Source organism: Streptacidiphilus sp. MAP12-16, assembly GCF_041262165.1.
GTDB lineage: Bacteria > Actinomycetota > Actinomycetes > Streptomycetales > Streptomycetaceae > Streptacidiphilus.
Genome location: NZ_JBGCBY010000006.1, coordinates 1 through 114,095 on the forward strand (window position 1 = coordinate 1; position 114,095 = coordinate 114,095).

The following is a 114,095-nucleotide window of genomic DNA, read 5'->3' on the forward strand; positions in this document are numbered from 1 at the left end:
GGGGTGGGGGGGTGGGGGGGGGGGGGGGCCCCCGCCCCCACCCCCCGGGGGGGGGGGGGGGGGGGGGCCGGGGCCCCCCCGGGGGGGGGGGGGCGCCCCCCCGGGGCGGGCCCCCCCCCCACCACGGTGCGGAGTTGCGCGGAAGCCGCCACGCCCTCGGAAGCTGCTGCGGGACTACCCGCTGACGCTCGCCGTGCCCGTCTCGATGTGGCCGACAAGGCGGCGGGACCAGGACGCGTCGAGGTCGACGGTCACGGTGAAGTCGTACCAGCCGTTGCTGTAGGCGACCGCGTTGAAGTAGTCCGAGGCGCTGCCGCCGGCCGGAACCCGGTAGGTCCAGGGGCCGTCGGTGCGGTAGTTGGTCGAGGTGATGGTGAACGTGGCCGTGGTCGAGACGGAGTTGGTCATGGCGAGCCAGACGGCAGCCTTGCCGGTGTCGGGTGCAGGCGCGTAGGAGCTGGTCGCTTCGACGCTCCTGCCCGCGGCGGTGGCGTCCCCCGTGAAGTGGCGCAGGAAGCGGTTGGGGCCGACCAGGGTGAGGTCGTACTTGCCCGAGCCGTAGCCGCTGCCGATGTTGAAGTAGTCGATCGCCGTGCCGTCCTGGCCGGTGCCGGCGTTGTACGGGGCGACGGTGTACTGCCAGGGGCCGCCGGAGCGGAAGGCGTTGGCGTAGACCGAGAAGTGTGCGGCGCTGGTCGCGTGCGCTCCCTGGTTGGCCATCTTGATCCAGAGCAGGGTCTTCCCGTTGGCGTCGAACTCAAGGTGGTCGACGAAGCCGTTGGGCTGGTACGGCAGGGCCCGCGCGGGCCTGGTGCCGGCCTCCTGGGTCGGCAGCGCATTGGTGGTCGGCCCGGGGTTGGGCATCACGTTGCAGGCGGACTGCCCGATCACCTTGCTCGTCGCGGGCAGCGAGGGGAGACCGTACACCGGTGAGGTGAAGTCGAAGGCGCTGGTGAGGTCGCCACAGACTTCGCGGCGCCAGCTGCTGATGCTGTTGCACGCCGCCGGGGTGCCCAGCGCTGCGGTCCAGGTCTCCAGGAAGCGGATCACGGAGGTGTGGTCAAAAACCTGCGAGTCGACCCAGCCGCCCCGGGTCCAGGGCGACACGATCACCATGGGGACGCGGAAGCCGAGCCCGAGCGGCGTCCCGTTGAGGAACTCAGCAGCGGTGCCCGCGGGCGGTACCGGCGGCGGGACGTGGTCGAAGAAGCCGTCGTTCTCGTCGTAGTTGAGGAACAGCACGGTGGAGTCAAAGACCGACGAGTCGGCGGCCAGCGCCTGCAGCACCAGATTGACGAAGTGCGCGCCGTCGGCGGGCGGGGCGTCCGGGTGCTCGGAGAACGCCTGGTTGGCGACGACCCAGGAGACCTGCGGCAGGGTGCCGTTCTGCGCGTCCTGCCTGATCGCTGCGGTGATGTCGTCCGGGGTCGAGCCGGTGCTCGGCACCGAGGACATGCCGCGCTGGTGCAGTGGACTGCTGCTGGCGGCGTTGGCGAACTGGCTGAAGTAGGCGAGGCCGTTGTCGCCGAAGTTGTCCGAGGCGTTCTGGTAGACCTTCCAGCTCACCCCGGCGTTCTGCAGCGCCTCCGCATAGGTCTGCCAGCTGAGCCCGGATTCCGAGCCGCCGTCCGAGGCCGGGCCTCCGGCGGTGCCGGCCGGGTCGATCATCCCGCCCCAGAGGTAGGTGCGGTTGGGGCCGGTCGCGCTGAGAATGGAGCAGTGGTAGGCGTCGCAGACGGTGTAGGCGTCGGCGAGCGCGTAGTGGAAGGGGATGTCGCTGCGGTTGAGATAGCCCATGGTCCGGTTGGAGCCCTTGGCGGAGACCCAACTGTCCATCTTCCCGCCGTTCCAGGCGGAGTGCTGGGTGCTCCAACCGTGGTCGAGCGAGCCGTCGCACTGGGCCAGCGTCTCCGCGCTCACACCGAAGTACCAGGTGTTGTTGGCGCTCAGCTGCCAGGGGAACTGGCGGCCCGATCCGTTGGGCTGGTCGAACACCGTGTAGCCGCCGGACACGGAGATCGCGGAGCGGTCGGCGAAGCCCCGGACACCCTTCAGGCTGCCGAAGTAGTGGTCGAAGCTGCGGTTCTCCTGCATCAGCACGACGACGTGCTTGACGTCGGTGATCGTCCCGGTGCCGGCGGCGGCGGCCCTCGGCGCGGAGCCCGGAAGGGCTTCGAGACCGAGTGCGGCGCCGAGTGCGGCGGCGGAGCCGAGAAAGGTACGGCGGGTGACGGGCGCCACGGAGTCCTCCGGATCTGAGAGACAGGCTCGATCGGGACTATGGGGCCGAAAGGTGTCCTGAGCCCCCGACAAAGGTGGCAGGGACATGAAGTCAAGCCCACAACTGGACTGGACTCGTTATCAAAACGACATCAGTCGAGGATCCGCGCGCGCTTCTGATGTGACCGGTTCCGAGGATGCGGAGGACGTTCCGGGTCGGCGAACGACTGTGCCTGGCAGGTCCATTGACCGCCAACTGACATTGGACTATACCTAGCGCTCGTATGGTCTATACCATCATGCCGCTGTGACGTGCTCCGACATGTAGTGCCCATGACGAGGAGAGCCCGTGTCGCCCGCTTTCTCCACTTTCTCCGCCTTCTCCGCTTCCGCTGGCAGAGCCGGCCGCCGCCGCGCGTTGACTGCTGCGACCGCTGCGGCCTGCGCTGTCACGCTGCTGGCGGCCACGCCCAGCAGCGCGCAGGGGCTCGGTCAGAACTCCGACCGTCCCGGACAGTCCCAGAAGCAACTGGTCGGCTACTTCACCCAGTGGGGCATCTACTCCGGATTCTTCGAGAAGAACCTGATCAGCTCCGGAGAGATCAAGCACCTCACCGAGCTCGACTACGCGTTCAGCAACATCGCTACCGACGGAACCTGTTCCAGCGGCGACAGTTGGGCGGACTACCAGCGGCCGTTCGCGGCGAGCGAGTCGGTCACCGGCCAGGCGGACGCGGCGGGGCAGGCCCTGCTCGGGAACTTCAACCAGCTGCGTGAACTCAAGGCAGCCAACCCCAAGCTGAAGATCGTGATGTCGATCGGCGGCTGGTCCTGGTCGAGCCACTTCTCCGGTCTCGCGGCTACGGCCGCCGGACGGCAGAAGTTCGTCGCCTCCTGCGTGGACCAGTACCTCAAGGGCAACATCGCGGGCCTGCCGGCCGGCGCTGCGGCCGGGGTCTTCGACGGCTTCGCGGTCGACTGGGAGTACCCGGGCGCGCCCGGCAACAACAACCCGTTCGGCCCTCAGGACACCCCGGACTTCACCGCGCTTATGGCGGAGTTCCGCACCCAGCTCGACGCGGCCGCGCCCACGGGGCAGCGCTACCTGCTGACCGCCAACACCTCGGCGAACCCCACTGTGGCGGCCAATCTGGAGCTCGACAAGATCGCCAAGGTCGTCGACTGGTTCAACGTCATGACCTTCGACTACCACGGCAGTTGGGAGCCCGCCGGGCCGACGGACTTCGCCTCGGCGCTGTTCCAGGACCCGCGCGACCCCAACCCGGCCAACAATCGGTACAGCGTGACCCAGGCCGTCGACTACTACGAGCAGCACGGCGTGAAGTCGTCCCAGATCTCGCTGTCCATCCCGTACTACGCGCACGAGTGGACCGGCGTCGCACCCGGCCCGCACGGCGACGGACTGTTCCAGACGGCGACGGCGGGCGGTGGCACGCCCAACTACAACCAGGTCGTGAACGCACCGGGCAAGACCTACTTCGACCCGCTGTCCGCCGAGCCGTACAAGTACGACGCGGCTTCCGGCACGTTCTACACCTACGACAGCCCGGCCTCGGTGTGGATCAAGGGCCAGTACATCCGCGCGGCCGCCCTGCGCGGCACGATGGTGTGGTCCCTGGACGGCGACACCTCCGACGGCCAACTGACCGCCGCCCTGGGTGCGGGCCTGAACGGGCACTGACCACCGCGCCACGGCGCATCGGGGCCGGGCCATCCCTCGGGACGGCCCGGCCTCCGGCGTCGTCCCGGCGTCGTGCCCGGCGCCGGGGCGGCCTCCGGTCCGGGTGCGGTCAGGCCAGGACCTTCGCTTTGGCCTGCTGGAACTCGGCGTCGGTGATCGCGCCCTTCTCCTTCAGGTCCGCGAGCTTGGCCAGCTCGTCGACGTGGCTGCCGCTGCCACTGGGACCCGCGGCCTGCCGGACGTAGGCCTGGAACGCCTTGTCCTGCTGCTGGGCCTGCGCGAGGTCGCGCTGGCCCATGTCCCTGCCGTGAACGATCACGTACACGAGGACGCCCAGGAATGGCACGACGATGATCAGGATCAGCCATGCGGCCTTGCTCCAGCCGCTCGAGTCGTGGTTGCGGAAGATGTCCATGATGATCTTGAACAGCAGGAACAGCCACACGATCCACAGGAAGAACTCGAGCATGGTCCAGAACACGCTGAGCAGTGGGTAGTTCATCGTCCCGCTCCTGTCGCTCACGCCACGCTGCCGGCCTCACGTCACCAGGGCGCAAGCCCTTCGCGCGGCGGCACGCCGTACAAGCTAGTCATATCACCACAAATCGGACAGCGCGCCTCGACCGCGCGCTCATCGCGGTGCGGCGAGGTACTCCTGGGCCAGGCGCTTGGGCGCGCGGGCGAGCCATGCCTCAACGATGAGCTCGTCCAGTTCCGCGACGTCGATCCGCTCGAGAAGGACCAGTACCGCCGGGTAGCCGTCGAAGTGCGGGGTGGTGAAGAAGACGTTCGGGTCCTCGGCCAGAAGAGCCAGCTTCACGCCGACGTCGGCCACGCGGGCGCCCAGGATCGGACCGTTCGGTGCCTTGTCTCCGAGGGCTTCCAGGTCGGCCCGCCGCAGTGGGCGTTCCCAGACAAAGCCCTTGTCCTTGACCCGCCACTCGGCGGTTCCGCGCGAGGACCGTTCGCTCGTCCCAGGCAGCGCCAGCGCGATCCGGCGCACGTCGTTCCAGGTGGCCACGGGCAACACGCTAGCCCGCCCTGCCTGGAACGGCGCGAGGTCGAGGTCGGGTCAGGCGGGCAGGCTCCATTTCTGGTTGGCGCCGCCGGTGCAGTCCCAGATCTCCACCTGGGTGCCCGGCGTGGTGGACCACCCGGTGTCGTCCAGGCACTTGTTCGACTGCGGGTTGTAGAAGGATCCGTTGGACTGCGGTATCCAGACCTGCGAGCCTGTGTTGTTGCAGTCGTAGAGGTCGACCAGTGTGCCGTTCGCGGTGCCCCCCGCGTTGACGTCCAGACACTTGCCCAGGACGTGCAGGGTCGTGCCGGCCTGGACGAAGGTCCACTGCTGCGCGGCGGTGCCGTTGCAGGTGTAGACCTGGATGGGGTTGTAGTTGGCGGTGCTGGCCGAGCGGTCGTCCAGGCAGAGGCCGCCGTAGCCGGTGATCGCGCCACCCGAACCGGTGCCGCCGCCCCCGCCCCCGCCGGTGGTCGTGTACGCGGCGACGTAGCCGACGCTCATCGTCGCGCCGGAGCTGGTGGACGAGGTCGGCGTGGTGCAGCCGCACACCCCGTTGGGGAAGCCGCCGCCGATGGCCAGGTCGAAGATGATGGACAGGTTGTGGTCGAAGGCCTGCTGCCAGGTGGAGGCGCCGACCTGGCTCTCGCTCACGCTGAAGTACTGGTTGCCGTCCAGGTACCAGGTGATGGACTCGGCGGAGGTGTTCGTCCGGTCGAGGATCATCGAGTAGGTGTGGTAGCCGGTCTGGCATCCGGAGCAGGCCTGCAGACCGCTACCGATGCCGTTGCCCTCGTTGCACACGCCGCCCGGGTAGGTGCCGCAGTGGATCGTTCCCGCGACCTGCGAGCGGGCGTTGACGTCCTCCATGATGTCGATCTCGCCGTTCTCGGGCCACTGCCCCGGGCCGAGCATCCAGAACGCCGGCCAGTACCCCAGGCCGCTGCCCGGGTTCGGTTGCATGATCGACGCCGTGACCTCCAGCTTGCCTCCGGCCGGCGCGCCGACGTTCGCGCTGGGCGTCTGGATGCGGCCGGAGGTCCAGTTGCCGCCGCTCTGGAGTGCGGTGATGTCCAGATGGCCGTTGCCGTCCAGGTGGACATTGGCCGTCGAGTTGGTCATCGTCTCGATCTCGCCGGTCCCGAAGTTCGACCCGGGGCCGGTGTCGTAGATCCAGTTTGAAGCAGACGGCGCGCTTCCGGCTGCGCCGCTGAAGCCGTCGCTGAACACGGTGGTCCACCCGGACGGCGGCCCGGGCACGGTCACGGCGCTGGCGCCCGGCGGGAACGCCGCGAACGCGACGAGCAGTCCTGCTGTCGCCAGCAGCGCGGCCCGGCGGAAGCGCCGGCCGAGTCTGCGGGCGAACCGCCGGGTGGGTGGGGTCTCCGTTGCACGGGTCATCTACGGCTCCCAGAGCTCGGGTGGAGCGGGGCGGGGCGGGGGGGCAGCAGGGGGCTCCGGACGACCGCGCGGTCGATCGGCGAGGTGCGGCTCCGGGACTTCTCTGCGCTCTCCCGGGCACTATTGCCCTTGGCATGAACATGGGTCAAGAGTTGTGCACACCAAGCTTTTCGCACCGCCCGTGCCTTCAGAAGGTGAAGGCACGGGCCCATGGCCGGGTCGCCGTCGCCGATATGGTCTGGACCAGCGGCGAAGCAGTCAGTAGTACCCCTTCGCGCCGTCGAGATGCTCCCGGATGGCATCCATGTGTCCAGCGTGCCGGGCGGTCTCCTCGATCATGTGGAATAGGATCCACCGCAGTGTCGCGGCAGCCGCAGGGAAGTCCGGGTGCTTGCCCACGTCATCCAGGGAACCGGCCGTGATGATCTCCGTCGACACCGCGCACTGCCGGTCGTACTCCTCGAGGAGCTGTGCGAGTGGGACGCCCTCGACCCTCATGTCGGCGTCCTCGGGCCCTTCCTCGAATTGAGGCCCTTCCGCCGGTCGGCCCAGCAGCACGACCTCGAACCAGAGGTGTTCGACCCAGCGCATGTGGGAGACGAGACCGGCCATCGTCATATGGGGCGAAGTCGGAAGGAGGGAACGATGGGCATCCGCGTCGGACAGGCCCTCGCACTTCCACTGGATGACCGCGCGCTGCATGTCGAGCCAGCCGATGAGTTGCGTGCGCTCGTCGGCGCCGTAGGCAGGGCGATTGCGGGGAGGAGTCATGCCTGCGGACGCTACTTGAGGCCACGTCAGATCGCACGCTGATTTCGGCTCGCTGAAGTCCCCGCTACCCGACACGTCGGCCGGGGCCGTCCCCGTCCTTCAACCGACTTCTGACACTTCCTGAAGCAGCCCGTAGACGAAGCGGGCCCGCCGGAGGCGCACTCCTCCGCTTTCCTCGGGGAGGGCGAACTGGCTGACCCAGCGGTTCGGCGCATCCGCCGACAGGTGCCTGACGTCAGGGAACAGCTGCTCCAGATCGCTGACCACGTACTTCCAGGGAGCGAGATCGCCGGTCACGGGCACGGCCGGCGGACGCGTTCCCGGCGCCCGCACCAGCCATTCCTGCCAGACTCCGCCGTCGGGACCCTCGACTGCCTCGAAGCGCAGGTCGGGCCACAGCGGCAGGAACCAGTGGTGCAGCCGGCAGGTGAGGTCGCCCGCGCGCTGTTCGCGGACCGACGCCTGCGGCCCGAGCACCGCGACGTAGCGGGCCACCCCGCGCGGTGCGGTCTTCGACCGCACAAAGCGTTGCCAGCCGGCGTTGACCTGGCGCATCGCCGTCGCCGATACGCCGAGCCTGGTGCGCGCCCGCTCCACGAGGACCGGTTGAAAGTCCGCCATCCGCCGCAGAAGCACCAGTTGGAACTCCTCCACACCGAACGCCAGCGTCACGGGATCAGGATCTCATGTACCAGCGATCATCGAGGACGCGCTGGCGTTGGCTGGGGGTGAGCTCGCTGGTGGGGTCGGCGATGGCAGCCTGGATAGTCAAGCTGCGGGATGCGTCGGAAGTTGGCGTGGCGGGATACTGATCAGTCATCCCGGGCGGCGCTGATGATGGGCCGGTGCCGCGTTCGGCGCCGAGGTCGCCGTCTTCCAATGGGGTTGGGGCAAGGACCTCCTGGGCATCGAACCGACCCAGACCCTCAGTCCTGCCAGTCATCCTGCTGGCGATCATGTTCGGGCTGTCCAGTGACTACGAGGGCTTCGTCGTCTCCCGCATCAAGGAGCAGTTCGCCAAGGCCGGCGACGCACGCAGGGCGGTCGTACTGGGCACCGGGCAGTCCGCCCGCGTTGTGAGCGCGGCCGCGCTGATCATGGCGTCGATCTTCGTGTCGTTCATCTTCTCGCCCGAACCGACCGTCAAGGAGATCGGCTTCAGCTTCGCCGTCGGAGTGCTGGTTGACGCCTTCGTCGTCCGCCTCACCCTGGTCCCCGCCGCCATGGCCATCCTCGGCGCCAAGGCCTGGTACCACCCCCGCTGGTTCTCCCGCTACGTCCCGGACCCCGACATCGAAGGCGAACACCTCGACGACAAGCTCGACGACAAGCCCGGCGACAGCAAGCACCACCTCACCAACGTCTGACCACTCGCGAGTCAGGTGGCGTGGACCGGAGTCGATCAGGAGAACGCCCGCCACCTGACCCCGAGGCAGGGGCGCGGAACTACCAGGAGCAGACCTTCACCTGTGCGGCCGGTGTCCGCGATGCCCACGCCCACGATGAGTTCGACCAGGCCTTCCCGGTTCGGCGGGCATCGAGTCGAGGCTCCTAGTCTCGCGATTCGGCGAGGGTGTCGAGGAGCCGCTTGAGCGGGGTGCCGAGGCCCCAGCGTTCGGCGAGGTCTTCCAGGGTCACGGGGTCCAGGGGTTCGCGAGGGAGGGCGGGGTCGAAGGCGGGGAGGGGGACGTCGGTGGCGACGCTGACGACCTTGGGGGCGACGGCGAGGTAGTCGGTGCCCTCGATCAGGCGCTTTCGCTGGGCGGGCGTGAGTTTGCTGTCCGGGTCGACCGCTGCGGCCTGGATGTCTGCGAGGGTGCCGTATTCGGAGATCAGCTTCGCGGCAGTTTTCTCGCCGATGCCGACGACGCCGGGCAGACCGTCGCTGGGGTCGCCGCGCAGCACCGCGAAGTCGACGTACTGGGCGCCGGTCACCCCGTACTTCTCGACCAGCAGCGCATCGTCCGTGATCTGCAGCGAGCCCACTCCCTTGATCGGGTAGAGCACCTGCACACCCCGGGCGTCGTCCACCAGCTGGAAGAGGTCCCTGTCGCCCGTGACGATCTTGACGCGTGGTTGGTAATCTGCGGCCTCCCGGTCGCCGGTGACCACGTCCACCGGGCGGATGGCGTGGGTGGCCAGCGTGCCGATGACGTCGTCCGCCTCGTAGCCCGGCGCGCCGACCCGGGCGATGCCGAGGGCGTCCAACACCGCCTCGATGACCGGGACCTGCGGGGACAGGGTGTCGGGGATCTCCTCAGCGCCCTCCACCTCGCTCTGCGCGGCGAGCCGGTGGGTCTTGTAGGTGGGGATGAGGTCCACCCGCCACTGCGGGCGCCAGTCGGCGTCCCAGCAGGCCACCAGATGGTCGGGGGAGTGGTCCTGAACGAGTCGGGTGATGAACTCCAGCAGCCCACGCACGGCGTTGACGGGTCGGCCGTCGGGGGAGCGGACCGAGTCCGGCACGCCGAAGTAGGCGCGGAAGTACAGGCTGGCCGTGTCCAGGAGCATCAGCCGGGGGGTGGTCTTGGAGGCGGGGGCGGGTGCGGGTGCCGTCATGCGACGCATCATGCCGCACGGGTACGACAACGAGCCCGAACCTCGTTGCTTGACAGCGCGTCGGACGCGCTCCAAGCTAAAGGGACTTACATTGTGAAATGCTTTGACTTCGGGAGGGCCGCATGCCCTGGACAGCAGCCGACGTACCTGACCAGACGGGCCGGGTCGCGCTCGTCACCGGGGCCAACACCGGTCTCGGCCTGGAGACCGCGGCGGTGCTCGCCGGGCGCGGTGCGACCGTCGTCCTCGCCTGCCGCGACCCGGAGAAGGCCAAGGCGGCCGCCGAGCGCATCGGCGGGCGGACCGAGCTCCTCGCGCTGGACCTGGCCTCGCTCGCCTCGGTACGCGAGGCGGCCGAAGAGGTGCGGCAGCGTTTCGAACGCCTTGACCTGCTCATCAACAACGCCGGTGTGATGATCCCGCCGCACCAGCGCACCGCCGACGGCTTCGAGCTGCAACTCGGCACCAACCACCTGGGCCACTTCGCGCTCACCGGACTGCTGCTCGACCGCCTTCGCGACGTCCCCGGCTCGCGCGTCGTGGTCGTCGCGAGCATGGCCCACCGGCAGGCCCGGAACGGCATCAACTTCGACGACCTGCAGTGGGAGCGCCGCTACAGCAGGATGGGGGCCTACGCGCAGTCCAAGCTGGCCAACCTGATGTTCATGTACGAGCTTCAGCGCCGGCTCGCCGCGGCCGAGGCCGAGACCGTCGCGCTCGCTGCCCACCCGGGCTTCTCCACGACCGATCTCACCCGGTACGTTCCCGCACCGCTCCGACCGTTCAACACCCTCCTCGCGGCTCCCTTCGGCCAGCCCGCCGACCGCGGTGCGCTGCCCACACTGCGCGCCGCCACCGACCCGCTGGCGATGGGCGCGCACTACTACGGTCCTGACGGTCCGTTCGAGATGCGTGGCTGGCCTGTGCTCAAGGCGTCCAGCGCCGCCGCCCACGACGAGTCGGCGCAGCAGCGCCTGTGGACCATCTCCGAGGAGCTCACGGGGGTGCGCTACGCATAGGCTGCCCGGTATGCGGGGTGGAACGAAGAAGCGCGGCTATCACCATGGCGACCTGCGGGCCGCGCTGATCGACACCGCCATCGATCTGATCGGCGAGAAGGGCGTCGGCGCGTTCTCGCTCGCCGAGGCGGGCCGGCGGCTCGGCGTCACGGTGGCCGCGCCGTACCGCCACTTCGCCGACCGCGAGGCACTGCTCGCCGCCGCGGCGGAGCGAGGCGCGGGCGAGCTCGCGGAGACGCTGGAGCAGGTGCCCGGCGACCTGGCCCCGGCGCAGCGGCTGGCCCTGGGCGCCGGCGCCTACGTCCGTTTCGCGGCCGAGCACCGGGCGCTGTTCGAGACGCTGTTCTCGGCCGGCCTCGACAAGAGCCGCCATCCGGATCTGGAGCAGGCGACCACCCGCGCCGAGGTCGCTTTGCTGCCCTCGGCGATCGCGCTCTGCGAGGGCGACCCCGAGGCCGCGGCGACGCTGATGCACGCCATCGCCACCGCCGCCCACGGGCATGCCGCGCTGCTCCTGGACGGCGGCTTCTGCGGCGACGCCTCCACGGTCGACCGCACCGTCGCCCGGGCCGTGGCGGTCACGCACGCGCTGGTCCTGGGGCGATCGGCGCTCAGCGGTAATTCGGGCGACAGTGTCGGTGGTGCGTTCTAGGCTGAACATCGTCCAGGTGCGAAGGCGACGGATACTTCTCTCTCAAAGAAACAAGCCGTCGCCGTTTGTCGACCTCTGGACGTATGACGCACCTCCCGGTGCGCAGACTGCGGATACTTCGGGTTCGATTCCTGACCGGTCCACCCCTGGGCCGGTCGCCCCACTCAGGCGGGGCAGTCCATCCGTCGTCGCCCTGACCTCGGGAGGCGTAGGCATCGGTGCGCCCGGTGCGAAGGCAGCGGATACTTCACTGGATCCAAGGGTTGCGGGTTCGAGTCCCGCACGCCGCCGCAGGCGGCGTTAGCTCAATGCGGACAGAGCATTGGAACAAGACACCGCCGCCGGTCAGTACGATCTCGGGCGCACCTTCCTCCTCGCCTCCCCCCACTCGTACCAACACTCCGTCAATCACCGTGACTCGGGGGGAGTCGACCCATGTCCAAGTTCAACCGCTCCGCCGCAGGCGGTGCCGCCACCACGGCGACCCGCACCTATGAGGGCGGGGCCGCCTTCACCCGCGACGCCCGGGCCGACCTGGTGCTCCTCGCCGTGGTCAACATGGTCGGCGAGGACACCTTCTACGAGTCCGCCAGGGATCGAGATGACCGCTTCCGCGCCCTGGTCCGGACGGTCGCCGTCGCTGACCCGGTCTGGCTGCAGCGCTTCCTGACCTGGCTGCGCGGCGAGGCGAACATGCGCTCCGCCGCCCTGGTCGCCGCCGCCGAGGCGGTCGCCGCCCGCCTGGTCGAGGGACGGCACGGCGGCAACCGCGAGTTGGTCGACGCCGTCTGCCTGCGCGCCGACGAGCCCGGCGAGCTGCTCGCGTACTGGACTGCCCAGTACGGCCGTGCCGTCCCGAAGCCCGTCAAGCGCGGTCTAGCCGACGCCGTCGCCCGCCTCTACAACGAGCGCTCGCTGCTCAAGTACGACGGCGACAGCCGCGGTTACCGCTTCGGCGATGTGCTGGAGCTGGTGCACGCGGCCCCGGATGCGGACAAGCCGTGGCAGGGCCCGCTGTTCAAGTACGCCATCGACCGCCGCCACGGCCGTGGCGAGGACCTGCCCGACGCGCTCGCCGTGCTTCGGTCCCGTGCCGCGCTGATGGCGCTGCCGGTCGGGGAGCGCCGGGCCGTGCTGCGCCGCGAGGACGCGGGTGAGGTGCTGCGCGCGGCCGGGATGACCTGGGAGGCGCTGGCCGGCTGGCTGCAGGGTCCGATGGACGCCGAGGCATGGCAGGCCGTGCTGCCGTCGATGGGCTACATGGCCAAGCTGCGGAATCTGCGCAACTTTGACCAGGCCGGGATCCCGGACGAGGTCGCAGAGCAGATCGCGGCGGAACTCGCCGACCCTGAGCGGGTCGCGACGTCCCGTCAGTTCCCGTTCCGCTTCCTGTCCGCCTACCGGGCCGCCCCCTCGCTGCGATGGGGCCACGCCCTGGACCGGGCGTTGGCCGCGTCCACCGCGAACATCCCGGAGCTGCCGGGACGCACCCTGGTGCTGGTCGACACCTCCGGCTCCATGCAGGGCCAGGTGTCGTCCCGGTCGACGATCCGTCATGTCGACGTCGGCGCGCTGTTCGGAGTGGCGCTGGCGTGCAAGGGCGCCCAGGTGGACCTGGTCGGCTTCGCGAGCGGCCACTTCCAGCACCGGCTCACCGGCGGCGGCTCGGTGCTGAAGACCGTGGACTCCTTCTGCGCCCGGATCGGCGAGGTCGGCCACGGCACCGAGACCGTGGCCGCCCTGCAGGCGAGCTACCGGGGCCAGGACCGGGTGGTCATCGTCTCCGACATGCAGGCGTTCGCCGCGTGGGGCGCCCGGCGCGAGCTGAGCGTTTCCGAGGCGGTTCCCGCGGAGGTGCCCGTCTTCGGCGTCAACACCACGGGGTACGCGCCTGCGGCCGTCGACGGCGCTCGGCCCAACCGCTACGAGATCGGCGGGTTCAGCGACAAGCTGTTCACCCTGGTGGGACTGCTCTCCACGGGAGGGAGCGCGGTCGCGCCCTGGGAGGGGTAGGCGGTGGACGGGCGGCCGACGCGGGAGGGGCGGCCGACGGCGGAATCCGTGGCGGTGGCGGTGCCGGTGGCGGCGGCGCGGACCAGGGCCTGGGCCAGGCGCAGATCGGCACCCTGCTCGGGGTGCCACTGCACGGCGAGGGTGAACCCGGTGGGGAACTCCACGGCCTCCACCGTGCCGTCGGGGGCGTAGGCGCTCGCAGTGAGGCCGTCGCCGAGACGGCCAACTGCCTGGTGGTGGTAGGTGGGGACGTCGAGTTCGGCCTCGCCGAGCAGCGCCGCCAGCCGCGTCCCCGGCACCGGCGTCACGAGGTGCGAGGCGTACGCGCCTGGCGTGGGGGCGTGGCCGTCGTGCCCCGTCTGGTCCGGCAGATGCTGGACCAGGTCCCCGCCGCAGACCACGTTGAGCAGTTGCATCCCCCGGCAGATGCACAGCAGCGGCAGTCCCTTCCGCAGCGCGGCGGCGATCAGCGCCAGCTCCCAGGCGTCGCGCTCGGTTGCGGGCGGGTCCGTGCGGGGGTGGCGCTCGGAGCCGTAGCGTGCAGGGTCGACGTCGGGGCCTCCACTGATCACCAGCCCGTCCAGGCGTGACACCAGATCGGCGGCGACCGACAGGTCCTCAGGGCTGTTGTCGGGGGGCAGCATCGCGGCGATCCCGCCCGCCGCCTGGATGAGGGCGGGGTACTCGACGGGTAGCAGGGCGGCCTGCTGGCCGGCCCAGATTCCCCATGAGGCCGGGTTGAGATACGTGGTGACGCCGATCAGTGGACGGGGCACGGCAGGAACCTCCCAAGTAGTACGACCGGTCAAGCGAGGCGGGTCATGCACGGCGGGTCATGCAAGGCGGATCAGGCGCTGCGGGTCATGCACGGCAGGTCATGCCAAGAACCCGCGCAGCAGCGCGGCCGTCCCGGCGAGATGTTCGCGCATCGCGGCCCGCGCCCGGTCGGGTTCGCCGCCCAGGATCGCCGCGACCAGCTCCTCGTGCTGCCGCTCCGAGTGCTCCAGGTTGGGTGGCAGCAGCGGAATGCAGTCCAGCAGTTCGTTGACCGTCGCGCGGACGGCCGCGTACTGCGCCGCCACCGAGGGCGATCCGCACAGCTCGGCGACGGCGAGGTGCAGCCGGGTGTCCTGGCGCCGGTAGTCGGCCAGCTCGCACGCGCCGGTCGCGGCCAGGCAGTCGCGCAGCTGCTGCGCCTCCGCGCCGACGGGCCGCCGCGCGGCGCAGAGCTCGGCCGCGCCGACCTCCAGTACCTCGCGGAACAGCAGCGTGTCCTCCAGCCGGTCGCCCAGCAGCCCGGCGCGGCGGCGCAGCTCCACTCCGTCGCCCGAGGCGATGTCCGCGGCGTCGGCTGCGCGGCGCACGAACGCACCGCCGTAGCGCCCGCGCCGTACCTCCAGGAGTCCGGCGTCCACCAGTACCTTCAGGGCTTCACGCAGCGTCACCCGGCTGACCTGGAGCCGGTCGGCAAGTTCCCGCTCCGGGGGCAGCCGCTCGCCCTCGGGCACGAGTCCGAGCCGGATCAGCTGCAGCACCCGCTGAACCGTTTCCTCGAAGGTGTTCCCCGAGCGCACCGGCCACAACACCGCGGCCAGCGGATCGGTGCCCTTCGCGTCCGAGTCGTCCGCCTCAGTCATCGAGTCAGTCATCGAGCCCCCTTCCCTTTCAATGGTACAAGGACATACCTTTAGATTCTCGTCAGCGCCCCACTTCGCAAGCAGTCGGAGGCACGTTTCGTGACAGACCGTCAACCCTCGCTCAGCGTCCAGGAGCTTCGGCACCTGGTGGCAGCCGGGGAGATCCACACCGTCGCTCTCGCCTTCACCGACATGCAGGGCAGGCTCCAGGGCAAGCGTTTCGCCGCCGGTTTCTTCCTCGACGACGTACTCGCGCACGGCAGCGAAGGGTGCGCCTACCTCCTCGCCGTCGACGTCGAGCTCAACACCGTCGACGGCTATCCCATGGCGTCCTGGGACACCGGCTACGGCGACTTCGCCCTGCTCCCCGACCTGGCCACGCTACGCCGTACGCCCTGGCAGCCCGGCACTGCCCTGGTCACCGCCGACCTCGCCTGGCTGGACGGCAGCCCCGTCCCCGCCTCGCCGCGGCAGATCCTGCGCCGCCAGCTCGACCGGCTCGCCGAACACGGCCTCACCGCCTGGGCCGGGACGGAGCTGGAGTTCATCGTCTTCCGGGACACCTACGAGGACGCCTGGAAGCGCGGCTACCGCGAGCTGACCCCGGCGAACCAGTACAACGCCGACTACTCCCTGCTGGCGACCGCCCGGATCGAGCCACTGCTCTCCCGGATCCGCAACGAGATGGGCGCGGCGGGGATGGTCGTCGAATCCGCCAAGGGCGAGTGCAACCTCGGCCAGCACGAGATCACCTTCCGCTACGACGACGCCCTCACCACCTGTGACCAGCACAGCGTCTACAAGACCGGGGCCAAGGAGATCGCCGCTCAGCAGGGCCTCGCGCTGACCTTTATGGCCAAGTACAACGAGCGCGAGGGCAACAGCTGCCACATCCATCTCTCGCTCCGCGACCTTGAGGGCACCCCGGTCTGCGCTGCCTCGAACGAGAGCGGGGACGGTGAGATGTCATCGCTGATGCGGCACTTCCTCGCCGGACAGCTCGCCGGGATGCGCGAGCTCACCCTCCTCTACGCACCCAACATCAACTCCTACAAGCGCTTCCGCCCCGGTTCCTTCGCCCCCACCGCCATCGCCTGGGGCCGCGACAACCGCACCTGCCCGCTCCGCATCGTCGGCCACGGCCCCTCGCTGCGCGTGGAGAACCGCGCCCCGGGCGGGGACGTCAACCCCTACCTCGCCGTCGCCGCGATGATCGCCGCCGGGCTGCGCGGCATCGAGCAGCAGCTCGAACTGCCCGAGCCCTGCACCGGCAACGCCTATGCGGCCGACTACGACCACCTGCCGACGACCCTGCGCGACGCCGCCGAGCTCTGGTCCGGCAGCAAGCTCGCCGTGGAGGCGTTCGGCAGCGACGTCGTCCAGCACTACCTGAGGATGGCCGAGGTCGAGCAGGACGCCTTCGACACCGCCGTCACCGACTGGGAGCGCTTTCGCTCCTTTGAGCGAATGTGAGCCACGCAGTGCCCGACGCACCACTGATCGTCCTCAACCCGGCGACCGAGGAGGTCCTCGCCACCGTCCCCGCCACGTCCGAGCAGCAGGTGGACGCGGCCGTCGCCCGGGCCGCCAAGGCCCAGCAGAGCTGGGCGGCGCTCGCCCCCGGCGACCGCTCCCGGCTGCTGCGCCGCTTCGCCGACGCCGTGGACGGCGCGCTCGACGAACTCGCCGCCCTGGAGGTGCGCGAGGCCGGCCACACCCTGGGCAACGCCCGCTGGGAGGCGGGCAACGTCCGCGACCTGCTGGAATACGCCGCCGGCGGGATCGAACGGCTGACCGGACGGCAGATCCCGGTGGCGGGCGGCCTGGACGTCACCTTCCACGAGCCGCTGGGCGTCGTGGGTGTCATCGCGCCGTGGAACTTCCCGATGCCCATCGCCGCCTGGGGATTCGCCCCCGCCCTCGCGGCAGGCAACGCCGTCCTGCTCAAGCCCGCGGAGACGACCCCACTCACCGCGCTCCGCCTGGAGGAGCTCGCCCTCGCGGCCGGACTCCCGGAGGGACTGTTCCAGGTCCTGCCCGGCCACGGCCCGGTCACCGGACGCGCGCTGGTCGACCACCCCGGCGTGCGGAAGATCGTCTTCACCGGGTCCACGCCCGTGGGCAAGGAGATCATGTCCCGCTGCTCCGGGCAGCTCAAACGGGTCACCCTGGAGCTCGGCGGCAAGAGCCCCAACATCGTCTTCGCCGACGCGGACCTGGCCCGCGCCGCCGCTGCCGCGCCGATGGCCTTCCTCGACAACTCCGGGCAGGACTGCTGCGCCCGCACCCGGATCCTGGTCCAGCGCGAGGTCTACGACGACTTCCTCGCGCTGGTCGCCCCCGCGCTCACCGCCGTCAGGGTCGGCGACCCCAACGACCCGGCAACGGAGATGGGCCCGCTGATCTCCGCCGCCCAGCGCGAGCGCGTCGCCTCCTACCTCACCCCCGATCTGCCCGTCGTCGCCCGGGGCGAGGCGCCCTCGGGACCCGGCTTCTGGTTCCCGCCCACCCTCCTCGCCCCGGAGGACCCCGGCTGCCGCGCCGCCACCGAGGAGATCTTCGGCCCGGTCGCCGTCGTCCTCCCCTTCACCGACGAGGCGGACGCGCTGCGCCTCGCCAACGCCACCCGCTACGGCCTGTCGGGGTCGATCTGGACCCGCGACCTGGGCCGCGCGATGCGCCTCGCCCGAGGAGTCAACGCGGGCAACCTGTCCGTCAACTCGCACAGTTCGGTCCGCTACTGGACGCCTTTCGGCGGCTTCGGCGAGTCGGGCCTCGGCCGCGAGTTGGGGCCGGACGCCCTCGCACACTTCACCGAGACCAAGAACGTCTTCTTCAGCACAGAGGAGTAGGGCCGCACATGAGCACTGAAGACATCGTCTGCCGCCGCCTGGTCGGCCGCACCGCCGTGATCACCGGCGCGGGCAGCGGCATCGGCCTCGCCACCGCCCGCCGTCTCGCGGACGAGGGCGCGCACGTCGTCTGCGCCGACATCGACGAGGCGTCGGGCAAGGCCGCCGCCGAGGAGGTCGGCGGGCTGTTCGTCCGCGTCGACGTCACCGACGCCGAGCAGGTCGAGGCCCTGTTCAAGGCCGCGTACGACGCCTACGGCAGCGTCGACATCGCCTTCAACAACGCCGGGATCTCCCCGCCGGACGACGACTCCATCCTCACCACCGGGCTCGACGCCTGGCGCCGGGTCCAGGAGGTCAACCTCACCTCGGTCTTCCTCTGCTGCAAGGCCGCTCTCCCCTATATGCAGCGGCAGGGCAAGGGCTCCATCATCAACACCGCCAGTTTCGTCGCCGTCATGGGCGCGGCGACCTCGCAGATCTCCTACACCGCGTCCAAGGGCGGGGTGCTGGCGATGACCCGCGAGCTGGGCGTCCAGTTCGCCCGGGAGGGCATCCGCGTCAACGCGCTGTGCCCGGGCCCGGTGGACACACCGCTGCTGCGCGAGCTCTTCGCCAAGGACCCGGAGCGGGCCGCCCGCCGCCTGGTCCACATTCCGCTGGGCCGGTTCGCCCGCCCCGAGGAGATCGCCGCCGCGGTGGCCTTCCTCGCCAGCGACGACTCCTCCTTCATGACCGCGAACGAGTTCCTGGTCGACGGCGGCATCGGCGGCGCCTACGTGACCCCGCTGTAGCAGGCCGGTCTGTAGCAGGCCGAGCGGGCGGGCACGCGGGTCTCCGCGTGCCCGCTGTTCGAACGCAATTCTCAGGGGATCCTCAGCGGCGGTTGATCGCATGCTTATCGAATGACCCGTAGATTGCGCCTGTGAGTACGACGACCCCGTCCGGCTGGTACCCGGACCCCAAGCCCAGCGACCCCGCCAACCCCGGTCAGCGGTGGTGGAACGGCACCGAATGGACCGTCAGCACCCAACCCGCTGACGCTCCGCCCGCTGCCCGCAAGCGTCCCCGGCGCGCGACGCTCGTGGTCGGCGTGGCCGCCGCGGTGCTCGGCCTCGGCATCGGAACCCTGGCCACCTACCTGATCATGGACGGGCGCGGTTCCGGCTCAAGCTCGGTCTCCGCGCCGAGCCAGCGCTACGGCGGCGGCAACGGGCTCCCCTTCGGGGGAGGCGGCTCGGGCGGTTCCGGCGGCGGGAGCGGCTCCGGTGGCAGCAGTGGTGGAAGCAGCGGTGGCAGTGGCGGCTCGGGGAGCAGCAGCACCACCGCCTACGACATCGTCGACGGGATCTCCCTTCCCATCCCCAGCGGCTGGACCGGCGGCACCACCACGGACGGGCACGCCGGGCTCTCGTTCGGCCCGTACTCCTGCAGCCAGTCCAGCAGCGGCTGCACCCTCGGCGGCGCGGACACCAGCACCCTCAAGGCATCCGTCAGCGCCGGCGCCCAGGCCGCGGCCGAGGCCGACATCGCCACGGCCGTCAAGCAGTCCTACGGCGACATCACCGGCCACACGCAGTTGGAGTCCCAGGCGGTCACCGTCGCCGGTCGCTCCGGCTACCTGATCCGCTGGAAGGTGGACGCCAAGGTCGGCAACAGCGGCACCGTGGAGACCGTCGTCTTCCCGACCAGCAACGGCAAGAGCCTGGTCGCGCTGCACCTCGGCTTCGACATCGCCACCAAGGCTCCGAGTCTCTCCCTGATGGACACCATAGTCTCCGGTGTCCGGGACGGGACCGCGGGCGCGGTGAACGGCGCCCCGGGGACCAACTCCTGACGCACCGACTCCTGACGCACCGACTCCTGAAGCAGCGACACCGAAGCGCCCCGCCGGTCTCCCGGCGGGGCGCTTCGGTGTGGCTCTGTATCCCTGTCCCCGTGTGTCCCTGTCCGCGTGTCCTGTCTGCTCCGCGTCGCTGTCTCGCGGAAGGGCTCAGAGAAAAGTCTTGCCCTCGCCCCGGTAGGTCGGGACGGCCTCCACCACCCGGTCGCCCTCAATCAGTTGCAGCTGCGCGAAGCGCTCGCACAGCTCCCCGGCCTTGGCGTGCCGGAACCACACCTTGTCGCCGATCAGCAGGTCGTCCGCCGCCGAGCCCAGCAGCGGCGTCTGCACCTCGCCCGCGCCCTCCTGCGGGTCGTACCGCAGTCCCTGCGGCAGGTACGGCACAGGCGAACGGTCCGGGCCCGCCGCCCCCGACGCCGGGTAGCCGCCGCCGAGCACGGTCACCACGCCCACCCCGGGCCGCCGCACCACCGGCTGTGCGAACAGCGCCGCCGGGCGGCCGTGGAACGACCGGTAGTTGTCGAACAGCCGGGGGACGTAGAGCCCGGAACCCGCGGCGACCTCGGTCACCAGCGCCTCCGCGACGGTCGACTCCACACTGCCGGTGCCGCCGCCGTTGACGAACTCCAGGTCCACCACCCGCCGCACGGCGCGGACCACCGCGGCCCGGCGCTGCGCCAGCTCGGCCCGCGCCTTGCGCTGCATGGCCTGGATCATCCGGGATCGAACCGGCCGCCCGGCGATGCTGTCGCCCACACCCGCGATGTGGCCCTCGTACGCCATCAGCCCGACCACCCGGAACCCGGGCCGCTGCTGAACCAGCTCGGCGAACGCCGCCAGCGCCTCGGGCGTACGCAGCGGCGAACGCCGTGCGCCGATCCGCACCTTCCCACCGAACAGTTGGAGTGCGGTGTCCAGCTCCAGGCAGACCCGGATCTCCTCCGTCCCGCCCTGGCGTGCCGCCTCGACCAGGTCGAGCTGCGCCGGGTCGTCCAGCAGCACCGAGATCGCCCCGGCCAGCTTGGGATCGGCCGCAAGCTCGACATACCCGGCCCGGTCTGCGGACGGGTACGCCAGCAGGATGTCGTCGAAGCCCGCGCGCGCCAGCCAGATCGACTCAGCGAGAGTGAAGCTCATGATCCCCTGGAAGCCGTCCATCCGCAGCACCCGTTCCAACAGCGCGCGGCAGCGCACGGACTTGCTCGCCACCCGGATCGGCTTGCCCCCGGCACGTCGCACCAGGTCCTCGGCGTTGGCGTCGAAGGCTTCGAGGTCCACGATCGCCACCGGGGCGTCGAGGTGGGCAGTGGCACGGTCGTAGCGCGTGCGGTCAGCTGAGAGCGTCACCATGCGCGAAGACTGCCACACCACCGCTACCTGCCGGTAGGGAGACGAAGGGGCGGTCGGGGTCGGGATAGGGTCGGGTGGTGCAGCGTAAGAACATCCCTGACCCGGGGTTCTCGGGTGACGACGGTTCCGCGGATCCCCGACTTGCCACGGCGCTGGCCCGCCACGCGGCCGAGCCCTCGCCGGAGACGGAGCGTGAACTGCTGGAAGCCCTGGTCGGAGCGCGGCTGATGGTCCCCATCGTGGCGATCCTCGGTGAGGTGGGGACCGGCGCCGACGGGCTGAAGCACGAGAAGTCGAGCGACATGGCCGTCCCCACCGTCCAGGCCCCGGACGGACGCAAGGGCCTACCTGCCTTCACCTCGCTCGACGCGCTCGCCCGCTGGCGCGCCGACGCCCGCCCCGCGCCGGTCCCGGCGCGGCAGGCTGTCCAGGCGGCATGGTCGGAGCAGGCGGACGCGCTGCTGATCGACCTCGCCGGTCCGGCGTTCTACGAGCTGTCGGGTGCGGCGATGCGCGCCGTCGCGGAGGGCAGGGCCAGGCTCGACCCGCTGCAGGATCCGGACGTCGCCGAGTCCGTGCGGGCGCTGCTCGCGCAGCACCCGGCGGTGCTGCGCGCGCATCTGCTGCCGAGCAAGGAGACGGACGCGCTGCTCGCCCTGATCCCGGACCCGGACGTGGACTCCGCGGCGCTGGGCCCGTCCGTCCAGAGGCTCGCCGCGGCGCTGGCCGCCGACGAGCTGCTGCGGATCCGTCTCGACCGGGGTCTCGACCTCGCCGTCGTCCCCGCCTCGAATGCCGAACCCGCCGATCCTCTCTACAGCCGCTAGCCGCCGCCTCAGCCGTGGAGCTCAGCCGCGGGACTAGCCGTAGACCGGGCCGGTTCTGTGCCTGCCCGGGGGCCACCCCCGGACCCCTGGCGGCGCCCCGGGGGTCAGCCGTAGACCGGCCCAGTTCTGTGCCTGCCCGGGGGCCACCCCCGGACCCCTGGCGGCGCCCCGCGGCTCAGCCGTAGACCGGGCCAGTGAACTTCTCGCCTGGCCCAGTCCCCGGCGCGTCCGGAACCAGGGAGGCCTCGCGGAAGGCGAGCTGCAGCGACTTCAGGCCGTCCCGCAGCGGTGCGGCGTGGAAGTTGCTGATCTCCGGTGCGCCGGCCGTGACGAGTCCGGCCAGCGCGGTGATCAGCTTGCGGGCTTCGTCCAGGTCCTTGTGGGCCTCGCCGCCCTCCGCGAGTCCGAGGTTCACCGCCGCCGCGCTCATCAGGTGCACGGCCACCGTCGTGATGACCTCGACGGCGGGGACGTCCGCGATGTCGCGGGTCAGATCGTCGAAGTCGGGCGCGTCCGGCGCGCCCGCCGCGTCGGCGGTGTCGCTGTGCTCGGGCTGGCTGCTCATGGGTGTTTCGCCTCGCTGAAGATGGATGTCTGTGCGAAAGTCTGCCCGATGCTCCGACGGCACACGGCAGCGCCGTCCCGTGGAACGTCGTGTGGAACGGGGTGCGGCGCGGGGAATTCTGCGGTACCGCCAGACGCTGGTATGCTCGGACACTGACCGGCCAGGTTCAGTCGCGTCCCCACGATGGAGACGCAGTTCTGCTACCCGGCCCGCAAGTGGAGGCTCCCTCCCACCCGCATCGACCCCAGGGTCGTCGGGTTCCGGTCCGGTGGTTCGCGCCTCGCGGCGCGGCATCACCCAGCGCGTATCGCGGGCTCCACCCAGCCGCGGTAGCGCGCCCGGTTTTCGTGGAGCCCCGCCTGCGTGTCATGCGGGGCTTTTTTCGTGCCCGCGGTGAGCGCCCAGCGCATCGGCACCGCGGTACGAATGAAGTCCTGTGTGACGGTGAACCAGTCCGCATAACGCGACTGCCGTCGGCAGCCGCGAGGTGCAACCGAGGAGGATCCATCAGCACCGAGCCCCGCATCAACGACCGGATTCGCGTCCCCGAGGTGCGACTCGTCGGTCCCAGCGGCGAGCAGGTCGGCATCGTGCCGCTTGCCAAAGCCCTGGAACTTGCGCAGGAGTACGACCTGGACCTGGTCGAGGTCGCGGCGACCGCCCGGCCGCCGGTGTGCAAGCTCATGGACTACGGCAAGTTCAAGTACGAGTCCGCCATGAAGGCCCGTGAGGCGCGCAAGAACCAGGCGCACACGGTCATCAAGGAGATGAAGCTCCGGCCGAAGATCGACCCGCACGACTATGACACCAAGAAGGGTCACGTCGTCCGGTTCCTCAAGCAGGGTGACAAGGTCAAGATCACGATCATGTTCCGTGGTCGTGAGCAGTCCCGCCCCGAGCTTGGCTTCCGGCTGTTGCAGCGCCTCGCATCGGACGTCGAGGAGTTGGGCTTCATCGAGTCCAACCCGAAGCAGGACGGCCGGAACATGATCATGGTTCTCGGCCCGCACAAGAAGAAGACCGAGGCCATGGCCGAGGCCCGCGAGGCAGCCGCCATCCGCAAGGCCGAGCGGCAGGGTCGCCCCGCCGAGGACGACGAGGCCGCTGCGGACGAGGCCCCTGAGGCCGAAGCTCCGCAGGAGCTCGCGGAGTCCCCGAAGGCCGCCGACGAGGCAGCCGAGGAGGTTCTCGACGCCCCCGCCGGCGACGAGACCCCCGAGGCGGGCATCTCGGAAGCTCCGGAGGCTGCAGCCAGCTAGGCTGCTGCGTCCACCCGGTTCCCCGGCACCCGCCGGAGAGCCCTGGAGAACCACAAGCGCTCCCGCTCGCGCCCCGGCGCACGGGCGGGAGCGGACCGACGAGGAGAGTACGGCGACATGCCGAAGAACAAGACGCACTCCGGTGCCAGCAAGCGCTTCAAGATCACTGGCTCCGGCAAGGTGCTGCGCCAGCGCGCCGGCCGCCGTCACCTGCTCGAGCACAAGTCGTCCACGCTGACCCGTCGCCTTGCCGGCACGGTCGAGGTGGCCCCGGCTGATGTCAAGAAGGTCAAGAAGCTTCTCGGCAAGTGATCTGCACTTCGTGCAGATCCCCTCGACCCATTCGTAACCGGGCCGCGTGAGAAAGACCGCGGTCCTCACCAAGGAGTAACAAGTGGCACGCGTCAAGCGGGCAGTAAACGCCCACAAGAAGCGCCGGGTCGTCCTCGAGCGCGCCAGCGGCTACCGCGGCCAGCGCTCTCGCCTGTACCGCAAGGCCAAGGAGCAGCTCCTCCACTCCTTCACCTACAACTACAACGACCGGAAGAAGCGCAAGGGCGACTTCCGTCAGCTGTGGATCCAGCGCATCAACGCTGCGGCGCGTGCGAACGGCATGACCTACAACCGCCTGATCCAGGGCCTGAAGCTCGCCAACGTCGAGATCGACCGCAAGATGCTGGCCGAGCTGGCCGTCCACGACGCCACCGCCTTCGCCACGCTGGTCGAGGTCGCGCAGAAGGCCCTCCCGGCCGACGTGAACGCGCCCCGCGCCGCCGCCGCGGCCGACGCCGCCTGAGCGAGCCGTCAGCAGTAGCGTCACGCCGTAGTGGCGAGTAACGCACAACGGACCCGCAGGGGGATCACCCCCTGCGGGTCCGTTCTGTTCACCCGGACCCGCACCGTCGTCACCCGGACCCGCACCGTCGAAGTGAGAACCGCGATGCCCCTGCAGCCGTCCCCTGAGCTCACCTCGCTGCGCTCGCCGAGGGTCAGTGCCGCCCGCCGCCTGTCCCGCCGCGCCCAGCGGGGCAAGGAGCGCCGCTTCATCGCCGAGGGCCCGCAGGCCGTCCGGGAGGCCGTGGCCTATGGGACGATCCCCGGCGGCGAACACGCGGTCGTGGAGATCTACACCACGGTGGAGGCCGCCGAGCGGCATGCCGGACTGCTGGCCGAGGCCCGGGCCGCCCGGGTTCCGGTTCTCACCGCGACGGACGAGGTCATCGAGGCGGTCTGCCAGACGGTCACCCCGCAGGGCGTCGTCGCGGTCTGCCGATTTGTCGACTCGACCTTCGAGCAGGTCCTGGCCGCCCGCCCCAAGCTGGTCGCCGTCCTCGCTCACGTCCGCGACCCGGGCAACGCCGGGACGGTGCTGCGCACGGCCGACGCCGCCGGGGCGGACGCGGTCGTCCTCACCGACGCCTCGGTGGACCTCTACAACCCCAAGGCCGTCCGCGCCTCCGTCGGCAGCCTCTACCACCTCCCGGTCGCGGTGGGCGTCCCGGTGGAGCAGGCCGTCGCGGGGCTGCGCGCCGCCGGGGTCCGGATCCTGGCCGCCGACGGCGCGGGGGAGCGCGACCTGGACGCGGAACTCGACGATGGCAGCCTCGGCGGGCCAACCGCCTGGGTCTTCGGCAACGAGGCGTGGGGTCTGCCCGAGGCCACCCGCGCCCTCGCCGACGAGGTCGTACGTGTTCCCATCCACGGCCACGCCGAGAGCCTCAACCTCGCCACGGCCGCGGCCGTCTGCCTCTATGCCTCCGCCCGCGCCCAACGAGGCTCCGGCGGGTGCCGCGGGTAGCGCTGGATTCGCTAGTGTGACCAACGGGGCCGAACCGTGAGCGGCGGCGTCCGGAGGGGAGGGTGGCCATGACCGAGACGCAGCAGGTGCGGCTCGTCGCGCAGGCCGCCGCGCCCAGGGTCGAGGGCACCGCCTCGTCAGACCTCGCTCGGATCGACCCCGAGGACCTGCCGGACGGCCTGGTCGTCGCCGACGCCGACGGTCGCGTGGTCTGCTTCAACTCCGCCGCCGCCCGGATCAGCGGGATCACTGCCGCCGAGGCGCTCGGCCGCCCCCTTGCCGAGGCGCTGCCGCTGGAGGACCTGGAGGGGCGCCGCTGGTGGCAGCTCACCGACCCCTACGGCGGCCTGCGGATCAACACCGGCCAGCCCGAACGCAACCTGCTGCTCCCTGGCGGCCGCGAGGTGCTGGTCTCCGCCCGCTACCTGCGCGCGGGCGGGGGCACCGGGCCGGTCCAGCACGTCGTCGTCGCCCTGCGCGGCACCGAGGCGCGCCGGCGGACCGAGCGCAGCCACGCCGAGCTGATCGCCACCGTCGCGCACGAGCTGCGTTCCCCGCTGACCAGCGTCAAGGGCTTCACCGCGACCCTGCTGCAGAAGTGGGAGCGGTTCACCGACGACCAGAAGAAGCTGATGCTGGAGACGGTCGACGCGGACGCCAACCGGGTCACCCGCCTGATCGCCGAACTCCTCGACATCTCCAGGATCGACGCCGGCCGGCTGGAGATCCGACGCCAGAAGATCGACCTCCCCGCCGCGCTGCGCCGCCACGTGGACGGGAAGATCGCCGCCGGCGTCGCCCCGGAGCGCTTCGTGATCCGGGTCCACGAGCCCCTGCCGCCGCTGTGGGCCGACGCCGACAAGGTCGACCAGGTGCTGGGCAACCTGCTGGAAAACGCGGTGCGCCACGGCGAGGGAACTGTCACCATCGAGGTCCAGTCGGAGCGGGCGGTCCTCGCTCCCGGCCAGCTGCGCGAAGGGACGGCGGTGACGGTGAGCGACCAGGGCCCCGGCATCCCCGAGGAGTCCATCCCGCGCGTCTTCACCCGCTTCTGGCGCGGCAGCAAGCGCGGCGGCACCGGCCTGGGCCTCTACATCGTCAAGGGCATCGTCGAGGCCCACGGCGGCGCCATCGCCGTGGACCGCGCCCCCGGCGGCGGGGCCAGGTTCCGATTTATCCTGCCCGCGGGCATCCCGGACTTCATGGCCTGAGCAGTTCATGGCCTGACCAGACCGTCCACCCGAGATTCCGCGGGCTGAAAACACCGTTCGCAGGTCCCGGTAGACTCGGCCCTTGGCATCGTGCGATGCCACTCGCGGCCCCGCCGCGGACACCCCACCCCGGCCCGGGGCCACGGATGCCCGCCGCAGGACTGCGTGCGGCCGGGTACGAACGCAGGTTGCCGCCCCGAGCACGAACCACGCAGGAGCACGGGAAGAGAGAGATGTCCGCACCGAACAAGTCCTACGACCCGGTCGAGGTCGAGGCACTGAAGCCCGAAGAGATCGAGCGGCTCCGCGACGAGGCCCTGGCCGCGTTCGCCGCCGCCGCCGACCTCGACGCGCTGCACGAGGCCAAGGTCGCCCACACCGGGGACCGTTCCCCGCTGGCGCTGGCCAACCGGGAGATCGGCGCGCTGCCGCCGCAGGCCAAGGCCGAGGCCGGCAAGCGGGTCGGCCAGGCCCGGGGCGCCGTCAACAAGGCGCTGGCCGAGCGCCGGGTCGAGCTCGAGGCAGAGCGGGACGCCCGCGTGCTCACCGAGGAGGCCGTGGATGTCACTCTCCCGTACGACCGCGCCGCGCGCGGCGGCCGGCACCCGCTGACGACCCTCTCCGAGCGTCTCGGTGAGATCTTCACGGCCATGGGCTACGCCGTCGCCGAGGGTCCCGAGGTCGAGGCCGAGTGGCTGAACTTCGACGCCCTCAACATGGGCCCGGACCACCCCGCCCGGTCCACCCAGGACACCTTCTTCCTCAAGGACGCCGACTCCGTCGTTCTGCGCACCCACACCTCGGGCGTGCAGATCCGCTCCATGCTCGCCGCGTCCGAGCCGCCGGTCTACGTGGTCTGCCCGGGCCGGGTGTTCCGCTCCGACGAGCTGGACGCCACCCACACCCCGGTCTTCAGCCAGATCGAACTCCTGGCCGTGGACGAGGGCCTGACCATGGCCGACCTCAAGGGCACCCTCGACCACATGGTCGTCGCGCTGTTCGGCGAGGGCATGACGACGCGTCTGCGTCCCAACTACTTCCCCTTCACCGAGCCGTCCGCCGAGATGGACATGGTGTGCTTCTCCTGCCGCGGCGAATCCGTCGGCAACCCGGACCGCCCCTGCCGCACCTGCTCCTCCGAGGGCTGGATCGAGCTCGGCGGCTGCGGCATGGTCAACCCGCGCGTGCTGATCGCCTGCGGGATCGACCCCAACAAGTACAGCGGGTTCGCGTTCGGCTTCGGCATCGAGCGACTGCTGATGTTCCGTCACAACGTCGAAGACATGCGAGACATCGTGGAGGGTGACGTGCGTTTCACCCTTCCGTTCGGGATGGAGATCTGATGCGCGTCCCGCTTTCCTGGCTGCGGGAGTACGTCGACCTGCCCGCAGGTGAGACCGGCCGCGACCTGGCCACCAGGCTGGTCCGGGCCGGACTCGAGGTCGAGGCCGTCGAGCAGCTCGGCGCCGACCTCAAGGGCCCGCTGGTCGTCGGCGAGGTCCTCGCCATCGAGGAGCTCACCGGCTTCAAGAAGCCCATCCGCTACTGCCAGGTCGACGTCGGCGACGCAAACGGCCACGGCCGCCCGCAGAACATCGTCTGCGGCGCGCGGAACTTCGTCGAGGGCGACAAGGTCGTCGTGGTGCTGCCCGGCGCGGTCCTCCCCGGCCCGTTCCCCATCGCCGCCCGCGAGACCTACGGCCACACCTCCGAGGGCATGATCTGCTCGGCCCGCGAGCTGGGCATGGGCGACGACCATGACGGCATCATCGTGCTGCCGCCGGAGTTCGAGCCAGGCACCGACGCCATCGAGCTGCTGGAACTCGTCGACGAGGTCCTCGACATCGCCGTCACCGCCGACCGCGGCTACTGCCTGTCGCTGCGCGGCGTGGCTCGCGAGACGGCCATCGCGTACGGGCTGCCGCTGAGCGACCCCGCGCTGATCGACGTGCCCCCGGCCAACTCCTACGGCCCGCTGGTCAAGGTCCTCGACCCGACCGGCTGCGACCGCTTCGTGGCCCGCAGCGTGGTCGGCCTGGAGCCGGACGCCATCTCCCCGCTGTGGCTGCAGCGCCGCATCCAGAAGGCCGGGATGCGTTCCATCTCCCTGGCCGTCGACGTCACCAACTACGTGATGCTGGAGCTCGGCCAGCCGCTGCACGCCTACGACCGCTCGCGGATCGACGGGCCGATCACGGTCCGCCGCGCCGAGGCGGGCGAGAAGCTGCGCACGCTCGACGACGTGGAGCGGGTGCTCGACCCCGAGGACCTGCTGATCTGCGACAACTCCGGGCCGATCGGTCTGGCGGGGGTCATGGGCGGAGCCGGTACCGAGATCGCCGAGCCGGTCTACGACCCGGAGACCGGCCGGATCATCGGCACCACCGAGATCGTCATCGAGGCCGCGCACTTCGCGCCGGTCTCGATCGCCCGGACCGCGCGCCGGCACAAGCTGCCCTCCGAGGCGTCCAAGCGTTTCGAGCGCGGCGTCGACCCGGAGGCCGCCAAGGCCGCCGCGCAGCGCGCAGTGGACCTGCTGGTCCTGGTCGCCGGGGGCACCGCCGAGGCGGGCGTCACCGACATCGCGGCCCCGCACCCGGTCCACAGCATCACCATCGCCGCCGACCACCCCGACCGCGTCGCGGGCACGGAGTACGGCCGCGAGACCGTGGTCCGCCGGCTCCAGCAGGTCGGCTGCACGGTCGTCGGCGGGGACGTCCTGGTGGTCACCCCGCCGAGCTGGCGGCCCGACCTCACCGACCCCAACGACCTCGCGGAGGAGGTCATCCGGCTCGAGGGCTACGAGGAGCTGCCGTCCACGCTGCCCAAGGTCCCGGCCGGGCGCGGCCTGACCGAGGCACAGCGGCTGCGCCGGCGCACCGGCATCGCGCTGGCGAGCGCCGGATACGTCGAGGTGCTGAACTACCCCTTCCTCGGGGACGCCGTCCTCGACGCCCTCGGCCTGGACACGGACGACCCGCGCCGTCAGACCGTGCAGCTCGCCAACCCCATCTCCGACGAGGAGCCGGCGCTGCGCACCACGCTGCTGCCGGGCCTGCTCGCGGCCCTGCGCCGCAATGTCGGCCGGGGCGCGACGGACGTGGCGCTGTTTGAGCAGGGTCTGGTCTTCCGCGTCGACGGCACCGGGGACTCGCTGTTCCAGGCCCCGCGCCTGCCGGTGGACCGCCGTCCCACCGACGAGGAGATCGCCCGGCTCGATGCCGCGCTGCCACGCCAGCCGCACCGCGTCGCGACCGTCCTGGCCGGCTCCCGCGAGCCCGCCGGCTGGTGGGGCGGAAGCCGCACCGCGACCTGGGCCGACGCGATCGAGTCAGCCCGCACGGTCGCCGCTGCGGCGGGCGTCGAGCTGACCGTCCGCCAGGACCAGCACGCGCCCTGGCATCCGGGCCGCTGCGCCGCACTCTGGGCCGTCGACGAGTACGGCGGGGAGCGTCTGGTCGGCCACGCCGGCGAGCTGCACCCGCGCGTCGTCAAGGCGCTGCACCTGCCGGAGCGCACCTGCGCGATGGAGCTGGACATCAACGAGCTCACGGCCGGCGGCGCCCGCCCGGTCGGGGCGCCGAAGATCTCCACCTTCCCGGTCGCCACCCAGGACGTCGCCCTGGTCGTCGACGCCTCCGTCCCGGCCGCCGAGGTCGAGGCGGCGCTGCTGGCCGGCGCCGGACCGCTGCTGGAGTCGCTGCGGTTGTTCGACGTCTACACCGGCGAGCAGATCGGCGAGGGCCGGAAGTCGCTCGCGTACGCGCTGCGCTTCCGCGCCGCCGACCGCACCCTGACGGCGGAGGAGGCGAGCGCCGCCCGAGAGGCGGCCATCGCCGAGGCGGTCGCCCGCACGGGGGCCTTGTTGCGCGGCTGACACCCTGGCGGAGCGCGTCCATTCGGCGTCCGTCCTCCCCGCTTCCTGCGGGGAGGACGGACGCCGTCGGTTTGAGGCGGGTCGGCGCACGACAGGATCAGGAGCAGAAGGCAGTCCACTCCTGGAGGTCGATCGCACTGATGTCGCAATCCCCGATACGCATGTCCGAGGAGGTCCGCGAAGCCCTGGAGCTGGGGCTTCCGGTGGTCGCCCTGGAATCCACGATCATCTCCCACGGTCTGCCGCGCCCCCGGAACCTGGAGGTCGCGCGGGACCTGGAGGCGGTCGTCCGCGCGGGCGGCGCCGTGCCCGCGACCATCGCGGTCCTGGACGGGGAGCCGCTGGTCGGCCTGGACAAGCGGCAGTTGGAGCGGATCGCCAACGACGACGGGATGCGCAAGCTCGGCCACCGCGACCTGGCGCCGGCGCTGGCGAGCGGCGCCAGCGGCGCGACGACGGTGTCCGCGACAGCGTTCCTCGCCGCCGTGGCCGGCATCGACGTGTTCGCCACGGGCGGGCTGGGCGGAGTGCACCGCGACTGGGTGACCACGCAGGACGAGTCCGCCGACCTGGGCCTGCTGGCGCGGGTGCCGATCACGGTGGTGTGCGCGGGCGTGAAGTCGATCCTGGACGTGCCGGCGACCCTGCAGCGGCTGGAGACGCTGAGCGTGGGCGTCATCGGCTACCGCACAGCCATGTTCCCCGGCTTCTACCTGCGCAGCTCGGGGCTTCCGGTGGACTGGACGGTCGACACCCCGGAGCAGGTCGCGGCGGTCATGCGGGCACAGGTCGCCCTCGGCGAACCGCGGTCCGCGCTGATCGTCGCCAACCCGGTCGCGGAGGCCGAGCAGCTCGACCCGGCCCTGCACGACCGGATCCTCGCCGAGGCACTGCAGGCGGCCGAGCGGGAGGGGGTCACCGGGCAGGCAGTCACCCCCTATCTGCTGGGCTACCTGGTGGAGCACACGGCCGGTGCGTCGCTGGAGGCGAACCTCGCCGCGGTGCGGGGAAACGTGGCGCTCGCGGCGGAGATCGCCTGCTGCTGCGCGGTCCCGACAGACCGCGGATGAGCCCGGACACCGCCGCCGCCGGACTGCTGGTCGTCGGCGACCTGGTCACCGACGTCGTCGCCCTGCACGGCAAACCGCTGACCCCGGACACCGACACGGCGGCCGCCGTCTCCGTGCGCCCCGGCGGCTCCGCAGCCAACACCGCGGCCTGGGCCGCCCGCGCCGGGGCGAACGTGCGCCTGCTCGCCCGGGTCGGCGCCGACGCCGCGACCTGGCACCGGGAGGCGCTGCTACGGGACGGGGTGCGACCCGTGCTGCGGGTCGACCCGGTTCGGCCCACCGCCGTCGTGATCGCCCTGGTGGACGCGGCCGGCGAGCGCACGATGGTCACCGATCGCGGCGCGAGCGGAGAGCTGGGACCCGACGACTGGGACGCTTCGCTGCTGGACGGTGCCGGGCGGCTCCACCTCTCCGCGTACCTGCTCTTCGCCGAGGCCGGGCGGGCGCTGGCGGCGCTTGCCGTCGAACGGGCGAGGCTCCGGGGGATCGCTGTGAGCATCGACCCGGCGTCGGTCGGCTTCCTGCGGGAGTTCGGCGTCGCACGATTCCTGGCGCTGCTCGCAGGTGCGGACGTGCTGCTCCCGAACCTGGACGAGGCGCGGATCCTCACCGGCGCCGTCGATCCGGCCGACGCGGCGCTGCGGCTCAGCGCCGAGTGTCGCTGCCTGGTGGCGCTGAAGCTCGGCGCGTCCGGGGTGCTGCTCGCGGACCGCGGCGTCCTGCTCGACGCGGTCCCTGCCGTCTGCGATCCGGTCGCCACGCCGCTCGACAGCACCGGAGCAGGCGACGCCTTCGCGGGTGGATTCCTCGCCGCCCTCCTCGCCGGGGCGAGGCCGCTCGAAGCGGCGGCCGCGGGATGCCGCAGCGGCGCGGAGGCGGTGCGGGTCGTCGGGGGACGACCTGGGCCGGCCTAGGAACTCCACCACTCCTTGAGTGCTCAAGTATCTGTTACCGTGGGGGGCAGATGAGGGCCGGGCAGGTCCGGACGAGCAGCAAGGGGTGACCGGTATGAGCGAGGCGCTTGAGCTGTCGCTGAAGCTGGTGCGGGCGCAGACGGCCCTGGTCAGGAGGTTCGACGCCCGGCTCTCCGGGCTGCACGGCGTCAGCTTCGCCGACCTGATGGTGCTGATCCAGCTCGGCCGGGCGCAGGGCGGGCGGATGCGCCGAGTGGACCTCGCGCAGGCGCTGGGACTGTCCGCGTCCGGGGTCACCCGCGGCCTGGTTCCGCTGGAGCGGATCGGCCTGGTGGTACGCGAACCGGACCCGCGCGACGCGCGGGTGGCGTACGCGGCGCTGACCGCAACCGGGCGGGAGCGGCTGGTCGACATGCTGGCCACCGCCGAGGAGGTCGCCGACGACGTCTTCGCGGGTGATCGCTGGGGCGGAGGCGGGGGCATCGACCAGCTCTCGGAGCTGCTCGCCGCGCTGGGCGGCGGGGAATCGGCGGGGCTCGGCCGTGGTTGAGCTGCTGGACGCGGCGGGCTGGCGAGTGGCGGAGCTCATGCTGGGCGGCGGCCCGGGGCTGTGGCCCGGTCCGGCAGGTCCGGCAGGTCCACGAAGCCGCGGACGAGGCGTGCGAGGAGGACGAGAGGTGGCCCAGATGCAGCCGAGGGCGGAACTGGCCGAGGTGTCGGCACTGAACTACCTCACGCCTCTGCGCAGCGGCGGCTCCGTGCCGGGCGTCGTGGAGACCGACGACCTGGGCACGTACGTGGTGAAGTTCACCGGGGCCGCGCAGGGGCGCAAGGCCCTCGTCGCCGAGGTCATCGTGGGCGAGCTGGGACGGCGGCTCGGGCTGCGCGTCCCCGAGCTGGTGCGGGTGCGGTTCGACCCGCAGGTCGCGGCGGGGGAGCCGGACCGGGAGGTGCAGGACCTGCTGCGGGCAAGCGCGGGGCTCAACCTCGGCATGGACTTCCTCCCGCGGGCGCTGGACTTCGCTCCGCAGACGGTGACGGTGTCGCCGGCTGAGGCCGGGCGGGTGGTGTGGTTCGACGCGCTGGTCGGCAACGTGGACCGGACCGTCCACAGCCCGAATCTGATGGTGTGGCACCAGCGGCTCTGGTTGATTGACCACGGTGCGGCGCTGATCTTCCACCACCGCTGGTCCGCCGCCGACGAGGCTGTCGCCAGACGCTACCCGATGACCGATCACGCCCTGGGCGCTTTCCGCCCCGACCTGGGCGCCGCCGACGCCGCGCTCGCGCCGCTGGTCACCGAAGAGCTGCTGCGCGAGGTCGTCGGCCTCGTCCCGGACGAGTGGCTGGAGGGCGAGCCCGGCTTCGAGTCGCCGGAACAGCTGCGGGACGCGTACGTCGCGCACCTGGCCGGTCGTGCGGCCCGCTCCGCCGACTGGCTGCCGGACGGGTTCGCGACCGCCGAGGAGCTCGCCGAGGCCGAGGCCAGGCGGGTCGCTGCCACGCTCGCCGGCCGGCCGGCCTGGCTGCAGCACGTCCGGGGTTGACCCGTTTCGGCGGCGGCAGGTTAGGTTCTTCCCATGCGGATCTGTGTGCTGGGAGCAGGGGCGGTCGGCGGGTTCATCGGTGCGCGGCTCGCCGCCTCGGGAGTGGAGACCTCCGCCCTCGCGCGGGGTGCGACGCTCGCGTCCCTGCGCGAGCACGGCTGGCGGTTGGAGTCGGCGGGTGCCGAGGGCGACGTGCTCACCTCGGCGCCCGTGCACGCGGTTGCGGACCCGGCCGAACTCGGGATCCAGGACGTGGTGGTGCTCGCCGTCAAGGCGCACTCGCTCGGTTCCGCGCTCGACAGTCTCGGACCGCTGGTAGGTCCGGACACCGCCGTGGTCGCGGCGATGAACGGTGTGCCCTGGTGGTTCTTCGACGGCTTCGGCGGACCGTGCGAGGGCCGGCGGCTGACGAGCGTCGACCCGGACGGGCGGATCGCGGCGACCGTGCCGACCCGAAACGTCATCGGCTGCGTCGTGCACGTCAGTTGCAGCGTTCCCGAGCCGGGGCTGGTACGGCACCACCGGGGTGCGGGACTGATCCTCGGCGAGCCGGACAACACCGACTCGCCGCGTGTCCGCGAGCTGGCGGCGCTGCTGCGCAAGGCGGACTTCGACGCCACTGTCTCCACCGGGATCCAGAAGGACATCTGGTACAAGCTCTGGGGCAACATGACCATGAACCCGGTCTCCGCCCTCACCGGCGCGACCGGCGACCTCATCCTCGACGACGAGCTGGTCATGGCCTTCTGCCACGCCGCGATGCGCGAGGCCGCAGAGATCGGCGACCGCATCGGCTGCCCCGTCGCGGAGCGCCCGGAGGACCGGAGTCAGGTCACCCGCCGGCTCGGCCTGGTCAAGACGTCGATGCTGCAGGACGCCGAGGCGGGTCGCAGGCTCGAACTCGACGCCCTCGTCGGCTCGGTGCGGGAGATCGGCGGCATCGTGGGCGTCCCGACGCCCACCATCGACGCCCTGCTCGGGCTCACCCGGCTCAGCGCCCGGGTACGGGGGCTTGCGTGACGGCGCGTTGGATCGCAGGCCGTTAGCAGAGCAGGGATGGGGGTAGGCGCAGCGGCAGATGCCTAACAGAAAGGGCGTGTGCCATGTTGGTACTCGGACTGCTCCTGCTCGGTGGGTCGGCCGCCTTCACGACGGTGCTGATCGCGGACAATCTCGGCGGGGGACCCCAGTACGCAGTAACCTTGTTCGGCCACCATCTCACCACCCTCAGCACGCTCGGGGCGTTCCTGGCCGGTGCCGCGCTGGCGCTCGTGTTCTGCGTGTCGCTGGCGCTGACCACGGTCGGCGCCAGGCGAGAACGCCGCCGGAGCGCGGAACTTCGTGCCGCGCGGCGCGAGCGCAAGGTCGCCGCCCGAGCGGCCGCGGCCGCCGCGGTGACCGACGCGACCGACGGGAGAGACGGGACGGAGGCCACGGTCCTGACCAAGCGCCGGGGCCGCACCCTCCACCTCTTCGGCCACTGACTCCCCGGACGCCGATCCGCTCCACGTTCCGCCCGCGATCGACACGGAGGGCTCAGCTGTGCGCCAAACCATCCTCGCCGTGCCGTTACTCCTGCTCGCGGCCGTCACCGGCTGCTCCAGCACGCATCCGGGCACGTCCGCTGACGCCGCGTCAGCCAGTTCCGGCAGCACGGCCACGGGACACGCCACCGGCACCGGCCCGCCGGCGCTGGGCCCAGGGCCGCAGGGCACGTACCACGTCCAGGTCCAGCCGCCCGCCGGGTCCTGTCACTTCCGCGCCGACGGGGGCCAGCCCCTGCCGGACTCGTCCTGCACGCCGGGGCTGCTCTCGCCCGCCGTGACGCAGGCGACGATCGCCACCACGATCTGCCGCAAGGGCGGCTACACGCGCGGCATCCGGCCCCCGGCGTCGGTCACGGACGTGGAGAAGCGGAAGAACGCCGCCTCCTACGGATACTCCGGCGCGATGTCCGACGCCGAGTACGACCACCTCGTCCCGCTGTCCCTGGGCGGCGATCCGGACGACCCGAGGAACCTGTGGCTGGAACCGCCGTCGCCCGGACACAAGTCGGGTGACGGCGTCAACAATCCCAAGGACGCTGTGGAGACGACGCTGCACACGGCGGTGTGCGACGGGAAGGTCCGACTCGCCGACGCGCAGCAGGCGATCGCCTCGGACTGGGTGACCGCGGAGTCCCGGCTCGGTCTCGCGGCCGGGGCGGTCGCCGCCGGGAGTGCCGACACGAACTGACGCGGGCCCTCCGCGTCGGGGGATGCGCGGAGGGCCCACTGTGCGGCGGGAGCGGCCCGCCGCATGAACCATGATGCATCCGAGGGGCTGCTGTTGACGCCCGATCAGATCTATTTCTGCCAGGATTAAGTCAGTTCTCAGGCCGCCGGATCGGGTGGCGGGTGGGTGACGGGCGGCTTTCCGCCAGGTCAGAGGCGTCCCATAGTGTCGTGTACGTGACATGGTGAGAGCGCCCTGGGCGGCGCGAGTCGCAACCCGCCGCCCAGGGCGCACCAGAGGGATGCAAAGATCCTGAGGCATGGATGACGCAGTGAAGACCCGTCGCGGCGTACCCGGGGACGAGGCCGAGATAGCCCGCCTCCGCGAGGTCATGGTCACCACCCTGTTCGGCCCCTACGAGGACGGCCCGTGGACGGCGGAGACCCTGCTGAGGCTGAACCGCTGGTTGAGCGACCCGGACGCGACGACGGCGGCCTTCGTCGTCGACGCCCCCGACGGCTCCGGCCTGGCCGCGAGTGTGATCGGCGTGATCACCGAGCGGCTGCCCAGCCCCCACAACCCCTCGGGCCGGGCCGGCTACGTCTACGGCGTCTGCACCGATCCGCGCTGGCGCCGCCGCGGCTTCTCGCGGGCCGCGATGCGCGCGCTGCTCGACTGGTTCGACGACCGTGAGGTGCCCCGCGTCGACCTGCACGCCAGCGAGTACGGCGAGGCGCTGTACCGCGAGCTCGGATTTACGGACTGCCACGGCACCGCTCTGGCGCTGCGGCGCTGACCCGTTCACCCCCCCCGCACGCGGAGGCATGACGACGATGACAGCACTCACCCTCGCGGACGTGGACACCATCGCCGCCCGGGCGCACGCCGGGCAGTTCGACAAGGTCGGGGTGCCGTACGTGGAGCACGTCCGCGCTGTCGCCCGCGGCCTGGCTCCGTTCGGAGCGGGCCTGCAGATGGCCGGGCTGCTCCACGACACGCTGGAGGACACCCCCGTCACCGCCGAGGAGTTGCTCGCCGCCGGAGTGCCCCCGACTGTCGTCGCAGTGGTCCGCCGGGTCACCAACCAGCCCGGGACCTCCTATCAGGAGATGCTGCGAGGGATCGTCATGGACCACTCCGCCTGCCTGCTGAAGATTGCCGACAACGCGCACAACAGCCTTCCCGAGCGGGCGGCCCGGCTCCGGGCCGACGAACGCGAGCGCCTCGCCGCCAAGTACGCCGGCGCCCGCGGAGTCCTGTGGCCGGCGGCCTCGCGCGAGGACGTGGTGGCGATCCTCGGCATTGTGAACCCGGCGCTGCTGGCCGCGTTCGGCTGACGCAGGGGGTGTGCGAGGTGAGCGTAGTCGCCCGTACGGGTGGTCCGTGCGGCCGGGCCGACTCAAGCGGTCAGGCCATGGAGATGGGACATCCATGCGCACACGCCTGAACTCCTGCACCGTCGGTCTCCTCGTCGCGGCGAGCCTCGCCCTGGCGACGCCGGCCCACGCGGACCTGCTCCTGGTCCACGAGGACTGGGCCTGCGACGTCCCGTACTCGGGCGAACTCCAGTGCGCGCCAACGGTGCTGGTGCCGCCCGGCGGCTACCTGTGGGTCGGCATCGGCAACGGCGGTCCGACGCTGTTCACGGTGTACCAGGACGCCGCCGCAGGCCGGACCCAGGTCGGCTGGATGCAGATGCGCGGCGGGGAGGGCAGGCCCTACGCGAACACCACGGGCGCCCCCGTGGTCGTGGAGGTCACGATGCACGAGGACGCCCCGACGAACCGGTGCGGCACCCGGTTCGAGCACGGCTTCGTCGAGGTGCGCGTCTGAGCGGAGCGCCCTCCGGGCCGTCAGTGCGGGATGGCGTTGATGACCTCGTGCGCGCCCTGACGCAGCAGGGTCGCCGCGACGGAGGTGCCGAGCGCCATGGCGTTGCGGTCCCACTCGTGGGCGTCCAGCGTGGTCTTCCCGTCGGGGGAGAACACGCGGGCGCGCAGTGAGAGCCTGCCGTCGGGCTCGGTCGAGGCGAACGCGGCGATCGGGGAGTTGCAGTGGCCCTGCAGGACATGCAGCAGCATGCGTTCGGCGGTGGTCTGCCGGAACGTCTCCGGGTCGTTGAGCGCGCCGACGGCGTCGATCACGGCATGGTCGTCCGCGCGGGACTGCAGGGCGAGGGTGCCGGAGCCGACGGCGGGCATCATCTCCTCGACCCCCAGGATCTGGGTGATCCGGTCCGCCTGGCCGATCCGTTCGAGTCCGGAGACGGCGAGCATCAGCGCGTCCACGACGCCCTCGTCGAGCTTGGCGAGCCTGCTGTTGGCGTTGCCCCGGATCGGCACGGTCTCCAGGTGCGGCCAGCGCTGGGCGAGTTGGGCGACCCGCCGGACCGAGGAGGTGCCGACCCGGGTACCGGGCGGAAGTCGGTCGAGGGTGCGGCCACCGGGGTGGATCAGCGCGTCGCGGATGTCGTCGCGCCGCAGGTAGGCGGCGAAGACCGTCCCGTGCGGGACCGGGCGGTCACCGGGGACGTCCTTGACGCAGTGCACGGCGAGGTCGATCGTCCCCGCGAGGAGGGCCTCGTCGAGCTCCCGGGTGAAGGCACCCTTCCCGCCGAGGTCGACCAGGGCCCCGGACCAGCGGTCCCCGCTGGTGGTGAACGGCACGACCTCGGTCCGGAGGTCGGGATGCCGGGCGGCGAGTTCGCTTTGGACCCGGTCGACCTGAGCCAGGGACATGGGGGAGGACCGGGCGCCGATGCGGATCAGTTGAGGGTCTGACATGCAGTCAGCGTAGAGGGTCCGCGGCGGCCGCGTAGCCGCCCCCCTCTGCGCCCGGCCCGGCGGCCCGCCCGCGTATGCCGGCGGACGGGCCCCGCGGAGAACGGGACTCAAGCCCGCGAGGGTTTCTCAGCCCCGCCAGACGGGGGCGACAGCGATCGCTTTGAGCTGGTCCATCGTCAGTGCCGGAGTGCCGGGTTTGAACTGGCAGCCGTTGCCGCCGTTCCGGCGCTCGGACTCGGCTCGCGTCTCGGCTGTCAGTGCCGCGCCCTATCGTCGAGAGTGCGCAACCGGACCACCCATGGTGGTGACCGCGAGTACGGCGCGCCCAATGGGGGCCGGACCCGACACACGGGGCCCGGTCCCCGCGGGCTTCGCGGCGCTCGACACGTGGTGGCGGGAACGGGATTTGAACCCGTGACCTGAGGATTATGAGCCCCCCGCGCTGACCGAACTGCGCCATCCCGCTGTGAAAAGCTTACGGATGCCGCCTGTTGGCGGGCGACTGGTTTTTCGCGTCCGTGTGGTCCGGCCCCGGCACGGGTCGGACCACACGGACGGGTCACGCGGCCGCGCGAGCGGTCAGTACTGGTAGAAGCCCCGGCCGGACTTGCGGCCGAGGAGGCCCGCGTCGACCATGCGCTGCAGCAGCGGCGGCGCGGCGTACAGGGGCTCCTTGTACTCGTGGTACATGGACTCGGCTATGGAGACGATGGTGTCCAGGCCGATCAGGTCGCACAGGCGCAGCGGACCCATCGGGTGCGCGCAGCCGGCCTCCATGCCCTTGTCGATGTCCTCCGCCGTCGCCACTCCGGACTCGAACATGCGGACGGCCGAGAGCAGGTACGGCACCAGCAGGGCGTTGACGACGAAGCCGGCGCGGTCCCGGGCCCGGATCGGCTCCTTGGCCAGGACCTCGCGCGCGAACGCCTCCGCGCGGGCGACGGTCTCGGCGGAGGTGGTGAGCGTCGGGATGATCTCGACGAGCTTCTGCACCGGCGCCGGGTTGAAGAAGTGCACACCGAGGACCTGCTCGGGCCGCGATGTCGCCGAGGCCAGCTTCACGATCGGGATGGACGAGGTATTGGACGCCAGGATCGCGTCGCGCCGCTCGACGACCTTGTCCAGGGTCTGGAAGATCGCGACCTTGATGTCCTCGCGCTCCGCGACGGCCTCGATGACCAGGTCGCGGTCGGCGAAGTCGGACAGCTCCGTGGTGAAGGAGATGCGGGCGAGAGCCGTGTCCCGGTCCGCCTCGCTCAGCTTGCCGCGTCGCACCGCCGTGTCCAGCGACCCGATGATCCGGGTGCGTCCCAGCTCCAGGGCCTCGCCGCCCGCCTCGGAGACCTTGACGTCCAGTCCCGCCCGCGCGAAGACCTCCGCGATCCCCGACCCCATCAGCCCGCAGCCGACGACCCCTACCCGCGCGATGTCGCTCACACCCATGTCCTTAAAGAAACCGAAAGAATTCGTCCGTGTCCGCCGAGTGACCGACCAGCGGCTCTGCGGACCTGACGTTACCCCGCCCGGCCCAGCGTGTCCGACCCCGGTGGCGGAGTGCGGCGATCAAGAATGACGGTCCGGGCACGCGCCGTGCGGCACCGCACGCCACCCAGCCCGCTCAGCCCCACAGCGGAAGCGAGTCCACGATGTCCCTGCGCACGCTCGAAGGACAGGTCGGTCTCGTCACCGGTGCCGGCCGCGGCATCGGGCGGCACATCGCCCTCGGCCTGGCCGAGGAGGGCATGCACCTGGGGGTGCTCGGTCGCCATCGCGAGACCCTGACGGACACCCTGCGCTCCTGCGCGCGGAACGGCGTCAAGTGCGTCGCCGTGGCCGCCGACGTCTCCAACCCCGGCGCCGTGCGGGACGCGGTCCGCAGCGTCGAGCGCGACCTGGGCCCGATCGACCTGCTGGTCAACAACGCGGGCCAGGTCGACCGCGCCGAAGTGCCGATGTGGGAGGCCGACCCCGCCCAGTGGTGGTCGGTGGTGGAGACCAACCTGCGCGGACCCTTCAACCTGATGCGGTCGGTGCTGCCCGGCATGGTGGAGCGGCGGCGCGGCCGGGTGGTGAACCTCAACTCGGCCTTCGCGCTGCGCCCGGACTGGCGCTACTCCGCCTATGCCACGTCCAAGGCGGCGCTGCTGCGGCTGAGCGAGACCGTCGCGGGGCCGCTGCGCCCGCACGGGGTGACCGTGCTGGACGTCAGCCCCGGTGTGGTGGCCACCGAGATGACGGCAGGAATGCCGATGTTCGCGGACATGGTCCACTGGGGAAGCATCCCGCTACTGGTCGCCACCGTCGTCGACGCGGCGCGTGGACGCCTGGACCCCCTGCACGGGCGCTTCCTGGACCTCGGCCGGGACAGCATCGGTGAGCTGCTGGAGCAGGCCCGCGCGATCGGCGGGAACGACGCCCGGACGCCGCACGCGCTGCACTGAGCACGATTGCATGAATGTGCCTTCCTTCGTATAGTTATCCCGAAGCGGAGGAGGAGTCATGGCATTCCCGCCCAAGACATTCCGGGCAGCGGTGGCAGGAGCGAGCGGGTACGCGGGCGGCGAGGTCCTGCGACTGCTGCTGAACCATCCCCAGATCGAGATCGGCGCGCTCACCGGCGGTGGCAACGCCGGAACGCGCCTCGGCGAACTCCAGCCGCACCTGCTTCCACTCGCCGACCGCGTCCTGGAGCCGACCAGCCCCGAGACCCTCGCCGGGCACGACGTCGTCTTCCTGGGCCTGCCCCACGGCCAGTCCGCCGCCGTCGCCGAGCAACTCGGCGAGGACGTGCTGATCGTCGACTGCGGCGCGGACTTCCGGCTCAAGGACCCGGTCGACTGGGAGAAGTTCTACGGTTCTCCGCACGCCGGCACCTGGCCGTACGGGCTGCCGGAGCTCCCGGGCGCCCGCGACGCACTCAAGGGCAGCAGGCGCATCGCCGTCCCCGGCTGCTACCCCACCGCCGTCACCCTTGCCCTGATCCCCGCCTACGCCGCCGGGCTCGCCGAGCCCGAGGCCGTGGTCGTCGCGGCCTCCGGCACCTCCGGTGCCGGCAAGGCCGCGAAGACCCACCTGCTGGGCAGCGAGGTCATGGGCAGCATGAGCCCCTACGGCGTTGGCGGCGTGCACCGGCACACCCCCGAGATGACCCAGAACCTGTCCGGGGTCGCCGGGGAGCACGTCGCCGTGTCCTTCACGCCCACCCTCGCGCCGATGTCCCGGGGGATCCTCGCGACCTGCAGCGTCAAGGCGCGACCGGGCGTCACGGTCCACCAGCTCCGCGCCGCCTACACCGCCGCGTACGCGGCCGAGCCCTTCGTCCACGTCCTGCCCGAGGGTCAGTGGCCCGCCACCGCGGCCGTGTGCGGGTCCAACAACGCCCTGGTCCAGGTCGCCCTCGACGAGAGCGTCGGCCGGATCACCGCCATCAGCGCCATCGACAACCTCGCCAAGGGCACGGCGGGCGGCGCGGTCCAGAGCATGAACATCGCCCTCGGCCTGGCCGAGGAACTCGGCCTTCCCCAGACTGGAGTCGCACCGTGACCAGCCATCAGACCGCCGCAGGCATCGGAGTCACCGCGGCGAAGGGCTTCCGTGCGGCCGGCATCACCGCGGGGATCAAGGTCTCCGGCACCCCCGACCTCGCACTCGTCGTCAACGACGGACCCTCCCTGGCCGCCGCCGGCGTCTTCACCTCCAACCGGGTCAAGGCCGCCCCGGTGCACTGGTCCGAGCAGGTTCTCAAGGGTGGCCAGGTCTCCGCCGTCGTGCTCAACTCCGGTGGCGCCAACGCCTGCACCGGACCGCTGGGCTTCCAGGACACCCACGCCACCGCCGAGCGGGCCGCCGACGCGCTCGGCCTCAACGCGGCCGAGATCGCCATCGCCTCCACCGGCCTCATCGGAGTCCGGCTTCCCATGGACAAACTGCTCCCCGGTGTCGACGCCGCTGCGGCGGCGCTGAGCCCGGACGGTGGCGAGGCCGCCGCCATCGCCATCAAGACCACCGACACCGTCCACAAGACCGCTGCCGTGGCCCACCCCGACGGCTGGACCGTCGGCGGGATGGCGAAGGGCGCCGGCATGCTCGCCCCCGGCCTGGCCACCATGCTCGTCGTGCTCACCACCGACGCCGCCCTGGAACCGGCCCGGTTGGACGAGGCACTGCGCGACGCCACTCGCACCACCTTCGACCGGGTCGACTCCGACGGCTGCATGTCCACCAACGACACCGTCCTCCTCCTGGCCTCGGGCGCCAGCGAGCTGACGCCCGATCAGCAGGAGTTCGCCGAAGCCGTCCGCACCGTCTGCGCCGACCTCGCGCTGCAGCTCGTCGGCGACGCCGAGGGCGCCAGCAAGGACGTCCGCATCGACGTCGTCGGAGCCGCCACCGAGCACGAGGCCGTCGACGTCGCTCGCACCATCGCCCGCAACAACCTGCTCAAGTGCGCCATCCACGGCGAGGACCCCAACTGGGGCCGCGTCCTCGCCGCGATCGGCACCACCCACGCCGTCTTCGACCCCGACGCCCTCGACGTCGCCATCAACGGCGTCTGGGTCTGCCGGAGCGGCAGCGTCGGCGAGGACCGCGACCTGGTCAGCATGAAGGACCGCCAGGTGGTCATCACCGCCGACCTGCATGCCGGCGACGCCACCGCCACCGTGTGGACCAACGACCTCACCGCCGACTACGTCCACGAGAACAGCGCCTACTCCAGCTGAGACTGCGACCAGAAAGGAAGCGCCGGCTGCCGTGCAGATCGCACCCAAGGGCGAACAGGCCCGCAACAACACCGCCCTTCCCAAGGCACTCACCCTGATCGAGGCCCTGCCCTGGCTGGAGCGCTTCCACGGCAAGACCGTCGTCATCAAGTTCGGCGGCAACGCCATGGTCGACGATTCGCTGAAGGCCGCCTTCGCCCAGGACGTCGTCTTCCTGCGCTACGCCGGACTGCGACCGGTCATCGTGCACGGCGGCGGTCCGCAGATCAGCGCCCAGCTCGCCAAGCTCGGCCTGGAGTCCTCCTTCACCGCCGGACTCCGCGTCACCACCCCCGAGACCATGGACGTCGTCCGGATGGTCCTCTCCGGGCAGGTCCAGCGCGACCTCGTCGGCCTGCTCAACGAGCACGGGCCCTTCGCCGTCGGCATGACCGGCGAGGACGCCCACACCATGACCGCCGTCAAGCGCTACGCGGACGTGGACGGCGAGCAGGTCGACATCGGCCTCGTCGGCGACATCGCCAGGGTCGAGCCCGGCGCGGTCAACGCCCTGCTGGACAACGGGCGCATCCCCGTCATCTCCTCCATCGCCCGAGGCACCGACGGCCACGTCTACAACGTCAACGCCGACACCGCCGCCGCCGCCATGGCGGTCGCCCTGGACGCCGAGATGCTCGTCGTCCTGACCGACGTCGAGGGCCTCTACGCCGACTGGCCCTCCAGCGACGATGTGATCAGCCAGCTCAGCGCGACGGAGCTGGAGAAGATGCTGCCGACGCTGGCCAGCGGGATGCGGCCGAAGATGGAGGGCTGCCTGCGCGCCGTGCGCGAGGGCGTCGGCACGGCGCGCGTGCTCGACGGCCGCGTCCAGCACAGCCTGCTGCTGGAGATCTTCACCGACGAGGGCATCGGCACGATGGTCGTGCCCGACACCGACAACGAACCGATCATCACCGGGGGGCTCGCATGACGAACAACCAGGAACTGACCGAGCGGTGGCAGCACGCGCTCATGAACAACTTCGGTACCCCGCGCATCCCGCTGGTCCGGGGCGAGGGCGTGCACCTGTGGGACGCCGACGGCAAGCGCTACACCGACTTCCTCGGCGGCATCGCGGTCAACGCCCTCGGCACCGCCCACCCGGCGATCGTCGAGGCGGTCACCCGGCAGATCGGCACCCTCGGCCACATCTCCAACTTCTTCCTGACCGAGCCCACGGTCCGGCTGGCGGAACGGCTCGTCGCACTCGACGGCCGCCCGGACGGCCGCGTCTACTTCTCCAACTCGGGTGCCGAGGCCAACGAGGCCGCCTTCAAGATGGGACGGCTCACCGGCCGCACCCACATGGTCTCCGCCGTCGGCGGCTTCCACGGCCGGACCATGGGCGCCCTCGCGCTCACCGCACAGCCGGCGAAGCAGGAGCCGTTCCTGCCCCTGCCCGGCGATGTCACCCATGTCCCCTTCGGCGACGTCGAGGCACTGCGTGCGGCCGTTACCACGGACACCGCGCTGGTGATGCTCGAACCGGTGCAGGGCGAGAACGGCGTGGTCGTCCCGCCCGCCGACTACCTGCTCGCCGCCCGGGAGATCACCCGCGCGACCGGCACCCTGCTCGTCCTCGACGAGATCCAGACCGGCATCGGCCGCACCGGGCACTGGTTCGCCCACCAGGCGTTCGAGGGAGTCGACCCGGACATCGTCACCCTTGCCAAGGGCCTCGGCGGCGGCCTGCCGATCGGCGCCACCCTCGCCTTCGGCGATGCCGCGAACCTGCTGCACCCCGGACACCACGGCAGCACCTTCTCCGGCAACCCGGTCGTCTGCGCGGCAGCCCTGGCGGTGCTGGACACCATCGAGTCCGAGGGGCTACTCGACCACGTGGCCAAGGTCGGCGAGCGGCTCAGGAACGGGATCGAAGCGATAGGCGATCCCCTGGTGGACCACGTCAGGGGCACTGGCCTGCTGCTCGGCATCGTGCTGACCCGTCCGGTCGCACCGCAGGTCCAGGCCGCCGCCCAGCGCGCCGGATTCCTGGTCAACGCGGCAGTGCCGGACGCGGTCCGGCTCGCCCCGCCGCTGATCCTCGGCGAGCGGGACGCGGACGCCTTCCTCGCCGTGCTGCCCGGTATCCTGCGATCCGTACGAGAGGCTGATTGATACCAATGACCGATGCCCAGCACGATCCCAGCACGGGGGGACCGGTGTCCCAGCTCCCGCAGACGCGGACGGCACGGCACCGGCGCATCGTGGACCTGCTGACCCGTCAGCCCATCCGCTCGCAGAGCCAGCTGGCCAAGCTGCTCGCGGACGACGGCCTCGCGGTCACCCAGGCCACGCTCTCCCGCGATCTGGACGAGCTGGGGGCGGTCAAGATCCGCAACCAGTACGGCACCCTGATCTACGCCGTCCCCGCGGAGGGCGGCGACCGCACCCCGCAGGCCCCGATGGGGGAGTCCGCCAACGAGGGCCGCCTGGCCCGGCTCGCCTCCGAGCTGATGGTCTCCGCCACCGCCTCCGGCAACCTCGTCGTCCTCCGCACCCCGCCCGGCGCGGCCCAGTTCCTCGCCTCCGCCATCGACCAGTCCGGCATGCACGAGATAATCGGCACCATCGCCGGCGACGACACCGTCCTCCTCATCAGCCGCGACCCCGCCGGTGGCCAGGCCCTGTCCGACCACCTGCTGCGCCTCGCCCAGTCCTGAGGCGGCTCGGCACCCGCCCTTACCGCTTTGAATTCCATACGGTCTCATGCATAATTATTCCAAGCGCCGCATGAGCCTGCACCGTGAACCCCGCACCGAACCCTGCACCCTGAATGGAGATAGCCATGACCGAGCGCGTCGTACTCGCCTACTCGGGCGGTCTGGACACGTCCGTCTGCATCGGCTGGATCGCCGAGGAGACCGGCGCCGAGGTCATCGCGGTCGCCGTCGACGTCGGCCAGGGTGGCGAGGACCTGGACGCGATCCGCCAGCGGGCGCTGGACTGCGGCGCCGTCGAGGCCGAGGTCGCCGACGCCCGGCAGGAGTTCGCCGACGAGTACTGCCTCCCGGCGCTCAAGGCCAACGCGCTCTACCAGGGGCAGTACCCGCTGGTCTCCGCCCTGTCGCGGCCGGTCATCGTCAAGCACCTGGTCGCCGCCGCGCAGAAGCACGGGGCGAGCACGGTCGCCCACGGCTGCACCGGCAAGGGCAACGACCAGGTCCGCTTCGAGGTCGGCATCAACTCCCTGGCGCCGGGCCTGAAGTGCATCGCGCCGGTCCGCGACTACGCGATGACCCGGGACAAGGCCATCGCCTTCGCCGAGGCCAAGAACCTCCCCATCGTCACCACCAAGAAGAACCCGTACTCGATCGACCAGAACGTGTTCGGGCGGGCCGTCGAGACCGGATTCCTCGAGGACATCTGGAACGCGCCGATCGAGGACGTCTACGAGTACACCCAGGACCCGGGCACGCCGCGCCAGGCCGACGAGGTCGTCATCAGCTTCGAGGGCGGCGTTCCCGTCGCCATCGACGGCCGCAAGGTGACGGTGCTTCAGGCGATCGAGGAGCTCAACAAGCGCGCCGGCGCCCAGGGCATCGGACGGCTCGACATGGTCGAGGACCGGCTCGTCGGCATCAAGTCCCGCGAGATCTACGAGGCCCCCGGCGCCATCGCGCTGATCACGGCCCACCAGGCGCTGGAGAACGTCACCGTCGAGCGCGAACTCGCCCGCTACAAGCGGCAGGTCGAGCAGCGCTGGGCCGAACTGGTCTACGACGGCCTGTGGTTCTCGCCCCTCAAGCGCGCCCTGGACGGCTTCGTCAACGAGGCCAACCAGCACGTCACCGGCGAGATCCGGATGGTCATGCACGGCGGTCGCGCCGTCGTCAACGGCCGCAAGTCCAACGAGTCGCTGTACGACTTCAACCTCGCCACCTACGACACCGGCGACACCTTCGACCAGTCGCTGTCCAAGGGCTTCATCGAGCTCTTCGGCATGTCGTCGAAGATCGCCTCCAAGCGCGACCTGCAGCAGGGCTGAGCAGCGATGACCAACGACGTACGGCTCTGGGGCGCGCGGTTCGCCGACGGACCGTCAGAGGCACTGGCGCGACTGTCCGCCTCGGTGCACTTCGACTGGCGGCTCGCGCCCTACGACATCGCCGGCTCGAAGGCCCACGCGAAGGTGCTGCACCGGGCGGGGCTGCTCTCCGACGACGAGCTGTCCCGGATGCTCGACGGCCTGGACGCCCTCCTCGCCGACGTCCGGTCGGGCGCCTTCACCGGCACCGTCGCCGACGAGGACGTGCACACCGCCCTCGAACGCGGTCTGCTGGAGCGACTGGGCCCCGACCTCGGCGGCAAGCTGCGGGCCGGCCGGTCCCGCAACGACCAGATCGCCACCCTGGGCCGGATGTTCCTCCGCGACCACGCCCGCATCATCGGCGGACTGATCCTCGACCTGCAGCAGGCCCTGGTCGGCCTCGCCGAAGCCCACCCGAACACCGCCATGCCGGGCCGGACTCACCTGCAGCACGCACAGCCGGTGCTGTTCGCCCACCACGTCCTCGCCCACGTCCAGGCGCTGAGCCGGGACGCGGAGCGGCTGCGCCAGTGGGACGTCCGGACTGCCGTGTCGGCTTACGGGTCGGGCGCCCTCGCGGGGTCCTCGCTGGGTCTGGACCCGCAGTTCGTCGCGGCCGAGCTCGGCTTCGAGGGCGGGTCGGCGGCCAACTCCATCGACGGCACGGCATCCCGCGACTACGTCGCGGAGTTCGCCTTCATCACGGCGATGATCGGCATCAACCTCTCCCGGATCGCGGAGGAGGTGATCATCTGGAACACCAAGGAGTTCGGCTTCATCACACTGCACGACGCCTTCTCCACCGGTTCCTCGATCATGCCGCAGAAGAAGAACCCGGACATCGCCGAGCTGGCGCGCGGCAAGTCGGGACGCCTCATCGGCAACCTCACCGGGCTGCTCGCCACCCTCAAGGCGCTGCCGCTCGCGTACAACCGGGACCTGCAGGAGGACAAGGAGCCCGTCTTCGACTCCTGCGACACGCTTGAGGTGCTGCTCCCGGCCTTCACCGGGATGATGGCGACACTCACCGTCCACGACGAGCGGCTGGAGGAACTGGCCCCGGCCGGGTTCTCCCTCGCCACCGACATCGCCGAGTGGCTGGTCAAGCAGGGCACGCCGTTCCGCGTCGCGCACGAGGTGGCCGGCGCCTGCGTCAAGTTCTGCGAGCCGCGCGGCCTGGAGCTGTCGGATCTGACGGACGAGCAGTTCGCGGAGATCTCACCGACGCTGACGCCCGAGGTGCGCGAGGTGCTCACCGTGCACGGCGCGATCGCCTCCCGGGACGGACGCGGAGGCACCGCGCCCTCCGCCGTGGCGGTGCAGCTCGCCGAGGTCAAGGCCGACCTCGCGGTCCAGCAGGAATGGGTCGGCGCGTAGCGCGGACGCCGTAGCGGGGGTGTTCGGTCGGACCGGCCGGACACCTCGCACCCCAGGCCGTAAGTCGGGCGCGGCGCTCAGGCCGCCTCGGGCAGATCCGCGGCAGCGGACTGTGCGGCTGCGGCGGCTTCCGCGCGGGCCCTGCTCGCCAGGGCCTTCGCTTTAGTTGCGTACATGTCCACGTACTCCTGTTGGGACAGGGCCAGGATCGCCGCCACGATCTCGTCCGTCACCGCGCGCAGTACAAAGCGGTCGTCCTCCATCCCCGCGTAGCGGGAGAAGTCGAGCGGTGCGCCGAAGCGCACCTCGGGGCGTGAGCCGAGCTTCCACATCAGGCTGCCGTTCGGCTGCACCCGGTCCGTGCCGACCAGCCCGACCGGGATCACCGGTACGCCGCTGGCCAGCGCGAGTCGCGCCACTCCCGTGCGGCCCCGGTGCAGTCGGCCGTCCGGGGAGCGGGTGCCCTCGGGGTAGATGCCGAACAGCTTGCCCTCGCGCAGGGTGCGCAGCCCGGTGTCGATGGCGGCGATCGAGGCCCGGCCGCCGCTGCGGTCCACCGGCACCGCGCCGACGCCGGTGAAGAAGCCCGCCATCAGTCGGCCCTTGAGCCCGGTTCCGGTGAAGTACTCGGCCTTGGCGACGTAGTGCACCTGCTGCGGGGCCAGTAGCGGGATGAAGATCGAGTCGCAGAAGGACAGGTGGTTCGGCGCGATGATGGCCGGGCCGTGCGCCGGGACGTTGCCGAGGCCGGTGACACGCGGCCGGTAGAGCAGGCGTACCAGCGGACCGATGACGATCCTCTTGAGCAGCCAGTAGAACAACACCACAGTCCTCCGTCGTCAGGAGTTGTCGGGATCGTGCGGGGGAGGGGAGCCGTGCGCCGGGGAGCGGCCGTTCGGGGCGCTGGGCAGTGACGCTACCGGTTCCGGGTTACCCGCAGGAACACCGACTGACGTGGCCTTGGTTACATTCTGTTGGTCGGTTGGTTACAGCTCTGTGTGGCCCGTGTTGCGCCGCACCTCACCCGTGCGAGTGGTATGTCCGGTGGCACGCATCCCCGGCCGGGGGTTGCCGCGTCTCGTCCTGTGACCCGCCGGAAACCGTCCCTGGGAGCGCCGTTGACGCCAACCCTCGCCGCCGCAGCCGCCGACCCCGCGTTGCGCGGGGCGTTCCTCGGCATGCTCCGCAGCCTGGCCGCGGCACACGGCCTCGATCCGGAGGATCTGGAGCAGCAGGTGTGGCTGCGTGCCGCGGCGGAGGCGCCGGTGTCCCACCCCGGGGCCCGGCTACGGGCGTTGACGATCCAGGAGTTCCGCGCTGCGACCGCCGAGGCCGAGGTCCTGTCCCGGGCCCGGGAGGCGGCCGAGCGGCAGCGCGGATCGGCGTCAGCCGACGCGACGTGCCCCGAACGTCGGGCGCTGGCTGCCGAGCAGGCACGGGAGTTGCGTGCCGCGATCGCCCGGCTGCCCTCCCGCTGCCCGGTGCTGATGGCCGCCCTGCTGGAGTCGCCGCCGCTGAGCTACCGGGAGCTGTCCGAGGACATGTCGATGCCGCGCGGCAGCATCGGCCCGGTCCGCGCCCGCTGCCTGGCCTGCCTGCGCCATGCGCTGCGGGACGTCAGGACGTGGGCGCCCCCAAGTGGTTCCTGAGCGCAGAGCGGGTCTCCTCCGGGCTCGGGTGCTCGGCCGCCCAGGCGGCGTAGCCGTCGGGACGGACCAGGATCGTCGTGCCCAGGCTCCCGGCGGGCACGGCGCCGTGCAGCCGGTCGGACCACGCGTCGCCGAGCTCCGGACTCGTGCCGACCAGGACGAACGTCCCGGAGCGCAGCGCCTCGTAGAGGCGGGTCGGCCCCTTGTCCGAGCCCTCCGGCCCGGCGGCCAGTCGCAGGTCGGGGATGCGTCGTCCGGTCAGCCGGTGTGCGCCTGCGGGGGCGGTCGCCGCGTAGGAGATGTCGATGCCGGAGACGGTTCGCCCACCGCGCCTGGCCAGCGGGCCGAGCCGGTCGGCCAGTGCGGAAAGCGCGCCGCGCACGATCCGGGTCGGCACGGACTGCGCCAGCGCCACCCGGAGCAGGCCGCCCGAGGTCCGCAGCACCGTCCGGCCGACCGGGTGGCGCTCCGCCTGGTAGCTGTCCAGCAGGTCGGGCGCCGCCCACCCCCGCACCGCCGCGACGAGTTTCCAGCCGAGGTTGGCGGCGTCCTGGAGGCCGGTGTTCATGCCCTGGCCGCCGGCGGGGGAGTGGCAGTGGGCGGCGTCCCCGGCGAGGAACACCCGCCCCTGACGGTAGGTCGGCGCCTGCCGTTCGTCGCTGTGGAAGCGGGACAGCCAACGGGCGTCGTGCATGCCGAAGTCGTCACCGAGGACGCGTCCGGCGATACCGCGGATGTCGTCGAGGTCGACCGGGGCGCTGTCGGGCAGTTGCCGGGCCCGGTCCCAGGCGATGATCCGGTACCAGCCGTCGCCGAACGGTGCGAGGAAGGCGAAGCCCTGCTCGTTGGCGCCCACGGTGAGCACCTCGCCGGGCGCGTGCTCGAGCCGGACGTCCGCCAGCATCACCGAGTTGACCACGGCCTCGCCGGGGAACGGGATGTCCAGCAGCGCGCGGACGGTGCTGTGGACGCCGTCGGTGCCCACCGCGTACTGGGCCGAATAGGTGATCGTTCGTCCGTCCGGGTGCTCGGCGTCGAGTTCGACACCGCTCCCGTCCTGGCGCAGTGCGGTGACCTTCGCGCCGCGCACGACGACCGCGCCGGCATCTACGGCCCGGCGTTCCAGCAGACGCTCGGTGTTGGACTGCGGGGTGATCAGGACGAAAGGGAAGCGGGTGTGGAGTTTCGAGAGGTCCACGGTGAGGCGGCCGAAGAGGCGGAGCGAGCGCAGGGCCGTTCCGGTGGCGAGGAGGTCGTCGGCGACTCCGCGCGCGTCGAGCTGCTCCAGGGTCCGCGCGTGGACGGCGAAGGCGCGGGTGAGGTTGGACTCCTCGACGCGTCGCTCCAGCATGGTGACGTTGAGGCCGGCAGCGGCGAGGTCGCCCGCGAGCAGCAGTCCGGTGGGTCCGGCGCCGACGATCAGGACGTCGGCGGCGGTGGGCACGGGTTCAGTCGTCATGCCTCCCCACTATGCCGCGCAGCGGATGGTTGGGAAGGGCGCATGAATGGGTAGTGGGCTCTAAACGTACGCCCGGTCCCGACGCCTGCCGTCGGGACCGACCCACCTCCGGTCAGGGCAACCCGGTCCGCATCCCCCTCATCCTCGCGGCCGGGGTACACAAGAAAGGGAGGAATGCGCGCATGGGCATGAGCGTGACCACCTCGATCGCCTCCGAGGACGACGCCGAGCGGATCCTGAAACTCCAGTACCTCTGCTACCAGAGCGAGGCCGAACTCTACGGGGACTGGGCCATAGAGCCGTTGACGCAGACGCTGGACAGCCTGCGCACGGAGCTGAAGGAACGTCACGTGCTGGTGGCCCGGCTGGGCGACGAGGTCGTGGGCAGCGTGCGCGGCTGGGTGGACGCGGGCGGGGTGGGCCGGATAGGTCGCCTCTGCGTGCACCCCCGGATGCAGCGGCACGGACTCGGCACGCGCCTGGTGCTCGGCATGGAGCAGTTGCTCGCTGCGGGCGACAGCCCGGTGCAGGCGTACCGCCTGTTCACCGGGCACCGCAGCATCGGCAACCTGCGGCTCTACCAGCGCCTCGGCTACCGGCAGACGGAGGTCGAGGAGGTAACCCGCAGCCTCAGCTTCATCACGCTGGAGAAGCCGGTCGCGACACTGGCCGCGACCGCGTGACAGCCTGACGGTGTGAAGTGAACGCCGTCCCCGTGCGACCGTCGTGGACGTCGGTCGCACGGGGACGATGCGCCCGGGCGGGTGAATTCGCGACCGTTGGTCAGGGGAAGCGCCCAAACCAGACCGGGGTGTTCCAGATCCGCTCCAACCGGACTCGGGCCCCGGTGTGGGGCGCGTCCCACATCTTGCCTCCACCTGCGTACATGCCCACGTGGTACACGTGGTTGCCGTGGTGGAAGAAGACCAGGTCGCCGGGTCGTAGGCCGCTCCTGGCGATGTGCTGGGCCCGGTTGTACTGGGCCTGCGCGGTGCGGGGCAGGCGCTTGCCGGCCTTGCGGTACGCGAAGTAGGTCAGACCGGAGCAGTCGAAGCGGTTGGGACCGGTGGCTCCCCACTGGTAGGGAGCGCCCTGCTTCGACGCGGCGATGCCCAGAGCTCTGACCTCGACGGTGGTCGCCCCGGCTTCGGGACACAAGCCGGGCAGGCCGGCCGCGCCGATGATGGCGGCGGTGAGCAGCCCGGTCACCGTGGCGCGGCAGTGTGGCCTGCGCCGTGACGCCGCGGACGCGACCGGGGCGGTCGGCTGTGCCGGGCGACGGGCGGGCCCGGGTCGTGCGGGTCGGTTGCCCGATCCGGCCGTGGCCGCCGGGCGGCTGCAGGCGCTGGTACCCGGGGGTCCGGTCGGTCGGGTCCGGTGCTCGGCACGGGCCCCGGGTGGGGGCCAGACAGCGGCACGGGTTCGGCTCGTGGCCGTCTGCAGCGTGCGGAGTCCGCAGCTTGTCGCGGCGGTGCGGCGCTCGCGCCCGCAGTTTGTATGCGGGTGCGGCTTCGGAGTCTTCGTCATCAAGAATCCTTTCATTGCCCGGATGGACCATATCCAGCGCGCTTGCCGGGCACGACCGGGCGGCTCCCGGGCGTCACGGACCGCTGTCGCCTCGCGCCACCCCCGGTGCAGCACTGCTCGGGCAGATCTGTCGACCCGTCAGCAGAGGTCGCCCCGACCGTCGTTGCGGCTACGGCAGCTGCCGGGGCAGTGGATCGGCCGGCGTGTCCTGGGCCGCCGGGGAAGCAGGCGCGGGCGGTCGGCCGAGGGAAGCCAATCGGGTGATGGACCGGTCGCCGGACGGCGATCGCGCCTGCGGCCCCTACCGATCCGATGACCAGCGCGTACGTTGGCTCGCTTCAGGTCGTGCGTCCGGCTCGATCGGCGCGGCGGTATCCGCCAGTTCGCCCAACGCAGGCAGGTGGGACGGTGCTCGGCGTGTCGGGAGCGGGGGGCCGAGAGCCCCTGGCGAGGCCCGTTCGGGCCGGTTGACCAGGGCTTTCTGCGGTAGGAGGGGGCCCTGGGGTCGGCGTGTTCGGCGAGGTACTCCGTGGGGGTGATCCGGCCGACGGCGTGACGGCTTCCTCAGGTCCGGATCTGCGTCGCTCGTGCGGCGCATCACCAGCCGGGCCCGGCTCGGCGGAGTGACGTCGCGGAACTCGGCTGCCAGGAACGTCGCAGGGGACCCCGTGTAGGTGTGCAGGCGCTGCCGTAGGTGTACAGGCGCTGCGCCGGCTCGACGGGATCCGCCCGAGGTGCGGAAGTGCATCGACAGCACCTTCAACGGCCTTCAACGGCTCGGTGCTGGTCTCGTTCTGACGCCGTGGCGAACACCCCTTCGGGCGGCTCGCCGCTCCGAAGGGGTGACGGGGGCGCCCTTCCTGCAGCATGATCGTTCCATCAGCCCCGCCGAGGAGCGGCGACAGGCAGGAGCCCCTGGTCATGACGTCCACCTTTCCCGAGATCTCGATCAGCACCGACCGGCTGGTGCTGCGAGCCTTCGAACCGGAGGACGTCCCAGCGCTCACCGACATGATGAGTGACGAACTCGTCCGCACCTGGACGACCATGCCCCACTCCTACACCGCCGCCGACGCCCGGACCTGGGTGTCGCTGCGGGCGCCCGCCGAACGCGCGCAGGGGCGCGGAATCGTTCTTGCCGTCCACGAGTTCCTCACCCAGCGCCTCGTCGGCACCGTGCGGCTGCGCCGCACCGACTGGCGGCTGCGGGCCACCGAGGCGACTGTGGTCACCGGGCCCTGGGCGCGCGGCGAGGGCTACGCCGCCGAGGCGCTGCTCGGCGTCGCGCACTGGCTGTTCGAGGACCAGGAGTTCGAACGCCTGGAGCTTCGTACCGCCGCCGGGAACACCGCGGCCCAGCAGGTCGCCCAGAAGATCGGCTGCATCAGTGAGGGCGTGCTGCGCAACGCCTGGATCGTCCGGGACGGGGAGGCGGCAGGGCGCGGCCGCAGTGACCTGATCGTCTGGAGCCTGCTTCCCGAGGACCTCGACGGCATCGACCCGAACTGGTGAGCGGAGCGGCTACTCTCGCCTGGTACTCGCCAACGGCAGTGGAGCAAGAGGGGGAACAGCCTCGATGGCTGACCGGGTCACGGTGATCGGCTGGGACGGCTCGCCGCTCTCGCAGACAGCTCAAGCCGCACTCGACGCGGCGACGCTCGTCGCCGGGGGGACGTACCAGCTGCAGAACCTGCGGATACCGTCCGGCGCCAGCCGGATGGCGCTGGGCAGCGTCGAACTCGTCGCCCGGCGGGTCGCCGACCACCGGGGCACGGCCGTGGTCGTCGCCGAGGGCGACCCCGGCTTCTTCGGGGTCGTGCGGACGCTGCGCCGCCCCGAGTACGGGCTGGAACTGGAGGTGCTGCCCGCCGTCTCCTCGGTCGCCGCCGCCTTCGCGCGCGCCGGGATGCCCTGGGACGACGCCCAGGTCGTGAGCACGCACGGGCGCGGTCTGCGACGAGCCGTCAACATCTGTCGTGCGCACCCCAAGGTTGCCGTGCTGACGTCGCCGGGCGCGGGGCCCTCCGAGCTCGCCCTGATGCTGCGGGACGTGCACCGCACCTTCGTGGTCTGCGAGGCCATGGGTACCCCGGACGAGGACATCACCGTCCTCACCTCCGACCGTGTCCCCGATCATCTGTGGCGTGATCCCAACGTGGTCCTGGTGGTCGGCGGCAGCCCGCGCGGTCCTGTTCCACCCTCGGGCTGGCTTGCCGGGCGCGCGCTCGACTACCCCGGCGCCGACCGGGGCTGGGCCCGCGACACGCCGGCCGAAGACGCCGGTACGAACGGTGAACTGCCTGCCGCCGTAAGGGCCCTGGTGCTCGCCCGGCTCGGGCCGCGGCCCGGCGACCTGCTCTGGGACGTCGCCGCGGGAGCCGGCGCGGTCGCACTGGACGCCGCCCGTTGCGGCGCCGCCGTGATCGCCGTCGACCCGGACGGAGACGCCTGCGCGCGGCTGGATGTCAGTGCCCGCCGCTACGGTGTGGAACTGCAGACCGTGCACGGCACCGCCCCGGCCGCGCTCGCCGACCTGCCCGAACCGGACGTGGTGCTGGTCCGCGGCGGTGCGGAGATCCTCCGCGCCTGCCTCGGCCGCCGTCCTGAGCGGATCGTCGCGCTGCCCGGAACCCTGGCTCAGGTCGAGGAGATCCGCCGTGCCTTCGCGGAGGTGAACTACACCGTCGACGGCGCGCTGCTGCATGCCTCGCAACTGGTGGAACAGAAGGGCCTGAACGGGCAGTCGCTGAGCCCGACCGCACCTTCGTTCGTGCTGTGGGGTACCCGCTGAAAACTCCCCGCCCAGCTCTCGAACGCCTCCTGGACTGGCTCTGAGCAGGCAGTTGACTCTCACTGTTCGAGACCCTGGGCCGCGCTGTCGGCCGCGGCCGGTAGGCTGACGCCTGGTTCTCGCGGACCGGCCGTCCGATATCTGAACGTGGCGCAGACCACACGAGGAGTGGGCGTGCTGGTTCGCATCCGGACCGGACGGACCGGAAGAATGCCGGTACGTCCGAGGCGATCGTGCCGGTTGCCCCGGTTCAGTCGTTGTTGTTGGGAGCAGACCGGTGCCTGCCGGTCCGTCGCAGCGAGGCGAGGACCGGAACGATGGGTGCGCAGCGGTCCGTGATCGCGCCGCCAAGGACGCCACGCGGCCCTGGAAGGAGCCAGTGACATGAGCGATACCGGCCACGTCCCTAACGGGGGGCTGACCGAGCCGCCGCTCGTCGCGAACGGTGCGGAGCCGACCCCTCTGGGGGCGACGCCCCCGATCGGCGAGCAGGCTGCCCGCGACCCCTTCGGCACCGACCCGTCACAGGGCCACAACTCCCAGGGCCGGCTGCCCTACACCTTCCTCGACCTGCCGGACGGGCTCGACGACGAGGACGACGAGCTGCTGATGCCAGGTCCCCAGGGTTCTTGGAGCGAGCCGGTCCTGCGCGAGCCGTCCGTGGCCGTGCCTGGCCTGCCGCAGCCCGAGACACTGCCGGGTCCGTCGGTCGAGCCGTCGGTCGAGCAGGCCCCGATGGTGGCCCAGTCCCAGTTCCAGGCCCAGTTCCAGCCGCAGCCCCAGTCGCAGCCTGAGATCTACGCACCCGAGCAGGTCCAGCCGGCGGGGGAGCCGGTTCCCCCGTCCTGGCCCCCGCTCAGCCCGCCGATGGTGGCCGAGCTCCCCCTCGCCGAGCAGGCACAGCCGCAGCCCGTCCTCGCCGCGCCGCGCCGCCCGCTGCACGCCGGACCGCCCATTCCTGACCCCTCGCTGATGACCGGGCAGGTGCCGGTACGGTCGCTGGCCGATCGCGGGCCGTCCGCCCACGATCCCTCGCCGTTCACCGTCCAGGCCCCGCAGACTCCCCCCTACGGCGTCCCGGTCGCGGTCCCCGCGCACCATCCCGGCCCGGAGTACCTGGACCACCAGCTCGCAGCGGCCGAGGGAGCCGCGCGTACGGCGGTTGACACCGCGTCGGCGGCGGAGCCGGCGCAGTTTGCCGCCGAGCCCGCGATGGCGACCGTCCCGGTGCAGATGCCCTCGCCGGAGAGCACCCTCGGTTCGAATGCCAGTCAGATCCCGGCACAGGTCGAATCGCCCGTGGTCGTGGAGCCGCCCAGCGCGGTCGTGCCGCCGGCGCCCGAATTCGCGTCCCCGCCCGCGTACACGCCCGCGTCTGAGCCCGCGTCCCCGCCCGCGGCGGAGCCCGAGCAGGTGTTTGAGCCGCAGCCGGAACCGGCCGTCGAGGCCGCGCACGAGCCGCTTCCGGTCGTGGAGCCGGTCGTGGAGCCGGTGACGGAGGCGGCCGCGGCCCCGGCCGAGCCCGTGGTCGTGCCCGCGATCGTGCCTGCGTCCGAGGCGTCGATCCCCGCGCAGAGCTCGTCGCCTGACGCCGGAACGAGCCGCATCGCCGCGTTCATGGCCCCCCCGGTTCCGCCGCGGTTCGTCGAAGAGCCCGTGCCCACGCCGGACCCGGTCGCGGCCCCCGTTGCGCCTGCTCACCCCGCCGAGGCCGGTGACGGTCAGACGACCTTCCTCGGAACCGCACATCTGAACGACCCTGCCCTGTCCTCTGTGCCGCCCACGGCATCTTCGTCCGAAGCGGAAGCCCCACCTGTGCACCAGCTCGACCCGCAGACCCCGACCGAGTCCGAGCCGCAGTTCGCCACCACGGTGACGACGGCGTTCGAAGCCCCCGCGCAGCCGACCGCCGAACGCGTCGCCCTCGCGGTGGACGCCTCCGGAGCGGTCGAGGCGCTGGCCCCCGTCGCCATGGCGGAGCAGACTGCTGCCGAGGCTCAGGTTGTAGGCCCCGACAGCCGCGAGCCGCAGGTCACCGAGATCCAGATCGTCGAGCCCCGGACCGAACCCCAGGTGGACGCCCGGCACCAGGCGCCCGAGACAGCGGTCGAAGCAGAGGCCGAGGCAGAGGCCGAGACATCGGTCGCGCCAGAAGCCGACGCCGAGACCGACGCCGAGACCGATGTCGAGACGGACGCCGAGCCTCCGCTCGCCCCGGTCTTCGCCGGGCCCGCCGCCCCCGCCTATGACGACGAGATGCGCGAGGCGGTCCACCGCGTGATGCGCGAACGCCGCGACATCCGCAACGGCTTCCGCCTCGACCCGATCCCGCACGAGGTGCTGATCCGGGTCCTGGAGGCCGCCCACACCGCCCCCAGTGTCGGCTACTCCCAGCCCTGGGACTTCGTGGTGATCCGCTCCGCGAAGACCCGGGCCCGGATGCACGAGCTGGCGGAGCGTCAGCGGGACGTCTACGCCGAGTCGCTTCCCAAGGGCCGCGCCAAGCAGTTCAAGGAACTGAAGATCGAGGCCATCGTCGAGACCCCGGTGAACATCGTGGTCACCGCCGACCGCACCCGGGGCGGCCGCCACACCCTCGGTCGGCACACGCAGCCGCAGATGGCCCCCTACTCCGCCGCCCTCGCGGTCGAGAACCTCTGGCTCGCCGCCCGCGCCGAGGGCCTCGGCGTCGGCTGGGTCAGCTTCTTCGACGAGCAGGAGATGGTCCGCGAGCTCGGCCTGCCCGAGCACCTCGACGTCGTCGCCTACCTCTGTGTCGGCTACGTCAACGAGTTCCCTTCGGAGCCCGAGCTCGCGCAGGCGGGCTGGGCCAAGAAGCGGCCCCTGTCCTGGGTCGTGCACGAGGAGACCTACGGCCGCCGCGCCCTGCCCGGCGAGGAGCCGCACAGCGTCCTGCAGGAGACCCTGCGCGGCATCCGCCCGCTGGACGCCAAGGCGCTCGGCGAGGCGTGGGACCGGCAGAAGCGGATGACCAAGCCTGCCGGTTCGCTGGGCATGCTGGAGATAATCTCCGCGCAACTGTGCGGCCTCTCCCGCAAGTGCCCGCCGCCGATCCCCGAGCCCGCCTGCGTGGCGATCTTCGCCGGGGACCACGGTGTGCACGCCCAGGGCGTCACCCCCTGGCCGCAGGAGGTCACCGCCCAGATGGTGGCGAACTTCCTCGCGGGTGGCGCGGTCGTCAACGCGTTCGCCAACCAGCTCGGCGCGGAGGTCTGCGTCGTCGACGTCGGGGTCGCCTCCGAGTTGCCTCCGGCCATCGACTCGGGCCGGACCACCGGCCTGCTGCCGCGCAAGGTCCGCCCCGGCACCGCCGACATGACGGTGGAACCGGCGATGACCCGGGAGGAGGCTCTGCGTGCCATCGAGGTCGGCATCGAGACCGCCAGGGATCTGGTCGCGGCCGGCAACAAGGCGCTGATCACCGGCGACATGGGCATCGCCAACACCACCGCTGCCGCCGCGCTGATCTGCGTCTTCACCGGTGAGGACCCGTCGGTCGTCACCGGCCGGGGCACCGGCATCGACGACGAGACCCATGCCCGCAAGGTCGCCGTCATCCGCGAGGCGCTGGCCCTGCACCGCCCCGACCCGGCCGACCCGATCGGCGTGGTCGCGGCCGTCGGCGGTCTGGAGCACGCCGCCATCGCCGGGTTCCTGCTGGGCGCGGCGAGCCTGCGCACGCCGGTCATCCTCGACGGTGTGATCGCGGGGGCGGCGGCCCTGGTGGCGAAGGCCATCGCGCCCGAGGTGCTGGCCGCGTGCGTCGCCGGACACCGATCCGCCGAGCCCGGGCACAAGGCCGCACTGGCGAAGCTCGGTCTGCGCCCGCTGATCGACCTGGACCTGCGCCTCGGCGAGGGGACGGGGGCACTTCTGGCCCTGCCACTGGTGCAGTCGGCGGCCCGGGCGATGCACGATGTAGCGACGTTCGACTCGGCCGGCGTCACCGACAAGCACTGACGCTCCGACCCCATCCGCGGTGCGGCGGCTGCTCGTTCGCGCAGTTCCGCACGCCCGCGAGCAGTCCACGGGCGCGAACGACCACTCGACTGTCCGCACGTCCTGTCCGACCGTTCCTCCAGGAGATCCCCCGATGGCCGACACCCCCGCTCCGCCCTACCCGGCAGGACTGCGGCTGGCCGGGCGCCGCGTCGTCGTTCTCGGCGGTGGCACGGTCGCCCAGCGCCGCCTCCCGGCCCTGCTCGCCGCAGGCGCGGACGTCCTCCTGATCGCGCCCGACACCACCCCCGCCGTCCAGGCCATGGCCGACGCGGGCGAGTTGACCTGGCTCGCCCGCCCCTACGCGCACGGTGACCTCGCCGACGCCTGGTACGTCCTTGCGGCCACGGACGACCCCGGCGCCAACTCGGCGGCCGCCGCGGAGGCCGAGGCCAACCGCACCTTCTGCTCCCGCAGCGACGATGCCTCCGCCGCCACCGCCTGGACGCCGGCTGCGGGCCGCCACGCTGAGACCACGGTCGCCGTCCTCTCCGGCGATCCCCGCCGCTCCGCCGCGCTGCGCGACGCCATCGTCAACGCGCTGCGCGACGGCAGCCTCGCCGCCGCCCACCATCGCGGCCACACCGCCGGCGTGGCCCTCGTTGGCGGCGGCCCCGGCGACCCGGATCTGATCACGGTGCGCGGACGCCGCCTCCTCGCCGAGGCCGACGTCGTCGTCGCCGACCGGCTCGCCCCCCGCGAGCTGCTGGACGAGCTGCCCCCGCACGTCGAGGTCATCGACGCCGCCAAGATCCCCTACGGCCGCTTCATGGCCCAGGAGGCCATCAACAACGCCCTGATCGAGCACGCCAGGGCCGGGAAGTTCGTGGTCCGCCTCAAGGGCGGCGACCCGTACGTGTTCGGCCGGGGCATGGAGGAGCTCATCGCCTGCACCGAAGCGGGCGTCCCGGTCATCGTCGTGCCCGGCATCTCCAGCTCCATCAGCGTCCCGGCCGCCGCCGGGATCCCGGTCACCCACCGGGGCGTCACCCACGAGTTCAGCGTCATCTCCGGGCATGTCGCCCCCGAGGACCCCCGCTCCCTGGTCGACTGGGACGCCGCCGCGAAGATGCGCGGAACCCTGGTGCTGCTGATGGCCGTCGAACGCATCGGCGCCATCGCCGCGGCCCTGATCGCGGGCGGACGCTCGCCGGAGACCCCGGTCGCCGTCGTCCAGGAGGGCACCACCGCCGCGCAGCGCCGCGTCGACGCCACCCTCGCCACCGTGGCCGTCGTCGTCGAGGCCGAGCAGATCCGTCCGCCCGCCGTCGTGGTCATCGGTGACGTCGTCGCCCTGACACGCTGACGAGCTTGGCACGTTGGCGAGATGGGGGCAGGATCGACACCGTGGCCGAGCTCATCACCATCGACGACCCGCAGGACCCCCGACTTGGCGACTACGTCGCCCTCACCGACGTCGAGTTGCGCCGACGGCGCGAGCCCGAGGAGGGCCTCTTCATCGCCGAGGGCGAGAAGGTCATCCGCCGCGCCCGCCAGGCCGGATACCGGATGCGCTCGATGCTGCTCTCGGCCAAGTGGATCGACGTCATGCGCGACGTCATCGACGAGGTCCCCGCACCGGTTTACGCGGTCGCGCCCGAACTCGCCGAGCAGGTCACCGGCTACCACGTGCACCGGGGCGCGCTCGCCTCCATGCAGCGCAAACCGCTGCCCGGCGTCGATGAACTGCTCCGCGGCGCCCGCCGGGTGGCCGAACTCGAAGGCATTGTCGACCACACCAACATCGGCGCGGTGGTGCCTTTGGGTCTGCAAGAACGTCCTGTGCAGCGCGTCGCGGTCTTCGAGGACATCGTCGATCACGCCAATCTCGGGGCTGCTTTCCGCAGCGCGGCAGCCCTGGGCGTCGACGTGGTCCTGCTCACGCCCCGTTGCGCGGACCCGCTGTACCGGCGGGCCTTGAAGGTCTCGATGGGAGCGGTGTTCCAAGTGCCGTGGACCCGTCTGGAGTCCTGGCCCCGGGATGTCGATCTCCTCCGGTCTGCGGGTTTCACCGTCGCCGCACTGTGCCTGAGCGATCAGGCGATCACGCTCGATGAGCTCGCCTCGCGGGAGTGCGAGAAGCTCGCCTTGGTCTTCGGCACCGAGGGCGAAGGCCTCACGCCCGAGGCCCTCGTCGCGGCGGATGAGCACGTTCGCATTCCCATGGACTCCGGGGTCGACTCCTTGAACGTGGCAGCCGCCTCGGCTGTCGCCTTCTACGCAACGCGCCCGAAGCCGGCCTGAACCCGGCCCACATGGCCGACTCGTCCGCCCGCTCTCAACAACACCGCAGTTCAGGCTGCCTTTAGAAGCCGCAGGGAACGGCGCTGGGCCGATCCGGCGCCAACAAACCGCTCCGCAGGCGCTCTGCGCATCTGCACATCGCAACTCGCGCCCCCGGCCGGAGGCAACACGGGCCTGAGCGCACACGATCCGCCCGGCGAGCCCCTTCCGCGCGGCTCCGCTCAGGCCAGTCGCGGTTGATCTATCGTTGCGGTACCGGGGAGGGGAGAGGAATGCGATGACAAGCGCTGATTTCACCCGGACCAGGCGGAACCTGCACGGCTTGGCCGAGCTGCTCATGGCCGGGCCCCAGTTCCGCCGCAGCGGGACGATCCGGCTCCGGGTGGTCCCGGGCGGGTTCGCCACCACGAAGGAACCGGACATCCGGGTGGATGACCTGCGCCTGCTGGTGGACGGACGCACGCTCCCGTTGGTCGGCAGCTACGCCGACCTGGCCCACGCCGCCGGGATTGCCCCCGGAGCCCCGGCGAACCTCTACCCCGAGGGCAGCGACGTCGCGATCGAGGACCCCGTCGAGATCGATCCGCAGTCCGCTCGGCGGATCACCGACGGCCTCGCGCTCGGCCTGCAGGCGCTGACCCGCTTCGCCCCGCACGAGACCGCCGTGCTCTGGCCCGAGCACTTCGACCTCGGCGTCACCTGGGACGAGGTCAACTTCGGCGTCTCCCCGGGCGACGCGTTCGCGGACGAGCCCTACGCCTATGTCGCACCGTGGACCCCGCCACAGCTGGGCGCGTTCTGGAACGCGCCCTTCGGCGCCGCGCGTCCCCTGGGCGAATTCTCCGACGCTGCCACGCTCGAAGCCTTCTACACGGAGGGTCGGCTGCTGGCCCATGAGGCCCGTTCGGGCAGATGACGTGCGCCGGAGCGTGGCCTCGAAACGCCGGATGGCGGTGGTGGGTGGCCGGCAGCCCATGCAACTCGGGGCAGGTTGCGGGCCTCCGTAGATCCCCGTACAGCTCGAACTCGTACCGCTGTCGAGGTTGTTATGCGGAACAGCGTTCCGTATTGTTAACGGAACAAGGTTCCGCTTGCTCGTGATGCCACGGCAGGAGCCGGCAGCCAAAGAAGGAGACACGGTCATGCAGTACCGCACCTTGGGCCGCACCGGTATGCAGGTCAGCTCCCTCGCGCTCGGCGCGATGAACTTCGGCAAGATCGGACGCACCACCCAGGACGAGGCCACCGCCATCGTCGACGCGGCCCTCGAGGCCGGGATCAACGTCATCGACACCGCGGACAGGTACAGCGACGGCGAGTCCGAACAAATGGTCGGCAAGGCCATCGCCGGCCGCCGCGACGACATCGTGCTGGCCACGAAGGCGAGCATGCCGATGGGCGACGAGCGCAACCATCAGGGCAGTTCACGCCGCTGGCTGTTCACGGCGCTGGACGACAGCCTGCGCCGCCTCGGCGTCGACCACGTCGACCTCTATCAGATCCACCGATGGGACCCGAGCACCAGCGACGAGGAGACGCTGTCAGCTCTGACCGACCTGCAGCGCGCGGGAAAGATCCGTTCCTTCGGCTCCTCGACCTTCCCCGCCTACCGCATCGTGCAAGCCCAATGGGCCGCCCGAGACAACCACCTGAGCCGCTACGCCACCGAGCAGCCCAGCTATTCGATCCTGCAGCGCGGGATCGAGACCCACGTTCTGCCCGTGACCGAGCAGTACGGGCTCGGTGTGCTGGCATGGAGTCCATTGGCCTCGGGGTGGCTGTCGGGCGCGGTCCGCGAGGGTCGGGAGATCACCACGAGCCGCTCGAACTTCATGCCGGAACGCTTCGACACCTCCATCCCATTCAACCGCGCCAGACTCGACGCGGTGGAGCAGTTGGTCAAGGTCGCCGACGAGGCCGGCCTGACGCTGATCCAGCTGGCACTCGGCTTCGTGATCGCGCACCCGGCCGTGACCAGCGCGATCATCGGTCCCCGCACCCTGGACCACCTCCACTCGCAGCTCGCCGCCGCGGACACGGTCCTCTCCGCGGACATCCTCGACGCGATCGACGCGATCGTCGCCCCCGGCACCGATCTCGCGGCACACGAGAAGTTCGACACCCCGCCCGCCTTGCTCGACCCGTCGCTGCGGCGCCGCTGATCGCAAAGCACTTTCCGCTCGGGCCTCGCCTAGGAGGGTGCTGAAGATCCAGGCCGGGCTCGCGACGCGAGGCACCATGTGCCGGTCGCTCCAGGAGCGTTCAGCGCCCGATCACCCCTGCTGGCCCGCGACCGTTCCGGTTCCGGGCCAGCTCTCGTCCATGGTGCCGTTGTCGCGCGGGGTGTAGCGGGTGGTGCTGGCGGGGCGGCTGCCGGACGCGGCGGTGTGCTCCTCCCGGAGCACCGCGCCGTCGGCGATCTGCCAGGTCCCGGTCGCTTGCGGGTCGCCGGTGGAGGCGTGCGAGGCCAGCAGAACCGGTTCTGCACCCGGGCCGGGCGGCATCGCGTAGAGCTCGACGAGATCCTCGGGGACGTTGCCGTCCCTTCGGGTCAGCACCACGACCGTCGCCGGCGCGCCCCGGTAACGGGCGGGCAGCACGCTGGTCAGCGACACCGGCGAGGGACTCTCGGAGCCCGAGCGCCCGCCGTGCAGGACGACGGTGGAGCCGTCGCTGGGATCGGGGTAGCGCCGGTCCGCCCAGTCCACAGCGGGCCCGGCGGGTACGGCGTCGGTGGGGGCCAGGCTGGTCAGCCCCTGTGCCGCCGCTGCGGGCGCGACCGCCGGTACCGTCGGCACGGACGCTGACGCCGCAACGGACGCCGAGGGCTTCGCGACGGGTGCGACGGCTCCGTTGGTCGACCCGAGACCCCGGCTGTGCCGGTTCTCGCAGCCCTGTGCGGCGGCGATGGCCAGCGCGACGCCGACGGTCACGGTGACGAACACGATCAGCCGCTGCCGCATCAGCCGTCGCGAGGGCGAGACGCCCGGCCGTCCGGGCGGCGGGGTGCGCTGGCCGCCCGTGCGCTGGTTGGGCGGCCGCTGCTGCGTACCGGAGGGCGGGGGAGTGCGGCGTCCAGCGGGGGCCGGCACGGGAAGGGCGGCGGTGGGTCGTGGCTCGTGGGGCCGCTGCTCGCGCTGGGCGGACCCGTGTGCGGACGGGTGCGCGGACGCCTGCTGCGACCCGAGTTGCTGCCCGTGCGACGGCCCCTGCTGGGCATCCTGCTGCGTCGGCCGCCGGGGTCCGCTTCGGGGCCCGCCTGCGGATCCGCTCTGCGACCCGCCGTGGGAGGACCCGCCGTGGGAGCCATGCTGCGGCTCGCGCAGGGTCGGCGGCATCCCACGGCGCACCGCCGGCCGGGCGTCCGGGCGTGCCGATGCTGCCGGGTGCGCCTGCGGTCGTCGGCCCGCCTCCGCGCCCTGGCTGTGCCGTTCCTGAGGAGACGGCAGTTGGCTGCGCCCGATCGCCGCACCCCGAGCCGTGAGCTCCCGCAGTTGGTCGTGCAGCTGGGAGGTCGTCGGCCGGTCAGCGGGCTCCTTCGCCAGGCAGGCGCGGACGACCTGCAGCAGCGCCGCCGGAACGTGGGTGAGGTCGGGCTCCTCGTGCACCACCCGGTAGAGCATCACCTCGGAGCTGCCCGAGCCGAAGGGCGAGTCCCCGGTGGCCGCGTAGGCAAGGGTCGTGCCCAGCGCGAACACGTCGGTCGCGCTGGTCACCGCGACGCCCCTGACCTGCTCGGGTGCCAGGAACCCCGGTGAACCGACGGCGGTGCCGACGTGGGTCAACGTGCTGGCGCCGGTCGACCAGGCGATGCCGAAGTCGATGATGCGCGGGCCCTTGGGGGAGAGCAGGATGTTGGACGGCTTGAGGTCGCGGTGGACCACGCCGGCGTCGTGCACATGCACCAGGCCGTCGGCGAGTGCCGCGCCGATCGCGGTCACCTCGGGCCATTGCAGCGGTCCCTCGTCGCCGACCCGCTTGTACAGCGACGGTCCCGGTACGTAGGCCGTCGCCAGCCAGGGGCGCTCCACGTCGATGTCGGAGGCCACCAGCCGGGCGATGCAGCCGCCTCTGATCCGTGCCGCCGCCGCGACCTCGCGGGCGAACCGGGTGCGGAACTCCTGGTCCTCGGCCAGTTCTGCGCGGATCAGCTTCAGGGCGACCTTCTGGCCTCGGCGGTCGGAGCCCAGGTAGACCACGCCCATACCGCCGGTTCCGAGCCGCCGGTGCAGGCGATAGGGGCCGACGACTCGCGGGTCCTCCCGCCGGAGCCGCATCATCGCCACATTTCCGTCCCGCCGTCAGGTCCCCGTGCCGGGGCGTGTTCTGCTGGTGTGTCTGCTACCAGCCGACAGCTTACGGACTGGTTCGGGCGGTGTGCTGATACGCAACGCCTGGGCGGCCATGGGATTGTCTGACTTCCCTGGGTTGCCGTGCCTGACCTGGCATTCCGGTGTCCTCTCGGGGGCGCACTCAGGGGTGACCCTGAGGCGGGCGCCCCCTGGTCTCCGCCTCCGGTAGTACATCGCAGGTACTGCAGTCCTCCTACGGGATGCCGAGCAGACGGTCCCGGGGCATGACGCCAGGCCAGGGGGCGCGACCGTAGGTTGGTACCAGCGGTGGGCGGGCAGCTCGTCCCCCGAGGTACTCCGCCCGCCGCGACCAGCTGTGATCGAAGACGACGATGACGATGACGATGAGAGTGGGACCAGGGCCATGTCTGCGTACACGGGAGGACCAGCGCGTCGCCGTCGGCAGTCCGACCGCACCGAGGGCACCAGGAACCCCCTGGTGGCACTGGCCATCGCGCTGCCGGTAGCGGCACTGCTGGCCTTCGCCTTCGGCGGCTGGTCGCAGTTCGCGGTCCAGGCCACCTCAGTGGTGCATCTCATCGGACGCTGACACGGCGTCACCATGACTGCGGCGTCGCGTCCGGACTGTCGGTGAGGGCAGCCCGGGCGCGATGATCGCGCTCCCTCCGAGGGCGGCGAACCACAGGTCGACGACCCGTACGACGAAGGCCCCGTCCGACCGGACGGGGCCTTCGCTCTGCTCTGGTGCGCGATACTGGGATTGAACCAGTGACCTCTTCCGTGTCAGGGAAGCGCTCTCCCGCTGAGCTAATCGCGCGGGGCGTACAGCTGGACCGTACTGCTTGAACGTACTTCTGGGCCAAGCCCCTGAGGGGGCTCGTGCGCGATACTGGGATTGAACCAGTGACCTCTTCCGTGTCAGGGAAGCGCTCTCCCGCTGAGCTAATCGCGCGGGACATTCCGGGTTGTACGGTACTGCAGACCCCCGAGGGGGCTGGTGCGCGATACTGGGATTGAACCAGTGACCTCTTCCGTGTCAGGGAAGCGCTCTCCCGCTGAGCTAATCGCGCATGAGACCCCGAGTGGTGAACCACTCAAAACCTCTGTGAGGTGGAGACGGGATTTGAACCCGTGTACACGGCTTTGCAGGCCGTTGCCTCGCCTCTCGGCCACTCCACCGAGCAAGGGTCCACTGCAACCCTCAACCGAGCGGACGACGGGATTCGAACCCGCGACCCTCACCTTGGCAAGGTGATGCTCTACCAACTGAGCCACGTCCGCATGATCTCCATCGTGCTTCCCGCTTGTCTCCGTGCGGTCCGCGTCGTGGCGACGTGTTGAACTTTAGCGGATTCCGGCCCCAGCTCAAATTCCGTATCCGCAGCGCGCGCCATGACGCTCCCAGCCGTGACCTGCGACATGCCTCAGTGAAGGCGCTTCCACCACCGACGACCTAGACTTCCGCTCCGCGGAGACCCCGCATTCCCTGCGCACCTCCTGCACAGAATCAAGAGCGAATCGTGACCCACCACCTCCCCACGCTCGCCCCGATGGCCCGGTTCGACGGTCGGATAGCCACCGGCCTGCTCGACGTCACCGACGACCCGGCGGCACTTGACGGTGCCGGTTTCTGGGCCGTCGTCGCCGACTTCGAGGGTCGGATCACCTGCGCGCGGTTCGCGGACGTCCGCCCGGCCCCGGCCCAGCCGGTCCGCGTCGGCGACTGGCGCGGCCCGGCCCGCTCCGCCTGGACCAGCTCGCTCGACCACGCCGCCTACACCGCGGGCGTACGCCGCATCCGCGAGCACATCGCCGCCGGCGAGGTGTACCAGGCCAACCTGTGCCGGGTGCTCTCCGCGCCGCTCCCGGACCCCGCCGGCGGCTCGGACGTCGACGCCCTCACCGCGCGTCTCGCCCTCGGCAACCCGGCCCCCTACGCCGGAACCGTGCGCCTGCCCGCCCATGGTGTCGAGGTCGCCACCGCCTCGCCCGAACTCTTCCTGCACCGTGCCGGCGACAGCGTCAGCTCCGGTCCGATCAAGGGCACCGGCCGCACCGAGGCCGACCTGCTGGAGAAGGACCACGCGGAGAACGTGATGATCGTGGACCTGGTGCGCAATGACCTCGGCCGCGTCTGCGCGACCGGCAGCGTGACTGTGCCGGACCTCTGCGCCGTCGAGAAGCACCCCGGTCTGGTCCACCTCGTCTCCACCGTCGCGGGCAGGCTGCGCCCCGGCGCGGGCTGGTCCGACCTGCTCGCCGCCACCTTCCCGCCCGGCTCGGTCACCGGAGCGCCCAAGTCCAGCGCGCTGCGGATCATCGACGCCCTGGAGACCGCACCGCGCGGCCCCTACTGCGGGGCCGTCGGCTGGGTCGACGCCGACCGCCGCGAGGCGGGGCTCGCGGTGGGCATCCGCACCTTCTGGCTCGACCGCGACGACGCTGCCGGGCCCCAGGTCCGCTTCGGCACGGGGGCCGGGATCACCTGGGGCTCCGATCCCGAACGGGAATGGGACGAAACCGAACTCAAGGCCGCCCGCCTCCTCGCGGTAGCGTCTGAGCCACCACCCGAGCAGTAGCGACAACGAACGGGAGCACCATCGTGCGGATCTGGGTCAACGGCGCGCTGCAGGACTCCGCCGACGCCAACATCTCCGTTCTCGACCACGGCATGACCGTCGGCGACGGCGTGTTCGAAACCGTGAAGGCCGTCGAAGGCGCCCCATTCGCCCTCGGCCGCCACCTCGACCGGCTGGAGCGCTCCGCCCGGGGCCTCGGCCTGCCCGAGCCCGACCGCGAGCAGGTCCAGCGGGCCTGCGCCGAGGTGCTCGCCGCCAACCCGATGTCGCTGGGCCGTCTGCGGATCACCTACACCGGCGGCCTGGCCCCCCTCGGCTCGGACCGGGGCGACAGCGGTCCCACCCTCGTCGTCGCCCTCGGCGAGGTCAGCCGCCGCCCCGAGACGGCCGCCGTCATCACCGTCCGGTGGACCCGCAACGAGCACAGTGCCGTCGCCGGGCTGAAGACCACCTCCTATGCCGAGAACGTCGTCGCCCTCGCCCGCGCCCACGAGTACGGAGCCTCCGAGGCGATCTTCGCCAACACTCAGGGCCGGCTCTGCGAGGGCACCGGGTCCAACATCTTCGTCGTCCTCGGCGGCCGCGTGCTGACCCCGCCGCTCGCCTCGGGCTGCCTCGCCGGGATCACCCGCGCCCTCACCCTCCAGTGGCTCGACGCGGAGGAGGCCGACCTGCCGCTCTCCGTCCTCGAGGAGGCCGACGAGGTGTTCCTCACCGGGACGCTCCGCGACGTCCAGGCCGTCTCCCGCGTGGACGACCGCCAACTCCCCGGCGCACCCGGCCCCGTCACGGCCAAGGCCGTCGCCGTCTTCACCGAGCGCTCCGCCGCCGACCTGGAGCCCTAGGAGGGTGCTGAGGATCTAGGCCGGGCTCGCGGCGTCCTGCGCTCGCGACGACAGCGGCTCCGCCGCGGGCGCTTGCCGCGTTGTCTCCCCCACCCTTCGGGCGGGAGGTGCCCCCTGGTCGCCCTCTACCAACCACGGTTGGCTCCCTCCTCCGCCTTGCAATCGAAGTCGCAGGACGCCGCTCCCTGATCCGGCCTAGATCCTCAGCACCCTCCTAGGAGGGTGCCGGGCCGGTCCGGCCCAGAGCCTCTCCAGTCCAACCCCACCCCGCCGGAGGCCATGATGACCACGACCCTGCGCCCCTCCAGCGCCGAGACCAGTACGCCCGACGGTGGCCGGAGCCGGGACTTCGCCGTCTGCGTCAACGGCCGCCCGGTCGGCGGCCTGCAGCTCAGCGGGGGCCGGGAGCCGGGCCTGCGCGCGGGCAGGATCAGCGGACTGACGATCCGTCAGGGCGAGCGGGGGCGTGGCAGGGGCACCGTCGCCGCCCTGGCCGCCGAGGAGGTGCTGCGCTCCTGGGGGTGCGTGCGCGTCGACGCCGAGCTCGTCGAGGACTCCGACACCCCCTCGGCCCTCCGCTTCGCCGGGGCGCTCGGCTACCAGGTCCGCTCCCGCAACATGGCCAAGACCCTCCCGGCCGAACCCCCGGCGCTGCCCGAGGGAGTCCGGCCCCGGGTGATCGACGACGAGGAGTACCCGACCTGGCTCGCCCGGGCGTCGGCCGGGCATGTCGAGTCGCTGATCGGCGCCGGACTGCGCGAGGAGGACGCCCGAGCCAGGTCGGAGTCCGACCATCGGACGCTGCTCCCCGCCGGGCCGCACACGCCCGGCACCGTGCTGCGCTGGCTGGAGGCCGACGGGGTCCGTGTCGGCGCGCTGTGGGTGGCCCTGATCTGGGCGCAGCACCCCGACGGACGCGACCTCGCCTGGGTGTTTGACGTCGAGGTGCTGCCGGACCACCGGGGCCGGGGTCACGGCCGGTCGCTGATGCTGCTCGCCGAGCGCGAGTGCCTCGCCGCCGGGGTGGGCCACCTGGGCCTGAACGTCTTCGCCGACAACGTCCCGGCCAACGCCCTCTACCGTTCGCTCGGGTACGAGACCTACCGAACGACCGTGTTCAAGTACCTGTGAATCACGTACGTACAACCTGGAGTGCGTCCCGACTACGCTTGGTCCAGTAGCTGCATGATCCGCTCGCGCAGCCCCTCCTGGCTCTTCCCGCCGTCGAGTCGCTTCCCGGCGACGACGTACGTGGGCGTGCCGGTCATGCCGAGGGCCTTGCCCTCGGCAAGGTCGGCGTCAACGACCAGCATGTGCCGTCCGTCGATCAGCGCGGTGTCCATCTCCTCGGCGTCCAGGCCGAGTTCCCGCGCCACCTCGACCAGCAGCGCCTCGCCGCGCGCGGCCAGCTCGTCGGTCCTGGCCAGCACCGCTTCGACGTACGGCCAGCCTTGGCCCTGTGCGAATGCCTCCTCGGCCGCCTGCGCGGCGGCGAACGCGTGCCGGTGCTTGTCCAGCGGAAGGTGCCGAAGCACGATCTCCAGCCGGTCGCCGTAGGCGGCGCGCAGCGCGCGCAGGTCGTCCAGGGCGGCGCTGCAGTCGGGGCACTGCAGCTCGCACCAGTACTCAAGACGAGGGAGGGAACTGTCGGTCATGGTCGACAGTGTCCCATTGCGGGCACCATGGAAGGGACGACAGCACGCTGGGTGAGCGAAGGAGGCGGGGACATGACCGCGATCGTGTGCATGGCGCTCTCGGCGGCCGGACTGGTGATCGCGGTACTGACCGCCCTGCGCGGCAGGATCCGTGCGGGGCTGCGCTGGGCCGCCGTGGCGCTGGTGCCCACCGGCCTCTACCTGACCGGTCTGATCCCGGTGTTCGACCGGATCGGCCGCAGCCTCGGGTCGTGGGGGACGCATCTGGTGTTTGACCCGCGGGTGTGGACCGGCGTCGCGATGCTCGGCGTCGCCGTGCTGGTGCTGCTGGCCACCGGGTTCGGCCGCAGCCGCGCGCCCCGGGCGATGAAGCCGGCGAAGCCGGTGTCCCGTGCAGCGGCGGGTCCGGCGGGAGCCACTCAGGCCCTCGCCCCGGTGAAGCAGCAGCAGGCCAAGCCCGACGACTTCTCCGACATCGAGGACATCCTCAAGCGGCGCGGGATCTAGGGCGGGCGGGCCCTCGGCCCTAGACCGGCACGCCGGTGTCGACTCCAGGCATGTCGACAACTGGCACGTCGACCGCCGGCAGGTCGTCCGCTGCCTCCGCCGCCGTGCGCTGCCGCGCCCGGTAGGCGGCCACGTGCAGCCGGTTGCCGCAGGTGCGGCTGTCGCAGTAGCGGCGGGACCGGTTGCGGGACAAGTCCACGAAGACCCGGGCGCAGTCGGGAGCCTCGCAGGGCCGCAGCCGCTCGCGCTCCCCGGCGACGATGATGAACGCCAGCGCCATCCCGGCCTCCACCGCCAGGTGGTCCGCCAGCGCGGCGCAGGGCGCGAAGTAGTGCATGTGCCAGTCGTGGCCGTCGTGGTCGGTCAGCCGGGGCGTGGTGCCGGCCTGTGCCAGCATCGTGTTGACCATGTCCGCGGCCACCTGCGTCGAGCGTGCCCGGAACACGTCCTGGAACTGGCTGCGGACGCGCCGCACCGCGTCCAGGTCGACGGCCGCGAGCGTCCCCACCTCGCTGACCTCGTGGCGCACGACGAAGCCGCGCAGGGCCGCGAGGTCAGGCAGCCCCTCCTGCCCGCAGGCCTCCGGGGCCGTGTTCACCAGGTCCACCAGCACGTCGAGGGCGCACTGGGTGTCGTGGGTGATCAGCACGTCGAGACTCCCTGGCTCGGCGTTGCGCCCGGCGCCCTGTGGCATCCGGGTCGTAGGGCGCGACTCTACCCCTGACGAGGGCCGCAGGGCCGAAGACGCGGGAGCCGCCGCAGTCCCAGTGCGGACTGCGGCGGCTCCGGTCGTGCGAGTCAAACGGGTAGTGCGATCCGTGCCCCCGAGTAGCACGGCTGCGCACGGTCGAAGGGACGGGCGCTTCAGCTCTCCGCGAGGATGTGGGAGAGCTCCCGGTCGAGATCGAAGTGACGATGCTCGGTGCCGGGCGGCACCGCGGCGTCGGTTCGCTTGAGGAACGACTCCAGCGCTCGCGCCGGGGCTTCCAGTAGGGCTTCTCCTTCCGGAGAGCTCAGGGCGATGCAGACGACTCCTTGTCCGTGGCTGCGTGAGGGCCAGACACGGACGTCGCCGGTCCCGGTCGGCCGGTGCAGCCCCTCCGCAAGGAGGTCGCGGGCGAACACCCAGTCGACGGTTTCATCGGCGCCCGTGTGGAAGGTGGCGTGCACGGCATAGGGGTCGGCGGTGTCGTAGCGCAGGCCCGCGGGGACGGGCAGTGATGACTCGCTCGACACGATGAGGCGCAGGTGCAGCTCGCAGCTGACCGTGGTGTTCATAAGCGCCAGGGCCTTTCGCTCAGTGTGCGCTCGGGGATCGCACGTCGGCGAACGGACCATCCCACCTCGGCGACCGGTGTAAACCCCTCTGTCCTGATTAGTGCCCACCTGGTACCCCTTCCGGCGCATCCGTCACGGTAGTCACACAGGTTTCAAGGTCTTGATCCCACAAGGTCGGAGAACGACAGTTCTGGGTGCATTTCCGGTCACGCACGGGCACCACCCGAGCGGCCGGGGAAGGTCATGAGCAGGTCGTTCGATGCGGTAGTGTTTTCACTGCACCGGGCGCGATTAGCTCAGTGGGAGAGCGCTCCGTTCACACCGGAGAGGTCGCTGGTTCGAACCCAGCATTGCGCACAGCGAGAAGCCCCGTAGGTCACTGACCTGCGGGGCTTCGTCGTCGTTCGCCGGTTCAGCCGAAGGTGATCTCTCCGGAGGGGACCACGGTGGCACCGGCCGCGGCCAGTTCCCGTTCCACCGCCGCGGAGACCTCGGCGGCCGGTTGCTCGCCGGGATAGGTGGCATGGGCACCGCGGGCGACGGTCACTCGGTGTCCCCGCGCCAGTGCGGCGAGCGAAGTAGTGCGCACGCAGTAGTCACTCTGCATGCCCGCGACGATCAGGGCGGTGCCGGCCGGGATCAGTTCGCCGAGGCCGGTGCCCGCGAAGCTGTCCTGGCTGAACTTGTCGATCACGTGCTCCTCGGGGAAGGGCTCGTGCACCAGTTCCCAGCCCCGGCTGCCGGGAAGGTCCGGATCGTCCGCCCCGCCGTTGTTGCGCACGTGCACGATCGTGGCGCCGGCCGTGCGGGCCCGGGTGAGCAGGTCGGCCAGGGCAGGAGCGACGGAGTCGGCGTCGGGGACCGGCTCGGGGGGTTCCAGCATGTTGCGTTGGACGTCGATCGGAGAAGTGCCGTGGTCATGCTGGGACGGTAGCACGCATGTTCGATTAACGGCGGGCGGAAACGGATTTAGGCCCGAGGCGGGGGCGATGCTAATGTTCTTTCCGCAGCCCGGCGCGATTAGCTCAGTGGGAGAGCGCTCCGTTCACACCGGAGAGGTCGCTGGTTCGAACCCAGCATTGCGCACCACAGGCACCTGAAGGCCCCTCAAGCGAGGGGCCTTCACTGGTTGTCCACGGGACCTGTGCAATCGACCGTCAGGCCGCCTGCTCGATCTGACGGCGCAACGGCCATGAGGTGTCCACCAGTTCGGGCGAGCCGCTGCGGCTGAACCACTGCTGCAGCCCCCGCGCCTGGGCCGCGTACCAGACCGCCTGACGCAGGTGCAGCTCTGCCGGGGACAGTGCGCCGAGCCGCTCCTCGAAGCGGCTGCCGATCGCCCGGACCAGGTCCAACGCCGCCGTCGCGTCCGCTGCGGCGTCATGGGCCGCGCCCAACTCCACGCCGTAGTACTCGCACAGGTCGGTCAGCGTGCGGCGGCCCTTGCGGTAGCGGTCCAGATGCTTGTCCAGCACCCGGGGGTCGACCACCAGCAGTGGCGCGCTCGCCAGGTACTGCCCCAAGGACGAGCCCCGGTGCCGTCGCAACTCCCGGTCCAGCAGCGTCAGATCGTAGGGCGCGTTCATGATGACCAGAGGCAGGCCGGCCCGTGCGCTGTCGGCCAGGGCGCGCGCGATCTCCTCCACCACCACGCGCGCCGGACGCCCGTGCTCCCGCGCCCAGGCGTCGGTGAGCCCGTGCACGGCCGTGGCCCCGGCCGGTATCGGCAGCCCCGGATCCGCCGCCCAGTCCTGCCGCCGCACCGGTCCGCCCCGCGCCTGCTGCACCACCAGGGCGGCCGTCACGATCCGGTCGCGCTCCACGTCCACGCCCGTGGTCTCCGTGTCGAAGGAGGCCAGCGGCCCCTCGTACCAGTACGTCATGGCTGCCTCCCCGTCCGGTGATCACAAGTCCGATGGTCACACCCAGGTGATACCCGGTCACCCTGCGCATCCAATCCTGTCCCGGCCCTCGGATCCGTTTCGCCGCGCACCGCAGCGGAGACAACAGAAGTGACGGCTCGTCCGGTCCGGACGGACGGCCGCCGGTCAACGGGGAAGACGACAGCGATGGCGCTGACACAGCCCGATCCGGCCACGCCGCCCACGGGGTGGAGCGGGGTCGGCACAGGGCAACCGATGCGAGGTCAACTCGCGGTCACCTCCTGCATGGAGACGCTCCAAGTGGGATACCTGCACGCGGTCGCTGCCGCGGCGGGCTGCGCGCTGTCCTCTCCCTTTCCCGACAACGGGATCGACTGGCACGTCAGCCACGGCAGCGACGCGCACACCGAGGACGACGAGGCCACCATCAAGGTCCAGCTCAAGTGCACCTACCAGATCGCGGCGAACCCGACCGGGCCGTACTTCAGCTTCACCCTCGACAACGAACATCTGCGCAAACTCGCCCACACCCGGGTGGCGGTCCACAAGATCCTGGTGGTCATGCTGGTGCCCAGGGAGGTCGACCAGTGGCTGCTGGCCCGCCCGGACCGGCTGGAGCTGCGACACTGCTGTTACTGGGTGAACCTCGCCGGACACCAGGTCACCGGCAAGCGGCGGACGAATGTCCGGATTCCGACCGAGCAGGTCTTCGACGACCGAGCGCTGTGCGCCATCATGGCGCGAGTGGGAGCAGGGGAACGTCCTTGACAGCCGATTCGGGACCGACCCCTGCGGGAGGGAAGACGTGACAGCGATGCGGCGCGAAACCCGACCTGAGCCAGTGGACTCCCTGGGGCGCGATGCCGTAGGCGTGCGCGGTACGAGAGCGTTGCGCGCCCCGGGCGGTCCTGACGCGCCCCCGCTGCCCGACCCCGCGCGGATCGACCCGGCTGTCCTCGGCACCCTGCTCGCCCGGCACCGCTGGTGCCGCCGGGGCGGGGCCGAGGGCCGCTACACCCGCTGGACCCCGCCCGACGACCTGGAGCCGGACACCAGCGTGCTCGTCCCCGCCGACCGGGGCTTCGACGACAGCACCGACCTGCTCGAGGAAGCGGTCGGGACGCTGGCCCGCTCCGGCGTGCCCTCCGCGCGCGCCATCCTCGCGGCGCTGATGGTCCCCGGCGACGAGATCCACTGGCGCCGGGAGATGCCCGGCGTCGGGGGGGCCGTGCCCTGGGGCGCGGAGGAGGACCTGCGCGCCGCCGCGCGCGCCATGCTCTCCGCCGCGGCCAAGGCCGGCCACTCGCGCGCGGCCTACTTCGGCGCCCGACTCGACAGCTACGCTGCCGACTTCCTCGACCGCGTGCTCGTGGTCGCCCCCGGCACCGGCGCCGGACTGCTCACCGCCTACGCACCCGCGCCCGAAGACCGCTTCACGACGACCACCCTGGTCCGCGCCCTGGAGGCGATCCGCGACGCTGTCGACTACCAGCGCACCACCGGCAACACCGATGCCTTTGACATAGGGGTGCGCCTCGGCGTGAGCCGCGAGCTGATCGCCTCCGTGGTCCAGTTGGTGCGCGGCAGCGAGGGCGCGGAGGTCGCGCTGTCCTGGGCGGCGGCGGTCGGCGTTCCGGACGGCTTCGCCAACCGGCGGCTGCACCTGGAGTTCTCGCCCGGCGACCTGCCTGCCCTGGAGGCGGCGGCGGAGCGCCTGGAGCGCAGCGAACCCGCAGTCGAGGTGGAGCTCACCGGCGCCGTCGTCCGGTTGAAGCGGCAGGTGCCCGGCGGCGACGGCGTGGTCAGGCTGCGAGTGCTCACCGGGGCCGAGGTCGACGAGGTCCGGGTGCGACTGGAGGAGGCCGCCTACCGGATCGCGGTCGAGTCCCACCTCGCGGGTGTCCCGGTCCGGCTGCGTGGACGGCTGGAACGCAAGGGCGGATTCCGGCGGCTCAGTGACCCGGTGGACCTGGCCCCGGTGGAGTTGGAGGCCGGGGAGCGGGACCGGATGCTCAAGGCCCTGCGACTCCGCGCCGGGCGCTTCCCCGACTCCGGCGATCCCGAAGGACGCTGACCGGGCCGGCCCGGGGGCAATCCCTGCGCGAGCAGGTCCGCACTCTCGGTACCATCGTGACCGCAGCAGTCGCTGCTCAGGAATGCCGAGAGTCAGGAGAGTCCGGTGTCGGACGTCCGTGTGGTCATCAGTCGCGAACCCGATCGGGAAGAGCGCGTGGTGACAACGGGCACCACGGCTGCCGACCTCTTCCCGGGCGAGCGCGCGGTGATCGCCGCACGCGTCGGCGGCGAGCTCAAGGACCTGGCCTACGTCCTCAACGAGGGCGACGAGGTGGAGCCGGTCGCGATCGACAGCTCCGACGGTCTGTCGATCCTGCGCCACTCCACCGCGCACGTCATGGCGCAGGCCGTGCAGGAGCTCTTCCCGGAGGCCAAGCTCGGTATCGGCCCGCCGGTCAAGGACGGTTTCTACTACGACTTCGACGTCGACAGGCCGTTCACCCCCGAGGACCTCAAGGCCATCGAGAAGAAGATGACCGAGATCATCAAGCGGGGGCAGAAGTTCTCCCGTCGGGTGGTCACCGACGAGGCGGCCCGCGAGGAGCTCGCCAACGAGCCCTACAAGCTGGAGCTGATCGGCCTCAAGGGCGGCGCCTCCAGCGAGGACGGCGCGGACGTCGAGGTGGGCAGCGGCGAGCTGACCATCTACGACAACCTCGACCCCAAGAGCGGCGACCTGTGCTGGAAGGACCTCTGCCGGGGCCCGCACCTGCCCAGCACCCGCATCCCCGCGTTCAAGCTGATGCGCAATGCGGCGGCGTACTGGCGCGGCAGCGAGAAGAACCCGATGCTCCAGCGCATCTACGGCACCGCCTGGGCGACCAAGGACGACCTCAAGGCGCACCTCGACTTCCTCGAGGAGGCCGCCAAGCGTGACCACCGCAAGCTGGGCGCCGAGCTGGACCTCTTCTCGATCCCGGACCAGATCGGCTCCGGCCTCGCTGTCTTCCACCCCAAGGGCGGCGTGATGCGCCGGGCGATGGAGGACTACTCGCGCAGGCGCCACGAGGAGGCCGGCTACGAGTTCGTCTACACCCCGCACGCCACCAAGGGCACTCTGTTCGAGACCTCGGGCCACCTGGACTGGTACGCCGACGGCATGTACCCGCCCATGCAGCTCGACGAGGGCGTGGACTACTACCTCAAGCCCATGAACTGCCCGATGCACAACCTGATCTTCGACGCGCGCGGCCGCTCCTACCGCGAACTGCCGCTGCGGCTCTTCGAGTTCGGGACGGTCTACCGCTACGAGAAGTCCGGCGTGGTGCACGGTCTGACCCGCGCCCGCGGCTTCACCCAGGACGACGCGCACATCTACTGCACCAAGGAGCAGATGGCGGAGGAGCTCGACTCGCTGCTGACCTTCGTGCTGGAACTGCTGCGCGACTACGGCCTGAACGACTTCTACCTGGAGCTCTCCACCAAGGACCCGGAGAAGTTCGTCGGCTCCGACGAGGTCTGGGAGGAGGCGACCGAGGTCCTCCGCAAGGCCGCCGAGAAGCAGGGCCTCCCGCTGACCCCCGACCCGGGCGGCGCCGCCTTCTACGGCCCGAAGATCTCGGTGCAGGCGAAGGACGCCATCGGCCGTACCTGGCAGATGTCGACCATCCAGGTGGACTTCAACCTGCCCGAGCGCTTCGGCCTGGAGTACACCGCGGCGGACGGCTCGCGGCAGCGGCCGGTCATGATCCATCGCGCGCTGTTCGGCTCGATCGAGCGGTTCTTCGCGGTGCTGCTCGAGCACTACGCCGGCGCGATGCCGCCGTGGCTGGCCCCGGTCCAGGCGGTCGGCATCCCGATCGGCGACGCCCATGTGTCGTACCTGCAGGAGTTCGCCGCCGAGGCGAAGGCCAAGGGGCTGCGGGTGGACGTGGACGCCTCCTCCGAGCGGATGCAGAAGAAGATCAGGAACCAGCAGAAGCAGAAGGTCCCGTTCATGGTCATCGCGGGTGACGAGGACGTCGCCAACGGCGCTGTCAGCTTCCGCTACCGCAACGGCGAGCAGAAGAACGGGATCCCGCGGGACCAGGCGCTGGCCGAGATCCTCGACGCCGTGGAGCGCCGCGTCCAGGTGTGACCGTTCGTCCAGATGTGACCGTTGGTGCCGACCGAGGGGCGGGCTCAGCCGTGAGCCCGCCCCTCGGCGTCCCAGCGCCAGCGCCTATGCTGATCAGCATGACGAGCGAGCCGGAACTGCAGAACGGGGTCGGGGTCCAGGACTCCTTTCAGCGCCTTTGGACGCCGCACCGCATGGCGTACATCAAGGGTGAGAACAAGCCCAGCGGTCCGGAGCCCACTGACGGTTGTCCCTTCTGCGCCATCCCGGCCATGACCGACGAGGACGGGCTGATCCTGCGTCGGGCCGAGCACGCCTACGCGGTGCTCAACCTCTACCCGTACAACGGCGGCCACCTCATGGCCGTCCCGTACCGGCACGTCGCCGACTACACCGAACTGACCGCCGCCGAGACCCTCGACGTCGCCGCGCTGACCAAGCAGGCGATGGTCGCGCTGCGGACGGCCTCCGGCGCGCACGGCTTCAACATCGGCCTGAACCAGGGCTCGGTCGCCGGTGCGGGCATCGCGGCGCACCTGCACCAGCACGTGGTACCGCGCTGGGGCGGCGACACCAATTTCATGCCCGTCATCGGTCACACCCGGGTGCTGCCCCAGCTCCTCGCCGACACCCGCAAGATGCTCGCCGACGCCTGGCCGGTCGACTGAAACCGAGCCGGCGCCGGAGCCGGCGGTCCGACGGCGTCCGTCCTACCTGGCGTCGTACTCGTCGACCTTGGACGGTCGCACGCCCTGGATCTCCGCGCCCAGCAGTAGCGAGCGGGTCTTGAACCGGTCGACGTCGACGTCGTGGTCCTTCAGGACCTCCATCGTCCCCGCGTGCACCGCACGCAGCACCGGGGTGGCGACGCGCAGCGCGTCGTCCGCCATGAACCGGCGCGTCCACGGCCTGGTAGCCCAGGCCGAGCGCAGCCCGAAGGGCTCGGGCAGCTTCATGGTGCCGCCCAGCCAGTCGAGCATCGTCTCGCCCCACGGCCAGGTGAACGGGGCGCGCAGGGCGAGCCGCACCACCTCGTCGGACGTGACGATCGGCAGGTGCTTGATCTGCTCCTCCCAGAACTTCCCCGTCTTGGCGACGCTGATCTCCTGCGGCGCGGCCTTCTTACCGAACAGCGGCGACAGCGGGCCCAGCGCGTGGCCGGCGACCTCAACCCGAAGCGTGTGGTGCAGCACGGTGACGGTGACCAGCAGGGTCACCACCAACTGCCCCTCCCAGAGCACGAACTGGGTGCCCAGGTAGTGGCGGGGGCCGCGGCCGAACTGCTGGCGGTTCGCCAGGTCGGTGATCGCCGAGCCGCGCATCCGGGTGCCGTCCATCTCGGGCCCGGACGGGCGGCCGAACTCGTCGGCGCCCTCAGGGATGTCGACGACCGCCCAGTGGCCCACGCGTACCGCGGGTATTGCGCCGGTGGCCAGGCTGCTGCGCTCCAGGCGGTGCAGGTGCTCCTCGATCTTCTTGATCACGTCCCAGGGGTGGAACGCGCGGATCTCCTGCACGCCCTCGCGCGGGTCCAGCTGCTCGGCCAGCTGCCAGGAGGCCCAGCGCGCTCCCATGCCGAGTATCCCCTTGGCACCGGCGTAGTGGACGATGTTGGTGTCCTGCTCCGCGGTGAGCTCGGCGAGCGACTTGCGCAGCGTCTCCGCCTTGACGTCCTCCGGGCCGATCGGGACGGCTCCGGGAACCAGCGGTCCGACGCCGTTGCCGTCCAGCAGCGCGTTCCAGCGTTCGCGCAGCTGCTCGGCGGTGCGCAGGCAGATCCGTTGGGCGATGAACCAGCCCAGCACCGGCACCAGCATCATGATCCGCACATACAGCCCGGCGTAGCCGTGCGCGAAGGGTCGCCACGCGAAGAGCGCCGCGAGCAGGACCGCGACGGCCAGGGCGGCGCCCCCGTACACGGACTGCCGCCCGGGACCGCTCCGGCGGCGGATCTCGAAGGCGGCGAGCCAGATGAGGGTGCCCGGCAGGAACAGGAAGCCGGTGAAGAAGGCGACCGCCGTCAGCCGGCGGTCCCGCTGGTGCCGCAGCGCCTCGGCCTCCAGGCAGTGCTCGACGACCAGACGCGGGTCGGTGCCGAAGGAGGGCACGGTGGGTTTGCGCTTCGCGCCCAGGGTGCGGGCGAGTACCGCCCGGCAGAAGGCCTCGCCGAGGGTCGGGGTGAACAACAGGACCCGGCCCGGCTTCTGGGTCGTGGTCTGGTCGGCGTCGGTCAGGTCCTTGACAGCCCCGTCCCGGTAGGCGAGTGAGGCGAGCGCGGCTGTGGCCGCGGTCTGCGGAGCCGCGTCTGTGCGCGGGATCTGCGGCCAAACCACTGCGGTCCCCTCCCGATGGCTGTCCTAAGCCATATCCCCCAGAGCAACGATGATCATCCGCTGAACGGGCGTCACGAAGCCGGAGCAGCCAGCGTATCGCTGCGGATCATCCCCCGTCAGGGCATTCACGATCGCCCCAGCGATGATCGCTCTGCCATGATCGGGGCATGAACTCACGCGGCCCTCGCCCGGTCCTGCTCTACGACGGCGACTGCGCCTTCTGCAGCTCGTCGGTGCGCTTCGCCGAACGGCGGCTGGACCCGTCCGGCTGGGAGGCGGTGCCGTTCCAGTTCGCGGACCTGGACGCGCTCGCCGCGTTCACGGACGGGCAGGTGTCGCCGTACCGGGCCGAGCACGAGGTGCTGTGGATCACCCCGGCCCGGCGGGTGTACGGGGGAGCGCAGGCGGTGGCCCGGCTGCTGCTGCGCACCCGCAGGCCCGGCTGGAGCCTGCTGGGCGCGGCGATGACCGTGCCGCCGCTGAGCGTGCTCGCGGCCGGGGTGTACCGGCTGGTGGCCGCGAACCGGGACCGGATGCCCGGCGGCACCCCGACCTGCGCGCTGCCGCCTGCGGCCCGGGCGGCGGCCCGGGCTCGACAGGCGCCGGCAGGGGCCGCGTCAGCGGTCGGGGCCGCTTCGGCGTCGGCCGGGGCCGCGTCGGCGTCGGCGGAGAAGCCGGACGTCACGGAGGAGTGACCACCCGCGCCGCGACCGCCTCCGGCATCGGTTCGTGTCGCACATACGCCCGGGTGAAGTCGCCCGCGCCGTGCGAAAGCGAGCGCAGGTCCACGGCGTAGCGGACGATCTCCAGCTCCGGCACTTCGGCCCGCACCAGCGTCCGGCCGGTGCCGACCGGCTCGGTCCCCTGCACCCGGCCCCGGCGTCCGGACAGGTCGCTGAGCACCCCGCCCACGTACTCGTCCGGGACCAGCACCCGGACCTCGGCGACGGGTTCGAGCAGTCGGACCGTCGTGGCCGCGGCCGCCTCGCGCAGCGCCAGCGCGCCGGCGGTCTGGAAGGCCGCGTCGGAGGAGTCGACCGAGTGCGCCTTGCCGTCGACCAGGCTGACCCGCACGTCGACGACGGGGAAGCCCGCACTGACGCCCTTGGCGAGCTGCGCCCGGACGCCCTTCTCGACGGAGGGGATGAACTGCCGCGGTACGGCCCCGCCGACGACCTTGTCGACGAACTCGAAACCGCCGCCGGCCGGCAGCGGCTCCACCTCGATCTCGCAGATGGCGAACTGGCCGTGGCCGCCGGACTGCTTGACGTGCCGTCCGCGGCCGCGCGCCGGGCCGCCGAAGGTCTCCCGCAGCGGGACGACGTACTGCACCGGGTCGACCTGCACGCCGTAGCGGCTGCGCAGCCGCTCCAGCAGGACGTCGGCATGGGCCTCGCCCAGGCACCACAGCACCAGCTGGTGGGTGTCCGGGTTCTGCTCCAGCCGCAGCGTCGGGTCTTCGGCGACGATCCTGGACAGGCCCTGGGAGAGCTTGTCCTCGTCGGCCTTGCTGTGGGCCTCGATGGCGACCGGCAGCAGCGGGTCGGGCATCTCCCAGGCCGCGACGAGCAGCGGGTCGGTGGGGGCGGACAGGGTGTCGCCGGTCTGGGCGCGGGAGAGTTTGGCGACCGAGACGATGTCACCCGCGACGGCCTGGCTGACCTGGCGCTGGGTACGGCCGAAGGGCGAGGAGAGCGCGCCGACGCGCTCGTCCACGTCGTGGTCCTCGTGGCCCCGGTCGGTGAGCCCGTGCCCGGAGACGTGCACCGGCTGGTCCGGGCGCAGTGTCCCGGAGAACACCCGGACCAGGCTGATCCTGCCGACGTAGGGGTCGCCGCTGGTCTTCACCACCTCGGCGGCGAGCGGCCCCTCCGGGTCGCAACTGAGCGCGGGACGGGGACTGCCCTCGGGGGTGCTCGCGGACGGCAGCGGGTGTTCGGCGGGGGAGGGGAAGGCGGCGGTGACCAGTTCCAGCAGCTCGGCGGTGCCGAGGCCCTCGCGGGAGCCCTCGGCGGGCGGGGCGGAGGCCAGGACCGGGTGGAACGCGCCGCGGGCGACGGCCCGTTCGAGGTCGTCGATGAGGGTCTTGGTGTCGATGGGCTCGCCGGACAGGTAGCGGTCCATCAGGGCCTCGTCCTCGCTCTCCGCGATGACGGCCTCGATGAGCCGGTCGCGGGCCTCCGCAGCGGCTTCGCTCAGCTCCTGGTCGGGGGAGTGCTCGGTGCGGTGGCCGCTGGCGTAGTCGAAGCAGGTGCCGCTGAGCAGGCCGTGCAGCCCGGAGATCCGCGGTGCGCCGTCGGCGCCGGCCGGGCCGCAGTTGAGCGGCAGGTAGAGCGGAACGACGGATTCGGGGTTGTCACCGCCGAAGGCGGTGCGGCAGAGCTCGACGGTGGCGGCGAAGTCGGCCTGGGGGGCGTCGAGCTTGGTGACGACCAGGGCGCGGGGCATGCCGACCGCGGCACACTCCTCCCAGAGCATCCGGGTGGCGCCGTCGATCCCGTCCGTGGCGGGGACGACGAACAGGGCCGCGTCCGCGGCGCGGAGCCCGGCGCGGAGCTCGCCGACGAAGTCGGCGTAGCCGGGGGTGTCCAGCAGGTTGATCTTCGTTGCGCCGTGCAGCAGCGGCACCAGGGACAGCTGCACCGAGCGCTGCTGCCGGTGCTCGATCTCGTCGTAGTCGGAGACGGTGGTCCCGTCCTGGACCCGCCCGGCGCGGGTGAGCGCGCCCGTGGCCAGGGCGAGCGATTCGGCGAGCGTGGTCTTGCCGGCTCCACTGTGGCCGACCAGCACGACGTTCCTGATGAGGTCGGGCCGGCTTCGATCCAGCTGGTCGGCCGTCGCCGCCCTGCCGGCGGCTCCTGTGTGTGCATGCGTTCTGTCGCTCATGGTTCTGCTCCTCCCGCGAGCGCGCATCAGTGATGCCACGGGGGACCGCGCAGAGTGGGTGTCAGGTCACCCGCGGTGATGGTGAGCTTGGCACCGGCTCGCGCGCAGGTCCATAGCTCCCGCACGGGCGGCGCGACCGGGGGCTTGACGCCCTCCGGCGTGGGCGCCGTGTCCGCCCCGGATACGATGTCCCAGCCCGGGGCCGATGCCGGTCCGACGAGGGTGCCGCTGACAGCAGAGCCAGATCGGAGCGGTCGGAAGGCCCATGCTCAACAAATACGCGCGAGCTTTCTTCACGCGGGTCCTCACTCCCTTCGCGGCGTTCCTGCTGCGGATCGGCGTCAGCCCGGACGTGGTCACTCTGGTGGGTACCGCCGGCGTGGTCGCCGGTGCGCTGGTGTTCTTCCCCCAGGGTAGTTTCTTCTGGGGCACGATCGTGATCACTGCCTTCGTCTTCTCCGACCTCGTCGACGGCAACATGGCCCGCCAGGCCGGGACCAGCAGCGTCTGGGGCGCGTTCCTCGACTCCACGCTGGACCGGGTCGCCGACTCGGCGATCTTCGGTGGGCTCGCGCTCTGGTACGCGGGGCGCGGTGAGAACCTGCTGCTCTGCGCGGTCGCCCTGTTCTGCCTGGCCAGCGGCCAGGTTGTGTCGTACACCAAGGCGCGGGCCGAGAGCCTGGGCCTGAAGTGCGACGTCGCGGGCCTGGTGGAGCGGGCCGATCGGCTGACGGTGACGCTGGTCGCGGCGGGGTTGTCCGGGCTGCACGGCTTCGGGGTTCCCTACATCGACTGGCTGCTGCCGATCGCCCTGTGGCTGATCGCGGTCGGCAGCCTGGTCACCGTGCTGCAGCGGATGCTGACGGTACGTCGGGAGGCGGCTGAGGCCGTCGCAGCGGGGGGCGGTCGGCTGTGAAGGACCAGATGGTTTACGCGGCGTACGCGGCGGGTTGGGGGGCCGTGAAGCGGCTGCCGGAGCGGGTGGCGAACCGTCTCTTCGAGCAGATCGCGGACCTGGTGTGGAAGCGGCGCGGCAAGGGCGTACTGCGGCTGGAGGCCAACCTGCGCCGGGTGCGTCCCAAGGCGTCCGACGCGGAGATCGCCGAGCTCAGCCGGGCCGGGATGCGCAGCTACCTGCGCTACTGGGGCGAGTCCTTTCGGTTGCCCGTGTGGACTGAGGAGCGGGTGAAGGCGTCGTTCGACCCCGAGTTCATCGAGCGGCTCGACGATGTGCTCGGGTCCGGGCGCGGCGCGATCCTGGCGCTGCCGCACATGGGCAACTGGGATCTGGCCGGGGCCTGGATCGTGGTGCGCGGCTACCCCTTCGCCACGGTCGCCGAGCGGCTGAAGCCGGAGAAGCTGTTCGACCGCTTCGTCGCCTACCGCGAGGGCCTGGGTATGGAGGTGCTGCCGCTGACCGGCGGTGCGAACACCCTGGCCACGCTGGCGCAGCGGCTGCGCGGGGGCGGTCTGGTGTGCCTGGTGGGAGACCGGGATCTGTCGGCGTCGGGTGTCGACGTGCAGTTCATGGGTGAGGCGGCGCGGATGCCCGCGGGCCCGGCCGTACTGGCCGTGCAGACCGGCGCGGCGCTGCTGCCGGTGACGCTCTGGTACGACGGGACACCGGTGATGAAGGGGCGCGTCCACGAGGAGGTCGCCCAGCCCGGGTCCGGCAGCAAGCGGGAGAAGGCGGCGGCGATGACCCAGATGCTGGCCGACGTGTGGGGCGAGGGCGTGCGCGAGCATCCGCAGGACTGGCACATGCTGCAGCGCTTCTGGCTGGCTGACGTCGACCGGTCCCGGCTGCAGCCCGCCCGGGACCCGGCGTCGGGTGACATCTCCGCGGCCGACACCTCCGCGGCGGACCCGGCTGCGGCGGACCCGTCGACGGTGGAGGCGGGCTCATGAGGATCGGCATCGTCTGCCCCTATGCCTGGGACGTGCCGGGCGGCGTCCAGTTCCACATCCGGGACCTGGCCGAGCACCTGATCCGGCTGGGCCACAAGGTCTCCGTACTCGCCCCGGCGGACGACGACACGCCGCTGCCGCCGTACGTCACCTCCGCGGGACGCGCGGTTCCGGTGCCTTACAACGGCTCGGTGGCCCGGCTGAACTTCGGGGTACTGTCGGCCGCCCGGGTGCGCCGCTGGCTGCACGATGGTGCCTTCGAGGTCCTGCACATCCACGAGCCGGTCACCCCGAGCCTGTCGCTGCTGGCCTGCTGGGCGGCGACCGGGCCGATCGTGGCGACCTTCCACACCTCCAACCCGCGCTCCCGGGCCATGATCGCGGCCGAGCCGATCATGCAGCCGGCGCTGGAGAAGATCAGCGCCCGGATCGCGGTCAGCGAGTACGCCCGGCGCACGCTCGTCGAACACTTCGGCGGGGACGCGGTGCTGATCCCCAACGGGGTCGACGTCGGCTTCTTCGCCCGGGCGGAGCCCGAGCCGAAGTGGAGCGGCGGCACCATCGGGTTCGTGGGCCGGATCAACGAGCCCAGGAAGGGCCTGCCGACGCTGCTGGAGGCGCTCCCGAGGATCCTGGCCGCGCGACCGGGGACGCGGCTGCTGGTGGCCGGCAAGGGCGACGAGGAGGAGGCCGTGAAGGGCCTCCCCGCGGACGTGCGTGCGCAGATCGAGTTCCTCGGGATGGTCAGCGACGAGGAGAAGGCCCGGCTGCTGCGCAGCGTCGACCTCTACGTCGCGCCCAACACCGGCGGCGAGAGCTTCGGCATCATCCTGGTAGAGGCCATGTCGGCGTCCGCGCCGGTGCTCGCCAGCGACCTGGACGCGTTCCGGCAGGTGCTCGACGGCGGCAGCGCGGGGGAACTGTTCCCGGTCGGGGACGCCGGCGCCCTCGCGGAGGCCGCCGTACGGTTGCTGGGCGACCCGGAGCGGCTCGCGGAGCTGCGCGAGGCAGGGTCGCGGCATGTCCGCCGCTTCGACTGGGAGACGGTCGGCGCCGACATCCTCTCCGTCTACGAGACCGTCGCCACCGGTGCGGCGGCGATGGTCGACGAGGACCCCAGCGGGGGCTGGCGGGCGCGGCTGGGATTCGCGCGGGACAGGCCGCTCGCGGAGCCCGACCCGTCCAAGCCGTAGGGTGACGCCTTGTGAGCATCTGGGTCTGGGTAGTCGTCGCTGTCGTTCTGGTCGGGCTTTACCTGAGTTGGACGGCGGGGCGGCTGGACCGGCTGCACGCGCGGATCGACGCGGCGAAGGCCGCTCTGGACGCGCAGTTGCTCCGGCGGTCCTCGACGACGCTGGAACTGGCGACGTCCACGCTGCTCGACCCTGCCGCGTCCATCGTCCTCTACCAGGCGGCGCACGGCGCCCGTACGGCTGCGGAGGAGGGGCGGGAGGTCGCCGAGAGCGACCTCAGCCAGGCCCTGCGGGCGGTCTTCGGGACGCCGGCGCAGGTGGACGAGCTGCGTGCGCTGGTCGGCGGCGAGGAGATCGTCGCGGATCTGACGGCGGCGGTCCGCCGGGTGCCGATGGCGCGGCGGTTCCACAACGACTCGGTGCGGGCCGCGCGGGCGGTGCGCAGGCATCGTCTGGTGCGGATGCTGCGGCTGGCCGGGCACGCGCCGTTCCCGATGGCCTTCGAGATGGACGACGAGCCCCCGTCCGCGCTGGCCCCGGCGTGACCCGACACCGTTCGGCATGAGGTCGGGCTGACCTCGGCGTGACCCGCCATCACCCTGCAGTGACGCGGAAGTGAGACGCGCCACTGCGGAGTGTGGCCCGAGGGCGAGCTGGACCGGGTGGAGCATCGGCTAGGGTCGGTTCGGGCCTACCATTGGGCTTATCGCACCACCGTCCGTGTCTTCAGTGAGGTCTTTCGTGTCCACCAACACCCCCGCCCCCACCGACAACCCCGCCGTCGGCACCGCCCGCGTCAAGCGCGGCATGGCCGAGCAGCTCAAGGGCGGCGTGATCATGGACGTCGTCGACGCCGAGCAGGCGAAGATCGCCGAGGACGCCGGTGCCGTGGCCGTCATGGCCCTGGAGCGGGTCCCCGCCGACATCCGCAAGGACGGCGGCGTCGCCCGCATGTCCGACCCCGACATGATCGACGGCATCATCAACGCGGTCTCCATCCCGGTCATGGCCAAGTCCCGGATCGGCCACTTCGTCGAGGCCCAGGTGCTGCAGTCGCTCGGCGTCGACTACATCGACGAGTCCGAGGTGCTGACTCCGGCCGACGAGGTCAACCACAGCGACAAGTGGGCCTTCACCACCCCCTTCGTCTGCGGCGCGACCAACCTGGGCGAGGCGCTGCGCCGTATCGCCGAGGGCGCGGCCATGATCCGCTCCAAGGGCGAGGCCGGCACCGGCAACGTGGTCGAGGCGGTCCGCCACATGCGCCAGATCCGCGCCGACATCGGCCGCCTGCGCGCCCTGGACAACAACGAGCTCTACGCCGCCGCCAAGGAGCTCCGCGCCCCGTACGAGCTGGTCAAGGAGGTCGCCGAGCTGGGCAAGCTGCCGGTCGTGCTGTTCTCCGCCGGCGGCGTGGCCACCCCCGCCGACGCCGCGCTGATGATGCAGCTCGGCGCCGAGGGCGTCTTCGTCGGCTCCGGCATCTTCAAGTCCGGCGACCCGGCCAAGCGCGCCGAGGCCATCGTCAAGGCCACCACCTTCTTCGACGACCCGAAGATCATCGCGGACGTCTCCCGCGGCCTGGGCGAGGCCATGGTCGGCATCAACTGCGACACCCTGCCTGACTCCGAGCGCTACGCCAACCGCGGCTGGTAGTTCGTACCGGTGGCTTCGTGCCACTGGTGGGGAGCGCGGCCTCCGGGTCCGCGCTCCCCATTTTCCGTTCCCCGCTGATCAAAGCTCCCCGAAGAGGTTTTTCGCCGTGACCAGTTCTCCCGTTGTCGGTGTTCTCGCGTTGCAGGGTGACGTGCGCGAGCACGCCCTGGCGCTGGCCGAGGCCGACGCGGTCGCGCGGCCTGTCCGCCGCATCGAGGAGTTGGCGGAGATCGACGCCCTGGTCATTCCCGGCGGCGAGTCGACCACCATGTCCAAGCTGGCGCTGATCTTCGGGCTGATGGAGCCGCTGCGGGCCCGGGTCGCCGCGGGGATGCCGGTCTACGGCTCCTGCGCCGGCATGATCATGCTCGCGGACAAGATCCTGGACGGCCGGGACGACCAGGAGAGCGTCGGCGGGATAGACATGACGGTGCGTCGGAACGCGTTCGGGCGGCAGAACGAGTCCTTCGAGCAGTCGATCGACTTCCGTGGCCTGGACGGCGGCCCAGTGCACGGGATCTTCATCCGCGCGCCCTGGGTCGAGTCCGTGGGCGAGGGCGTCGAGGTCCTCGCCGACCTGGGCGACGGGCGTGTCGTGGCGGTACGTCAGGGGAATCTGCTGGCCACGTCGTTCCACCCGGAACTGAGCGGCGACAGCAGAGTGCACGCCTACTTCGTGGACATGGTCCGCGCCGCCGGGTGACCGTCAGGTGACTGCCGGGTGACCGTTGTCACCGATGGCGACGGTAGGATCTCCCTGTTCCATTTCTTTGGTGTTGTGTATGAAGGAGTCACTCGATGTCCGGCCACTCCAAATGGGCTACCACCAAGCACAAGAAGGCCGTCATCGACGCCAAGCGGGGCAAGCTCTTCGCGAAGATGATCAAAAACATCGAGGTCGCGGCCCGCACCGGCGGCGGTGACCCGGCCGGCAACCCGACGCTCTACGACGCCATCCAGAAGGCAAAGAAGAGCTCGGTGCCGATCGACAACATCAACCGCGCCGTCAAGCGCGGTTCCGGTGCCGAGGCCGGTGGCGCGGACTACTCGACCATCATGTACGAGGGCTACGGCCCCAACGGCGTCGCGGTGCTGATCGAGTGCCTCACCGACAACCGCAACCGCGCCGCCTCCGACGTGCGCGTGGCGATGACCCGCAACGGCGGCAACATGGCCGACCCGGGCTCGGTGTCGTACATGTTCACCCGCAAGGGCGTCATCATCGTCCCCAAGGGCGAGAAGCTCGACGAGGACACCGTCCTGGACGCAGTGCTGGACGCCGGCGCCGAGGAGGTCAACGACCTCGGTGACACCTTCGAGGTGCTGAGCGAGGCGACCGACATGGTCGCGGTCCGCACCGCGCTGCAGGCCGCCGGGATCGACTACGACTCGGCCGACGCCAGCTTCGTGCCCAGCGTCCAGGTCGAGCTGGACGCCGACGGCGCCCGCAAGATCTTCAAGCTGATCGACGCGCTGGAGGACAGCGACGACGTCCAGAACGTCTTCGCCAACTTCGACATCTCGGACGAGGTCGGCGCGGAGCTCGACGCCGAGTAGGCGACACGCCCCACCGCTGCCCGGCACCCCTGCGGGTGCCGGGCAGCGGCATGTCCGGGGCCGCGTTGTCGGACCCGACCGATAGCCTCACCACAGACATCAGTTCCATGAGGGAGAGGCGGAGCCACGTGCGGGTACTGGGGGTGGACCCAGGCTTGACCAGGTGCGGCGTCGGCGTGGTCGACGGCGCGTCCGGCCGCCCGCTGCGCATGGTCGCCTGCGGGGTCGTGCGCACCCCCGCGGACGTCGACGTCGCGCACCGGCTGCTGCAGATCGAACAGGGACTGGAGCTGTGGTTCGAGGAGCACCGCCCGGACCTGGTCGCGGTCGAACGGGTCTTCGCCCAGCACAACGTCCGCACCGTCATGGGCACCGCGCAGGCGAGTGCCGTCGCCATGCTCTGCGCCACCCGGCGCGGGATACCCGTCGCGCTGCACACGCCGAGTGAGGTCAAGGCGGCCGTGACCGGCAGCGGACGGGCCGACAAGGCGCAGGTCGGCGCCATGGTCACCCGGCTGCTCCGGCTGGACGCGCCCCCCAAGCCCGCCGACGCCGCGGACGCGCTGGCGCTGGCCATCTGCCACATCTGGCGCGGCGCAGCCACCGACCGGATCGCCGCCGCGGTCGCCCGTACGACCTCAGCAAGGGAGCTCCGACTGTGATCGCCTTCGTCAGTGGCCCGGTGGCCGCCCTCGCCCCCGGCTCCGCCGTCATCGAGGTCGGCGGCGTGGGCATGCTGGTCCAGTGCGCCCCGGCGACGCTCGCCCCGCTGCGGATCGGCGAGCCCGTCAGGCTGGCCACCTCGCTGGTCGTCCGCGAGGACTCGCTGACGCTCTACGGCTTCGCCAACGACGACGAGCGCCAGACCTTCGAACTACTGCAGACCGCGAGCGGGATCGGCCCCAAGGTCGCCCAGGCCATGCTCGCGGTGCACCGCCCCGACGCGCTGCGGGTCGCCGTCCAGCGCGGTGACGCCAAGGCGCTGACCGCCGTCCCCGGGATCGGGCCCAAGGGGGCGCAGAAACTGCTGATCGAGCTCAAGGACCGCCTGGGCGCGCCCACCGGATCCGTCCCCGCCCAGCAGCATGTGCGTGCCGCCGGGCCCGCGCCCTGGTCGGACCAGCTGCACGCGGCCCTGGTCGGCCTGGGCTTCGCCCCGCGCGAGGCCGAGGACGCCGTCGTCGCCGTCACCCCGGAGGCTGAAGCCCAGGAGAGACCGGATATCTCCGCGCTGCTGCGGAGCGCCCTGCGCAGCCGCAACCGCGCCCGCTGAGCCGCCGTCCACTGCCTGTTGTCCGCCGCCTGTTGACCCGCCGTCACACCTCGCTGCCGTCCCACCACCGCTGCCGTCTCACCACCGCTGCCGTCACACCACCGCTGCCGTCACACCACCGCTGGAGTCGCCGCCCATGAGCCCTCAGGACGAGTCCGTACACCCCGCCGACCGGCTGGTCACCTCCGCCGCCGACGGCGAGGACCGGGCTGTCGAGGCGGCGCTGCGTCCCAAGGACCTGGACGAGTTCATCGGCCAGGAGCGGGTCCGCGAGCAGCTCTCGCTGGTGCTGCAGGCCGCCCGGCACCGTTCGGCCACTCCGGACCACGTCCTGCTCAGCGGCCCGCCCGGACTGGGCAAGACCACCCTGTCCATGATCATCGCAGCGGAGATGAACGCCCCGATCCGGATCACCTCCGGCCCGGCGATCCAGCACGCCGGCGACCTGGCCGCGATCCTCTCCTCGCTCGCCGAGGGCGAGGTGCTGTTCCTCGACGAGATCCACCGGATGTCGCGGCCCGCCGAGGAGATGCTCTACATGGCCATGGAGGACTTCCGGGTCGACGTCATCGTTGGCAAGGGCCCCGGTGCCACCGCGATCCCGCTGGAGCTGCCGCCGTTCACCCTGGTCGGCGCCACGACCCGGGCCGGGCTGCTGCCGCCGCCGCTGCGCGACCGCTTCGGCTTCACCGGCCACATGGAGTTCTACGCGCCGGCGGAGCTGGAGCGGGTGATCCACCGATCCGCCCGGCTGCTCGACGTCCGGATCGACACGGCGAGTGCCGCCGAGATCGCCGGGCGTTCGCGCGGCACGCCCCGTATCGCCAACCGTCTGCTGCGCCGTGTTCGCGACTTCGCCCAGGTCAGACACGACGGGGTGATCACCCAGGAGATCGCAGCCGCCGCCCTGGCGGTGTACGAGGTGGACGCGCGCGGGCTCGACCGGCTCGATCGCGCCGTGCTGCACGCCCTGCTGAAACTCTTCGGCGGCGGTCCGGTCGGTCTCTCCACGCTCGCCGTCGCTGTGGGGGAGGAGAGCGAGACGGTGGAGGAGGTCGCCGAGCCCTTCCTGGTCCGCGAGGGCCTGCTCGCCCGCACCCCGCGCGGCCGGATCGCCACCGCCGCCGCCTGGCAGCACCTCGGCCTCACTCCGCCGCACGCCCCCCTCCCCGCCCAGCAGGAGCTGTTCGGACCCGGCGCGCAGACCCCCGCCGCACCCGCATCGGAGGGCTGAACGAACGGCTGAACGGACACGGACATGCCCAGAGACTCGCTATCGTCGGAACCGGGATGCGATGCTTGACGTTGTCCGTCCAAGGAGTGTCCCTTAGACTCCGCCGTTGCCGCCCCTATCAGGGTGGACCGCCACCAGATGACCGGCCGCTTCCCTTGCGGCCTCGCAAAGGACCTGTCAGTCGTGAATCCCTCTCTCCTCCTCATCATGGTCGTCATGTTCGGGGCCATGTTCATGATGACCCGCTCTGCGAAGAAGAAGCAGGCGCAGGCCGCCGATATGCGCAACAAGATGGAGCCCGGCTCCGGCGTCCGCACCATCGGCGGTATGTACGCCCTGGTCAAGGCCGTCAACGACGACTCCGTCGAGCTGGAGGTCGCCCCCGGCGTCCACGCCATCTACGCGAAGAACGCCATCGCGGTCGTGATGGACGGCGTCGAGTACAACCGCATCGTCCACGGCGACAGCCCTGAGGACGACGAGCTTGAGCTCGACGGCGAGGCGTCCGCCGTGTCGGCCGAGGCCGTGCCGGCCGACCAGGCCGAGGCCCCCATCGTGCTCGACAAGACCGCCGCTGCGGACAAGCCCGCGGACACGGTCGTGGTTGAGACCGAGGAGAAGATCGACACTGCGGAGCCCGCCGCAGACAAGGGCGTCACCGCCAAGTAGCCTGCCCACAACGGCAGACTTCCCCGGAGCCGCTGGCTCCGGACGGCTCCACAGGATCGCTGCGTCGTGATCGCGCCGCCCCCTGCCCGCCGACCCCCGGCGGCGGTGGCGCGACCCACCCACGGCATGGACAGAGAGAATCGAGAAGGTGGCATCACCCAAATCCCGTCCGCGTGACGGATACCCGGGGCGTGCGCTGAGCCTGATCCTGGTGACGGTGGTGGCCCTGGTGGCCATCATGTTCGCCACCGGGAACACCAAGCCGCGCCTTGGCATCGACCTCGCCGGCGGCTCGAGCGTCACCCTCAAGGCACAGGCCCCGGTGGGCAACCCCGGTGCGGTCAACTCGACCAGCATGAACGAGGCCGTCTCGATTCTGCAGCAGCGAGTCAACGCCTTCGGTGTGTCCGAGGCGACGGTGCAGACCCAGGGCAGCGACACGATCATCGTGACGATCCCCAAGGGCACCAACTCGCAGCAGATCGCCGACGAGATCGGCAAGACCGCGCTGCTGTACTTCCGGCCGGTCCTCGCCGAGGCACCCTCCGGGGTCGCCGTCACCCCGACCCCCTCGACCTCTTCCACCGCCAAGGCGTCAGGCTCGCCGAGCGCGACGGCGCCCTCCGGGTCTGCCTCGGCCTCCGCGAAGCCGTCCGCGAGCAAGACCCAGGGCGATGCAGTGACCCAGGCCCTCAAGGCCCCCACGCCCCTTGCAACCGCCAAGGCGTCCTCGTCGGCGAACCCGTCCAGTAGTGCGGCGTCCAGCGCCGCGCTGACCAGCGGAACGGTGCCCGCGGACCTCACCGCACCGTTCAACAACCTGGACTGCTCGCAGCCGACGCAGCGGTCCAAGGACTACCAGACGGCCACCACCGCCAATGCGATTGCCTGTTCCTCGACGGCGATCGGCGGGGTGTACTACAAGTACGCGCTGGGACCGGTGTCCGTTCCCGGCACCAACATCAGCAGCGCCTCGGCGGGTGTCAGCCAGCAGACCGGCGCCTGGCAGGTCAACCTGAGCTTCAACTCCCAGGGCACCACGCAGTTCACCAACACCACGGGGACGCTGGCGACCAAGACGTCGCCGCAGAACCAGTTCGCGATCGTTCTGGACGGCACGGTGCAGTCCTCGCCGTCCGTCGCGGCGGCCATCCCCGGCGGCCAGGCACAGATCACCGGTAGCTTCACCCAGCAGGAGGCCACCGGCCTCGCCAACGTGCTGAACTTCGGCGCGCTGCCGCTGACCTTCCAGCAGCAGGACTTCACGACGGTCTCGCCCGAGCTCGGCGGCAGCCAGCTCACCGCAGGCCTGGTGTCCGGCGCCATCGGTCTCGCGCTGGTGATCCTCTACTCGCTGCTCTACTACCGCGGCCTCGGCCTGGTGGCCATCGCAGGCCTCGCCGTCTCCGCCGCGCTGACGTACGCGATCATGTCGCTGCTCGGTGGGACGATCGGGTTCGCTCTGAACCTGCCGGCCATCTGTGGCGCGATCGTGGCCATCGGTATCACCGCGGACTCCTTCGTCGTCTACTTCGAACGGATCCGCGACGAGCTCCGCACCGGTACCTCGCTCCGCCCCTCCGTGCAACGGGCCTGGCCCAAGGCCCGGCGCACCATCCTGGTCGCGGACTTCGTGTCCTTCCTGGCTGCGGCGGTGCTGTACTTCTTCACCGTCGGCAAGGTCCAGGGCTTCGCGTTCACGCTGGGTCTCACCACCCTGCTGGACGTCGTGGTGATCTTCCTCTTCACCAAGCCGCTGATCTCGCTCCTGGCCCGACGCAAGTTCTTCTCGGACGGCCACCCCATGTCCGGGCTCGACCCGTCGCGCCTGGGCATTCGTCCGCCGCTTCGAGGCGGCCGCCGTCGTCCCGCCGAGACCAAGGAGGCATGACCAGATGTCACGCTTCGGCAATATCGGCCACCGGCTCTTCACCGGTGAGGTCAGCATCGACTTCGTCGGCCGCCGCAAGCTCTGGGTCGCCATCTCCGGCGTCATCCTGCTCGCGGCCGTCGTCGGCCTGGGAGTGCGCGGCCTGAATCTGGGCATCGAGTTCAAGGGCGGCGAGATCTACACGATCTCCAAGCCCGGACTGACGATCAGCCAGGCGCAGACCCTCGCGCACGACATCACCGGGGACAGCAACTCGGTGGTGCAGTCGGCGACCAGCAGCGCGGGTCAGCAGATCACGATCCAGATCAACGCGTCGGAGAACGTGTCGGTCGCCAAGGCCACCAGCGAGATCACCTCCCAGCTGGGCATCTCCCACACGCAGATCAGCACCCAGTCGATCGGCGCCAGCTGGGGCAAGGACATCAGCAAGAAGGCCCTCTACGGCCTGATCGCCTTCATGGTGCTGGTGACCCTCTACCTCGCCGTCGCGTTCGAGTGGCGACTCGCCGTCGCCGCCCTGGTCGCGCTCATCCACGACCTCGTCATCACCATCGGCGTGTACGCGCTGATGGGCTTCACGGTCACCTCGGGTACGGTGATCGGCTTCCTGACCGTCCTCGGCTACTCGCTGTACGACACCGTCGTCGTCTTCGACGGCCTCAAGGACGCCACCAAGAAGCTCACCACCCAGACCAAGCTGACCTACAGCGACGCGGCCAACCGCTCGCTGAACGGCACCCTGGTCCGCTCGATCAACACCACCATCCTGGCGCTCCTCCCGGTCGCCGCGCTTCTGTTCATCGGCGGCGGGCTGCTGGGTGCGGGCACGCTGAACGACATCTCGCTCGCGCTGTTCGTCGGCCTGAGCGCCGGTGCCTACTCCTCGATCTGCGTCGCCACTCCGCTGGTGGCCTGGCTCAAGGAGAAGCAGCCCGAGTACCAGGCCCTCGCCAAGCGGGTCGCGCAGCGCCGTGCCTCCGACGCGAAGGCCGAGGCCGAGGGTCGTGCCGTGTCCTCGGACGACCCCGACGGCGGGGCGGGCGACTCCGACGACCCGCAGGACAACGTCCCGGTCGGCAGCGGCAGTGGCAGCGGAGTGCGGCGCCAGCCCACCAACCGCAGCCGCAGCGACCGTCGCACCTCCGGCAAGCGGAAGTAGGGAAACCGGCGTGAGTACCGACGATCTGGCCGCGCTGCTGGCTGCCCGGATCCGCGACGTCCCGGACTACCCCAAGCCCGGAGTGGTCTTCAAGGACATCGCCCCGTTGCTGGCCGACGCCGAGGGCTTCGGCGCCCTCGTCGACCACCTGGCGGAGCGGGCCAAGGCCCTGGGCGCGACCAAGATCGTCGGACTCGAGGCCCGCGGGTTCATCCTCGCGGCCCCGGCCGCGTACGCCGCAGGAGCGGGGTTCGTCCCGGTCCGCAAGGAGGGCAAGCTCCCCGGAGCCTGCCACCGCCAGGCGTACGAGCTGGAGTACGGCTCCGCGGTGATAGAGGTCCAGTGCGACGCCTTTGTTCCCGGTGAGCGGGTCCTGGTCGTCGACGACGTGCTCGCCACCGGCGGCACCGTGGAGGCGTCCCTCGACCTGGTGCGCCGGGCCGGCGCCGAGCTCGCGGGCGTGGTCGTGCTGATGGAGCTCGGCTTCCTCGGCGGCCGCGCACGCCTCGCCGCGCACCTGGGCGACGCTCCGCTGGAAGCGGTCATCGCGGTCTGACCGCCACTCGAGAACAAACGCGCGAAAGCACGCGTGAAAGCACAGCCTGGGGCGGGTCACCGGAACGTACTGTGGCCCGCCCCAGGCGTCCCGGAGAACGACTGTCGTTGCCGCTCGGTACCATGGAGTACTCGCCGTGTTTGAAGCCTCGGCGATTCGCGCCTTTAGGAGTGCACTTGCCGGAAGAGGTCGTGCCCACCACTGCCGACGCGCAGGACGCCGTCCCCGCCGCGGAGCCGGCGAAGGGGCCGCGCCCGGGCACGGCCGCGCCCGCCCGCCCCACTCCTGTGCCGCCCGCCTCAGTGGCCGCCAGGGCCGCCGCGCACGCCCCGATGGCACTCCGCCCCACCGCGGCCTCGCCCAGCCGGGTACGGGCCCGCCTCGCCCGTCTCGGCGGCCAGCGCGGCAGCACGCTCAACCCGGTGCTCGAACCGCTCTTCCGGATCGTCCGGGGCAACGACCCCAAGGCCGACCTGGTCACCCTGGAGCGGGCCTACCAGATCGCGGAGCGCTGGCACCGCGGCCAGAAGCGCAAGAGCGGCGACCCGTACATCACGCACCCCCTCGCGGTCGCCACCATCCTTGCCGAGCTCGGCATGGACACCCCGACCCTGATGGCCGGGCTGCTGCACGACACCGTCGAGGACACCGACTACGGCCTGGAGACGCTCCGCCGTGACTTCGGCGACACCGTCGCCATGCTGGTCGATGGCGTGACCAAGCTCGACAAGGTCAAGTTCGGCGAGGCCGCGCAGGCCGAGACGGTCCGCAAGATGGTCGTCGCCATGGCCAAGGACCCGCGCGTCCTGGTCATCAAGCTCGCCGACCGCCTGCACAACATGCGCACCATGCGCTACCTCAAGCGGGAGAAGCAGGAGAAGAAGGCCCGCGAGACGCTGGAGATCTACGCCCCGCTGGCGCACCGGCTCGGCATGAACACCATCAAGTGGGAGCTGGAGGACCTGGCCTTCGCGATCCTCTACCCCAAGATGTACGACGAGATCGTCCGCCTGGTCGCCGAGCGCGCCCCCAAGCGCGACGAGTACCTGACCACGGTCACCGACCAGGTCATGGGCGACCTGCGGGCCGCCCGTATCAAGGCCACCGTCACCGGCCGGCCCAAGCACTACTACAGCGTCTACCAGAAGATGATCGTGCGCGGCCGCGACTTCGCCGAGATCTACGACCTGGTGGGCATCCGGGTCCTGGTCGACTCCGTCCGCGACTGCTACGCGGCGCTGGGCACCATCCACGCGCGGTGGAACCCGGTGCCGGGGCGGTTCAAGGACTACATCGCGATGCCCAAGTTCAACATGTACCAGTCGCTGCACACCACGGTCATCGGCCCCGGCGGCAAGCCGGTCGAGCTGCAGATCCGTACCTTCGACATGCACCGCCGCGCCGAGTACGGCATCGCCGCGCACTGGAAGTACAAGCAGCAGGCCGTCGCTGGCACCTCCAAGGTCCGCACCGACACCCCCACCGGCAAGGGCGCCAAAGCCGACACCGTCAACGAGATGGCCTGGCTGCGCCAACTCCTCGACTGGCAGAAGGAGACCGAGGACCCCAGCGAGTTCCTGGAGTCGCTGCGCTTCGATCTGTCCAACAACGAGGTCTTCGTCTTCACGCCGAAGGGCGACGTGATAGCGCTGCCCGCCGGGGCCACCCCCGTCGACTTCGCCTACGCCGTCCACACCGAGGTCGGCCACCGGACCATAGGCGCGCGCGTCAACGGCCGCCTGGTGCCGCTGGAGAGCACGCTGGACAACGGCGACCTGGTCGAGGTGTTCACCTCCAAGGCTGCCAACGCCGCGCCGTCCCGCGACTGGCTCGGCTTCGTCAAGTCCCCACGCGCCCGCAACAAGATCCGCGCCTGGTTCTCCAAGGAGCGCCGCGAGGAGGCCATCGAGCAGGGCAAGGAGGCCATCACCCGGGCCATGCGCAAGCAGGGCCTGCCGCTGCAGCGCATCCTCACCGGCGACTCGCTGGTCACCCTGGCCCACGAGATGCGCTACCCCGACATCTCCTCCCTCTACGCCGCCATCGGCGAGGGCCATGTCTCCGCGCAGACCATCGTGCAGAAGCTGGTCCAGGCCCTAGGCGGCGAGGAGGGGGCCACCGAGGACATCGCGGAGACCACTACCCCGTCCCCGGCCAGCGGACGCCGCAACCGCCGCGCGGCGGCCGACCCCGGCGTCGTGGTCAAGGGCATCTCCGACGTCTGGGTCAAGCTCTCCCGCTGCTGCACGCCCGTCCCCGGCGACCCCATCGTCGGCTTCATCACCCGGGGCAACGGCGTCTCGGTCCACCGCGCCGACTGCGTCAACGTCGACTCGCTGGCGCAGCAGCAGGAGCGCATGGTCGATGTCGAGTGGGCGCCGACCCAGTCCTCGGTCTTCCTGGTCGCCATCCAGGTCGAGGCGCTGGACCGGTCCCGGCTGCTCTCGGACGTCACCCGGGTGCTGTCCGACCAGCACGTCAACATCCTGTCGGCGGCGGTGCAGACCTCCCGCGACCGGGTCGCGATGAGCCGCTTCACCTTCGAGATGGGCGACCCCAAGCACCTCGGCCACGTCCTCAAGGCCGTCCGTGGCGTGGAGGGCGTGTACGACGTCTACCGGGTCACCTCCGCCAGGCAGCAGCGGTAGCGAGCGCACCGGCTCGGCTCGTGCGAGAGGCCCTCACCCCCAGGGGGGTGAGGGCCTCTCGCACGTCATACGCCGGCAGGCTCTAGCCGCCGAACTCCTGCAGACCCTTGAGGGCCTGGTCGAGCAGCTCGCGGCGGCCCGCCAGCTCGGTTTCGAGCTTGGCCACGCGGGAGTTGTCGCCCTTCGCCCGCGCTGCCTCGATCTGCTTCTCCAGCTTGTCCACGGCCGCCTGCAGCAGGCCCGTCATCCCCTGCGCACGCGCGCGGGCCTCCGGGTTGCTGCGCTGCCACTCGGCCTCCTCGGCCTCCCGGATCGCCCGGTCGACGGTGTGCAGCCGGGCCTCCAGCTTGGGCCGGGCGTCGCGCGGCACGTGGCCGATCTCCTCCCAGCGCTCGCTGATCGAGCGGTAGGACGCCTTGACGGCCTTGAGGTCCCCGATCGGAAGCAGCGCCTCCGCCTCGACCAGCAGGGCCTCCTTGAGCTTCTGGTTCTCCTTCTCCTCGGCGTCACGCTCGTCGAACACCGCCGAACGCGCCTGGAAGAACACGTCCTGCGCGCCCCGGAAGCGGGTCCACAGCTCGTCCTCGGCCTCGCGCTGGGCGCGGCCTGCCGCCTTCCACTCCGCCATCAGCTCGCGGTAACGCGCCGCGGTGGCGCCCCAGTCCGTGGAGCCGGACAGCGACTCGGCCTCCTTGGCCAGCTTCTCCTTGTGCTGCCTGGCCTCGTCGCGCTGCTGGTCCAGCGTCGCGAAGTGGGCCTTGCGGCGCTTGGAGAAGGTCGACCGGGCGTGCGAGAAGCGGTGCCAGAGCTCGTCGTCGGACTTGCGGTCGAGCCGGGGCAGGCCCTTCCAGGTGTCCACCAGGGCGCGCAGCCGGTCCCCGGCCTCCCGCCACTGGGTCGACTCGGCGAGCTGCTCGGCCTCGGCGACCAGGGCCTCCTTGGCGACCTTGGCCTCGTCCTGGGCCTTGGCGCGCGCGGCCTTGCGCTCCTCGCGACGGCTCTCGACCTCGCCGACCAGCGCCTCCAGGCGCTTCGCCAGCACGTCCAGGTCACCGACCGCATGGCCCTCGGTCACCTGCGCCTGCAGGTGCTCGATCGCGGTCATCGCGTCCTTCGCGGCCAGGTCCGTCGTGCGGACCCGGCGCTCCAGCAGTCCGATCTCGACCGCGATTCCCTCGTACTTCCGGGTGAAGTAGGCAAGTGCCTCGTCGGGGGAACCTGCCTGCCACGAGCCGACGACACGCTCGCCCTCGGCCGTCCGCACGTAGACGGTCCCCTCGTCGTCGACACGGCCCCACGGGTCGCTGGTCACAGCGCCTCCTCCATATGGTGGCCCTCCGCCAGGAGGCAAGGGCCACCGTCCACAGTTCGATGTCCGGCCGAGCTCAGAGTCGCCGCCGGGTCAAGGCACCCTACAAGACGCCAACATAGGCGACCGGCCCCGGTGCTGTCCGTATCCCGGCGGCGAAAACTGCCCCGCGCGCCGCCGGTCCGGTATCGGCCCCGGCCGGGTCCGCCTCAGCCCTTCGCGGTGGTGACCGAGTTCATCACGACGCTCTGCAGTGGAGCCCCGTCCCCGGTTCCGTTGGCGTTGTTGGTGCCGGCCGCCGCCACCCGCTGCAGGATGTCCAGGCCGCCGGTGATGGTGCCGAACGGGGTGTAGCTGGCCGGCAACTGGCTGTCCTTGTAGACCAGGAAGAACTGGCTGCCCCCGGTGTGGGCCTGGCCGGTGTTCGCCATCGCCACGGTCCCGGCCGGGTAGGTGCCGCCCTTGAGCGCGGTGTCCTTCAGGTTCTCGTCCGGGATGGTGTAACCGGGGCCGCCGGAGCCCGAACCGGTCGGGTCGCCGCACTGCAGCACCGACAGCCCGCCGGTGGTCAGCCGGTGGCACTTCACATGGTCGAAGAAGTGCTGTCCGGCCAGGAAGACGAAGGAGTTGACCGTGTGCGGAGCGTTGGCCGCGTCCAGCTTCAGCGTCACCGGGCCGCAGTTGGTGTCGAGGGTCGCCGTGTACGACGCCTTGGTGTCGATGGACATCGCCGGCTCGGCCTTCCACTGCTTGCTCCCCGGCGTTCCCGCCGCAGCCGTGGTGCAGCCCTGCACGTGCACCGCGGCCGCGCTGGCCGTGGCCTTCGGCGAGGCCGAAGACGCGGCCACCGGCTTCGTCTTGGAACCCGACCCGCTCAGCGCCCACGCCCCGCCGGCGACGCCCGCCACGGCGACCACCGCGACGCCTACTACCGCCGTCCGCTTTCGCGCCCGAACCACCGACTGAGCGCGCTTCTCCGCCTGGCGCTGGTACTTCAGCCGCTCCAGTTCCCGACGCCGCTTCTCCTTGTCCTTGGGGAGAGGCTTGCTGGGCTTGTCGTTGGGTGCCACCGACCGTCACTCCTTCACGTACGCCACACCTCGGCGGTGGGGATCTTCGTACCCGTTGGCCGCTCAGTGTAGGGAGGGAATCTGAAAGCCGAAGGGCAACCCCGCCACTACGCGCCCCGCCGGTAACGGGTTCGCGATCGTCCCCGCCCCGCCGGTAGGCTGCCTGCAGTCTTCCTTCGCCGCTACAACCGCCTCCGACGTGCAAAGGACCAACGTGTTCATCGCCGGTTTCCCCGCAGGGGCCTGGGGCACCAACTGCTACCTGGTCGCCCCCGCCTCCGGCGAGGAATGTGTGATCGTCGACCCGGGGCACGAGGCCACCGCCGGGGTCGAGGAGGCCGTCCGCGAGCACGGCCTCAAGCCGGTCGCCGTCGTCCTCACGCACGGGCACATCGACCACGTCGCCTCGGTCATGCCGATCTGCGGCGCACGCGGCATCCCGGCCTGGATCCACCCCGAGGACCGTTACATGCTCGCCGACCCCGAGAAGGCGCTCGGCCGCTCGCTCGGCGCGCAGTTGATGGGCGAGCTCACCGTCGGCGAGCCCGACGACCTGCGCATCCTCACCGACGGCAGCGTCCTCGACCTCGCCGGTCTGCGGCTCACCGTGGACCACGCACCCGGCCATACCGGGGGGTCGGTGACCTTCAGGACCCCCGCCGCTCCGGACCTCCCCCCGGTGCTCTTCTCGGGTGACCTGCTCTTCGCCGGCTCCGTAGGACGAACCGATCTACCCGGAGGCGACCACGACGCCCTCCTGAAGTCGCTGGCCCGCGTGTGCCTGCCGCTCCAGGACGAGACCGTGGTGCTCTCCGGCCACGGCCCCCAGACCACCATCGGCCGCGAACGCGCCGGCAACCCGTACCTGCGCCAGGTCGCGGGCGTGACGACCGAGCCCGGCGCACCGCGCCGGGGACTCTGATTGAGACGAGACGTGAGTAGCTCCTTCCAGGCCCCCAAGGGGACCTACGACATCCTGCCCGCGGAGTCCGCCACGGTGCTTGCCGTGCGCGAGGCGATCGCCGCCCCGCTGCGCCGCGCGGGCTACGGGTACATCGAGACACCGGTCTTCGAGGACATCAACCTGTTCTCCCGAGGTGTCGGCGAGTCCACCGACATCGTGAGCAAGGAGATGTTCACCCTCACGACCCTCGGCGGCGACGAACTCGCGCTGCGCCCCGAGGCGACGGCCTCGGTGCTGCGGGCCACTCTTGAGGCCAATCTGCACCGGATCGGCAACCTGCCGGTCAAACTCTGGTACTCCGGCTCGCAGTACCGCTACGAGAAGCCGCAGAAGGGCCGCTACCGCCAGTTCTGGCAGGTCGGCGCGGAGGCCATCGGCGCCGAGGACCCGGCGCTGGACGCCGAGTTGATCATCCTGGCCTCCGATGCCTACCGCTCCCTCGGCCTGCGCAACTTCCGCATCCTGCTCAACAGCCTCGGCGACAGGCAGTGCCGACCGGTCTACCGCGCCGCCCTGCAGGAGTTCCTGCACGGCCTCGACCTGGACGCCGACACGGTCCGGCGCGCCGAGATCAACCCGCTGCGGGTGCTCGACGACAAGCGCCCCGACGTCCAGAAGCAGCTCGTCGGCGCGCCCATGCTGGTGGACTACCTGTGCGAGGACTGCAAGGCGTACCACGAGCAGGTCCGCGAGATCCTGACCGCCTCCGGCGTCGCCTTCGAGGATGACCTCAAGCTGGTCCGGGGTCTCGACTACTACACCCGTACCACCTTCGAGTTCGTGCACGACGGCCTCGGCGCGCAGTCGGCCGTCGGCGGCGGCGGGCGTTACGACGGGCTGTCCGAGATGATCGGCGGACCCGCGCTGCCCTCCGTCGGCTGGGCGCTGGGTGTGGACCGAACCGTTCTGGCGCTGGAGGCCGAAGGCATCGAGCTGCCGGCACCGCGCAGCAGTGACGTCTTCGCCGTTCCGCTTGGCGAGCAGGCCCGCAGCGTGCTCTTCGGCGTGGTCACCGAACTCCGCCGCGACGGCGTCAGCGCCGACTTCGCGTACGGCGGCAAGGGACTCAAGGCGGCCATGAAGGCCGCGGACCGCTCCGGCGCGCGCTTCGCGCTGGTCGCCGGGGAGCGGGATCTCGCCGAAGGCCTGGTGCAGCTCAAGGACCTCACCACCGGTGACCAGACCCCGGTCGCCCTGGACGCTCTCGTCACCACCCTCAAGGAGAAGCTCAAGTGATCCGCAGCCATGAAGCCGGCACGCTCCGCCCGGAGCACGCCGGCACCACCGTGACCCTCGCAGGCTGGGTCGCCCGCCGCCGCGACCACGGCGGTGTCGCCTTCATCGATCTGCGCGACGCCTCCGGCACCGTCCAGGTCGTGGTGCGCGACCTGGACTCGGTGCACGGCCTGCGCTCCGAGTGGTGCGTCAAGATCGTCGGTGAGGTCCGGCTCCGCCCCGAGGGCAACGAGAACACGGAGATCCCGACCGGCGCGGTCGAGGTCGTCGTCCACGAGCTCACGGTCCTCTCGGAGTCCGCCGCGCTGCCGTTCCAGGTCGCCGAGTACGAGCCGGGTTCGGTCAACGAGGAAGTCCGCCTCCGCTACCGCTACCTCGACCTGCGCCGTGAGGGCCCGGCGAAGGCGCTGCGGCTGCGCTCCAGGGCCACCCACATCATCCGCACGGTGATGGAGGAGAACGACTACCTCGACATCGAGACGCCGTACCTGACCCGCTCCACCCCCGAGGGCGCCCGCGACTTCCTGGTCCCGGTCCGGCTCCAGCCCGGCCACTGGTACGCGTTGCCGCAGTCGCCGCAGCTGTTCAAGCAGTTGCTGATGGTCGCGGGCATGGAGCGTTACTACCAGATCGCGCGCTGCTTCCGCGACGAGGACTTCCGCGCCGACCGCCAGCCGGAGTTCACCCAGCTCGACATCGAGGCGTCGTTCGTCGACCAGGAGGACATCCTGGCGCTGGGCGAGAAGATCGTCGCCCGGATCTGGAGCGAGGTGCACGGCCACGAGGTGCAGCTTCCGCTGCCGCGCCTCACCTACGCCCAGGCGATGGCCCGCTACGGCTCGGACAAGCCCGACGTCCGCTTCGAAAACGAGCTCACCGACCTCACCGAATACTTCGCGGGCACGGAGTTCCGCGTCTTCCAGGCCCCGTACGTCGGTGCGGTCGTCATGCCCGGCGGCGCCTCGCAGCCGCGCAAGCAGCTCGACGCCTGGCAGGACTGGGCGAAGGCGCGCGGCGCGCGCGGCCTCGCCTACGTCCTGGTGGACGAGGAGACCGGCGAGCTGCGCGGCCCTGTCGCCAAGAACCTGTCCGCCGAGCACCTGGCCGGTCTTGCCGCCGCCGTCGGCGCCAAGCCGGGCGACGCGGTCTTCTTCGCCGCGGGCAGGAAGACGGAGTCCCAGGAACTGCTCGGCGCGGCCCGCCTGGAGATCGGCCGCCGCTGCGACCTGATCGACGAGTCCGCGTGGGCCTTCCTGTGGGTCGTCGACTTCCCGATGTTTGAGCACCTGTGGGACGACAAGGGCGAGCACATCGGCTGGCACGCGGTCCACCACCCCTTCACCGCGCCCACCGCCGAGTCGATGGACACCTTCGACAAGGACCCGGGCAACGCCCTCTCCAACGCCTACGACCTGGTGCTCAACGGCTCCGAGATCGGCGGCGGCTCGATCCGTATCCACCAGAAGGACGTCCAGAAGCGTGCCTTCGACGCGATCGGGCTCTCCGAGGAGGAGGCGCAGTCGCAGTTCGGCTTCCTGCTGAACGCCTTCGACTTCGGCCCCCCGCCGCACGGCGGCATCGCCCTGGGCCTCGACCGCCTGGTGGCGCTGCTGGGCGGCTACGACACCATCCGTGACGTCATGGCCTTCCCGAAGACCTCCACCGGCGGCGACCCCCTGACCGGGGCCCCGACGCCGATCACCGCGCAGCAGCGCAAGGAGGCCGGTGTGGACGCGCAGCCACGATCGAGCGAGCAGGCGAAGTCGGAGCAGCAAGAAGAGAACTGACGCGGTATCGAGGTCCGGGGCAGCGCCTGTGCGGCGCGGCCCCGGACCTTGCGCATGTAGCTCGTCCGTAGCTCGTCCGTACTCGTCCTTAGCGGCTCCGGCTACAGCCGTGCCAGGTAGCCGTTGGTGACCAGCCACAGCACGTTCAGCCGGGACGGGGAGCCCGCGACCAGCGTGGAGTCCAGCTGGTACTGCCAGCCGTACCCGGGCTGGCCGAACCAGGGGGCGATCGGGCCAGCGTCCACGGTGAAGGGCTTGACGACCCGGTAGTCGTGGTAGTTGCAGCTCGCGGCGGGCGTGCTGTCGAGGCTGGACGGCGGGATGGACCGGGCGGCGTAGGGGAGTCCCTCGGGCGCGAGGAACGAGCCGTACTCGCTGCCGAACCGGTCAATGTCCTGACCGGGGGTCAGCGTCTGCGTGGTCTCGATCGGTTGGCCGTCCGGAGCGATGACGTAGCCGTTGTCCGGCGGGTAGATCCAGCCGGGCGAGCCGGAGTTGGCGGTCGGGCTGTAGTACTGGGACAGCAACTGGGCGTCGGTCAGGCGGCCGGAGCGGTGGTAGCCGAGCAGCTCGAATCCCACCCGTCCGAACCTCGGTAGCTCCGCCGGGCCGAGCCGGGAGTCGTTGTCGACGTAGGCGGCCGAGCACTGGTCCGGAGGGGTGGCGGTAGGTGTGGCCGCGACCGCTGTGGCGTTGCCCGTGACGAACAGGGCGGCGACTGCGAGGAGCGTGGCCGTGAACCGTCGGATCCGCATGGTCCTCCTTGGCTGTGGTGCGCTACGTGACTGGTCGTGTGCGTACGGTGACCATCCAAGTGGGCGTGGCTGTGCCCCGTCAACAACGCCCTCTCGACGGAGGGGTCGTGTCGCATAGGGTCGGGGACGTGGAACCCGACCTCTTCACCGCCGCCGCCGAGGAACGCCAGGCCAGGGAGCCGGAGCGGTCCCCGCTCGCGGTCCGGATGCGTCCGCGCACGCTGGACGAGGTGGCGGGCCAGCGGCGGCTGTTGGGGGAGGGATCGCCGCTGCGGCGGCTGGTCGCTAGCGAGGGCGGGCCCGCGGCGACCTCCTCGGTGATCCTCTGGGGCCCGCCGGGGACCGGGAAGACCACCCTCGCGTATGTGATCAGCCAGGCCACGGATCGGCGCTTCGTCGAGCTGTCGGCGATCACCGCGGGAGTGAAGGAGGTCCGGACGGTCATCGAGTCCGCGCGGCGCGAGATGGGCGGGTCGGGGCGGGAGACGACGCTCTTCCTGGACGAGATCCACCGCTTCTCCAAGGCGCAGCAGGACTCGCTGCTCCCTGCGGTGGAGAACCGCTGGATCACGCTGATCGCGGCGACGACGGAGAACCCGTACTTCTCGGTGATCTCGCCGCTGCTGTCCCGGTCGCTGCTGCTGACCCTGGAGTCGCTGACCGACGAGGACGTCAGGGAGCTGCTGCACCGCGCCGTGGGTGACGAGCGCGGCCTCGCCGGGGCGGTGACGCTGGCGGACGAGGCCGAGGACCACCTGGTACGGATCGCCGGTGGGGACGCGCGCAAGGCGCTGACGGCGCTCGAGGCGGCCGCCGGTACGGCGCTCGCGCTGGGCGGGACCGAGGTGCTGCTGGAGACGGTCGAGCAGGCCGTCGACAAGGCGGCGGTCCGCTACGACCGGGACGGCGACCAGCACTACGACGTGGCGAGCGCGCTGATCAAGTCGATCCGGGGGAGCGACGTCGACGCGGCGCTGCACTACCTGGCGCGGATGATCGAGGCCGGCGAGGACCCGAGGTTCATCGCCCGGCGGCTGATGATCTCGGCGAGCGAGGACATCGGTCTCGCCGACCCCAACGCGCTGCCGATCGCCGTCGCCGCCGCGCAGGCGGTGGCGATGATCGGCTTTCCCGAGGCCGCGCTGACGCTGTCGCACGCGGTGATCGCGCTGGCGCTCGCGCCCAAGTCCAACGCGGCGACGGTGGCGATCGGAGAGGCGATCGCGGACGTGCGGAAAGGGCTGGCGGGCCCGGTGCCGGCGCATCTGCGCGACGGGCACTACGCGGGCGCGAAGAAGCTGGGGCACGCCCAGGGCTACCAGTACCCGCACGACCTGCCGGAGGGCATCGCCGCGCAGCAGTACGCGCCGGACGCGGTGCACGGGCGCACGTACTACCGCCCGACCCGGCACGGCGCGGAGGCGCGCTACGCGGACATCGCCGAGTGGGTGCGGGCGAAGCTGAACGGGCAGTAGCCCCGTAGCAGGCGCAGGCGCAGGCGCGGGCGCTGGCGCTGGCGCGGGCTGGTGGGACGGGCAGGTGGCCGTGGTCGGTAGTGCTGCCTGGGGTCCGATACACTTGCCCGAAGCGAGACGCCCCGTGCCCAGGTGCAGACCTGTGCGTCACCAGCGGGACGTCATACAGGGAGCCCTCCGCTCGCGGGGGTGCCTCCAGGAGCGTCGCGCACCTTCGGGTGTCGCGTGCAGCCCACCACCTTCCCGGCGGTGGGCCTGTCGTGTGCTGCACATTGTGCCCGGTTCCGGAGAACGGCTGATCACCACGCCTTGCGTGCGGTGGTTTCCCCGGACCGCGAGAAGCGACCTCCTTCAACAGTGGTGAGCCAGTCGCACAGTGAGAAGAGGTTTGGTTCATGACGAACCAGAAGCGCCCCAAGGTCAAGATTGCCCGTGCTCTGGGCATTCCGCTGACCCCGAAGTCCGTCAAGTACTTCGAGGCCCGCCCGTACCCGCCCGGCCAGCACGGCCGTGGCCGCAAGCAGAACTCGGACTACAAGGTCCGTCTGGTCGAGAAGCAGCGTCTGCGTGCGCAGTACGACCTGAGCGAGACCCAGATGGCCCGCGCGTTCGACCGTGCCCGCAAGGTCGAGGGCAAGACCGGTGAGGCGCTGATCAGCGAGCTGGAGACCCGTCTGGACTCTCTGGTGCTGCGTTCGGGCATTGCCCGCACCATCTACCAGGCTCGCCAGATGGTCGTCCACGGCCACATCGAGGTCAACGGTGGCAAGGTGAACCGTCCCTCGTACCAGCTCAAGCCCGGCTTCGTGGTGACGGTCCGCGAGCGTTCCAAGGAGAAGACCCCCTTCCTGGTCGCCCGTGAGGGTGGCAACGCGGGCGAGGGTCAGACCCCGAAGTACCTCGAGGTCAACCTGAAGGCCCTGGCCTTCCGCCTGGACCGTGCGCCGCAGCGCCGTGAGGTCCCGGTCATCTGCGACGAGCAGCTCGTCGTCGAGTACTACTCGCGCTGACCCGCGAGTGGTATCTGCACCACGCTGAACGCACTGTGCCCCCTGCAGCCTCCGGCCGCAGGGGGCACAGTGCGTTCAGGCTCCGGCGGACGCCGTGGTGCGCGGCTCGGCAGGCGTGGGGCAGGGGCCGGGCGGTCCGCCGTCCGGCGGGCCGCCGTCGGCCGGCCCGGCGCCGTGCAGGGCACGGGTGACGGCCGCGTCCAGGTCCAGCAGGGTGCCGAGCCGGAACGATTCCGCAGCGTCCTGCTCGCTCAGCCCTGCCAGGACCCGCACCTTGCACTCCGCGTGCGCCGCGTTGAAGCTGCGCGAACCGAACAGCGGGATGCCGACCTTCTGCCAGATGCCGTGCGCCGCGCCCTGCAACAGCCGGGCCTCCCGCAGATCCACGGGGCGGCCGTCGTCCTCGTCCGGCTCGGTCGAGAGCAGCGCCAGCACCTCCAGACCCAGCACCACCCCCACCAGGTCACGGAAGACGTGGTTCAGCCGCACGCTCTCGCGGGCGTGTGCGCGCGAGGCACGCAGATTGCCCCCCAGCCACTCCGAGTAAGCGACCGCGAACAGGCCGTACGCGTACGCCCACTGCTCGCCGAACTCCTCGCACACCTCTCTGACCTTGGACATCCAGACCTCGCCGCCGGCCGTGTCGCCCTGGAAGATCATCGCGAGACCCAGCTCGAACATCGCCATGACCACGTTGCTGTTGAGCTCGCCGAGCTTGTCGTAGTGCCACAGCGCCTCCTCGAACAGCTCGGCGGCGCGCGGCAGGTCGTCCCCGATCAGCGCCGCGCAGCCCTGCCGGTGCACCGCGTACGCGAGCGCCCGGTCGTCGCCGGTCTCCAGGGCCTGGCGGTGGCACTCCTCCAGCGCGGGGCGGGCCCGGACCAGGTCGCCCTGCAGGGTCGCCATGTAGCCGGTGACCCACAGCGCCTTGGCCCGGGCCTCGGTGGGTTCGCCGGACAGCGCCAACGCCCGGTCCAACCAGTGCCGGCCCTCGCTGAGGTGCCCGCAACCGACCCAGAAGTACCAGAGCGTGCCCGCCAGGAAGAGCGCGAGCTGTTCCTCGCCGGGCTCGGTGAGGCAGTAGTCCAATGCGGTGCGGAGGTTGGCGTGCGCCTGGTGGGTCCGGTCGCTGGTCTGGGCCTGGCGGGCGCTGAACCACTCGATCTCGCCCCAGGTGGCCAGCCCCAGGTACCAGTCGCGGTGGCGGCGGCGCAGCAGATGCTCCGCCCCGGCCTCGCGGAGCCAGCGGGCGCCGTACTCGCGCAGGGTGTCCAGCATCCGGTAGCGACCGCCCTGCTGCGGGACGCGCAGGTCGTCGGGGTCGCCCTCGCGCAGCACGATGGACTTGGCGACGAGCTCGGAGAGCACGTCGAGCACCTCGTCGGCGCGCAGCCCGTCGCCCGAGCAGACGTACTCCGCGGCGTCCAGGTCGAAGCCTCCGGCGAAGACCGAGATCCTGGCCCACAGCAGCCGCTCGGCGGAGGTGCACAGCTCGTGGCTCCAGCCGATGGCCGTACGCAGCGTCTGATGCCGGGGGAGCGCGGTGCGGGCACCGCCGGTGAGGATCCGGAAGCGGTCGTCCAGACGTTCGCTGATCTGCTCGAGCGAGAGGACCCGCAGCCGGCCGGCGGCGAGTTCCAGGGCCAGCGGGATGCCGTCGAGGCGGCGGCACAGGGCGGTCACGGCCGCTTCGTTGGCAGGGGTGAGGCGGAAGCCCGGTACGACGGCGGCGGCCCGCTGGACGAAGAGCTCGACGGCCGCCGCGGTCGGGCTGTCCGCCGGCAGCGGGGGGACCGGGAGCAGGTGCTCGCCGGGCACCCCCAGCGGCTGCCGACTGGTCGCGAGGACCCGCAGCCCGGGCGCGGCGGCGAGCAGGCGGGCGACCAGCGCCGAGCAGGAGTCCACCAGGTGCTCGCAGCCGTCGAGGACGAGCAGCAGGTCACGTCCCCGCAGATGCTCGACCAGGACGTCGGCGGGCGGGCGGGCGGTGCCGTCGGTGAGCCGCAGCGCCTCGGCGACGGCGTGGCACAGCAGCCCGGGGTCGCTGACGAGGGAGCACTCGACCACCCAGGCGCCGCCCTTGGAGGAGGGATCGGCCAGTGCCGCGGCCCGGAGCGCGAGCCGGCTCTTGCCGACCCCGCCGGGGCCGACCACGGTGACCAGCCGGGTCAGGGTCAACAGCCGCCGGGCCTCGGCGAGTTCGTCGGAGCGGCCGAGGAAGGACGTAGTCTCGGCGGGGAGGTTCCCGGCGGCGCCAGTGCGGGGGCTCCCGCCGGTGCTGGTGGTGCCGGTGGTGGGGCTGCTGCTGGTGGGGCCGGTGGTCAAAGCTTCCCCCTTCGGGCGTGCTGAGGGCGCTCCCCGATCGGGCTAACGAGCCGGCCGCGCAGAAGGTTACGACCCGGGGGAGCGATAGGGCGCGCGCCCGAGCCCTATCGCTCCCCCAGGCCGTAACGCGTACCCGGACCAGGCGCGGCGGTGGGAATGCGGTCGGGGAAGCAGGGCGTGGCGCGATAGGGTTCCAGCACGTCCACGGGCGCGCGAGCGCGGGCGAACTGTCACGTGAACGGTCGAACGAGCAAGGGAGCGACAAGGTGTCCGGTGGAGAGGTCGCGGGCCTCGTCGTCGCCGTGTTCTGGGCCGTGCTGGTGACGCTGCTCGCCGTCGTCCTGGTCCGCCTCGCCGGCGCGCTGCGCCAGGCCACGACCCTGGTCGCCGCGGTCACCGAGCGCACCGTCCCGCTGCTCGACGAAGCCGCCGAGACCCTGCGCGCCGCCAACGACCAGCTGGTCCGCGTCGACGAGATCACCGCGAACGTCCAGGATGCCGCGGCCAACGCCAACGCGCTGTCCTCGACCATGGCAGCCACCCTGGGCGGCCCGCTGGTGAAGCTCTCCGCGTTCAGCTACGGGGTGCGCAGTGCCGTCGCCCGGCAGCGCTCCGCCGGGCGCCCCGAACGCTGGGTGCCGCAGCAGACCGAGCGGGAGCTGATCGCGCGGATGGTCAAGGCGGAGGTGCAGGCCGCCACCGCGCGGCGCCGCGGCGGGCTGTCGCGGCTGATCGGACTCGGGGCCGGAAGGAAGGGCTGAGCACGATGCGTCGGATCTTCTGGATGGCAGTCGGCGCGGGTGCGACCGTATGGACCCTCAACAAGGCCAACCGGGTCGTCCGCAGCCTCACCCCGGGCAGCCTGGCCGACAGCGCCGCCCGCGGCGCGGTCGACCTCGGCGAGGCCGTACGCTCCTTCGCGGGCGAGGTGCGCTCCGGCATGGCCCAGCGCGAGCTGGAGCTCAACCGCCAACTCGGCCTGGACGGCAGCGTCCTGGCGGCACCCGGCCGCGCGGACGCGCCCGTGCTGCGCGGCACGTTCGTACGCAC

At 71.3% G+C, this 114,095-nt stretch carries 102 protein-coding genes, 8 tRNA genes and 2 pseudogenes (1 of these 112 running past the window's edge); 78 read left to right on the top strand and 34 right to left on the bottom strand.

Annotated elements, in window-relative coordinates; genetic code table 11:
* Window positions 1-174: 174 nt before the first annotated feature.
* The gene (locus ABIA33_RS09050) at window positions 175-2,241 is read right to left on the bottom strand and encodes a phosphocholine-specific phospholipase C (RefSeq protein ID WP_370079091.1); all 2,067 of its coding nucleotides are present in this window, start codon (window positions 2,239-2,241) and stop codon (window positions 175-177) included.
* A gap of 328 nt (window positions 2,242-2,569) precedes the next feature.
* Between ABIA33_RS09050 and ABIA33_RS09055 the strand changes: the two genes are divergently transcribed.
* On the top strand, window positions 2,570-3,922 hold the full coding sequence (locus tag ABIA33_RS09055) for a glycoside hydrolase family 18 protein (protein WP_370079093.1): 1,353 nt from the start codon (window positions 2,570-2,572) through the stop codon (window positions 3,920-3,922).
* Window positions 3,923-4,031: 109 nt separating this feature from the next.
* Here ABIA33_RS09055 and ABIA33_RS09060 read toward each other — a convergent pair whose 3' ends face one another.
* The 5 genes from ABIA33_RS09060 to ABIA33_RS09080 form a co-directional block, all read right to left on the bottom strand.
* Window positions 4,032-4,424 (bottom strand): SHOCT domain-containing protein, encoded by a 393-nt coding sequence (locus ABIA33_RS09060; protein ID WP_370079095.1) that lies wholly within the window; start codon window positions 4,422-4,424, stop codon window positions 4,032-4,034.
* A 129-nt stretch (window positions 4,425-4,553) separates the two neighbouring features.
* Window positions 4,554-4,943, bottom strand: a complete 390-nt coding sequence (locus ABIA33_RS09065; protein ID WP_370079097.1) for an MmcQ/YjbR family DNA-binding protein — start codon at window positions 4,941-4,943, stop codon at window positions 4,554-4,556.
* Window positions 4,944-4,994: 51 nt separating this feature from the next.
* Window positions 4,995-6,341 carry a ricin-type beta-trefoil lectin domain protein gene (locus tag ABIA33_RS09070; RefSeq protein ID WP_370079099.1) on the bottom strand — a complete coding sequence of 449 codons (1,347 nt, stop codon included), beginning with the start codon at window positions 6,339-6,341 and terminating at the stop codon, window positions 4,995-4,997.
* Between the two features lie 258 nt (window positions 6,342-6,599).
* Window positions 6,600-7,112 (bottom strand): DinB family protein, encoded by a 513-nt coding sequence (locus tag ABIA33_RS09075; protein ID WP_370079101.1) that lies wholly within the window; start codon window positions 7,110-7,112, stop codon window positions 6,600-6,602.
* Window positions 7,113-7,211: 99 nt separating this feature from the next.
* On the bottom strand, window positions 7,212-7,784 hold the full coding sequence (locus ABIA33_RS09080) for a hypothetical protein (protein WP_370079103.1): 573 nt from the start codon (window positions 7,782-7,784) through the stop codon (window positions 7,212-7,214).
* A gap of 284 nt (window positions 7,785-8,068) precedes the next feature.
* Here ABIA33_RS09080 and ABIA33_RS09085 point away from each other — a divergent pair, with 284 nt between their 5' ends.
* Window positions 8,069-8,479, top strand: a complete 411-nt coding sequence (locus tag ABIA33_RS09085) for an MMPL family transporter (RefSeq protein WP_370079105.1) — start codon at window positions 8,069-8,071, stop codon at window positions 8,477-8,479.
* 184 nt (window positions 8,480-8,663) lie between these two features.
* Here ABIA33_RS09085 and ABIA33_RS09090 read toward each other — a convergent pair whose 3' ends face one another.
* Window positions 8,664-9,671, bottom strand: a complete 1,008-nt coding sequence (locus tag ABIA33_RS09090; RefSeq protein WP_370079107.1) for a 5'-3' exonuclease H3TH domain-containing protein — start codon at window positions 9,669-9,671, stop codon at window positions 8,664-8,666.
* Between the two features lie 122 nt (window positions 9,672-9,793).
* Here ABIA33_RS09090 and ABIA33_RS09095 point away from each other — a divergent pair, with 122 nt between their 5' ends.
* The 3 genes from ABIA33_RS09095 (at window position 9,794) to ABIA33_RS09105 (ending at window position 13,355) form a co-directional block, all read left to right on the top strand.
* Complete coding sequence (locus ABIA33_RS09095) at window positions 9,794-10,690, top strand: oxidoreductase (RefSeq protein ID WP_370079109.1); 897 nt, start codon at window positions 9,794-9,796, stop codon at window positions 10,688-10,690.
* 10 nt (window positions 10,691-10,700) lie between these two features.
* Complete coding sequence (locus tag ABIA33_RS09100) at window positions 10,701-11,342, top strand: TetR/AcrR family transcriptional regulator (protein ID WP_370079111.1); 642 nt, start codon at window positions 10,701-10,703, stop codon at window positions 11,340-11,342.
* A gap of 435 nt (window positions 11,343-11,777) precedes the next feature.
* Window positions 11,778-13,355 carry a TROVE domain-containing protein gene (locus tag ABIA33_RS09105; RefSeq protein ID WP_370079113.1) on the top strand — a complete coding sequence of 526 codons (1,578 nt, stop codon included), beginning with the start codon at window positions 11,778-11,780 and terminating at the stop codon, window positions 13,353-13,355.
* 68 nt (window positions 13,356-13,423) lie between these two features.
* Here ABIA33_RS09105 and ABIA33_RS09110 read toward each other — a convergent pair.
* Window positions 13,424-14,131: pseudogene (locus ABIA33_RS09110) on the bottom strand (gamma-glutamyl-gamma-aminobutyrate hydrolase family protein); the annotation flags it as partial.
* A gap of 99 nt (window positions 14,132-14,230) precedes the next feature.
* Window positions 14,231-15,004, bottom strand: coding sequence for a FadR/GntR family transcriptional regulator (locus ABIA33_RS09115; RefSeq protein ID WP_370079115.1), 774 nt, complete (start codon window positions 15,002-15,004; stop codon window positions 14,231-14,233).
* Window positions 15,005-15,091: 87 nt separating this feature from the next.
* Here ABIA33_RS09115 and ABIA33_RS09120 point away from each other — a divergent pair, with 87 nt between their 5' ends.
* The 4 genes from ABIA33_RS09120 to ABIA33_RS09135 all read left to right on the top strand — a co-directional run bounded on the left by ABIA33_RS09120 (window position 15,092) and on the right by ABIA33_RS09135 (window position 19,681).
* Window positions 15,092-16,465 (top strand): glutamine synthetase family protein, encoded by a 1,374-nt coding sequence (locus tag ABIA33_RS09120; protein WP_370079117.1) that lies wholly within the window; start codon window positions 15,092-15,094, stop codon window positions 16,463-16,465.
* Window positions 16,462-17,844 (top strand): aldehyde dehydrogenase, encoded by a 1,383-nt coding sequence (locus tag ABIA33_RS09125; protein WP_370079119.1) that lies wholly within the window; start codon window positions 16,462-16,464, stop codon window positions 17,842-17,844. Before ABIA33_RS09120 ends, ABIA33_RS09125 begins: the two co-directional genes overlap by 4 nt.
* A gap of 8 nt (window positions 17,845-17,852) precedes the next feature.
* A complete protein-coding gene (locus tag ABIA33_RS09130; protein ID WP_370079121.1) occupies window positions 17,853-18,638 on the top strand; it encodes a 3-oxoacyl-ACP reductase in 786 nt (261 codons plus the stop codon).
* A 131-nt stretch (window positions 18,639-18,769) separates the two neighbouring features.
* The gene (locus ABIA33_RS09135; protein ID WP_370079123.1) at window positions 18,770-19,681 is read left to right on the top strand and encodes a DUF2510 domain-containing protein; all 912 of its coding nucleotides are present in this window, start codon (window positions 18,770-18,772) and stop codon (window positions 19,679-19,681) included.
* A gap of 156 nt (window positions 19,682-19,837) precedes the next feature.
* Here the strand turns inward: ABIA33_RS09135 and ABIA33_RS09140 are convergent, their stop codons facing one another.
* The gene (locus ABIA33_RS09140) at window positions 19,838-21,037 is read right to left on the bottom strand and encodes an amino acid deaminase/aldolase (RefSeq protein ID WP_370079125.1); all 1,200 of its coding nucleotides are present in this window, start codon (window positions 21,035-21,037) and stop codon (window positions 19,838-19,840) included.
* A gap of 77 nt (window positions 21,038-21,114) precedes the next feature.
* Between ABIA33_RS09140 and ABIA33_RS09145 the strand changes: the two genes are divergently transcribed.
* The gene (locus ABIA33_RS09145) at window positions 21,115-21,864 is read left to right on the top strand and encodes an SseB family protein (protein WP_370079127.1); all 750 of its coding nucleotides are present in this window, start codon (window positions 21,115-21,117) and stop codon (window positions 21,862-21,864) included.
* A gap of 175 nt (window positions 21,865-22,039) precedes the next feature.
* Here ABIA33_RS09145 and ABIA33_RS09150 read toward each other — a convergent pair whose 3' ends face one another.
* Entirely contained in the window at window positions 22,040-22,429 is a 390-nt protein-coding gene (locus ABIA33_RS09150) for a DUF1844 domain-containing protein (RefSeq protein ID WP_370079129.1), read from the bottom strand.
* Window positions 22,430-22,896: 467 nt separating this feature from the next.
* Here ABIA33_RS09150 and infC point away from each other — a divergent pair, with 467 nt between their 5' ends.
* The 17 genes from infC to ABIA33_RS09235 all read left to right on the top strand — a co-directional run bounded on the left by infC (window position 22,897) and on the right by ABIA33_RS09235 (window position 38,152).
* Window positions 22,897-23,688, top strand: coding sequence for a translation initiation factor IF-3 (gene infC / locus ABIA33_RS09155; protein WP_370079767.1), 792 nt, complete (start codon window positions 22,897-22,899; stop codon window positions 23,686-23,688).
* 117 nt (window positions 23,689-23,805) lie between these two features.
* Window positions 23,806-24,000: a 50S ribosomal protein L35 gene (gene rpmI / locus ABIA33_RS09160; RefSeq protein ID WP_034091165.1), complete on the top strand. Its 195-nt coding sequence runs from the start codon at window positions 23,806-23,808 to the stop codon at window positions 23,998-24,000.
* An 82-nt stretch (window positions 24,001-24,082) separates the two neighbouring features.
* Entirely contained in the window at window positions 24,083-24,484 is a 402-nt protein-coding gene (gene rplT / locus ABIA33_RS09165; RefSeq protein ID WP_370079131.1) for a 50S ribosomal protein L20, read from the top strand.
* A 144-nt stretch (window positions 24,485-24,628) separates the two neighbouring features.
* Window positions 24,629-25,486, top strand: coding sequence for a TrmH family RNA methyltransferase (locus ABIA33_RS09170; RefSeq protein ID WP_370079133.1), 858 nt, complete (start codon window positions 24,629-24,631; stop codon window positions 25,484-25,486).
* Window positions 25,487-25,554: 68 nt separating this feature from the next.
* Entirely contained in the window at window positions 25,555-26,697 is a 1,143-nt protein-coding gene (locus ABIA33_RS09175; protein WP_370079135.1) for an ATP-binding protein, read from the top strand.
* 233 nt (window positions 26,698-26,930) lie between these two features.
* Window positions 26,931-28,040, top strand: a complete 1,110-nt coding sequence (pheS, locus tag ABIA33_RS09180; RefSeq protein WP_370079137.1) for a phenylalanine--tRNA ligase subunit alpha — start codon at window positions 26,931-26,933, stop codon at window positions 28,038-28,040.
* Window positions 28,040-30,574: a phenylalanine--tRNA ligase subunit beta gene (gene pheT, locus ABIA33_RS09185; protein WP_370079139.1), complete on the top strand. Its 2,535-nt coding sequence runs from the start codon at window positions 28,040-28,042 to the stop codon at window positions 30,572-30,574. Before pheS ends, pheT begins: the two co-directional genes overlap by 1 nt.
* A gap of 140 nt (window positions 30,575-30,714) precedes the next feature.
* Complete coding sequence (locus ABIA33_RS09190; RefSeq protein ID WP_370079141.1) at window positions 30,715-31,644, top strand: pseudouridine-5'-phosphate glycosidase; 930 nt, start codon at window positions 30,715-30,717, stop codon at window positions 31,642-31,644.
* Window positions 31,641-32,558: a carbohydrate kinase family protein gene (locus ABIA33_RS09195; protein ID WP_370079143.1), complete on the top strand. Its 918-nt coding sequence runs from the start codon at window positions 31,641-31,643 to the stop codon at window positions 32,556-32,558. The genes ABIA33_RS09190 and ABIA33_RS09195 overlap by 4 nt, the downstream gene beginning before the upstream one ends.
* A gap of 94 nt (window positions 32,559-32,652) precedes the next feature.
* Window positions 32,653-33,108 carry a MarR family winged helix-turn-helix transcriptional regulator gene (locus ABIA33_RS09200; protein ID WP_370079145.1) on the top strand — a complete coding sequence of 152 codons (456 nt, stop codon included), beginning with the start codon at window positions 32,653-32,655 and terminating at the stop codon, window positions 33,106-33,108.
* A gap of 136 nt (window positions 33,109-33,244) precedes the next feature.
* Window positions 33,245-34,105, top strand: coding sequence for a HipA family kinase (locus tag ABIA33_RS09205; RefSeq protein ID WP_370079769.1), 861 nt, complete (start codon window positions 33,245-33,247; stop codon window positions 34,103-34,105).
* A 33-nt stretch (window positions 34,106-34,138) separates the two neighbouring features.
* The gene (locus tag ABIA33_RS09210) at window positions 34,139-35,125 is read left to right on the top strand and encodes a 2-dehydropantoate 2-reductase (RefSeq protein WP_370079147.1); all 987 of its coding nucleotides are present in this window, start codon (window positions 34,139-34,141) and stop codon (window positions 35,123-35,125) included.
* A gap of 83 nt (window positions 35,126-35,208) precedes the next feature.
* The gene (locus tag ABIA33_RS09215; protein ID WP_370079148.1) at window positions 35,209-35,589 is read left to right on the top strand and encodes a hypothetical protein; all 381 of its coding nucleotides are present in this window, start codon (window positions 35,209-35,211) and stop codon (window positions 35,587-35,589) included.
* Window positions 35,590-35,647: 58 nt separating this feature from the next.
* The gene (locus ABIA33_RS09220; RefSeq protein ID WP_370079150.1) at window positions 35,648-36,340 is read left to right on the top strand and encodes a hypothetical protein; all 693 of its coding nucleotides are present in this window, start codon (window positions 35,648-35,650) and stop codon (window positions 36,338-36,340) included.
* A gap of 298 nt (window positions 36,341-36,638) precedes the next feature.
* Window positions 36,639-37,115 (top strand): GNAT family N-acetyltransferase, encoded by a 477-nt coding sequence (locus ABIA33_RS09225; protein WP_370079152.1) that lies wholly within the window; start codon window positions 36,639-36,641, stop codon window positions 37,113-37,115.
* Window positions 37,116-37,152: 37 nt separating this feature from the next.
* Window positions 37,153-37,656: an HD domain-containing protein gene (locus ABIA33_RS09230; protein WP_370079771.1), complete on the top strand. Its 504-nt coding sequence runs from the start codon at window positions 37,153-37,155 to the stop codon at window positions 37,654-37,656.
* Window positions 37,657-37,750: 94 nt separating this feature from the next.
* Entirely contained in the window at window positions 37,751-38,152 is a 402-nt protein-coding gene (locus ABIA33_RS09235) for a hypothetical protein (protein ID WP_370079154.1), read from the top strand.
* A 20-nt stretch (window positions 38,153-38,172) separates the two neighbouring features.
* Here the strand turns inward: ABIA33_RS09235 and hemC are convergent, their stop codons facing one another.
* From hemC to ABIA33_RS09250, 3 genes are all read right to left on the bottom strand, one after another.
* A complete protein-coding gene (gene hemC, locus ABIA33_RS09240) occupies window positions 38,173-39,102 on the bottom strand; it encodes a hydroxymethylbilane synthase (RefSeq protein ID WP_370079156.1) in 930 nt (309 codons plus the stop codon).
* Between the two features lie 388 nt (window positions 39,103-39,490).
* Window positions 39,491-39,568, bottom strand: a tRNA-Met gene (locus ABIA33_RS09245).
* Between the two features lie 113 nt (window positions 39,569-39,681).
* Window positions 39,682-40,539, bottom strand: a complete 858-nt coding sequence (locus ABIA33_RS09250; RefSeq protein ID WP_370079158.1) for a 3-hydroxybutyryl-CoA dehydrogenase — start codon at window positions 40,537-40,539, stop codon at window positions 39,682-39,684.
* A 209-nt stretch (window positions 40,540-40,748) separates the two neighbouring features.
* Between ABIA33_RS09250 and ABIA33_RS09255 the strand changes: the two genes are divergently transcribed.
* From ABIA33_RS09255 to argH, 8 genes are all read left to right on the top strand, one after another.
* On the top strand, window positions 40,749-41,543 hold the full coding sequence (locus ABIA33_RS09255; protein WP_370079160.1) for an SDR family NAD(P)-dependent oxidoreductase: 795 nt from the start codon (window positions 40,749-40,751) through the stop codon (window positions 41,541-41,543).
* A 58-nt stretch (window positions 41,544-41,601) separates the two neighbouring features.
* Window positions 41,602-42,645 (top strand): N-acetyl-gamma-glutamyl-phosphate reductase, encoded by a 1,044-nt coding sequence (gene argC, locus ABIA33_RS09260; protein WP_370079162.1) that lies wholly within the window; start codon window positions 41,602-41,604, stop codon window positions 42,643-42,645.
* A 23-nt stretch (window positions 42,646-42,668) separates the two neighbouring features.
* Window positions 42,669-43,823: a bifunctional glutamate N-acetyltransferase/amino-acid acetyltransferase ArgJ gene (gene argJ, locus ABIA33_RS09265; RefSeq protein ID WP_370079773.1), complete on the top strand. Its 1,155-nt coding sequence runs from the start codon at window positions 42,669-42,671 to the stop codon at window positions 43,821-43,823.
* A 31-nt stretch (window positions 43,824-43,854) separates the two neighbouring features.
* A complete protein-coding gene (argB, locus tag ABIA33_RS09270; RefSeq protein ID WP_370079164.1) occupies window positions 43,855-44,793 on the top strand; it encodes an acetylglutamate kinase in 939 nt (312 codons plus the stop codon).
* The gene (locus ABIA33_RS09275) at window positions 44,790-45,980 is read left to right on the top strand and encodes an acetylornithine transaminase (RefSeq protein WP_370079166.1); all 1,191 of its coding nucleotides are present in this window, start codon (window positions 44,790-44,792) and stop codon (window positions 45,978-45,980) included. The genes argB and ABIA33_RS09275 overlap by 4 nt, the downstream gene beginning before the upstream one ends.
* 5 nt (window positions 45,981-45,985) lie before the next feature.
* A complete protein-coding gene (locus ABIA33_RS09280; RefSeq protein WP_370079168.1) occupies window positions 45,986-46,525 on the top strand; it encodes an arginine repressor in 540 nt (179 codons plus the stop codon).
* Window positions 46,526-46,650: 125 nt separating this feature from the next.
* On the top strand, window positions 46,651-47,850 hold the full coding sequence (locus ABIA33_RS09285) for an argininosuccinate synthase (protein WP_370079170.1): 1,200 nt from the start codon (window positions 46,651-46,653) through the stop codon (window positions 47,848-47,850).
* A gap of 6 nt (window positions 47,851-47,856) precedes the next feature.
* Window positions 47,857-49,269 carry an argininosuccinate lyase gene (argH, locus tag ABIA33_RS09290; protein WP_370079172.1) on the top strand — a complete coding sequence of 471 codons (1,413 nt, stop codon included), beginning with the start codon at window positions 47,857-47,859 and terminating at the stop codon, window positions 49,267-49,269.
* A gap of 77 nt (window positions 49,270-49,346) precedes the next feature.
* Here argH and ABIA33_RS09295 read toward each other — a convergent pair whose 3' ends face one another.
* The gene (locus ABIA33_RS09295; protein ID WP_370079775.1) at window positions 49,347-50,090 is read right to left on the bottom strand and encodes a lysophospholipid acyltransferase family protein; all 744 of its coding nucleotides are present in this window, start codon (window positions 50,088-50,090) and stop codon (window positions 49,347-49,349) included.
* 297 nt (window positions 50,091-50,387) lie between these two features.
* Here ABIA33_RS09295 and ABIA33_RS09300 point away from each other — a divergent pair, with 297 nt between their 5' ends.
* Entirely contained in the window at window positions 50,388-50,918 is a 531-nt protein-coding gene (locus tag ABIA33_RS09300; RefSeq protein WP_370079174.1) for an RNA polymerase sigma factor, read from the top strand.
* On the opposite strand, the gene ABIA33_RS09305 is transcribed toward ABIA33_RS09300, so the two are convergent.
* Entirely contained in the window at window positions 50,887-52,377 is a 1,491-nt protein-coding gene (locus ABIA33_RS09305; protein WP_370079176.1) for an FAD-dependent monooxygenase, read from the bottom strand. The genes ABIA33_RS09300 and ABIA33_RS09305 overlap by 32 nt on opposite strands.
* A gap of 182 nt (window positions 52,378-52,559) precedes the next feature.
* On the opposite strand from ABIA33_RS09305, the gene ABIA33_RS09310 reads away from it, so the two are divergent.
* Complete coding sequence (locus ABIA33_RS09310; RefSeq protein ID WP_370079178.1) at window positions 52,560-53,060, top strand: GNAT family N-acetyltransferase; 501 nt, start codon at window positions 52,560-52,562, stop codon at window positions 53,058-53,060.
* Window positions 53,061-53,160: 100 nt separating this feature from the next.
* On the opposite strand, the gene ABIA33_RS09315 is transcribed toward ABIA33_RS09310, so the two are convergent.
* Entirely contained in the window at window positions 53,161-53,586 is a 426-nt protein-coding gene (locus tag ABIA33_RS09315; RefSeq protein WP_370079180.1) for a C40 family peptidase, read from the bottom strand.
* A 1,239-nt stretch (window positions 53,587-54,825) separates the two neighbouring features.
* On the opposite strand from ABIA33_RS09315, the gene ABIA33_RS09320 reads away from it, so the two are divergent.
* From ABIA33_RS09320 to ABIA33_RS09350, 7 genes are all read left to right on the top strand, one after another.
* Entirely contained in the window at window positions 54,826-55,416 is a 591-nt protein-coding gene (locus ABIA33_RS09320) for a GNAT family N-acetyltransferase (RefSeq protein WP_370079182.1), read from the top strand.
* A gap of 64 nt (window positions 55,417-55,480) precedes the next feature.
* The gene (gene cbiE / locus ABIA33_RS09325) at window positions 55,481-56,695 is read left to right on the top strand and encodes a precorrin-6y C5,15-methyltransferase (decarboxylating) subunit CbiE (RefSeq protein ID WP_370079184.1); all 1,215 of its coding nucleotides are present in this window, start codon (window positions 55,481-55,483) and stop codon (window positions 56,693-56,695) included.
* A gap of 384 nt (window positions 56,696-57,079) precedes the next feature.
* A complete protein-coding gene (gene cobT / locus ABIA33_RS09330; RefSeq protein ID WP_370079186.1) occupies window positions 57,080-60,676 on the top strand; it encodes a nicotinate-nucleotide--dimethylbenzimidazole phosphoribosyltransferase in 3,597 nt (1,198 codons plus the stop codon).
* 133 nt (window positions 60,677-60,809) lie between these two features.
* Window positions 60,810-62,021 (top strand): uroporphyrinogen-III C-methyltransferase, encoded by a 1,212-nt coding sequence (gene cobA / locus ABIA33_RS09335; protein ID WP_370079188.1) that lies wholly within the window; start codon window positions 60,810-60,812, stop codon window positions 62,019-62,021.
* 41 nt (window positions 62,022-62,062) lie between these two features.
* Complete coding sequence (locus tag ABIA33_RS09340) at window positions 62,063-62,959, top strand: TrmH family RNA methyltransferase (RefSeq protein WP_370079190.1); 897 nt, start codon at window positions 62,063-62,065, stop codon at window positions 62,957-62,959.
* Between the two features lie 277 nt (window positions 62,960-63,236).
* Window positions 63,237-63,875 carry a hypothetical protein gene (locus ABIA33_RS09345; RefSeq protein ID WP_370079192.1) on the top strand — a complete coding sequence of 213 codons (639 nt, stop codon included), beginning with the start codon at window positions 63,237-63,239 and terminating at the stop codon, window positions 63,873-63,875.
* A 226-nt stretch (window positions 63,876-64,101) separates the two neighbouring features.
* A complete protein-coding gene (locus ABIA33_RS09350; RefSeq protein WP_370079194.1) occupies window positions 64,102-65,121 on the top strand; it encodes an aldo/keto reductase in 1,020 nt (339 codons plus the stop codon).
* Between the two features lie 699 nt (window positions 65,122-65,820).
* On the opposite strand, the pseudogene ABIA33_RS09355 reads toward ABIA33_RS09350, so the two are convergent.
* Window positions 65,821-67,245 (bottom strand): annotated as a pseudogene (locus ABIA33_RS09355) (protein kinase); the annotation flags it as partial.
* Window positions 67,246-67,675: 430 nt separating this feature from the next.
* Here ABIA33_RS09355 and ABIA33_RS09360 point away from each other — a divergent pair.
* On the top strand, window positions 67,676-67,861 hold the full coding sequence (locus ABIA33_RS09360) for a hypothetical protein (RefSeq protein WP_370079196.1): 186 nt from the start codon (window positions 67,676-67,678) through the stop codon (window positions 67,859-67,861).
* A 153-nt stretch (window positions 67,862-68,014) separates the two neighbouring features.
* On the opposite strand, the gene ABIA33_RS09365 is transcribed toward ABIA33_RS09360, so the two are convergent.
* From ABIA33_RS09365 to ABIA33_RS09385, 5 genes are all read right to left on the bottom strand, one after another.
* Window positions 68,015-68,089, bottom strand: a tRNA-Val gene (locus tag ABIA33_RS09365).
* 63 nt (window positions 68,090-68,152) lie between these two features.
* Window positions 68,153-68,224: transfer RNA gene (locus ABIA33_RS09370), tRNA-Val, on the bottom strand.
* Between the two features lie 43 nt (window positions 68,225-68,267).
* Window positions 68,268-68,342 (bottom strand) — tRNA-Val (locus ABIA33_RS09375).
* A 38-nt stretch (window positions 68,343-68,380) separates the two neighbouring features.
* Window positions 68,381-68,451, bottom strand: a tRNA-Cys gene (locus tag ABIA33_RS09380).
* A gap of 29 nt (window positions 68,452-68,480) precedes the next feature.
* A tRNA-Gly gene (locus ABIA33_RS09385) sits at window positions 68,481-68,553 on the bottom strand.
* Window positions 68,554-68,822: 269 nt separating this feature from the next.
* On the opposite strand from ABIA33_RS09385, the gene ABIA33_RS09390 reads away from it, so the two are divergent.
* The 3 genes from ABIA33_RS09390 (at window position 68,823) to ABIA33_RS09400 (ending at window position 71,827) form a co-directional block, all read left to right on the top strand.
* A complete protein-coding gene (locus tag ABIA33_RS09390) occupies window positions 68,823-69,851 on the top strand; it encodes a chorismate-binding protein (RefSeq protein ID WP_370079777.1) in 1,029 nt (342 codons plus the stop codon).
* 23 nt (window positions 69,852-69,874) lie between these two features.
* Window positions 69,875-70,696: an aminotransferase class IV gene (locus tag ABIA33_RS09395; protein WP_370079198.1), complete on the top strand. Its 822-nt coding sequence runs from the start codon at window positions 69,875-69,877 to the stop codon at window positions 70,694-70,696.
* A gap of 279 nt (window positions 70,697-70,975) precedes the next feature.
* The gene (locus ABIA33_RS09400; RefSeq protein ID WP_370079200.1) at window positions 70,976-71,827 is read left to right on the top strand and encodes a GNAT family N-acetyltransferase; all 852 of its coding nucleotides are present in this window, start codon (window positions 70,976-70,978) and stop codon (window positions 71,825-71,827) included.
* Window positions 71,828-71,859: 32 nt separating this feature from the next.
* On the opposite strand, the gene ABIA33_RS09405 is transcribed toward ABIA33_RS09400, so the two are convergent.
* Window positions 71,860-72,351: a DsbA family protein gene (locus ABIA33_RS09405; protein WP_370079202.1), complete on the bottom strand. Its 492-nt coding sequence runs from the start codon at window positions 72,349-72,351 to the stop codon at window positions 71,860-71,862.
* Window positions 72,352-72,423: 72 nt separating this feature from the next.
* On the opposite strand from ABIA33_RS09405, the gene ABIA33_RS09410 reads away from it, so the two are divergent.
* Window positions 72,424-72,858 (top strand): hypothetical protein, encoded by a 435-nt coding sequence (locus ABIA33_RS09410; protein WP_370079204.1) that lies wholly within the window; start codon window positions 72,424-72,426, stop codon window positions 72,856-72,858.
* 19 nt (window positions 72,859-72,877) lie between these two features.
* On the opposite strand, the gene ABIA33_RS09415 is transcribed toward ABIA33_RS09410, so the two are convergent.
* On the bottom strand, window positions 72,878-73,507 hold the full coding sequence (locus tag ABIA33_RS09415) for a CGNR zinc finger domain-containing protein (RefSeq protein ID WP_370079206.1): 630 nt from the start codon (window positions 73,505-73,507) through the stop codon (window positions 72,878-72,880).
* Between the two features lie 215 nt (window positions 73,508-73,722).
* A complete protein-coding gene (locus ABIA33_RS09420; protein ID WP_034091203.1) occupies window positions 73,723-74,136 on the bottom strand; it encodes an SsgA family sporulation/cell division regulator in 414 nt (137 codons plus the stop codon).
* A gap of 285 nt (window positions 74,137-74,421) precedes the next feature.
* On the opposite strand from ABIA33_RS09420, the gene ABIA33_RS09425 reads away from it, so the two are divergent.
* Window positions 74,422-74,493: transfer RNA gene (locus tag ABIA33_RS09425), tRNA-Val, on the top strand.
* A 55-nt stretch (window positions 74,494-74,548) separates the two neighbouring features.
* Here the strand turns inward: ABIA33_RS09425 and ABIA33_RS09430 are convergent.
* Complete coding sequence (locus ABIA33_RS09430) at window positions 74,549-75,073, bottom strand: isochorismatase family protein (RefSeq protein WP_370079208.1); 525 nt, start codon at window positions 75,071-75,073, stop codon at window positions 74,549-74,551.
* 77 nt (window positions 75,074-75,150) lie between these two features.
* On the opposite strand from ABIA33_RS09430, the gene ABIA33_RS09435 reads away from it, so the two are divergent.
* Window positions 75,151-75,225, top strand: a tRNA-Val gene (locus ABIA33_RS09435).
* Window positions 75,226-75,293: 68 nt separating this feature from the next.
* Here ABIA33_RS09435 and ABIA33_RS09440 read toward each other — a convergent pair.
* On the bottom strand, window positions 75,294-76,019 hold the full coding sequence (locus tag ABIA33_RS09440; RefSeq protein ID WP_370079210.1) for an exonuclease domain-containing protein: 726 nt from the start codon (window positions 76,017-76,019) through the stop codon (window positions 75,294-75,296).
* A 186-nt stretch (window positions 76,020-76,205) separates the two neighbouring features.
* Between ABIA33_RS09440 and ABIA33_RS09445 the strand changes: the two genes are divergently transcribed.
* The 4 genes from ABIA33_RS09445 (at window position 76,206) to ABIA33_RS09460 (ending at window position 80,819) form a co-directional block, all read left to right on the top strand.
* The gene (locus ABIA33_RS09445) at window positions 76,206-76,787 is read left to right on the top strand and encodes a DUF4365 domain-containing protein (RefSeq protein ID WP_370079212.1); all 582 of its coding nucleotides are present in this window, start codon (window positions 76,206-76,208) and stop codon (window positions 76,785-76,787) included.
* 103 nt (window positions 76,788-76,890) lie between these two features.
* The gene (locus tag ABIA33_RS09450; protein WP_370079214.1) at window positions 76,891-78,093 is read left to right on the top strand and encodes a hypothetical protein; all 1,203 of its coding nucleotides are present in this window, start codon (window positions 76,891-76,893) and stop codon (window positions 78,091-78,093) included.
* Between the two features lie 105 nt (window positions 78,094-78,198).
* Complete coding sequence (thrS, locus tag ABIA33_RS09455; RefSeq protein ID WP_370079216.1) at window positions 78,199-80,172, top strand: threonine--tRNA ligase; 1,974 nt, start codon at window positions 78,199-78,201, stop codon at window positions 80,170-80,172.
* Between the two features lie 86 nt (window positions 80,173-80,258).
* On the top strand, window positions 80,259-80,819 hold the full coding sequence (locus ABIA33_RS09460) for an HIT domain-containing protein (protein ID WP_370079218.1): 561 nt from the start codon (window positions 80,259-80,261) through the stop codon (window positions 80,817-80,819).
* A 42-nt stretch (window positions 80,820-80,861) separates the two neighbouring features.
* On the opposite strand, the gene ABIA33_RS09465 is transcribed toward ABIA33_RS09460, so the two are convergent.
* A complete protein-coding gene (locus ABIA33_RS09465; protein WP_370079220.1) occupies window positions 80,862-82,484 on the bottom strand; it encodes a hypothetical protein in 1,623 nt (540 codons plus the stop codon).
* Between the two features lie 167 nt (window positions 82,485-82,651).
* Here ABIA33_RS09465 and ABIA33_RS09470 point away from each other — a divergent pair, with 167 nt between their 5' ends.
* Window positions 82,652-83,179 carry a thiol-disulfide oxidoreductase DCC family protein gene (locus tag ABIA33_RS09470; RefSeq protein ID WP_370079222.1) on the top strand — a complete coding sequence of 176 codons (528 nt, stop codon included), beginning with the start codon at window positions 82,652-82,654 and terminating at the stop codon, window positions 83,177-83,179.
* Here ABIA33_RS09470 and ABIA33_RS09475 read toward each other — a convergent pair.
* A complete protein-coding gene (locus ABIA33_RS09475; RefSeq protein WP_370079224.1) occupies window positions 83,166-85,370 on the bottom strand; it encodes an elongation factor G-like protein EF-G2 in 2,205 nt (734 codons plus the stop codon). The genes ABIA33_RS09470 and ABIA33_RS09475 overlap by 14 nt on opposite strands.
* A 265-nt stretch (window positions 85,371-85,635) precedes the next feature.
* Here ABIA33_RS09475 and pgsA point away from each other — a divergent pair, with 265 nt between their 5' ends.
* From pgsA to ABIA33_RS09550, 15 genes are all read left to right on the top strand, one after another.
* Window positions 85,636-86,286 (top strand): phosphatidylinositol phosphate synthase, encoded by a 651-nt coding sequence (pgsA, locus tag ABIA33_RS09480; RefSeq protein WP_370079225.1) that lies wholly within the window; start codon window positions 85,636-85,638, stop codon window positions 86,284-86,286.
* 8 nt (window positions 86,287-86,294) lie between these two features.
* Window positions 86,295-87,278 carry a phosphatidylinositol mannoside acyltransferase gene (locus ABIA33_RS09485; protein WP_370079227.1) on the top strand — a complete coding sequence of 328 codons (984 nt, stop codon included), beginning with the start codon at window positions 86,295-86,297 and terminating at the stop codon, window positions 87,276-87,278.
* Window positions 87,275-88,471 (top strand): glycosyltransferase family 4 protein, encoded by a 1,197-nt coding sequence (locus ABIA33_RS09490; RefSeq protein WP_370079229.1) that lies wholly within the window; start codon window positions 87,275-87,277, stop codon window positions 88,469-88,471. The genes ABIA33_RS09485 and ABIA33_RS09490 overlap by 4 nt, the downstream gene beginning before the upstream one ends.
* Window positions 88,472-88,482: 11 nt before the next feature.
* Window positions 88,483-89,016, top strand: coding sequence for a hypothetical protein (locus ABIA33_RS09495; protein WP_370079231.1), 534 nt, complete (start codon window positions 88,483-88,485; stop codon window positions 89,014-89,016).
* 196 nt (window positions 89,017-89,212) lie between these two features.
* Window positions 89,213-90,127 carry a pyridoxal 5'-phosphate synthase lyase subunit PdxS gene (pdxS, locus tag ABIA33_RS09500; protein WP_370079233.1) on the top strand — a complete coding sequence of 305 codons (915 nt, stop codon included), beginning with the start codon at window positions 89,213-89,215 and terminating at the stop codon, window positions 90,125-90,127.
* Between the two features lie 106 nt (window positions 90,128-90,233).
* Window positions 90,234-90,830 carry a pyridoxal 5'-phosphate synthase glutaminase subunit PdxT gene (gene pdxT / locus ABIA33_RS09505; protein WP_370079235.1) on the top strand — a complete coding sequence of 199 codons (597 nt, stop codon included), beginning with the start codon at window positions 90,234-90,236 and terminating at the stop codon, window positions 90,828-90,830.
* Window positions 90,831-90,925: 95 nt separating this feature from the next.
* A complete protein-coding gene (locus ABIA33_RS09510) occupies window positions 90,926-91,684 on the top strand; it encodes a YebC/PmpR family DNA-binding transcriptional regulator (RefSeq protein ID WP_370079237.1) in 759 nt (252 codons plus the stop codon).
* A gap of 128 nt (window positions 91,685-91,812) precedes the next feature.
* A complete protein-coding gene (gene ruvC, locus ABIA33_RS09515) occupies window positions 91,813-92,346 on the top strand; it encodes a crossover junction endodeoxyribonuclease RuvC (protein ID WP_370079779.1) in 534 nt (177 codons plus the stop codon).
* On the top strand, window positions 92,343-92,957 hold the full coding sequence (gene ruvA / locus ABIA33_RS09520) for a Holliday junction branch migration protein RuvA (protein WP_370079239.1): 615 nt from the start codon (window positions 92,343-92,345) through the stop codon (window positions 92,955-92,957). The genes ruvC and ruvA overlap by 4 nt, the downstream gene beginning before the upstream one ends.
* A gap of 136 nt (window positions 92,958-93,093) precedes the next feature.
* Entirely contained in the window at window positions 93,094-94,191 is a 1,098-nt protein-coding gene (gene ruvB, locus ABIA33_RS09525) for a Holliday junction branch migration DNA helicase RuvB (protein WP_370079241.1), read from the top strand.
* 207 nt (window positions 94,192-94,398) lie between these two features.
* Window positions 94,399-94,860 (top strand): preprotein translocase subunit YajC, encoded by a 462-nt coding sequence (gene yajC / locus ABIA33_RS09530; RefSeq protein WP_370079781.1) that lies wholly within the window; start codon window positions 94,399-94,401, stop codon window positions 94,858-94,860.
* A 148-nt stretch (window positions 94,861-95,008) separates the two neighbouring features.
* On the top strand, window positions 95,009-96,751 hold the full coding sequence (gene secD / locus ABIA33_RS09535; RefSeq protein WP_370079243.1) for a protein translocase subunit SecD: 1,743 nt from the start codon (window positions 95,009-95,011) through the stop codon (window positions 96,749-96,751).
* A 4-nt stretch (window positions 96,752-96,755) separates the two neighbouring features.
* Window positions 96,756-97,910 carry a protein translocase subunit SecF gene (secF, locus tag ABIA33_RS09540; protein WP_370079245.1) on the top strand — a complete coding sequence of 385 codons (1,155 nt, stop codon included), beginning with the start codon at window positions 96,756-96,758 and terminating at the stop codon, window positions 97,908-97,910.
* 10 nt (window positions 97,911-97,920) lie between these two features.
* The gene (locus ABIA33_RS09545) at window positions 97,921-98,466 is read left to right on the top strand and encodes an adenine phosphoribosyltransferase (protein ID WP_370079247.1); all 546 of its coding nucleotides are present in this window, start codon (window positions 97,921-97,923) and stop codon (window positions 98,464-98,466) included.
* Between the two features lie 122 nt (window positions 98,467-98,588).
* Window positions 98,589-101,114 (top strand): bifunctional (p)ppGpp synthetase/guanosine-3',5'-bis(diphosphate) 3'-pyrophosphohydrolase, encoded by a 2,526-nt coding sequence (locus ABIA33_RS09550; RefSeq protein WP_370079249.1) that lies wholly within the window; start codon window positions 98,589-98,591, stop codon window positions 101,112-101,114.
* 82 nt (window positions 101,115-101,196) lie between these two features.
* Here ABIA33_RS09550 and ABIA33_RS09555 read toward each other — a convergent pair whose 3' ends face one another.
* Complete coding sequence (locus tag ABIA33_RS09555) at window positions 101,197-102,426, bottom strand: DUF349 domain-containing protein (protein ID WP_370079251.1); 1,230 nt, start codon at window positions 102,424-102,426, stop codon at window positions 101,197-101,199.
* Between the two features lie 206 nt (window positions 102,427-102,632).
* Window positions 102,633-103,493: a peptidylprolyl isomerase gene (locus ABIA33_RS09560; protein ID WP_370079253.1), complete on the bottom strand. Its 861-nt coding sequence runs from the start codon at window positions 103,491-103,493 to the stop codon at window positions 102,633-102,635.
* A 214-nt stretch (window positions 103,494-103,707) separates the two neighbouring features.
* On the opposite strand from ABIA33_RS09560, the gene ABIA33_RS09565 reads away from it, so the two are divergent.
* From ABIA33_RS09565 to aspS, 3 genes are read left to right on the top strand one after another with little or no spacing between them, the layout of a single operon-like run.
* Complete coding sequence (locus ABIA33_RS09565; protein ID WP_370079783.1) at window positions 103,708-104,415, top strand: MBL fold metallo-hydrolase; 708 nt, start codon at window positions 103,708-103,710, stop codon at window positions 104,413-104,415.
* 12 nt (window positions 104,416-104,427) lie between these two features.
* Window positions 104,428-105,693, top strand: a complete 1,266-nt coding sequence (gene hisS, locus ABIA33_RS09570) for a histidine--tRNA ligase (protein ID WP_370079255.1) — start codon at window positions 104,428-104,430, stop codon at window positions 105,691-105,693.
* Entirely contained in the window at window positions 105,690-107,480 is a 1,791-nt protein-coding gene (aspS, locus tag ABIA33_RS09575) for an aspartate--tRNA ligase (protein ID WP_370079257.1), read from the top strand. Before hisS ends, aspS begins: the two co-directional genes overlap by 4 nt.
* 101 nt (window positions 107,481-107,581) lie before the next feature.
* Here the strand turns inward: aspS and ABIA33_RS09580 are convergent, their stop codons facing one another.
* Entirely contained in the window at window positions 107,582-108,235 is a 654-nt protein-coding gene (locus ABIA33_RS09580; RefSeq protein ID WP_370079259.1) for a TNT domain-containing protein, read from the bottom strand.
* Window positions 108,236-108,363: 128 nt separating this feature from the next.
* Here ABIA33_RS09580 and ABIA33_RS09585 point away from each other — a divergent pair, with 128 nt between their 5' ends.
* Together ABIA33_RS09585 and rpsD are read left to right on the top strand one after the other, a co-directional pair.
* Entirely contained in the window at window positions 108,364-109,710 is a 1,347-nt protein-coding gene (locus ABIA33_RS09585) for a replication-associated recombination protein A (RefSeq protein ID WP_370079261.1), read from the top strand.
* A 395-nt stretch (window positions 109,711-110,105) separates the two neighbouring features.
* Window positions 110,106-110,720 (top strand): 30S ribosomal protein S4, encoded by a 615-nt coding sequence (rpsD, locus tag ABIA33_RS09590; RefSeq protein WP_370079263.1) that lies wholly within the window; start codon window positions 110,106-110,108, stop codon window positions 110,718-110,720.
* 75 nt (window positions 110,721-110,795) lie between these two features.
* Here the strand turns inward: rpsD and ABIA33_RS09595 are convergent, their stop codons facing one another.
* Complete coding sequence (locus ABIA33_RS09595; RefSeq protein WP_370079265.1) at window positions 110,796-113,045, bottom strand: regulator; 2,250 nt, start codon at window positions 113,043-113,045, stop codon at window positions 110,796-110,798.
* Between the two features lie 266 nt (window positions 113,046-113,311).
* Here ABIA33_RS09595 and ABIA33_RS09600 point away from each other — a divergent pair, with 266 nt between their 5' ends.
* Complete coding sequence (locus tag ABIA33_RS09600; RefSeq protein WP_370079267.1) at window positions 113,312-113,806, top strand: DUF948 domain-containing protein; 495 nt, start codon at window positions 113,312-113,314, stop codon at window positions 113,804-113,806.
* Window positions 113,807-113,811: 5 nt separating this feature from the next.
* Window positions 113,812-114,095 carry the 5' portion of a DUF6167 family protein gene (locus ABIA33_RS09605; protein WP_370079269.1) on the top strand. It continues 91 nt past the right edge of the window, so 284 of the gene's 375 nt are visible here — the first part of the coding sequence; the start codon lies at window positions 113,812-113,814; its stop codon lies beyond the right edge, outside the window.

Coding starts and splice junctions, on each gene's coding strand:
- ruvB (WP_370079241.1), top strand. CDS start 93,094: ATGAGCCCTCAGGACGAGTCCGTACACCCCGCCGACCGGCTGGTCACC.
- ABIA33_RS09095 (WP_370079109.1), top strand. CDS start 9,794: ATGCCCTGGACAGCAGCCGACGTACCTGACCAGACGGGCCGGGTCGCG.
- ABIA33_RS09410 (WP_370079204.1), top strand. CDS start 72,424: ATGACCGCGATCGTGTGCATGGCGCTCTCGGCGGCCGGACTGGTGATC.
- ABIA33_RS09305 (WP_370079176.1), bottom strand. CDS start 52,377: ATGACGACTGAACCCGTGCCCACCGCCGCCGACGTCCTGATCGTCGGC.
- ABIA33_RS09190 (WP_370079141.1), top strand. CDS start 30,715: ATGTCGCAATCCCCGATACGCATGTCCGAGGAGGTCCGCGAAGCCCTG.
- ABIA33_RS09580 (WP_370079259.1), bottom strand. CDS start 108,235: ATGCGGATCCGACGGTTCACGGCCACGCTCCTCGCAGTCGCCGCCCTG.
- pheS (WP_370079137.1), top strand. CDS start 26,931: ATGTCCGCACCGAACAAGTCCTACGACCCGGTCGAGGTCGAGGCACTG.
- hemC (WP_370079156.1), bottom strand. CDS start 39,102: ATGTCAGACCCTCAACTGATCCGCATCGGCGCCCGGTCCTCCCCCATG.
- ABIA33_RS09230 (WP_370079771.1), top strand. CDS start 37,153: ATGACAGCACTCACCCTCGCGGACGTGGACACCATCGCCGCCCGGGCG.
- ABIA33_RS09215 (WP_370079148.1), top strand. CDS start 35,209: ATGTTGGTACTCGGACTGCTCCTGCTCGGTGGGTCGGCCGCCTTCACG.
- yajC (WP_370079781.1), top strand. CDS start 94,399: ATGGTCGTCATGTTCGGGGCCATGTTCATGATGACCCGCTCTGCGAAG.
- ABIA33_RS09350 (WP_370079194.1), top strand. CDS start 64,102: ATGCAGTACCGCACCTTGGGCCGCACCGGTATGCAGGTCAGCTCCCTC.
- ABIA33_RS09475 (WP_370079224.1), bottom strand. CDS start 85,370: ATGAGCGACAGAACGCATGCACACACAGGAGCCGCCGGCAGGGCGGCG.
- argC (WP_370079162.1), top strand. CDS start 41,602: ATGGCATTCCCGCCCAAGACATTCCGGGCAGCGGTGGCAGGAGCGAGC.
- cobT (WP_370079186.1), top strand. CDS start 57,080: ATGAGCGATACCGGCCACGTCCCTAACGGGGGGCTGACCGAGCCGCCG.
- ABIA33_RS09205 (WP_370079769.1), top strand. CDS start 33,245: ATGCAGCCGAGGGCGGAACTGGCCGAGGTGTCGGCACTGAACTACCTC.
- ABIA33_RS09470 (WP_370079222.1), top strand. CDS start 82,652: ATGAACTCACGCGGCCCTCGCCCGGTCCTGCTCTACGACGGCGACTGC.
- argH (WP_370079172.1), top strand. CDS start 47,857: ATGACCAACGACGTACGGCTCTGGGGCGCGCGGTTCGCCGACGGACCG.
- ABIA33_RS09440 (WP_370079210.1), bottom strand. CDS start 76,019: ATGACGTACTGGTACGAGGGGCCGCTGGCCTCCTTCGACACGGAGACC.
- ABIA33_RS09280 (WP_370079168.1), top strand. CDS start 45,986: ATGACCGATGCCCAGCACGATCCCAGCACGGGGGGACCGGTGTCCCAG.
- ABIA33_RS09490 (WP_370079229.1), top strand. CDS start 87,275: ATGAGGATCGGCATCGTCTGCCCCTATGCCTGGGACGTGCCGGGCGGC.
- ABIA33_RS09320 (WP_370079182.1), top strand. CDS start 54,826: ATGACGTCCACCTTTCCCGAGATCTCGATCAGCACCGACCGGCTGGTG.
- ABIA33_RS09360 (WP_370079196.1), top strand. CDS start 67,676: ATGTCTGCGTACACGGGAGGACCAGCGCGTCGCCGTCGGCAGTCCGAC.
- rpmI (WP_034091165.1), top strand. CDS start 23,806: ATGCCGAAGAACAAGACGCACTCCGGTGCCAGCAAGCGCTTCAAGATC.
- cbiE (WP_370079184.1), top strand. CDS start 55,481: ATGGCTGACCGGGTCACGGTGATCGGCTGGGACGGCTCGCCGCTCTCG.
- ABIA33_RS09420 (WP_034091203.1), bottom strand. CDS start 74,136: ATGAACACCACGGTCAGCTGCGAGCTGCACCTGCGCCTCATCGTGTCG.
- pheT (WP_370079139.1), top strand. CDS start 28,040: ATGCGCGTCCCGCTTTCCTGGCTGCGGGAGTACGTCGACCTGCCCGCA.
- ABIA33_RS09105 (WP_370079113.1), top strand. CDS start 11,778: ATGTCCAAGTTCAACCGCTCCGCCGCAGGCGGTGCCGCCACCACGGCG.
- ABIA33_RS09075 (WP_370079101.1), bottom strand. CDS start 7,112: ATGACTCCTCCCCGCAATCGCCCTGCCTACGGCGCCGACGAGCGCACG.
- ABIA33_RS09170 (WP_370079133.1), top strand. CDS start 24,629: ATGCCCCTGCAGCCGTCCCCTGAGCTCACCTCGCTGCGCTCGCCGAGG.
- ABIA33_RS09060 (WP_370079095.1), bottom strand. CDS start 4,424: ATGAACTACCCACTGCTCAGCGTGTTCTGGACCATGCTCGAGTTCTTC.
- ABIA33_RS09090 (WP_370079107.1), bottom strand. CDS start 9,671: ATGACGGCACCCGCACCCGCCCCCGCCTCCAAGACCACCCCCCGGCTG.
- pgsA (WP_370079225.1), top strand. CDS start 85,636: ATGCTCAACAAATACGCGCGAGCTTTCTTCACGCGGGTCCTCACTCCC.
- ABIA33_RS09200 (WP_370079145.1), top strand. CDS start 32,653: ATGAGCGAGGCGCTTGAGCTGTCGCTGAAGCTGGTGCGGGCGCAGACG.
- ABIA33_RS09405 (WP_370079202.1), bottom strand. CDS start 72,351: ATGACCGACAGTTCCCTCCCTCGTCTTGAGTACTGGTGCGAGCTGCAG.
- rpsD (WP_370079263.1), top strand. CDS start 110,106: ATGACGAACCAGAAGCGCCCCAAGGTCAAGATTGCCCGTGCTCTGGGC.
- ABIA33_RS09285 (WP_370079170.1), top strand. CDS start 46,651: ATGACCGAGCGCGTCGTACTCGCCTACTCGGGCGGTCTGGACACGTCC.
- ABIA33_RS09115 (WP_370079115.1), bottom strand. CDS start 15,004: ATGACTGACTCGATGACTGAGGCGGACGACTCGGACGCGAAGGGCACC.
- ABIA33_RS09235 (WP_370079154.1), top strand. CDS start 37,751: ATGCGCACACGCCTGAACTCCTGCACCGTCGGTCTCCTCGTCGCGGCG.
- ABIA33_RS09150 (WP_370079129.1), bottom strand. CDS start 22,429: ATGAGCAGCCAGCCCGAGCACAGCGACACCGCCGACGCGGCGGGCGCG.
- ABIA33_RS09310 (WP_370079178.1), top strand. CDS start 52,560: ATGGGCATGAGCGTGACCACCTCGATCGCCTCCGAGGACGACGCCGAG.
- ABIA33_RS09085 (WP_370079105.1), top strand. CDS start 8,069: ATGTTCGGGCTGTCCAGTGACTACGAGGGCTTCGTCGTCTCCCGCATC.
- ABIA33_RS09195 (WP_370079143.1), top strand. CDS start 31,641: ATGAGCCCGGACACCGCCGCCGCCGGACTGCTGGTCGTCGGCGACCTG.
- ABIA33_RS09550 (WP_370079249.1), top strand. CDS start 98,589: ATGGAGTACTCGCCGTGTTTGAAGCCTCGGCGATTCGCGCCTTTAGGA.
- ABIA33_RS09485 (WP_370079227.1), top strand. CDS start 86,295: ATGGTTTACGCGGCGTACGCGGCGGGTTGGGGGGCCGTGAAGCGGCTG.
- secF (WP_370079245.1), top strand. CDS start 96,756: ATGTCACGCTTCGGCAATATCGGCCACCGGCTCTTCACCGGTGAGGTC.
- ABIA33_RS09140 (WP_370079125.1), bottom strand. CDS start 21,037: ATGGTGACGCTCTCAGCTGACCGCACGCGCTACGACCGTGCCACTGCC.
- ABIA33_RS09390 (WP_370079777.1), top strand. CDS start 68,823: ATGGCCCGGTTCGACGGTCGGATAGCCACCGGCCTGCTCGACGTCACC.
- ABIA33_RS09460 (WP_370079218.1), top strand. CDS start 80,259: ATGCTGATCAGCATGACGAGCGAGCCGGAACTGCAGAACGGGGTCGGG.
- ABIA33_RS09225 (WP_370079152.1), top strand. CDS start 36,639: ATGGATGACGCAGTGAAGACCCGTCGCGGCGTACCCGGGGACGAGGCC.
- ABIA33_RS09070 (WP_370079099.1), bottom strand. CDS start 6,341: ATGACCCGTGCAACGGAGACCCCACCCACCCGGCGGTTCGCCCGCAGA.
- ABIA33_RS09210 (WP_370079147.1), top strand. CDS start 34,139: ATGCGGATCTGTGTGCTGGGAGCAGGGGCGGTCGGCGGGTTCATCGGT.
- ABIA33_RS09100 (WP_370079111.1), top strand. CDS start 10,701: ATGCGGGGTGGAACGAAGAAGCGCGGCTATCACCATGGCGACCTGCGG.
- ABIA33_RS09510 (WP_370079237.1), top strand. CDS start 90,926: ATGTCCGGCCACTCCAAATGGGCTACCACCAAGCACAAGAAGGCCGTC.
- ABIA33_RS09130 (WP_370079121.1), top strand. CDS start 17,853: ATGAGCACTGAAGACATCGTCTGCCGCCGCCTGGTCGGCCGCACCGCC.
- ABIA33_RS09345 (WP_370079192.1), top strand. CDS start 63,237: ATGACAAGCGCTGATTTCACCCGGACCAGGCGGAACCTGCACGGCTTG.
- ABIA33_RS09275 (WP_370079166.1), top strand. CDS start 44,790: ATGACGAACAACCAGGAACTGACCGAGCGGTGGCAGCACGCGCTCATG.
- ABIA33_RS09400 (WP_370079200.1), top strand. CDS start 70,976: ATGATGACCACGACCCTGCGCCCCTCCAGCGCCGAGACCAGTACGCCC.
- ABIA33_RS09445 (WP_370079212.1), top strand. CDS start 76,206: ATGGCGCTGACACAGCCCGATCCGGCCACGCCGCCCACGGGGTGGAGC.
- ABIA33_RS09255 (WP_370079160.1), top strand. CDS start 40,749: ATGTCCCTGCGCACGCTCGAAGGACAGGTCGGTCTCGTCACCGGTGCC.
- cobA (WP_370079188.1), top strand. CDS start 60,810: ATGGCCGACACCCCCGCTCCGCCCTACCCGGCAGGACTGCGGCTGGCC.
- ABIA33_RS09175 (WP_370079135.1), top strand. CDS start 25,555: ATGACCGAGACGCAGCAGGTGCGGCTCGTCGCGCAGGCCGCCGCGCCC.